Source organism: Thermolongibacillus altinsuensis, from assembly GCF_004341205.1.
GTDB classification, from domain to species: domain Bacteria; phylum Bacillota; class Bacilli; order Bacillales; family Anoxybacillaceae; genus Thermolongibacillus; species Thermolongibacillus altinsuensis.
The window spans coordinates 1-115,343 of record NZ_SLUL01000001.1 but is presented as its reverse complement, the minus strand read 5'-3'; the positions used below and the strand labels follow the sequence as shown (position 1 = coordinate 115,343).

129 protein-coding genes, 2 riboswitches and 1 other annotated feature (1 of these 132 running past the window's edge) are annotated in these 115,343 nt (G+C 43.5%); of the genes, 23 read left to right on the top strand and 106 right to left on the bottom strand.

The genetic code is table 11. The features are described 5' to 3' along the window. The 12 genes in view from EDD69_RS00625 to EDD69_RS00570 are tightly spaced (at most 13 nt apart) and all read right to left on the bottom strand, a layout consistent with a single transcriptional unit that may run on beyond the window. On the bottom strand, positions 1-79 hold the 5' end (the start) of the coding sequence (locus EDD69_RS00625; protein WP_132947034.1) for an AIR synthase related protein. It extends 623 nt beyond the left edge of the window; 79 of the gene's 702 nt are visible here — the first part of the coding sequence; its start codon is at positions 77-79; its stop codon lies beyond the left edge, outside the window. Continuing rightward, complete coding sequence (locus tag EDD69_RS00620) at positions 72-554, bottom strand: ECF transporter S component (protein ID WP_207893227.1); 483 nt, start codon at positions 552-554, stop codon at positions 72-74. The genes EDD69_RS00625 and EDD69_RS00620 overlap by 8 nt, the downstream gene beginning before the upstream one ends. Continuing rightward, a complete protein-coding gene (locus EDD69_RS00615) occupies positions 551-1,123 on the bottom strand; it encodes a cob(I)yrinic acid a,c-diamide adenosyltransferase (protein ID WP_132947033.1) in 573 nt (190 codons plus the stop codon). Before EDD69_RS00615 ends, EDD69_RS00620 begins: the two co-directional genes overlap by 4 nt. A 13-nt stretch (positions 1,124-1,136) precedes the next feature. After that, on the bottom strand, positions 1,137-1,565 hold the full coding sequence (locus tag EDD69_RS00610; RefSeq protein ID WP_132947032.1) for a bifunctional adenosylcobinamide kinase/adenosylcobinamide-phosphate guanylyltransferase: 429 nt from the start codon (positions 1,563-1,565) through the stop codon (positions 1,137-1,139). Then, positions 1,517-2,134 (bottom strand): histidine phosphatase family protein, encoded by a 618-nt coding sequence (locus EDD69_RS00605; protein ID WP_132947031.1) that lies wholly within the window; start codon positions 2,132-2,134, stop codon positions 1,517-1,519. The genes EDD69_RS00610 and EDD69_RS00605 overlap by 49 nt, the downstream gene beginning before the upstream one ends. After that, the gene (locus EDD69_RS00600; RefSeq protein WP_132947030.1) at positions 2,092-2,835 is read right to left on the bottom strand and encodes an adenosylcobinamide-GDP ribazoletransferase; all 744 of its coding nucleotides are present in this window, start codon (positions 2,833-2,835) and stop codon (positions 2,092-2,094) included. Before EDD69_RS00600 ends, EDD69_RS00605 begins: the two co-directional genes overlap by 43 nt. Next, positions 2,799-3,383, bottom strand: coding sequence for a bifunctional adenosylcobinamide kinase/adenosylcobinamide-phosphate guanylyltransferase (locus tag EDD69_RS00595; protein WP_132947029.1), 585 nt, complete (start codon positions 3,381-3,383; stop codon positions 2,799-2,801). The genes EDD69_RS00600 and EDD69_RS00595 overlap by 37 nt, the downstream gene beginning before the upstream one ends. After that, positions 3,380-4,441 (bottom strand): threonine-phosphate decarboxylase CobD, encoded by a 1,062-nt coding sequence (gene cobD, locus EDD69_RS00590; protein WP_132947028.1) that lies wholly within the window; start codon positions 4,439-4,441, stop codon positions 3,380-3,382. Before cobD ends, EDD69_RS00595 begins: the two co-directional genes overlap by 4 nt. Further along, complete coding sequence (cbiB, locus tag EDD69_RS00585; protein WP_132947216.1) at positions 4,416-5,357, bottom strand: adenosylcobinamide-phosphate synthase CbiB; 942 nt, start codon at positions 5,355-5,357, stop codon at positions 4,416-4,418. Before cbiB ends, cobD begins: the two co-directional genes overlap by 26 nt. Then, entirely contained in the window at positions 5,357-6,829 is a 1,473-nt protein-coding gene (locus tag EDD69_RS00580; RefSeq protein ID WP_132947027.1) for a heme ABC transporter ATP-binding protein, read from the bottom strand. Before EDD69_RS00580 ends, cbiB begins: the two co-directional genes overlap by 1 nt. Further along, a complete protein-coding gene (locus tag EDD69_RS00575; protein ID WP_132947026.1) occupies positions 6,826-7,872 on the bottom strand; it encodes a FecCD family ABC transporter permease in 1,047 nt (348 codons plus the stop codon). The genes EDD69_RS00580 and EDD69_RS00575 overlap by 4 nt, the downstream gene beginning before the upstream one ends. Then, the gene (locus EDD69_RS00570; protein WP_132947025.1) at positions 7,838-8,812 is read right to left on the bottom strand and encodes an ABC transporter substrate-binding protein; all 975 of its coding nucleotides are present in this window, start codon (positions 8,810-8,812) and stop codon (positions 7,838-7,840) included. Before EDD69_RS00570 ends, EDD69_RS00575 begins: the two co-directional genes overlap by 35 nt. A 129-nt stretch (positions 8,813-8,941) precedes the next feature. Further along, positions 8,942-9,139, bottom strand: a riboswitch (cobalamin riboswitch). Positions 9,140-9,321: 182 nt separating this feature from the next. Between EDD69_RS00570 and EDD69_RS00565 the strand changes: the two genes are divergently transcribed. After that, positions 9,322-10,719, top strand: a complete 1,398-nt coding sequence (locus tag EDD69_RS00565; RefSeq protein WP_132947024.1) for a M48 family metallopeptidase — start codon at positions 9,322-9,324, stop codon at positions 10,717-10,719. A 1-nt stretch (position 10,720) separates the two neighbouring features. Further along, a complete protein-coding gene (locus tag EDD69_RS00560) occupies positions 10,721-11,125 on the top strand; it encodes an RDD family protein (protein WP_132947023.1) in 405 nt (134 codons plus the stop codon). A gap of 30 nt (positions 11,126-11,155) precedes the next feature. On the opposite strand, the gene EDD69_RS00555 is transcribed toward EDD69_RS00560, so the two are convergent. From EDD69_RS00555 to EDD69_RS00485, 15 genes are all read right to left on the bottom strand, one after another. Further along, positions 11,156-12,919, bottom strand: a complete 1,764-nt coding sequence (locus EDD69_RS00555; protein WP_132947022.1) for an ATP-binding protein — start codon at positions 12,917-12,919, stop codon at positions 11,156-11,158. Next, positions 12,919-13,635, bottom strand: coding sequence for a response regulator transcription factor (locus tag EDD69_RS00550; protein WP_132947021.1), 717 nt, complete (start codon positions 13,633-13,635; stop codon positions 12,919-12,921). Before EDD69_RS00550 ends, EDD69_RS00555 begins: the two co-directional genes overlap by 1 nt. 100 nt (positions 13,636-13,735) lie before the next feature. After that, positions 13,736-14,914 (bottom strand): c-type cytochrome biogenesis protein CcsB, encoded by a 1,179-nt coding sequence (gene ccsB, locus EDD69_RS00545; RefSeq protein ID WP_132947020.1) that lies wholly within the window; start codon positions 14,912-14,914, stop codon positions 13,736-13,738. Positions 14,915-14,926: 12 nt separating this feature from the next. After that, entirely contained in the window at positions 14,927-16,546 is a 1,620-nt protein-coding gene (gene resB / locus EDD69_RS00540) for a cytochrome c biogenesis protein ResB (RefSeq protein WP_132947019.1), read from the bottom strand. 12 nt (positions 16,547-16,558) lie between these two features. Next, complete coding sequence (gene resA / locus EDD69_RS00535; RefSeq protein WP_132947018.1) at positions 16,559-17,080, bottom strand: thiol-disulfide oxidoreductase ResA; 522 nt, start codon at positions 17,078-17,080, stop codon at positions 16,559-16,561. 94 nt (positions 17,081-17,174) lie between these two features. After that, positions 17,175-17,912, bottom strand: a complete 738-nt coding sequence (rluB, locus tag EDD69_RS00530; RefSeq protein ID WP_132947017.1) for a 23S rRNA pseudouridine(2605) synthase RluB — start codon at positions 17,910-17,912, stop codon at positions 17,175-17,177. 78 nt (positions 17,913-17,990) lie between these two features. After that, positions 17,991-18,524: a spore maturation protein gene (locus EDD69_RS00525; protein WP_132947016.1), complete on the bottom strand. Its 534-nt coding sequence runs from the start codon at positions 18,522-18,524 to the stop codon at positions 17,991-17,993. Positions 18,525-18,527: 3 nt separating this feature from the next. Further along, a complete protein-coding gene (locus EDD69_RS00520; protein WP_132947015.1) occupies positions 18,528-19,118 on the bottom strand; it encodes a nucleoside recognition domain-containing protein in 591 nt (196 codons plus the stop codon). Further along, positions 19,111-20,241 (bottom strand): D-alanyl-D-alanine carboxypeptidase family protein, encoded by a 1,131-nt coding sequence (locus tag EDD69_RS00515; RefSeq protein WP_132947014.1) that lies wholly within the window; start codon positions 20,239-20,241, stop codon positions 19,111-19,113. The genes EDD69_RS00520 and EDD69_RS00515 overlap by 8 nt, the downstream gene beginning before the upstream one ends. A gap of 86 nt (positions 20,242-20,327) precedes the next feature. After that, positions 20,328-21,125 carry a superoxide dismutase gene (locus EDD69_RS00510; RefSeq protein WP_132947013.1) on the bottom strand — a complete coding sequence of 266 codons (798 nt, stop codon included), beginning with the start codon at positions 21,123-21,125 and terminating at the stop codon, positions 20,328-20,330. A gap of 89 nt (positions 21,126-21,214) precedes the next feature. Next, entirely contained in the window at positions 21,215-21,703 is a 489-nt protein-coding gene (locus EDD69_RS00505) for a YpuI family protein (RefSeq protein WP_132947012.1), read from the bottom strand. A gap of 16 nt (positions 21,704-21,719) precedes the next feature. Next, positions 21,720-22,139, bottom strand: coding sequence for a hypothetical protein (locus EDD69_RS00500; protein ID WP_132947011.1), 420 nt, complete (start codon positions 22,137-22,139; stop codon positions 21,720-21,722). Positions 22,140-22,240: 101 nt separating this feature from the next. Beyond that, complete coding sequence (scpB, locus tag EDD69_RS00495; protein ID WP_132947010.1) at positions 22,241-22,819, bottom strand: SMC-Scp complex subunit ScpB; 579 nt, start codon at positions 22,817-22,819, stop codon at positions 22,241-22,243. A gap of 22 nt (positions 22,820-22,841) precedes the next feature. Then, entirely contained in the window at positions 22,842-23,621 is a 780-nt protein-coding gene (locus EDD69_RS00490; protein ID WP_132947009.1) for an undecaprenyl-diphosphate phosphatase, read from the bottom strand. A gap of 10 nt (positions 23,622-23,631) precedes the next feature. After that, a complete protein-coding gene (locus tag EDD69_RS00485; protein WP_132947008.1) occupies positions 23,632-24,363 on the bottom strand; it encodes a segregation/condensation protein A in 732 nt (243 codons plus the stop codon). Between the two features lie 100 nt (positions 24,364-24,463). Between EDD69_RS00485 and EDD69_RS00480 the strand changes: the two genes are divergently transcribed. Further along, the gene (locus EDD69_RS00480; protein WP_132947007.1) at positions 24,464-24,964 is read left to right on the top strand and encodes a DUF309 domain-containing protein; all 501 of its coding nucleotides are present in this window, start codon (positions 24,464-24,466) and stop codon (positions 24,962-24,964) included. A gap of 10 nt (positions 24,965-24,974) precedes the next feature. On the opposite strand, the gene EDD69_RS00475 is transcribed toward EDD69_RS00480, so the two are convergent. The 6 genes from EDD69_RS00475 to EDD69_RS00450 form a co-directional block, all read right to left on the bottom strand. After that, a complete protein-coding gene (locus tag EDD69_RS00475) occupies positions 24,975-25,319 on the bottom strand; it encodes a GNAT family N-acetyltransferase (RefSeq protein WP_132947006.1) in 345 nt (114 codons plus the stop codon). Positions 25,320-25,406: 87 nt separating this feature from the next. Further along, entirely contained in the window at positions 25,407-25,871 is a 465-nt protein-coding gene (gene ribH / locus EDD69_RS00470; RefSeq protein WP_132947005.1) for a 6,7-dimethyl-8-ribityllumazine synthase, read from the bottom strand. Between the two features lie 16 nt (positions 25,872-25,887). After that, entirely contained in the window at positions 25,888-27,081 is a 1,194-nt protein-coding gene (locus EDD69_RS00465; protein WP_132947004.1) for a bifunctional 3,4-dihydroxy-2-butanone-4-phosphate synthase/GTP cyclohydrolase II, read from the bottom strand. A gap of 23 nt (positions 27,082-27,104) precedes the next feature. Then, a complete protein-coding gene (ribE, locus tag EDD69_RS00460) occupies positions 27,105-27,743 on the bottom strand; it encodes a riboflavin synthase (RefSeq protein WP_132947003.1) in 639 nt (212 codons plus the stop codon). Between the two features lie 5 nt (positions 27,744-27,748). Beyond that, on the bottom strand, positions 27,749-28,828 hold the full coding sequence (gene ribD / locus EDD69_RS00455) for a bifunctional diaminohydroxyphosphoribosylaminopyrimidine deaminase/5-amino-6-(5-phosphoribosylamino)uracil reductase RibD (RefSeq protein ID WP_132947002.1): 1,080 nt from the start codon (positions 28,826-28,828) through the stop codon (positions 27,749-27,751). Between the two features lie 149 nt (positions 28,829-28,977). Beyond that, positions 28,978-29,113, bottom strand: a riboswitch (FMN riboswitch). Positions 29,114-29,303: 190 nt separating this feature from the next. Continuing rightward, positions 29,304-29,741 carry a peptidylprolyl isomerase gene (locus EDD69_RS00450; protein ID WP_132947001.1) on the bottom strand — a complete coding sequence of 146 codons (438 nt, stop codon included), beginning with the start codon at positions 29,739-29,741 and terminating at the stop codon, positions 29,304-29,306. A 124-nt stretch (positions 29,742-29,865) separates the two neighbouring features. Between EDD69_RS00450 and EDD69_RS00445 the strand changes: the two genes are divergently transcribed. From EDD69_RS00445 to EDD69_RS00435, 3 genes are all read left to right on the top strand, one after another. Continuing rightward, positions 29,866-30,741: a DUF1002 domain-containing protein gene (locus EDD69_RS00445; RefSeq protein WP_132947000.1), complete on the top strand. Its 876-nt coding sequence runs from the start codon at positions 29,866-29,868 to the stop codon at positions 30,739-30,741. Between the two features lie 285 nt (positions 30,742-31,026). Continuing rightward, the gene (locus EDD69_RS00440) at positions 31,027-31,608 is read left to right on the top strand and encodes a class I SAM-dependent methyltransferase (RefSeq protein ID WP_132946999.1); all 582 of its coding nucleotides are present in this window, start codon (positions 31,027-31,029) and stop codon (positions 31,606-31,608) included. Between the two features lie 102 nt (positions 31,609-31,710). Beyond that, positions 31,711-32,574 carry a metallophosphoesterase gene (locus EDD69_RS00435; RefSeq protein WP_132946998.1) on the top strand — a complete coding sequence of 288 codons (864 nt, stop codon included), beginning with the start codon at positions 31,711-31,713 and terminating at the stop codon, positions 32,572-32,574. A 15-nt stretch (positions 32,575-32,589) separates the two neighbouring features. On the opposite strand, the gene lysA is transcribed toward EDD69_RS00435, so the two are convergent. From lysA to EDD69_RS00335, 20 genes are all read right to left on the bottom strand, one after another. Continuing rightward, positions 32,590-33,906: a diaminopimelate decarboxylase gene (lysA, locus tag EDD69_RS00430; RefSeq protein ID WP_132946997.1), complete on the bottom strand. Its 1,317-nt coding sequence runs from the start codon at positions 33,904-33,906 to the stop codon at positions 32,590-32,592. A gap of 87 nt (positions 33,907-33,993) precedes the next feature. Further along, on the bottom strand, positions 33,994-35,463 hold the full coding sequence (locus EDD69_RS00425) for a spore germination protein (protein WP_132946996.1): 1,470 nt from the start codon (positions 35,461-35,463) through the stop codon (positions 33,994-33,996). Continuing rightward, entirely contained in the window at positions 35,414-36,022 is a 609-nt protein-coding gene (gene spoVAEA / locus EDD69_RS00420; protein ID WP_132946995.1) for a stage V sporulation protein SpoVABEA, read from the bottom strand. Before spoVAEA ends, EDD69_RS00425 begins: the two co-directional genes overlap by 50 nt. Further along, entirely contained in the window at positions 36,023-36,346 is a 324-nt protein-coding gene (locus EDD69_RS00415; protein ID WP_132946994.1) for a SpoVA/SpoVAEb family sporulation membrane protein, read from the bottom strand. It lies immediately after the preceding gene. Continuing rightward, the gene (gene spoVAD, locus EDD69_RS00410; RefSeq protein ID WP_132946993.1) at positions 36,346-37,356 is read right to left on the bottom strand and encodes a stage V sporulation protein AD; all 1,011 of its coding nucleotides are present in this window, start codon (positions 37,354-37,356) and stop codon (positions 36,346-36,348) included. Before spoVAD ends, EDD69_RS00415 begins: the two co-directional genes overlap by 1 nt. Before the next feature lie 12 nt (positions 37,357-37,368). Further along, complete coding sequence (locus tag EDD69_RS00405) at positions 37,369-37,779, bottom strand: SpoVA/SpoVAEb family sporulation membrane protein (protein ID WP_243643001.1); 411 nt, start codon at positions 37,777-37,779, stop codon at positions 37,369-37,371. 15 nt (positions 37,780-37,794) lie between these two features. Then, the gene (locus tag EDD69_RS00400) at positions 37,795-38,214 is read right to left on the bottom strand and encodes a stage V sporulation protein AB (RefSeq protein WP_132946992.1); all 420 of its coding nucleotides are present in this window, start codon (positions 38,212-38,214) and stop codon (positions 37,795-37,797) included. After that, positions 38,207-38,830, bottom strand: a complete 624-nt coding sequence (locus EDD69_RS00395) for a stage V sporulation protein AA (protein ID WP_132946991.1) — start codon at positions 38,828-38,830, stop codon at positions 38,207-38,209. The genes EDD69_RS00400 and EDD69_RS00395 overlap by 8 nt, the downstream gene beginning before the upstream one ends. Before the next feature lie 90 nt (positions 38,831-38,920). Continuing rightward, positions 38,921-39,664, bottom strand: coding sequence for an RNA polymerase sporulation sigma factor SigF (sigF, locus tag EDD69_RS00390; RefSeq protein ID WP_132946990.1), 744 nt, complete (start codon positions 39,662-39,664; stop codon positions 38,921-38,923). Positions 39,665-39,677: 13 nt separating this feature from the next. Continuing rightward, on the bottom strand, positions 39,678-40,118 hold the full coding sequence (gene spoIIAB / locus EDD69_RS00385; RefSeq protein WP_132946989.1) for an anti-sigma F factor: 441 nt from the start codon (positions 40,116-40,118) through the stop codon (positions 39,678-39,680). Continuing rightward, on the bottom strand, positions 40,119-40,469 hold the full coding sequence (gene spoIIAA, locus EDD69_RS00380; protein ID WP_132946988.1) for an anti-sigma F factor antagonist: 351 nt from the start codon (positions 40,467-40,469) through the stop codon (positions 40,119-40,121). Positions 40,470-40,568: 99 nt separating this feature from the next. After that, on the bottom strand, positions 40,569-41,729 hold the full coding sequence (locus EDD69_RS00375) for a D-alanyl-D-alanine carboxypeptidase family protein (protein ID WP_132946987.1): 1,161 nt from the start codon (positions 41,727-41,729) through the stop codon (positions 40,569-40,571). A gap of 92 nt (positions 41,730-41,821) precedes the next feature. Continuing rightward, complete coding sequence (locus EDD69_RS00370; protein ID WP_132946986.1) at positions 41,822-43,123, bottom strand: pyrimidine-nucleoside phosphorylase; 1,302 nt, start codon at positions 43,121-43,123, stop codon at positions 41,822-41,824. Between the two features lie 21 nt (positions 43,124-43,144). Next, complete coding sequence (locus EDD69_RS00365; RefSeq protein WP_132946985.1) at positions 43,145-43,969, bottom strand: purine-nucleoside phosphorylase; 825 nt, start codon at positions 43,967-43,969, stop codon at positions 43,145-43,147. A gap of 12 nt (positions 43,970-43,981) precedes the next feature. Continuing rightward, a complete protein-coding gene (deoB, locus tag EDD69_RS00360) occupies positions 43,982-45,172 on the bottom strand; it encodes a phosphopentomutase (protein WP_279388117.1) in 1,191 nt (396 codons plus the stop codon). Positions 45,173-45,332: 160 nt separating this feature from the next. Beyond that, complete coding sequence (gene xerD, locus EDD69_RS00355; protein WP_132946984.1) at positions 45,333-46,229, bottom strand: site-specific tyrosine recombinase XerD; 897 nt, start codon at positions 46,227-46,229, stop codon at positions 45,333-45,335. A gap of 7 nt (positions 46,230-46,236) precedes the next feature. Continuing rightward, entirely contained in the window at positions 46,237-46,458 is a 222-nt protein-coding gene (locus tag EDD69_RS00350) for a YqzK family protein (RefSeq protein ID WP_132946983.1), read from the bottom strand. 98 nt (positions 46,459-46,556) lie between these two features. Then, the gene (fur, locus tag EDD69_RS00345) at positions 46,557-47,009 is read right to left on the bottom strand and encodes a ferric iron uptake transcriptional regulator (protein WP_132946982.1); all 453 of its coding nucleotides are present in this window, start codon (positions 47,007-47,009) and stop codon (positions 46,557-46,559) included. A gap of 107 nt (positions 47,010-47,116) precedes the next feature. Further along, positions 47,117-47,761 (bottom strand): stage II sporulation protein M, encoded by a 645-nt coding sequence (gene spoIIM, locus EDD69_RS00340; RefSeq protein ID WP_132946981.1) that lies wholly within the window; start codon positions 47,759-47,761, stop codon positions 47,117-47,119. 86 nt (positions 47,762-47,847) lie between these two features. Further along, positions 47,848-48,405 carry an NUDIX hydrolase gene (locus EDD69_RS00335; RefSeq protein WP_132946980.1) on the bottom strand — a complete coding sequence of 186 codons (558 nt, stop codon included), beginning with the start codon at positions 48,403-48,405 and terminating at the stop codon, positions 47,848-47,850. Positions 48,406-48,514: 109 nt separating this feature from the next. Here EDD69_RS00335 and EDD69_RS00330 point away from each other — a divergent pair, with 109 nt between their 5' ends. Further along, the gene (locus tag EDD69_RS00330) at positions 48,515-49,429 is read left to right on the top strand and encodes an aldo/keto reductase (protein WP_132946979.1); all 915 of its coding nucleotides are present in this window, start codon (positions 48,515-48,517) and stop codon (positions 49,427-49,429) included. Between the two features lie 22 nt (positions 49,430-49,451). Here the strand turns inward: EDD69_RS00330 and EDD69_RS00325 are convergent, their stop codons facing one another. The 22 genes from EDD69_RS00325 to EDD69_RS00220 all read right to left on the bottom strand — a co-directional run bounded on the left by EDD69_RS00325 (position 49,452) and on the right by EDD69_RS00220 (position 68,728). Next, complete coding sequence (locus EDD69_RS00325; RefSeq protein WP_132946978.1) at positions 49,452-49,646, bottom strand: DUF3886 domain-containing protein; 195 nt, start codon at positions 49,644-49,646, stop codon at positions 49,452-49,454. Positions 49,647-49,868: 222 nt separating this feature from the next. Next, positions 49,869-50,108 carry a DUF2552 family protein gene (locus EDD69_RS00320; RefSeq protein WP_132946977.1) on the bottom strand — a complete coding sequence of 80 codons (240 nt, stop codon included), beginning with the start codon at positions 50,106-50,108 and terminating at the stop codon, positions 49,869-49,871. A gap of 98 nt (positions 50,109-50,206) precedes the next feature. Then, complete coding sequence (narI, locus tag EDD69_RS00315; RefSeq protein ID WP_132946976.1) at positions 50,207-50,896, bottom strand: respiratory nitrate reductase subunit gamma; 690 nt, start codon at positions 50,894-50,896, stop codon at positions 50,207-50,209. A gap of 2 nt (positions 50,897-50,898) precedes the next feature. Next, on the bottom strand, positions 50,899-51,447 hold the full coding sequence (gene narJ / locus EDD69_RS00310) for a nitrate reductase molybdenum cofactor assembly chaperone (protein ID WP_132946975.1): 549 nt from the start codon (positions 51,445-51,447) through the stop codon (positions 50,899-50,901). 16 nt (positions 51,448-51,463) lie between these two features. After that, the gene (gene narH, locus EDD69_RS00305) at positions 51,464-52,936 is read right to left on the bottom strand and encodes a nitrate reductase subunit beta (RefSeq protein ID WP_132946974.1); all 1,473 of its coding nucleotides are present in this window, start codon (positions 52,934-52,936) and stop codon (positions 51,464-51,466) included. Then, complete coding sequence (locus tag EDD69_RS00300) at positions 52,926-56,609, bottom strand: nitrate reductase subunit alpha (protein ID WP_132946973.1); 3,684 nt, start codon at positions 56,607-56,609, stop codon at positions 52,926-52,928. The genes narH and EDD69_RS00300 overlap by 11 nt, the downstream gene beginning before the upstream one ends. Before the next feature lie 141 nt (positions 56,610-56,750). Next, positions 56,751-57,278: a hemerythrin domain-containing protein gene (locus EDD69_RS00295; protein WP_132946972.1), complete on the bottom strand. Its 528-nt coding sequence runs from the start codon at positions 57,276-57,278 to the stop codon at positions 56,751-56,753. Positions 57,279-57,393: 115 nt separating this feature from the next. Then, complete coding sequence (locus tag EDD69_RS00290) at positions 57,394-58,083, bottom strand: Crp/Fnr family transcriptional regulator (RefSeq protein ID WP_132946971.1); 690 nt, start codon at positions 58,081-58,083, stop codon at positions 57,394-57,396. 16 nt (positions 58,084-58,099) lie between these two features. Then, on the bottom strand, positions 58,100-59,110 hold the full coding sequence (locus EDD69_RS00285) for a ThiF family adenylyltransferase (protein ID WP_004889675.1): 1,011 nt from the start codon (positions 59,108-59,110) through the stop codon (positions 58,100-58,102). A gap of 3 nt (positions 59,111-59,113) precedes the next feature. Further along, on the bottom strand, positions 59,114-59,599 hold the full coding sequence (gene moaC, locus EDD69_RS00280; protein ID WP_035018562.1) for a cyclic pyranopterin monophosphate synthase MoaC: 486 nt from the start codon (positions 59,597-59,599) through the stop codon (positions 59,114-59,116). Between the two features lie 4 nt (positions 59,600-59,603). After that, the gene (gene moaD / locus EDD69_RS00275; protein WP_004889671.1) at positions 59,604-59,837 is read right to left on the bottom strand and encodes a molybdopterin converting factor subunit 1; all 234 of its coding nucleotides are present in this window, start codon (positions 59,835-59,837) and stop codon (positions 59,604-59,606) included. Then, the gene (locus tag EDD69_RS00270) at positions 59,834-60,289 is read right to left on the bottom strand and encodes a molybdenum cofactor biosynthesis protein MoaE (protein ID WP_064221207.1); all 456 of its coding nucleotides are present in this window, start codon (positions 60,287-60,289) and stop codon (positions 59,834-59,836) included. The genes moaD and EDD69_RS00270 overlap by 4 nt, the downstream gene beginning before the upstream one ends. After that, the gene (mobB, locus tag EDD69_RS00265) at positions 60,261-60,785 is read right to left on the bottom strand and encodes a molybdopterin-guanine dinucleotide biosynthesis protein B (RefSeq protein ID WP_132946970.1); all 525 of its coding nucleotides are present in this window, start codon (positions 60,783-60,785) and stop codon (positions 60,261-60,263) included. Before mobB ends, EDD69_RS00270 begins: the two co-directional genes overlap by 29 nt. Then, on the bottom strand, positions 60,776-62,032 hold the full coding sequence (locus tag EDD69_RS00260; RefSeq protein ID WP_081253685.1) for a molybdopterin molybdotransferase MoeA: 1,257 nt from the start codon (positions 62,030-62,032) through the stop codon (positions 60,776-60,778). Before EDD69_RS00260 ends, mobB begins: the two co-directional genes overlap by 10 nt. A gap of 167 nt (positions 62,033-62,199) precedes the next feature. Then, entirely contained in the window at positions 62,200-62,775 is a 576-nt protein-coding gene (gene mobA / locus EDD69_RS00255; RefSeq protein ID WP_243643000.1) for a molybdenum cofactor guanylyltransferase, read from the bottom strand. Next, on the bottom strand, positions 62,772-63,272 hold the full coding sequence (locus tag EDD69_RS00250; protein ID WP_035018556.1) for a MogA/MoaB family molybdenum cofactor biosynthesis protein: 501 nt from the start codon (positions 63,270-63,272) through the stop codon (positions 62,772-62,774). The genes mobA and EDD69_RS00250 overlap by 4 nt, the downstream gene beginning before the upstream one ends. An 11-nt stretch (positions 63,273-63,283) precedes the next feature. After that, the gene (gene moaA / locus EDD69_RS00245) at positions 63,284-64,285 is read right to left on the bottom strand and encodes a GTP 3',8-cyclase MoaA (protein ID WP_132946969.1); all 1,002 of its coding nucleotides are present in this window, start codon (positions 64,283-64,285) and stop codon (positions 63,284-63,286) included. A gap of 103 nt (positions 64,286-64,388) precedes the next feature. Beyond that, positions 64,389-65,429 carry a sulfate/molybdate ABC transporter ATP-binding protein gene (locus EDD69_RS00240; protein WP_132946968.1) on the bottom strand — a complete coding sequence of 347 codons (1,041 nt, stop codon included), beginning with the start codon at positions 65,427-65,429 and terminating at the stop codon, positions 64,389-64,391. Further along, positions 65,410-66,111, bottom strand: a complete 702-nt coding sequence (gene modB, locus EDD69_RS00235) for a molybdate ABC transporter permease subunit (protein WP_035019174.1) — start codon at positions 66,109-66,111, stop codon at positions 65,410-65,412. Before modB ends, EDD69_RS00240 begins: the two co-directional genes overlap by 20 nt. Positions 66,112-66,114: 3 nt before the next feature. Next, positions 66,115-66,876 (bottom strand): molybdate ABC transporter substrate-binding protein, encoded by a 762-nt coding sequence (modA, locus tag EDD69_RS00230; protein WP_132946967.1) that lies wholly within the window; start codon positions 66,874-66,876, stop codon positions 66,115-66,117. 61 nt (positions 66,877-66,937) lie between these two features. Next, the gene (locus tag EDD69_RS00225; protein ID WP_132946966.1) at positions 66,938-68,275 is read right to left on the bottom strand and encodes a NarK family nitrate/nitrite MFS transporter; all 1,338 of its coding nucleotides are present in this window, start codon (positions 68,273-68,275) and stop codon (positions 66,938-66,940) included. A 219-nt stretch (positions 68,276-68,494) separates the two neighbouring features. Continuing rightward, the gene (locus EDD69_RS00220) at positions 68,495-68,728 is read right to left on the bottom strand and encodes a DUF2249 domain-containing protein (RefSeq protein ID WP_132946965.1); all 234 of its coding nucleotides are present in this window, start codon (positions 68,726-68,728) and stop codon (positions 68,495-68,497) included. Positions 68,729-68,854: 126 nt separating this feature from the next. Between EDD69_RS00220 and EDD69_RS15165 the strand changes: the two genes are divergently transcribed. Continuing rightward, positions 68,855-68,998 (top strand): hypothetical protein, encoded by a 144-nt coding sequence (locus tag EDD69_RS15165; RefSeq protein WP_165871691.1) that lies wholly within the window; start codon positions 68,855-68,857, stop codon positions 68,996-68,998. An 85-nt stretch (positions 68,999-69,083) separates the two neighbouring features. Here the strand turns inward: EDD69_RS15165 and EDD69_RS00215 are convergent, their stop codons facing one another. Next, positions 69,084-71,441, bottom strand: coding sequence for a nitric-oxide reductase large subunit (locus tag EDD69_RS00215; RefSeq protein ID WP_132946964.1), 2,358 nt, complete (start codon positions 71,439-71,441; stop codon positions 69,084-69,086). A 189-nt stretch (positions 71,442-71,630) separates the two neighbouring features. Here EDD69_RS00215 and EDD69_RS00210 point away from each other — a divergent pair, with 189 nt between their 5' ends. From EDD69_RS00210 to ric, 6 genes are all read left to right on the top strand, one after another. Further along, the gene (locus EDD69_RS00210; RefSeq protein WP_132946963.1) at positions 71,631-72,323 is read left to right on the top strand and encodes a Crp/Fnr family transcriptional regulator; all 693 of its coding nucleotides are present in this window, start codon (positions 71,631-71,633) and stop codon (positions 72,321-72,323) included. 80 nt (positions 72,324-72,403) lie between these two features. After that, a complete protein-coding gene (locus EDD69_RS00205) occupies positions 72,404-72,637 on the top strand; it encodes a DUF2249 domain-containing protein (RefSeq protein ID WP_180316373.1) in 234 nt (77 codons plus the stop codon). A 2-nt stretch (positions 72,638-72,639) separates the two neighbouring features. Further along, positions 72,640-72,849: a DUF2249 domain-containing protein gene (locus EDD69_RS00200; RefSeq protein ID WP_128356697.1), complete on the top strand. Its 210-nt coding sequence runs from the start codon at positions 72,640-72,642 to the stop codon at positions 72,847-72,849. A 5-nt stretch (positions 72,850-72,854) separates the two neighbouring features. After that, positions 72,855-74,096 carry a hypothetical protein gene (locus EDD69_RS00195; RefSeq protein ID WP_132946962.1) on the top strand — a complete coding sequence of 414 codons (1,242 nt, stop codon included), beginning with the start codon at positions 72,855-72,857 and terminating at the stop codon, positions 74,094-74,096. 13 nt (positions 74,097-74,109) lie between these two features. Continuing rightward, a complete protein-coding gene (locus EDD69_RS00190) occupies positions 74,110-74,409 on the top strand; it encodes a metal-sulfur cluster assembly factor (protein WP_132946961.1) in 300 nt (99 codons plus the stop codon). 243 nt (positions 74,410-74,652) lie between these two features. After that, positions 74,653-75,357 carry an iron-sulfur cluster repair di-iron protein gene (gene ric, locus EDD69_RS00185; RefSeq protein ID WP_132946960.1) on the top strand — a complete coding sequence of 235 codons (705 nt, stop codon included), beginning with the start codon at positions 74,653-74,655 and terminating at the stop codon, positions 75,355-75,357. A 127-nt stretch (positions 75,358-75,484) separates the two neighbouring features. Here the strand turns inward: ric and EDD69_RS00180 are convergent, their stop codons facing one another. After that, positions 75,485-76,597: a TIGR04053 family radical SAM/SPASM domain-containing protein gene (locus EDD69_RS00180; protein WP_132946959.1), complete on the bottom strand. Its 1,113-nt coding sequence runs from the start codon at positions 76,595-76,597 to the stop codon at positions 75,485-75,487. A gap of 195 nt (positions 76,598-76,792) precedes the next feature. On the opposite strand from EDD69_RS00180, the gene EDD69_RS00175 reads away from it, so the two are divergent. Beyond that, positions 76,793-76,999: a CDGSH iron-sulfur domain-containing protein gene (locus tag EDD69_RS00175; RefSeq protein WP_132946958.1), complete on the top strand. Its 207-nt coding sequence runs from the start codon at positions 76,793-76,795 to the stop codon at positions 76,997-76,999. Between the two features lie 60 nt (positions 77,000-77,059). Here the strand turns inward: EDD69_RS00175 and EDD69_RS00170 are convergent, their stop codons facing one another. Further along, complete coding sequence (locus EDD69_RS00170) at positions 77,060-77,848, bottom strand: SDR family NAD(P)-dependent oxidoreductase (RefSeq protein WP_132946957.1); 789 nt, start codon at positions 77,846-77,848, stop codon at positions 77,060-77,062. A 10-nt stretch (positions 77,849-77,858) separates the two neighbouring features. Next, the gene (locus tag EDD69_RS00165) at positions 77,859-78,803 is read right to left on the bottom strand and encodes an MBL fold metallo-hydrolase (RefSeq protein WP_132946956.1); all 945 of its coding nucleotides are present in this window, start codon (positions 78,801-78,803) and stop codon (positions 77,859-77,861) included. Between the two features lie 155 nt (positions 78,804-78,958). After that, positions 78,959-79,171 (top strand) — a binding site (T-box leader). Positions 79,172-79,219: 48 nt separating this feature from the next. Between EDD69_RS00165 and proI the strand changes: the two genes are divergently transcribed. Together proI and namA are read left to right on the top strand one after the other, a co-directional pair. Continuing rightward, entirely contained in the window at positions 79,220-80,053 is an 834-nt protein-coding gene (gene proI / locus EDD69_RS00160) for a pyrroline-5-carboxylate reductase ProI (RefSeq protein WP_132946955.1), read from the top strand. Between the two features lie 84 nt (positions 80,054-80,137). Continuing rightward, positions 80,138-81,154 (top strand): NADPH dehydrogenase NamA, encoded by a 1,017-nt coding sequence (namA, locus tag EDD69_RS00155; RefSeq protein WP_132946954.1) that lies wholly within the window; start codon positions 80,138-80,140, stop codon positions 81,152-81,154. Between the two features lie 66 nt (positions 81,155-81,220). Here the strand turns inward: namA and EDD69_RS00150 are convergent, their stop codons facing one another. Together EDD69_RS00150 and deoC are read right to left on the bottom strand one after the other, a co-directional pair. Continuing rightward, a complete protein-coding gene (locus tag EDD69_RS00150; protein WP_132947213.1) occupies positions 81,221-81,613 on the bottom strand; it encodes a cytidine deaminase in 393 nt (130 codons plus the stop codon). 94 nt (positions 81,614-81,707) lie between these two features. Beyond that, positions 81,708-82,358, bottom strand: coding sequence for a deoxyribose-phosphate aldolase (gene deoC, locus EDD69_RS00145; RefSeq protein WP_132947212.1), 651 nt, complete (start codon positions 82,356-82,358; stop codon positions 81,708-81,710). Between the two features lie 157 nt (positions 82,359-82,515). Between deoC and EDD69_RS15625 the strand changes: the two genes are divergently transcribed. Further along, on the top strand, positions 82,516-82,638 hold the full coding sequence (locus EDD69_RS15625; protein WP_279388116.1) for a hypothetical protein: 123 nt from the start codon (positions 82,516-82,518) through the stop codon (positions 82,636-82,638). Between the two features lie 70 nt (positions 82,639-82,708). Here the strand turns inward: EDD69_RS15625 and EDD69_RS00140 are convergent, their stop codons facing one another. Continuing rightward, on the bottom strand, positions 82,709-83,890 hold the full coding sequence (locus EDD69_RS00140; protein ID WP_132946953.1) for a NupC/NupG family nucleoside CNT transporter: 1,182 nt from the start codon (positions 83,888-83,890) through the stop codon (positions 82,709-82,711). Between the two features lie 540 nt (positions 83,891-84,430). After that, the gene (gene rnz, locus EDD69_RS00135) at positions 84,431-85,357 is read right to left on the bottom strand and encodes a ribonuclease Z (RefSeq protein ID WP_132946952.1); all 927 of its coding nucleotides are present in this window, start codon (positions 85,355-85,357) and stop codon (positions 84,431-84,433) included. Positions 85,358-85,510: 153 nt separating this feature from the next. Here rnz and zwf point away from each other — a divergent pair, with 153 nt between their 5' ends. Continuing rightward, on the top strand, positions 85,511-86,989 hold the full coding sequence (gene zwf, locus EDD69_RS00130) for a glucose-6-phosphate dehydrogenase (protein WP_424565319.1): 1,479 nt from the start codon (positions 85,511-85,513) through the stop codon (positions 86,987-86,989). A gap of 15 nt (positions 86,990-87,004) precedes the next feature. Continuing rightward, a complete protein-coding gene (locus EDD69_RS00125) occupies positions 87,005-87,622 on the top strand; it encodes a cyclase family protein (RefSeq protein WP_132947211.1) in 618 nt (205 codons plus the stop codon). Positions 87,623-87,634: 12 nt separating this feature from the next. Here the strand turns inward: EDD69_RS00125 and EDD69_RS00120 are convergent, their stop codons facing one another. The 6 genes from EDD69_RS00120 to mce all read right to left on the bottom strand — a co-directional run bounded on the left by EDD69_RS00120 (position 87,635) and on the right by mce (position 94,036). Beyond that, the gene (locus EDD69_RS00120; RefSeq protein ID WP_132946950.1) at positions 87,635-88,801 is read right to left on the bottom strand and encodes an endonuclease Q family protein; all 1,167 of its coding nucleotides are present in this window, start codon (positions 88,799-88,801) and stop codon (positions 87,635-87,637) included. A gap of 49 nt (positions 88,802-88,850) precedes the next feature. Further along, complete coding sequence (gndA, locus tag EDD69_RS00115) at positions 88,851-90,260, bottom strand: NADP-dependent phosphogluconate dehydrogenase (protein WP_132946949.1); 1,410 nt, start codon at positions 90,258-90,260, stop codon at positions 88,851-88,853. Between the two features lie 67 nt (positions 90,261-90,327). Then, positions 90,328-90,804: a chemotaxis protein CheW gene (locus EDD69_RS00110; RefSeq protein WP_132946948.1), complete on the bottom strand. Its 477-nt coding sequence runs from the start codon at positions 90,802-90,804 to the stop codon at positions 90,328-90,330. Between the two features lie 63 nt (positions 90,805-90,867). Further along, on the bottom strand, positions 90,868-91,992 hold the full coding sequence (locus EDD69_RS00105; RefSeq protein ID WP_132946947.1) for a tripeptidase T: 1,125 nt from the start codon (positions 91,990-91,992) through the stop codon (positions 90,868-90,870). A gap of 83 nt (positions 91,993-92,075) precedes the next feature. Further along, complete coding sequence (locus EDD69_RS00100) at positions 92,076-93,626, bottom strand: acyl-CoA carboxylase subunit beta (protein WP_132946946.1); 1,551 nt, start codon at positions 93,624-93,626, stop codon at positions 92,076-92,078. Beyond that, positions 93,626-94,036, bottom strand: a complete 411-nt coding sequence (gene mce / locus EDD69_RS00095; RefSeq protein ID WP_132946945.1) for a methylmalonyl-CoA epimerase — start codon at positions 94,034-94,036, stop codon at positions 93,626-93,628. The genes EDD69_RS00100 and mce overlap by 1 nt, the downstream gene beginning before the upstream one ends. 153 nt (positions 94,037-94,189) lie before the next feature. On the opposite strand from mce, the gene prli42 reads away from it, so the two are divergent. Then, positions 94,190-94,285, top strand: a complete 96-nt coding sequence (prli42, locus tag EDD69_RS15160) for a stressosome-associated protein Prli42 (RefSeq protein ID WP_165871690.1) — start codon at positions 94,190-94,192, stop codon at positions 94,283-94,285. Between the two features lie 38 nt (positions 94,286-94,323). On the opposite strand, the gene EDD69_RS00090 is transcribed toward prli42, so the two are convergent. The 9 genes from EDD69_RS00090 to EDD69_RS00050 all read right to left on the bottom strand — a co-directional run bounded on the left by EDD69_RS00090 (position 94,324) and on the right by EDD69_RS00050 (position 104,246). Beyond that, positions 94,324-94,830, bottom strand: coding sequence for a L,D-transpeptidase (locus tag EDD69_RS00090; protein WP_132946944.1), 507 nt, complete (start codon positions 94,828-94,830; stop codon positions 94,324-94,326). A gap of 48 nt (positions 94,831-94,878) precedes the next feature. Next, positions 94,879-95,826, bottom strand: a complete 948-nt coding sequence (locus EDD69_RS00085; protein ID WP_132946943.1) for an aromatic acid exporter family protein — start codon at positions 95,824-95,826, stop codon at positions 94,879-94,881. A 52-nt stretch (positions 95,827-95,878) separates the two neighbouring features. Beyond that, positions 95,879-96,601 carry an amino acid ABC transporter ATP-binding protein gene (locus EDD69_RS00080; protein ID WP_132946942.1) on the bottom strand — a complete coding sequence of 241 codons (723 nt, stop codon included), beginning with the start codon at positions 96,599-96,601 and terminating at the stop codon, positions 95,879-95,881. Next, positions 96,594-97,247: an amino acid ABC transporter permease gene (locus EDD69_RS00075; protein ID WP_424565314.1), complete on the bottom strand. Its 654-nt coding sequence runs from the start codon at positions 97,245-97,247 to the stop codon at positions 96,594-96,596. Before EDD69_RS00075 ends, EDD69_RS00080 begins: the two co-directional genes overlap by 8 nt. Positions 97,248-97,264: 17 nt before the next feature. Next, positions 97,265-98,050 carry a transporter substrate-binding domain-containing protein gene (locus EDD69_RS00070; RefSeq protein WP_132946940.1) on the bottom strand — a complete coding sequence of 262 codons (786 nt, stop codon included), beginning with the start codon at positions 98,048-98,050 and terminating at the stop codon, positions 97,265-97,267. A gap of 222 nt (positions 98,051-98,272) precedes the next feature. After that, positions 98,273-99,376 (bottom strand): methylmalonyl Co-A mutase-associated GTPase MeaB, encoded by a 1,104-nt coding sequence (meaB, locus tag EDD69_RS00065; RefSeq protein ID WP_132946939.1) that lies wholly within the window; start codon positions 99,374-99,376, stop codon positions 98,273-98,275. After that, entirely contained in the window at positions 99,369-101,573 is a 2,205-nt protein-coding gene (gene scpA, locus EDD69_RS00060; protein WP_132946938.1) for a methylmalonyl-CoA mutase, read from the bottom strand. The genes meaB and scpA overlap by 8 nt, the downstream gene beginning before the upstream one ends. After that, positions 101,566-103,614 (bottom strand): methylmalonyl-CoA mutase family protein, encoded by a 2,049-nt coding sequence (locus tag EDD69_RS00055; protein ID WP_132946937.1) that lies wholly within the window; start codon positions 103,612-103,614, stop codon positions 101,566-101,568. The genes scpA and EDD69_RS00055 overlap by 8 nt, the downstream gene beginning before the upstream one ends. 254 nt (positions 103,615-103,868) lie before the next feature. Then, positions 103,869-104,246, bottom strand: a complete 378-nt coding sequence (locus EDD69_RS00050) for a MaoC family dehydratase (RefSeq protein WP_132946936.1) — start codon at positions 104,244-104,246, stop codon at positions 103,869-103,871. Between the two features lie 209 nt (positions 104,247-104,455). Between EDD69_RS00050 and EDD69_RS15155 the strand changes: the two genes are divergently transcribed. Beyond that, positions 104,456-104,632 (top strand): hypothetical protein, encoded by a 177-nt coding sequence (locus tag EDD69_RS15155; protein WP_165871689.1) that lies wholly within the window; start codon positions 104,456-104,458, stop codon positions 104,630-104,632. Positions 104,633-104,728: 96 nt separating this feature from the next. Here the strand turns inward: EDD69_RS15155 and EDD69_RS00045 are convergent, their stop codons facing one another. The 8 genes from EDD69_RS00045 to EDD69_RS00010 form a co-directional block, all read right to left on the bottom strand. Continuing rightward, positions 104,729-106,030, bottom strand: coding sequence for a dihydrolipoamide acetyltransferase family protein (locus EDD69_RS00045; protein ID WP_132946935.1), 1,302 nt, complete (start codon positions 106,028-106,030; stop codon positions 104,729-104,731). Between the two features lie 12 nt (positions 106,031-106,042). Further along, positions 106,043-107,026 (bottom strand): alpha-ketoacid dehydrogenase subunit beta, encoded by a 984-nt coding sequence (locus EDD69_RS00040; RefSeq protein ID WP_132946934.1) that lies wholly within the window; start codon positions 107,024-107,026, stop codon positions 106,043-106,045. Positions 107,027-107,038: 12 nt separating this feature from the next. Then, positions 107,039-108,031, bottom strand: a complete 993-nt coding sequence (locus EDD69_RS00035) for a thiamine pyrophosphate-dependent dehydrogenase E1 component subunit alpha (RefSeq protein WP_132946933.1) — start codon at positions 108,029-108,031, stop codon at positions 107,039-107,041. 14 nt (positions 108,032-108,045) lie between these two features. After that, positions 108,046-109,467, bottom strand: a complete 1,422-nt coding sequence (gene lpdA / locus EDD69_RS00030) for a dihydrolipoyl dehydrogenase (RefSeq protein WP_132946932.1) — start codon at positions 109,465-109,467, stop codon at positions 108,046-108,048. 15 nt (positions 109,468-109,482) lie between these two features. Beyond that, the gene (buk, locus tag EDD69_RS00025; protein ID WP_132946931.1) at positions 109,483-110,592 is read right to left on the bottom strand and encodes a butyrate kinase; all 1,110 of its coding nucleotides are present in this window, start codon (positions 110,590-110,592) and stop codon (positions 109,483-109,485) included. Between the two features lie 54 nt (positions 110,593-110,646). Beyond that, entirely contained in the window at positions 110,647-111,750 is a 1,104-nt protein-coding gene (gene bcd, locus EDD69_RS00020) for a branched-chain amino acid dehydrogenase (RefSeq protein WP_132946930.1), read from the bottom strand. Positions 111,751-111,767: 17 nt separating this feature from the next. Continuing rightward, positions 111,768-112,667: a phosphate butyryltransferase gene (gene yqiS, locus EDD69_RS00015; protein WP_132946929.1), complete on the bottom strand. Its 900-nt coding sequence runs from the start codon at positions 112,665-112,667 to the stop codon at positions 111,768-111,770. Positions 112,668-112,797: 130 nt separating this feature from the next. Next, a complete protein-coding gene (locus tag EDD69_RS00010; protein ID WP_132946928.1) occupies positions 112,798-114,867 on the bottom strand; it encodes a sigma 54-interacting transcriptional regulator in 2,070 nt (689 codons plus the stop codon). 129 nt (positions 114,868-114,996) lie between these two features. On the opposite strand from EDD69_RS00010, the gene EDD69_RS00005 reads away from it, so the two are divergent. Beyond that, complete coding sequence (locus EDD69_RS00005) at positions 114,997-115,251, top strand: DUF2627 domain-containing protein (RefSeq protein WP_132946927.1); 255 nt, start codon at positions 114,997-114,999, stop codon at positions 115,249-115,251. Positions 115,252-115,343 lie beyond the last annotated feature (92 nt).

The following is a 115,343-nucleotide window of genomic DNA, read 5'->3' as shown; positions in this document are numbered from 1 at the left end:
ACCCGATGCCGCCTGAACAATCAGCAGCAAGAACGAGTTCTTCTTTTTCATTCAATGGTAAACATAACACATCACGCATGCCGCTCATTCCTTGTCATCGCTTTTTCTAACATCGGAACAACGAAAATCGCAATCGCTAAATTGATCGCTGTCGCAAGCGAAAGCGATGGCAAAATGCTTAGCACAAAAGCAGGGCTGATCAAAAAAACAAACGGAAGCGGTACGAACAACGTGTTTCCGATAAAAAAGATCAGCGCGCTTGCTTTTTTCCAGCCTCTTTTCGCCAGCGTCCCAACCACATAAAGAAGCAATCCCATCTCCACAGCGACAAGTAAATGAAGCGGACCGAGCGGAAAACCGCCAAATAACGATGATGCTAAATGGCCAACAAAGGCGACGATTCCTCCGAAACGCGGTCCTACTAACAGCGCAGCGACGACCGCTGGCGCACTATCTAAGGCGATGCTCCCGAGCGTAAACGGAATTTTAATGAGTGAACCAATCACCGATAAACTAGTCAACATCACAAGCAACGCCAAACGACGCACGATCATTTTTCCTCCTTCTCGCGAAACACAATGGCGCTTCGTTCATACTCGACATCTTTGACCCCTAAACGCGCATTCACGACACGCGCGACGGCAAAAAAGTAATCAGAAAGCCGATTCACATACTGCAACACGATCTCATTAATTTTTTCCTCTTTCATCAGGGACACGATGCACCGCTCCGCGCGGCGCGTCACCGTTCTGGCAAGATGAAGAGCTGCTGCCTGCGGAGAACCGCCCGGCAAAATAAACCGCTCAAGCGGAGGCGCTTCTTGAATGTATGCGTCAATTCGCTCCTCTAAAAAAGTGACCATTTCCGCTTTCACTTTGTACGGTATTTTTTCGCCAACGATCGCTAAATCGCCGCCGCAATCAAACAGTTCATGCTGAATTTTTTGAAGCTCTTGATAAATATCTTGAAACGGTTCATCTTGAAGCAGAGTCATCGCCCATCCAACAAACGAATTGACTTCATCTAACGTTCCGTACGCTTCCACGCGCAAATGATCTTTATCGACTCGACCGCCAACTAAACTCGTTTTCCCTTTGTCTCCTGTTTTTGTATACAATTTCATTGATTCCACCCCTTTATTTGATTCGTTCGGCTATTCCACACCAAAGACGATCGACGCGATCGCACATCGCGGCTAACCGTTGATAGCTCCATCCGACGATATCGCGCCAAATGCGTTCCTTTTCATCAAGCGGAACAAGTCCTTGCCCGATTTCGCAACCGATCCAAACGACCGTCCGCTCTCCGCCCATCTCCCATGTTTTCCATGCTGTAAAGTACGACACGATTTGTTTCATGCTTTCTTGACCATGTTCATCTAACATGCGCCGAATCCATTGCTCCGCTCCTTCAAAGACAACGATTTGCTCCATTATATGGTCGTTTGGCAAAAACCATTCTTCCTCATAGCCGTTGCACCAAATGTGCGGTTTGTTTGCTAACGAATAATGTACTTTCACCCATTTTCGCTTTCCTTGAAAGGCACCGCCGCTAACGAAATGCATCGCTCTCGCCTCCTCCATCGCTCTAATGTACTGTATAACGTGAAACCACCTCCAAACGGAACGCTCCATTCCCAAAAAGAACGAGTTTCAGGTGCATAGCGCGAAAGGATATAGCGAATCGGACCGCCGTGAGTGACAACGGCAATATGCCGAACCGAAGCAGAAAAAAACGATAATGTTTTTTCGATTCCTTGCTCAATTCTTTTCTGAAAATCCAAAAACGATTCGCCATTCGGCGGTGCAACACCGAACGGATCGGCTAACCATCGCCCGTAAGAATCAACAGCTTTCAACTCTTCATACGTTTTCCCTTCAAACTCTCCAAAATGAAGCTCGCGCCAATGCTCGCACTGTTCAACACGAAGATGCGGAAATAAACAACGGGCTGTTTGGTGGCAGCGAAGCAAATCGCTCGTGATCACGAAATCAACGGTCGGATACGATCCCGTTTTTAACTGCTTCATTCCTTTTTCTGAAAGCGGCACATCCGTCCAACCGATATATTGTTTGGCTTCATTTTCTGCGGTTATCCCATGACGAATAAATGTAATAGCCACATGATGAACCATAAATACGTTTCGCTCCCTTCAACAAACGCCCCAAGCGCATCCCCTGTCACGCCGCCAAATTGCTTGACAATAAACGAACGAGCAGCAAAAAAGAAAACGATCATCGCCAGCAACAAACAAAGCGAAAAAAACGAAATGAATGCTAAAGTAAGAAATAAGCCAATTCCCCATCGCTCGCTTTTCTTTACATGCGCGCGAAAAGCAGCCGCCATTCCCGTCTGCTTCGCCAAAGGCGCCGACAAGAGCAAAAGCGCCATAAACGCGCGCGACAAAAACGGAATAAAAAACAACTCTTGCCAGGAAAGCGTCGGCAGCGTTTCATACATAAAAACGAGCCGAAAACCAAATAAAAAGAACAAAGATAAAACCGCAAACGCTCCAACGCGTGAATCGCTCATAATTTCTTGCCGGCGCGCGATGTCGCGATAAGAAAAATACGCATCGCTGCAGTCCATCCATCCGTCCGCATGCAAGCCCCCTGCAAAGAAAACGGAAAAAAATAAGAGCCAAAAGGAAAGAAATAACGGCGATACCCATTCGCTGAAAAGCGTATATTGACAAACAAGCAAACCTCCAAAGAGCGCACCGACAAGCGGAAACGAGCGAACAGCCCAGCGCGCCGTTTCAGCGTTCCATGCGATTTCTTTACGAATCGGCAACACCGTTAAAAATTGCAAGGCAAAAATGGCTCCGTTCCACATGGTCTTTCTCCTTTCTTCACAATCGGGATGCCATATTGCATAACGATCGCCACCGAGCTAACGGCCACAATTTGCTGATGCAGCCAGCCGAGCCCTTTCATATACAAGTATGTTCCGGCATCGCTTGGCACTCCGCCGTTAAATAATTCATTGCTGACAATGACAAGTCCTTTCGTGCGTGATGCTAAATCTAAAATGTCTCGATATACGTTTTGCGCTCGCTTTTGCATCTTCTCTTCTATTTGCCACTGTTCATCTTGAAACATTTCATTCGCCCATAAGTTTGTTAAACAATCGAGCAGAACGACATCACATGTATGAAAAAACGAAACGATTTCGCGAAGCGTATGCGGCTGCTCCCACGTTTTCCAGCGGCCTTTTTCCCGCTGAAGCTGATGATGCCGAATGCGCTCCGCCATTTCTTCATCCGTTTTCTTTGCTGTCGCAATATAATGAAGGCGGTCTCCTTCATCCGCTAACCTTTGTGCACATTGTTCAGCAACACGTGATTTCCCGCTGCGAACGCCGCCGCTAATAAAAACGATCATCGACTCCACCTTCTTAAAAACGAAAGCAGTTCGTCATTTTCTTCCTTTGTTCGCACCGCAAAGCGAAGATAATTTCCAGCAAGCCCCGGGAAATTAAACGTATGACGCGGAATTAATCCTTGGCGAAGAAACGCATAGAAAAGCGTTTTTGTTTCATCGCCAAGCAAATAAAAGTTCGTCACCGACGGCGAAACATCATAGCCAAGTTTGCGCAATTCGCTTATGACACGTTGTCGCTCCGATGCAATCGCTCGCTTCGTCTCATCCACAAAACTTGATAACGACAAGAGACGCAGCGCCAATTGTTGAGCAATTGTATTGACGCTCCATGGCGGTTTTCTCTTTTTTAGTTCGGCGATCACATTTTCATGTGCCACGACGTAACCGAGCCTTGCTCCTGCAAGATGATACATTTTCGTCAATGAACGAAGAACGATGACATTTGGATAGTCATCGAGCCAATCGACAACGGAAAATCCATCAAGCCAAAAATCGTAAAACGCTTCATCAACGATGACAAACACGCTCTCTTCTCGGGCTAGCATCAATAATTGCTGCAATGTTTCCTTTGGCCATATCGTCCCGGTCGGATTGTTCGGATGACATAAAAAGAGCGCATCGAGCGTCGGCAATATTGGTTTGACCTCATTTAATTCGTACAACCACCCATTCTCCTTTACTGCATGAAACGAATGAATCGAACAACCATATAACTCGCATGCTCGTCGATATTCAGAAAATGTCGGTTCAAAAATACCGACGCGTCTGTTTTCCAGCCATTGAGCGAGCAAATAAATACATTCCGATGCTCCGTTTCCAAGCAACAATTGGGAACGCTGCACTCCCTCTCGTTCAGCAAGTGTTAAAATCAATTTCATGCCGTCTGGATCAGGATATTGGCACACCCATTCATAAAATTCTGCTTGCGTTGGAATGACGGCTTCAGGAAGAGGATAAGGATTTGTATTGACGCTAAAATCGATATAGCGCTTCGGTGGAACCATTTGTAACGCTTCATATAAACGAAGCGGATTAGCTCCATGCGCAGGCCATTGCAATGACGATTCCCCCAATCGTAAAGGCGGTCACCGTTCGTTCCATCACAGCGACAGCTTGGCGAATGTGCTCTTTTTTAAGCGGTTCTCTTGCCTCGCCTATCGTTGGACGAACGGATATGACACCTTGATATGTATTGATGCCGCCTAATTGTATTCGCAACAATGCCGCCATTGCCGCTTCCCCCCAGCCGCTATTTGGGCTTGGATGTTTGCAGGCATCGCGAAACAATAGGCGAAATGCTTCGATACGTGCCCGTCCATGCGCATGAATGCTGATCATCACAAGCGCAGTGAGCCGTGCAGGAATGTAATTAAGCACATCGTCCAATCGGGCCGATGCCCAGCCAAATTGGCGATAGCGCTCATTTTTATGCCCGAGCATCGAGTCGCACGTATTCACCGCCCGATACAACATCGAGAGCGCCCCGCCGCCAAGAAACGCATAAAACAAAGGGGCGGTCACACCGTCGCTCGTATTTTCAGCGACCGTCTCCACACAAGCCCGAACGATTTCTTGCTCAGTTAATCGTTCCGTATCGCGACCGACAATCATGCTTAGTTTTTCGCGCGCAAGAGAAAGATCGCCGCGCTCAAGCGGAGAAAGCACATCATACGCCGCTTCTTTTAAGCTTTTTGCCGCAATGGTCGTGAAAATGACGACTCCTTCCACGAAGACACCCAACCACGTAGCAACGTGATAGCTTACCGATATGACAGAAAAACTAATAAAAAAAGAAAGAAAGGCAACGAAGAGAACAGTTAACATTCCTTTTTCTTTTTTCCGTCTTCCGCGGTTCAGTCGTTGATCACAAAACGCGATTAAAGTACCGATCCAGCGAACAGGGTGAATGCGCGCCGGATCTCCAAATAAGCGATCCAACATGAGCGCAATCAAAATCGCGAGCACGTGGGTCATCATGATCGTTCCTTTCTTTTTCGATACCGCTTAAGTGCCTCACGCGTTGCTTCATATACAGCGCGGCCGATCATTTTTCCAAGCGGAGTAATCGTCCCTGCATACTCGCAATATTCGTTTTGTTGCGAAGCAGCGATGACGAGCGAATCGGTCGATGTCCCTGTCGCCATCGTATTCGTTTTCGGATCAAAAACGGCTTCGTCATATAGCGCCTTCACTTTTGCTTCGGTTGCCGTCATCATCGCTTGCACGTAGGCCGCTTCCGACAAATGCGCATCAAGCAAAACAACAATGTTAATCGTTCCCGGCGCAAACAAAACATCGTCGCGCCGCCACGCGTTCGCACTATCGACCGCATTTCCAACTCCCGCTGTCACCACGGTCAATAAGCGAAACGATTCATCCGCGAGCGAAACATAGGCAGCGTCTTCAAGCTGAACCGCTGTCATCATTCCAATCGTCCATTGCTCATCGAACTGATGCCTTTGCAAATACTCGCGCATTTCTTTCTCCGCTTCATCGCAATGGTAATCGAGCGGAACGTAACGATTGACAAATGTCGTTGCCCAGCGAAAGCCAGCGCCGACAAGTGCGGAAGAAAGCGCCTTAAACGGCTGAACGGTCTGAATGACAATCATTTCATCCGATGCGCTCACGGCCCACTTTTCTTTTTCATTTTTCATTTCCTCTTGCGTCGGCATTAATGTCACAAGCGCTTTTGGCACAAGCGGATGTTCCTGGCGCTTAAGCGGAGTCTGAAATACTTCTTGCAACGTCTCCTCTTCAAGAAGATCGTGCGGATTGCCGATGCTCGCAACCTTTCCTTCCCGCAATAAAAGTATGCGGTCACAGTACAACGCAGCCAGGTTTAAATCATGAAAAATGGCCACAACCGTTAATTGTTTTTCACGCACTCGCTTTTTTAACAAATCAAGCAGCTTCAACTGTTGCGCCAAATCCATGTGATTGGTCGGTTCATCTAACAGCAACACGCGCGGTTCCTGCGCCAAAGCGCGCGCGAGCGAAGCGCGCTGGCGTTCCCCGCCGCTTAAATGTTCAAGCGGCTCGTTCTTTTTTTCATATAACGAAACAGATCGCAATGCTTGTTCGACCGCCTGCTCATCTTCCTTTGTCCAGCGCGGAAAAAGCGAAGATTGATGCGCATAGCGGCCGAGTTCAACCATCTCTTGCACCGCATATCCGAACGAAACGTCCGCATGTTGCGGCAAAACCGCCACAAGGCGCGCAAATTGCTTCGGCGTGTATCGTTCAATCTGTTTTCCTTCGAGCAAAATTGTCCCTTCTTGCAAAGGCAACTCGCGGCTTAATAATTTTAAAAGCGTTGTTTTTCCGCTTCCGTTCGGTCCTAAAATTCCAAAAAATTCTCCTGAACGAACGGTAAACGAAAGGTCATGTAGCACTTTTTGCTCTCCGTATTGATACGAAACATGCTGCACTTTGATCATGTTCATCCCATCTTTCGCTTCAAGCTTTTAAAAAGTAAAAAAGCAAACGTCGGCGCACCGATGAAGGATGTAATCACTCCAATCGGCAACTCACGCGGCGCAATGATCGTCCGAGCCACCAAATCGGCAAGAACGAGAAACGCTCCCCCATACAGAAGAGAAAAAGGCAATAGCCGGCGATGATTCGCCCCGCAAATCAGACGCGTCATGTGCGGAACGACAAGTCCGACAAAGCCAATCGTCCCCGACACAGCGACAGCCGCTCCGGTTAAAAGCGAAGCTCCGGCTAAAATGATCACTTTTCGCCGCGCCACATGCACGCCAATATTCGCTGCTGCATGTTCCCCGAAAGCAAACGCATTTAATTCACGATGATGAACCAACAGCACAAAGGAGCCAACGATAAAAAACGGGATGAGCATCCATACGTAATCCCAGCCGCGCATCGCCACACTGCCCATTAACCATGCAATGATTTGGCGCAATTCCTCTCCTGTCAGCGCAATCATGAGCGAAATAAGCGAGCCGAAAAAAGCGCTAACGATAATGCCAATGAGCACAATCGTTTCAATCGCCATTTTACGCTCAGCCATTCGCGCGAAAAAAAGGACGAGAAAGAGCGTCAAAAAGGCGCAAATGACGCTGACGATCGGCAATGTAAACCGACCGAAAAAAGGAAGTTGAATACCGAAAAAGAACACGGCGACAGCGCCGACTGCCGCTCCCGACGATACGCCAAGCGTATACGGATCGGCCAAAACATTTTTTAATAACCCTTGAAACGCGGCCCCTGCCAACGCAAGCGAAGCACCGATCAAAAAAGCAAGCAGCACGCGCGGCAGGCGAATGGCTACGATTACTTGCACCATCGCCGCCGAAACGTGATCATCAAGCGGCGCTTGCCAAAGAGCATGAGCGATAATGTTCCATATAGCAGAAAAGGGAATCGATAGTGAACCGATCGATATCCCTAACCAAATGGTCACAAGCGCCAAGAGAAGCGCGAGCGGATAATTATTTAAACACTTCTGGATAAACGACTTTGGCAATTTCTTCGACCCCTTCAACAAGGCGCGGTCCCGGACGGGTAACTAAATCGTTATTGACATCATACACGCGCTTATTTTTAACAGCCGGAACATCTTTCCACGCTGGGCGAGCGAGCACTTGCTCAACAGCGTTTGGCGTGTAATAACCGTATGTCGTAATAATGACATCTGGATTTAACGCGACCGCATCCTCTTCTGTAAACATCGGCCATCCTTCTTGGTCACCAGCGGCGTTTTTCGCATGAATCAACGTTAACATTTCATCGATAAACGTCCCTTTTCCAGCTGTATAAATTTCCGGTGCTGGCGATATTTCGACCCAAACGGTTGCTTCCTCTTCTTTTTTAATGTTTTTTGCTTTTTCGGCGATTTCGGCTACTTTCTCTTTCATCTGATGAACGACTTCGTTTGCTTTTTCCGTCGCTCCTGTTGCCTTGCCAATCAATTCAATGGACTCATAAACATCATCAAACGATTTCGCATCTTGAACGACAAGAACGGCAATCCCTGAATCTTTTAATTGTTTCAATCCATCTTTCGAATTGAGTGCGCTTGATGCATGTGCAAGCACTAAATCTGGCTGAAGCGAAAGAATTTTTTCTACATTAAATTCCATACCGCCAATTTTTTCTTTGTTTTGCACATCTTCTGGATAGTTGTCAAAATCGCTCACCCCGACAATTTTTTCACCCAAGCCTAATGCATAGGCAATTTCGGTATTGCTCGGAATAAGCGAAACGATTTTTTGCGGTTCCGCTTCAATCGTCACCTTTTCACCGAAGGCATCTTCAACGGTCACTGGAAAAGCCGCTTCTTCTGTTTTTGTTTCTTGCGCTGGCTTGTCTGCCTGCTTTGGTTCAGCCGCTTCGTTGCTGCACGCAACTAAACCAAATGCCAGCACCATCACAAGCAGCAAAATATACTGTTTCCATTGTTTCATTTTCGTTTTCCTCCTTGATATGTATAAAATGTATAAAAATAAAAGCTCATTCCAAGTGGAATGAGCTGGAAACAGCAAAAGAGACACTACACTTCCGCCGTTTCGCCGTCTCACCCCCCGAAGACGCGAACACGATAGACAAAAAAGGCAGGTCTACTGACTCATGCTTCATCCTACTCTGAAGCCTTCCCATACGAAAGATCGTACAGTGGCCTTTTCATTTCGTCTGCATTTACAGTTGCGGGGACAGTTCTGGACTTGCACCAGATTCCCTATTAAGCCTACTAGGGCGCATGCCCGTTCGACACCTTTTTTGTCATAATATGTAATTGTTTGGAATTGTCGAACAATTTACATTTACTATCATAACGGAAAGAGGGAGCGATGGCAATAAAAATTTTTTGTAAACGAAAATATAGTAAAAAATTTCCTATATTATCCCGTTTTTATTTATTTTATAATAAAAGCACTGTAAAAACCATTTTAATAAAGGAATAAGGGGTTTACGTATGAACTTATCAAATCTTATGTCAGAAAAAGAGCTCATTCATCCAAATGAGCGCCGTTATTTTTGTCTTGTGGCCACGATAAGCGTTCTTCTCTACATCAGCCTTGCTCTTTCGATTGTCGGGCTGCTCATTGCTCTTAGTTTTATTGCTGTTTCCCTTTTTCTTCATGCACTTATGATCAGCATGATCCGCTCAAACGCCGTCCGCTTAAGCGAGGCGCAATTTCCCGAAGTGTATGCAAAAGTAAAAGAGCTATGCGAACAAATGGGGATCTCGCGCGTTCCTGATGTGTACGTCATGGAATCAAGCGGAGCGCTCAACGCATTTGCGGCACGCTTTTTCGGACGAAACATGGTCGTGCTGTATTCGGAAATTTTCGAACTCATTGATCGAGGTGGACATGACGAACTCGCCTTCGTCATCGCACACGAGCTTGCTCATATTAAACGCAATCATATCAGCAAATCATTGTTCATTTTACCAGCGATGTGGATTCCGGGATTAGCCGAACTTTATTTGCGCGCATGTGAATATACGTGCGATCGTTATGGGGCATACTATACAAACAGCGAGGCAGGAAAAAACGCGTTAACGATTCTCGCGGTCGGCAAACAGTTGTACAAACGCGTCAATCGCGAGGCATATGTTGAACAACTGCGCGAAGAAAAAGGCTTTTTCGTCTGGTTAAGCGAAATTCTTTCTTCTCATCCGCCGTTGCCGAAACGAATCGCTGAAATCGAACGTTTTTTTGCCGGCGAAGCAAGCAAACAACGTTCCTTTACGAAAGCAGCATTATTGGTTGCTGGCCTCTTCGCTGGAATCGTTCTCATCGGGGCTGGCGGCTATTACGGATGGACAACCTTATCCGAAACGACATGGTTTGAAGAAGAAAGCGAACAACAATGGGCCAGCGGAGAAATTCTTCCACTCGTTGGTGCCATTATTGCGGGTGATGAACAAGAAGTGCGGCAGCTCATCGAACAAGACGAAGACGTCAATGTGATCGACGACCAAGGAATGACACCGCTTCACTGGGCGGCTCAAGATGGAAACGATGCAATCGCAACTCTTCTTCTTCAAGCAGGCGCTGACATTGAGGCTCAAGATGAGTATACAGGGATGACGCCGCTTATGATGGCTGCTCAAGCGGGACAAAGCGATATGGTTGCGCTTCTGGCAAGCAAAGGGGCAGAGGTAAACGCTCAAGATTTGGATGGCATGACCGCGCTCATGTATGCAGCGATGAACGGTCATACAGAAACGGTCAAAACATTGCTTGATTTAGGCGCCAATCCAAAAAAGGCTGACCATTCCGGCATGACCGCACTTATGTACGCAATTCAATCAGGCTATCGCGACACCGTCGCATTACTAAGACAACATGAAAGGGGTTTTTAACATGGTTTCAAATCCAGCAGGTTTTTGGCGCAGACTGGCCGCTAACCTTTTAGACGGACTCATCGTCGGCGTTCCGCTTGCGATCATTAGTTATTTCATCACTGGTTCAATGGAAGGCGATCCCATTACGTCGATCATAAACCTTGCTTATTTCTTGCTCATTCCAATCTATTGGTCCGGCTACACGATCGGCAAGCGGATCATGGGCGTACGCATCGTCAAAGTGAACGGCGAAAAGCTTGGCTTTGGGGCAATGTTTTTGCGCACGATCGTTGCTTCGCTCGTTTACGTCGTTACGCTCGGAATTGCGCTTATCGTCAGCGCGATTATGGTTGGCGTTCGGCGAGATAAACGCGCCATTCACGATTTTATCGCCGGAACGTACGTGACAACGGAAAGACCGTAAACAAAAAGAGGATGGCTCCCCCATCCTCTTTTACTTGATTGGCAATGTAAACGTGAACGTCGTTCCTTCATTTAATTTACTATGAACAGAAATCGTTCCTTTATGCGCTTCGACGATGTTTTTCGCAATCGCCAATCCCAATCCTGTTCCAGAGCGACCGCGCGTTCTTGCTTTATCCGCTTTGTAAAAACGCTCAAACACAAACGGCAAATCTTCCTCAGCAATTCCTGACCCCGAATCTTTCACCGAAATGCGCACATGTTCGCGATCTTTCTCAACGATAACGCTTACTTGGCCGCCTTCGTTTGTATGGCGAAGCGCATTATCGATTAAATTCGTCAATACTTGTTCAATTCGATCCGGATCAAAGTGAGCAATAAGTCCCTTTTCTTTCATTTCCGCATCAAGTTGAATTTGCTTTTCTTTGGCTAATCCTTGAAATTTATGAATAATTCGCTCAATGTAAGCATCAATATGCACAGGCTCAACATTTAACGTCAAATGTCCCGCTTCCATGCGCGCCAAATCTAATAAATCATTCACAAGCCGGCCCATCCGCAACGACTCATCATAAATCACTTTTGCCAATTCTTTTTTCTCCTCGTCTGTGGCGGCGATATCGTCAACAATCGCTTCACTGTACCCTTGCAGCATCGCAATTGGCGTACGCAGTTCATGCGAGACATTGGCAATAAAATCTTTGCGCAATTTATCGAGCCGGCGCTCCTCCGTCATATCGCGCAACACTGCAACCGCGCCGCGAATCGTTTTGCCATTGTAAAGCGGCGTCATCACAATGACCCAACTGCGCCCTTGCAGCACAACTTCAGTCGCCTGTTCTTTTTCCTCTGACACAGCGAGGGCAAACAGCTCGTTCACTTGAGGCGGAAGCGGCAACAGCGGTTTATTGTTTCCTTGCTCGTAATACCATGCTTGCAAAAAGCGATCGGCAGGCGGGTTCGTAACGAGCACTTCCCCGTTGCGATTGAGCGTAATGACCCCATCGGCCATGCTGCTTAAAATGCTCGCTAATTGCTCTTTTTCTTGATTAAGGGCATTCATATTAAATTGCAGCTGCCGCCCCATTTGATTAAACGCCATAGCCAGTTCTCCAATTTCGTCATGCGTTAAAATAGGCACTTTTGAGTCAAACTTGCCGCGAGCAATTTCAAACGCCACTTGCCGCATTTTTCTTAACGGAGCGGTAATGCGCGTCGATAAGAAAAAGGCAAATACGGTCGTTAACACGATCGCAATAAAAGCGGCAAGCAAAATAAACTTCGTCGTCTGTTTCGTCGTATCTTCAATCGCTTTTAATGATTGATAAATAAATACAGCTCCGTGATCATCCGCCATGCGAAGCGGAACACCGACGATGAGCAACTGACTATATCGGTCATTTCCGCGTTGAATATTTGGAAGATACGTTTTTTTCACGACTTGCTTACCGTTAAACACTTTGGCTAAATCGCGGTCATTTTTAATAAACGCAAGCGGCATATCGGCTAAATTTTCATTCGGGGAGTACCAATAATGCCGTTCGTTTTCTACAATCATCACTTTGGAAACGTCATCGACCATCGTCCAAGCGATCGAACGAGCGAGCTGTTCATCATGATCTTCCACTACGCGGGCAACTTTTATCGCTTGCTGCGTCAATTCTTGCTCTGCTTTTTCTAAATAATAATTCTCAAAAAAACCAAGCAAAAGAATGGTTAAAATAAACAAAACAAAGGCAACGAGCAATAAAATCGTCAACCAAAGCTTGCCGACGACACTACGCCATAAAAACATCACTCATTCACAACCTCAAACTTGTAGCCGACTCCCCATACCGTTACAATCATCTTTGCCGCTGCTGGCGAGACTTTATTTAATTTTTCGCGCAAACGTTTAACATGCGTATCGACCGTGCGCAAATCACCAAAAAACTCATAATGCCATACTTCTTTCAACAATTGTTCACGGTCGAACACTTTATCAGGAGATTTCGCTAAAAAGTGAAGCAACTCATACTCTTTCGGTGTCAAACTTACTTCATGACCATCTGCTGTAACGCGGTGAGCGTCATTATCAATCGTTAAATGCGGGAAGACAAGCACATCTCGCGTTGTTGTGTCCGTTTGTACATATGGTGAATTAGCAGTGCGGCGAAGCAACGCTTTTACGCGCAATACAACTTCACGCGGACTGAACGGCTTCACAATATAATCATCCGTTCCTGCCTCAAACCCTTGCACGCGATTGGCCTCTTCTCCTTTCGCAGTCAACATAATAATCGGTGTTGCTTTTTTCTCGCGCAATTCTTTACACACATCGATTCCATCTTTTCCTGGTAACATTAAATCAAGCAAAATTAAATCATAATCCGTTGCAAGCGCCATTTTCAGTGCATCCTCGCCGTTATCGGCTTCATCAATCACGTATTGCTCACGTTCTAAATACATTCGCAATAAGCGGCGAATCCGTTCTTCATCATCAACAACTAAAATTTTAATCTCCTTGTCCATGTTGTCCCTCCTCTTTCACTATTGTACAAAATTCGACAACATTTTTCTACTTGCCCCCTCTTCATCTTGACAAAAAAAAAACGCCTTCCTAGAGAAGGCGTCATGAACCAGCATAAGAATGCAAACCGGCAATGACAAGATTGACGGCCACTAAGTTAAACATAATAATCGCAAAGCCAATCACAGCTAACCATGCAGATCTTTCACCATGCCATCCTTTCGAGAGGCGCAAATGTAAAAATGCCGCATAAAACAGCCATGTAATAAGCGCCCATACTTCTTTCGGGTCCCAACCCCAAAAGCGCGTCCAGGCAATTTGCGCCCAAATCATCGCAAAAACAAGCGCGCCAAGCGTAAACACTGGAAAGCCGATCGCCACCGAACGATAGCTAATTTCATCAACCAAATCTAAATTAATATTTTTGACAAGCGGCTGCAGTGCCGCAGCAATGCGCTTGCGCAGCACCAATCGAAGCAGCCCGTAAAGAATCGCGCCCGCAAAGAGCGACCAAATCACCGTATTCAACTTGCGCGCATTAATGATGGCAGGCATGTCCACAAGTGGCTCCATGCGCCCTTCCGTTTTCAGCTTTCCTTCATGCGGTCCAACAAGCGCCGGCATATGATATACCATTTCGGTTTGTTGATTGTTTTTATCGATCCATTCAAATTTCGCTTCATAATCGGCGAGACGGAATGCCGTCGTCGCCGCGACAAAACCGAGCGTGCTAATTAAACAAAATAAAATCACTTCAAGCCAAAACGTCCGTTTGCTCGCTTTTGATTGATCGACTACGCAAATTAAATAAATGAGTCCAGCCGCAAAGCTAACCGCTAAAATCGCCTCTCCGGCGGCTGCTGTCGTCACGTGAATATGCAGCCAATCGCTTTGAAGCGCTGGAATGAGCGGCGAAATTTCACGCGGAAACATGCTTGCATACGCAATGACTAAAATGGCAATCGGCAGCGTAAACAATCCTAGAAGACTCGTTTTGTAAATAAAGTAAATAACAATGAACGCCCCGACAAGCATCATTCCGAAAAACGTTGTAAACTCAAACAAATTGCTAACAGGCGCATGCCCAGCAGCAATCCAGCGCGTCACAAAATAGCCAAGCTGAGCAACAAATCCGGCGATCGTTACCGCAATCCCAATCATAGCCCAACGATCCGGCCCCGATTTTGCTTTTTTATCACGAATGGCTCCACCAAAAAAGAACGTCGCCACTAAATAAAGAACAAATGCGATGTAAAGCAACGTGCTGCTTAATTGTGCCACGTCGTTTCCCCCTTATCGTCCTTTGTCGGCTTGATCGACTGGCATCACAAGCGGTGTTCCTTCACAAATCTTTGCCAATTCTTTTTTCAAGCCAAACCAGTTTTTATTCGTATGCGCCGCCACAAGCACTTCTCCGTTGATGCGTTGAATCCAAATGCGGCGATGATTCCAATACATTCCTTGAATCAGTCCAATCATAAAAATCGCTCCGCCTAATCCCAAAATCCAAAGCGTAAAATCACGGCGAACCGTCAATGCGGATACGTTGCGCGTTTCCATGCCCGCAAACGCCATTTTATATTTATTGTCGCCAAGCGGTTCAATTGTTTGGCGAATCGCGGTAAAACTCACTTCTCCATCCGGACGGTCTGGTGTGATCATTTTAAAAACAAACGCCGGATTGTTCGGAACTTTTGACTTTGTCGCCGGGTTCCCTTCTTCGTCAAAATAAAAATCAGGAAAATAGCTTAAAAGTTGAACGCGATAGCCGTTTCCTAAATCGTATTCATCCTTTGGCTGCAACAAATCAACCGTAATCGTCCCAAATTGCTTATTTGTCTGTTTATCGATCAAATGAAACGACATTTTGCTTAGCTCATTTAACTTAAAATCTACTTGATACAACGCATAATGATCATGTTTGAGCGGTTCATTGACGCGAATCGAGAAGCTTTTCACTTTCTTTAACTTTGGCTTTTCCCCCGGGATGATCGGGCCAACACGCTCATAAAGCACCGCATTCGTTTGATAGTTTTTCGCCATCATTCCGCTGCCGACGCGATCGATCGCCTCTTGGAACACTTTTTTCTCCTTTTCCTTCTCGTACACTTGGAAAATAAATTTTTCGTTTTTCAAAAAGTACTTTCCGTTCGTCCCCGGAATTTCTTTCGTCTCTCCCTCGCGAATCCAAAACACTTCATCCACATACATCCCAGGGACAAATCGAAGCATCGCCCCGATCAAAAAGATGATTAACCCAATATGATTAACATAAGGACCCCAGCGCGAAAAACGCCCTTTTTCCGCTAAAATGTTACCGTTTTCTTCGCGAATATGATACCGATGCTTCGCTAACTTTTCTTTTATTTGCGGCAAAAGCGCTTCATAGTTGTCGACATGCGAACTGCTAAATAAACGCTGGCGGCGCAAAAACTGCTCATTGCGCGTCACCCCTTGTTTTTTTAGGGCGCGATAAAGCGGTACAACGCGGTCCAAACTGCAAATGACGAGCGATACGCCGATGAGGGCGATAAGCAACATATACCACCATGAACCGTACAAATCGTGAAAACCAAGTTGATAATACCATTTTCCAAGCCAGCCGTACTGTTCTTCATAATATTCAGCTGGCGTGACGGTCGGCGGTATGTACATCTCTTGCGGATAAATCGTGCCGATCGCTGAGGCGATGAGCGTAATGACGATGAGCCAAACTCCCACTTTTACCGAAGAAAAGAAATTCCACACTTTATCGATGATCGTTTTGTTGTATGTTTGCGAACGGCGTGCGCTCCCTTCATAGCGCATGTCCAACAGCGCCGGAGCATTCTCTTCAAACGGTTTGCCGCACGATTCACATAATACCGTTCCGATCGGATTGACATGTCCACATTCACATTTTACATGCTCCATTTCTAAAACTCCTTACGGTTGAATTCGTTCCATATATTGTTGCACCATGCTTTCTGTCATCGTTCCTGTAATAATATCGACAATCTTTCCGTTTTTATCAATTAAAAAGGTAGTCGGAAGCGGACCAATGTCATACGCATTCATCACTTGATCTTGTTTGTCGATGACGACAGGAAATGTTAAGCCGAATCGCTCAACAAATTTTTTCACGCTTAACTCCGACTCACCGACATTCACAGCAAGCACTTCGACTCCTTTTTTCTTATATACTTCATATTGTTTATTCATATACGGCATTTCTTTTTCACACGGCTTGCACCATGTTCCCCAGAAGTTTAAAAATACACCTTTGCCGCGATAATCGGATAAGCGATGCTTATTTCCGTTTAAGTCAGTCAACACAAAATCGGGCGCTTCATCGCCGATTTTCACGCTCGTCTTTTCCGTAAAAAAGTTCGCATAAATCGTATAGCCAATCGCTGCCACCATCAAAGCTAAAATAGCGGTTCGTAACCAAAATCGCTTTGTTTTCATCGCATAACTCTCCCGTTACCGTTTTCATCATCCTCAATTATACTAATCGTCACCATGCAAATAATGAAAATTATGTGAACAAAATGTGACAAAATTATTTTCCGTGAATGGAACCTGATAACGCAAGCGCGCGCAACTGTTTCACTTCATGCGGCGAAAGTTCACGATATTCCCCTGGATTTAGCCCCTTTAAATCTAAAAACGCATAACGCTCGCGTTTCAGCTTTAATACTTCATGTCCAATCGCTTCGAACATGCGGCGCACTTGCCGATTGCGCCCCTCGTGAATGCGCAGCTCAACAATCGCTGTTTTTTTCCGTTTATCAAACGACAACATTTTTGCTTTCGCTGGAGCGGTCATGCCATCTTCTAACTCAATTCCGCGCTCCAATTGCTTTAACTTTTCGCGCGTCGGAATTCCTTTCACTTTCGCGATATACACTTTTTCAATTTCATAGCGCGGATGCATTAACAAGTTCGCAAATTCGCCATCGTTTGTCAGCAGCAATAAACCTGACGTATCATAATCTAACCGTCCAACTGGATAAACGCGCTTGTCCACTTCTTTCAAAAAGTCCGTCACGACTTTTCTTCCTTTATCATCTTTAACGCTTGAAATGACACCGCGAGGCTTATACAACAAATAATAAACAGGCTCCTCTCGTTCGATCGGAATGCCGTTCACTTCTACTTTATCTTGCGGGCCTACTTTCACGCCAAGCTCCGTTACAACTTTTCCGTTTACTTTTACTTTTCCCTCCAAAATAAGTTGCTCCGCTTTGCGCCGCGAAGCCACTCCTGCGTGTGCAATTACTTTCTGCAATCGTTCCATTGTCACTCACCTCATTTTATTTTTACCACATTCGTGAAACGAGTTCAAAAATAAGAAAAGCGATCGCAAACGGATCGCTTATCGTCCAAAGATTAATAATACTATAAAAAAAGATAAAATGAAACTAATCGCATCTGCAAGCAAGCCGACTTTTAACGCATCTCCCATTTTTCGAATCCCGACAGCTCCAAAGTAGACGGTAAGCACATAAAGCGTCGTTTCGGTGCTTCCTTGAATCGTTGAAGCAAGCCGTCCGATGAACGAATCGGGCCCGTACGTTGCAATTAAATCCGTCACAATGCCAAGGGAAGCGGTGCCGGAAATCGGACGAATGATCGCCAACGGAATCACCTCCGAGGGAAGGCCAAACGGATCTACGAGCGGTTTCACAAATTGAATAAAATAATCGAGCGCCCCCGATGTGCGAAAAATCGCAATCGACACGAGCATGCCGACCAAATACGGAATAAGAGAGAAAGCGATTTGAATTCCTTCTTTTCCTCCCTCTACAAACGCTTCATACGTCGGCACACGCTTATACGTTCCGTACAGTAAGACAAATGCGATGATACTTGGAATCAACCAAAGCGAAATGAGCTGTACAATTTGCACACATTATCCCCCTTTTTTGCGCCGGCGTATGTAAAACCATCGATCGATCATAATGGCGGCGATCGTGGAAAAAAGCGAAGCGACAAACGTCGTACCGATAATTTCTCCGGGAGAAGCGGAATGGTATGTCATGCGAATCGAAATGACCGTCGCAGGAATCAACGTAATGCTTGACGTATTGATGGCTAAAAAAGTAACCATCGAACGGCTGGCGGTATCGCGATCTCCATTTAGTTTTTTTAATTCCTCCATCGCCTTAATGCCGAGCGGCGTCGCTGCGTTGCCAAGACCAAACATGTTCGCAATCATATTCGATAAAATATAACCGAGCGCAGGATGGTTTGCCGGCACTTCAGGAAAAAGCCGCCGTACAAACGGCTTGCATAAGCGAGCGAGAGCAGAAAGCAATCCAGACATCTCCGCAATTTTCATTAAACCGAGCCAAAAAACGAGCACGCTGATCATCCCGATGCTGATCGTCACCGCTTCTTTAGCGCTTTGAAATACCGCCTCATTCACTTCACGAATCGTTCCGTTCAACGCCGCAAACACAATGCCAACAAGCGCCATCATCACCCAAATGACATTAACCATTGCGCCCCACACCTAAAAAACGGAACAAGTGAAAGAACGAATTCTTTTCCTTTTTCGTTTGTCCGTTTTCATAAAAAATTGGCATTTCATCAACCTTTTCATCGCCAATATACAACTGTGCGCGTCCGACAACATTCGGAACATCTTTTTTGCTCCAATCCTTGCGCGGCTTTAGCAATTGCCGTTTGATGTGCACCAACGACTGCTCTTTTTCTGTCAATGGATAAAGGAAATCACGAGCAACAAACAATCGTTTTTTATAAAAAGGATCATCGATATCTTCAACAATGTCATCTGCCGAAATTTTCGTCATCATATAATGATCGAATCCGTGCTCATACATGGCAATGTGATCGTTCCAGTCATCCCCCGCGTTAATCGTCACCGCAATTAAATCCATTGCATCTTTCGAAGCGGTCGTTACAAGCGTTCGTTTCGCCCGTTTCGTATACCCTGTTTTTCCGCCTGTACAATATTCATACAAATTGGTAAGCAATTTATTTTTATTGCGCCAAATCCGATCCCATTTTTCTTCAGGATTGGGCGCTCGATGCACTTTCGTTCCGGAAATTTTGCGAAACTGCTTATTTTGCATCGCATAACGCATTAACAGCGCCATATCGTAAGCAGTCGAATAGTGATTTTCCGCATCATCTAACCCGTGCGGATTCGCAAATTCGGTATTTCTCATTCCGATTTGCGCCGCTTTTTCATTCATTAAAAAAACAAACCCCTCGACGCTTCCTCCGACATGTTCGGCAATTGCCACTGCCGCATCGTTGCCTGAACGAAGCATGAGCCCATACACTAAATGTTTTAATTCAATTTTTTCATTCGGCTTCAAATAAATGGACGAGCCTTCCGTTTGCACCGCCCGTTCGCTCACCGTCACCATCTCGTCCATTTTTCCTGATTCAATCGCTAAAATGGCCGTCATAATTTTTGTAATACTGGCAATACGCCGCTTTGTATGCGCATCTTTTTCAAATAGTACTCTTCCTGTCGACTGTTCCATTAAAATCGCGCTTTTGGCACTAACCGACATCGCTTTTACCTCAGGAAGAGCGGAAAAGAAAAGGAAGAGCGCCATCACTGCCGCCATCCATCGCTGAATCAATCGCATGCAACCTCATTCCTTTGTCCGTTTTGTACAAGTGTATGCACAAGACAAGCATATATGCTAATAAAAAAAGGCCACATACAGTGACCTTATCTTTTTCTTGCCTCTTCCAAGCGATGCGCGACATCATCCCAGTTTACAACATTCCACCAATTTTCAATGTAAGAGCTGCGCTCGTTTTTATACTGCAAATAATAGGCATGCTCCCAAACATCGAGTACAAGCAACGGAACGGTCGTCCATTGCGTTAAGTTTTGATGCTTTTCCGCCTGTAAAATTTCGAGCCGACGAGCCATTGGCGACCAAACGAGAAGCGCCCAACCGACTCCTTCCACACTTTTTGCCGCCTCCGTAAAATGTTTTTGAAATGCGTCAAAGCTGCCAAAATCGCGCTCGATTTGACGAAGCAATTCCCCTTTTGGCTTTCCTCCACCCTTTGGCTTCATATTTCTCCAAAAAATTGTGTGTAAATAATGTCCCGAGCCATGAAACGCCGCTTCGCGCTCCCAATGTTTTAAAAGGTCGTAATCGTTGGCCTCACGCGCTCGCTTCATCATTTTTTCTGCTTTATTTAACCCATCAACATAGCTTTGATGATGTTTCGTATGATGCAAGCGCATAATCTCCGCAGAAATAAATGGCTCAAGCGCATCGTAACGATACGGAAGCGGCGGCAACGTATGGCCGCCAATCGGCACCGCCTGGCGTTTCATTCGATTCTCCACTTCCATGTACAGATTCTCCACTTTTTGCTGAATGTGACGGACATCGCTCGCTTCCAGTTCAGCAATCAATTGTGCCAATTCCTTTTCTAAATCTTCCTCCTCGCGCACAAACGGTTCCATTTGTTCCGTCCATGCCCGCACTTCATCGATATATCGCTGCATACAAATTCCCCCGCATTTTTTTATCATCTCATCGTATGCCGCAACGACTTTTTTGTTGATAAAAAAAGAAGCTGAATGTCTCAGCTTCCTCATTGCGATTGAATCATTTTTGTTCGATAATCGGTCTCGTAAAATTCCAATTCCTCGCGCATCGCTTGGAAATCGCTCTCAAGCGAACGAAGCAATTGCTCAAGCGAAACGGGAACGCTCTGGCGAAACTTAATTGAATTTCGTCCGGTATATGCCGAGCGGCTATCTTCATACCATAAATCATGTTTTGGTGTAAAAAATTCAGCAATGCACGAATGATAAATTTTATAAAGTGTCATCTCCGCAGCCGCTTTACGGAACGGTTCTTCTTGTAAAACGATGCGGCATGCTTCAAGCCCTTCCTCGCAATAAACAACCAAGCGGCGCAAATCGCTTAAAAGCGCTTCGTAATAAGCGCGGTCGCCTGCCTGCTCCTCGAGCATTTGCGAAAGAGTTGTTTCATTCAAATAATGAGAAATCGCGTTCACCACTTTTTGCAAAAACTCTTTCACTTGCTTCGTTTGATTCAGTACGATCGTATTGCCCACAAAGGATTCCCCCTTTTTACGGTTGTGCAATAAACAAGAGCGGCGACTTCAATTCATAACCTTTTTTCGTTTCAAGCGCTTCGAAAACATCTTGTAAACGCTCAAACTGAAAATCGGCAAAATAGCTTCCAAATTGTTGTTCGTCATTGATATATACGCGCTTTCGCTGACGAAAAGCTGGATTTTTTAACAAGCAAACAAGAGCCACAATATCTTTAAAAAAGACGTCGCGCTCACCTACCTTGAAAAGCGGATCTTGCTCATACGGCGTCCATTTTGTAAACTGTTCATCAAAATAGCGCACATATAACACATGAAGCGTTCTTTCCGTCCCGTCATCATCAATAAACGTCACCTCGGAACGGTTAAAAAAGTCTTCTGACGTATTCGGCTGTGCTTTTTCTAATTCATAGCCTCGACATGCGACAATCTTCATCGCGACACCCCTTTTTATCAATCAAAAGATTACTTTTATATTACCATAAATTATGAATAATGCGAAAAGTTTTATAAAAATAAAAAGAAGGCGAGCTTTGTTTACTCGCCTACTGTCAACTGTTCGCTCAGTTTCTCAAAAAATAAATCGGCTTCTTTTTCTTCATCCTCTTCATTAAATTCCGGAAGCGGCGGCAATTCATCTAACGTCTTTAACCCAAAATAATCTAAAAACTCTTTCGTCGTTCCATACAAAATGGGTCTTCCTGTTCCTTCCGCTCGTCCGACTTCTTTAATAAGCGCTTTGGCTAAAAGCGTTTGAAGCGGCTTATCGCTTTTCACGCCGCGAATTTCTTCAATTTCCGCCCGCGTAATCGGCTGGCGATACGCGATGATCGCCAGCGTTTCAAGCGCGGCTTGGGACAAGGAAGAAGTCGTCGGTGACTCAACGAGCTTTTGCAAATAAGGGGCATATTCTTTTTTCGTTACAAGTTGAAGGGTCCCCGCCATTTCAACAAGCATAATTCCTCGTTCTTCCTGTTCATAAGCTTGTTTCAGCTGTTCGATTAATTCACTCACTTCTTCTTCGCTGATTTCTAACGCTGCAGCAATTTGTTTATGCGACAGCCCTTCCTCACCTGATGCAAATAAAAGCGCTTCAATGATCGCTTTTTTCTCCATCGTTCCTCACTGCTCCCTGCCGCTAAAATCGCCCCGTCATTTGGAATGAAAGAATAACGATGCCAAGAATCCAAACATAGACAGCGAATACTTTTAGCGAATGTTTCTTTAAATAATCGATCATCCATTTCACTGCCAAATAACCAAACACGGCTGATGATATTAAACCAATCATGAGCGAAGACATGCTAATTTGTTCGACATTCCCTTTTGCTAAATCGATCGATTGCAGCAAAATCGCTCCCACAATGGCTGGTGTCGACAATAGAAAAGAAAAATACGCCGCTGTTTCGCGATCCAGTTTCCGAATCAATGCCGCAACGATCGTTAATCCTGAACGGGAAATCGCTGGGAAAATAGCAGCAGCTTGAAACGTTCCAATCACAAACGCATCCATATATGTAATATCATCCATTCGCTTGTAACCATTTTTAATCGAATCGGCTGCCCAAAGAAAAATACCTGTAATTAAAAATTCCCAACCGATCGTAACACCTGTTTTTGAAATTTCTTCAAAATAATCTTTGAACAATACACCAACAACGACAGCAGGAATCGTTCCAATCACCAATAAAAAGGTGAGCTTGCTAAACGGATTTTTTATCACGTGGAGAAGCTCACGCTTATAAATGATAAATACAGCTACTAACGTTCCGATATGAAGCATCGTATCTAAAAACAAACCTGCTTCATCCAAGCCGAATAAATGTCGTCCTAAATATAAATGACCGGTGCTGCTAATGGGCAAAAACTCTGTCAATCCTTGAATCAATCCTAAAATAAACGCTTCAATCTTAGACATCTTTTTCTCCTCACTTTCTCAACGAAATATACAAATCAGCAAAATTGTTTTCCTGTTCAATGATAATTTGTTTTCGCTTCATTAATTCGAGAATCGCTAAAAATGTGACAACGATATGTTCGCGGTCATAATATGGAAATAAATCATAAAAATTTTTTCGCTGTCCGCTTTGCAGCTGTTGCAAAATTTCTTCCATTCTTCGTTCAATTGGAATTTCTTGGCGCGCCACTTTCGTATGAAGCGGTTTTTGCAATTTTTTGCGGCGCAGCAATTTTGCCAAAGCGCCAAGCATATCATACAAATCGACATCAAGCGGAGGAAACGATTTCGCTTCAACATATGCGCTCAAATCGCTCGGCGGTTTCGTAAATAAAAGCGCCCGCTCTTCTTCGCGCTTGCGCAACTCTTTCGCCGCTTCTTTAAATTTTTTGTACTCAAGCAATTGCTGCATTAACTGCTCGCGAGGATCTTCCTCCTCGACCAACACATCATCGTCCAATGCCTCTTCTTCATGCTTTGGTAAAAGCATTTTACTTTTTATTTCTAACAACGTTGCCGCCATAACCAAATATTCGCTCGCCACATCTAACTGCAATTCTTGCATCGCATGAATGTACGCCATGTATTGTTCTGTGATTTGTGCGACAGGGATGTCATAAATATCAATTTCGTAGCGATGAATTAAATGCAGTAACAAATCGAGCGGCCCTTCAAACGATTCAAGTTTCACATGATATTGCACGCTTTACCCCACCTTTACCGCTAAAGACTAGTATAATACAATTCATCTCATTATGGTACAATTAATAAATAGCTTCATTGAAAAAAAGGGGGAGCATTTGTTGTATCCACAAGCTTATATCGACTATCTCGTCTATTTTCATGGCGATCGCGATTATTTTGAATGTCATGAAATACTAGAAGAACATTGGAAAAAAAGCGGTGAACGAGTCTGGATTGGACTCATTCAATTGGCGGTCGCGTTTTATCATGAACGGCGCGGCAATCGAAACGGAGCAAAACGATTGCTTGAAAAAGCGATTCGCCTTCTCACCGCTGAAAAAGAAGCGATTCGTTCCTTAGGGCTCGATGAGGAAAAATTACTTGCGCTTTTAGTCACACGACAAAAAGACATTGAAGCAAACGTTCCGTACAAAGATGTCGAACTTCCGTTTCGCGACCAACATCTAAAAAAAAGATGCGAACTCGCTTGCAGTGGACGTTTCGGGCAACCGAGCGATATGACGAACGCCTTTCTCATTCATAAACATATGTTGCGCGATCGAAGCGACGTCATTGCCGAGCGCGAGCGTCAAAAGCAAAAAAAACAACAGGGACGCTGATGCATCCCTGTCACTGTTCACATTTATCCAAAAAAGCTGCAATCATGTCATTCGCACACAGTTTTTTTTCAGGATAAAGGTCTTTCAACGCCTTGACCATTTGCTTTCCGATTCCTTGATGGCGATGGGACGGATTGACGCTAATATGCTGAACTTCAACGGCATCTTCGCGAATGATGACACCGATAATTCCGATAAAATCTTCATCCTCTTTCCATAAAAACAGCTGCCAGTCATCGTTCGCTTCATAGTTTTTCATCGTTTGTTGTAGATGTTTTAAATCTTTTTCCGTCGGCATAAATGACAAAAGACCCATTGCAATTTTCTCATAGTTTTTTCGATAGCGAATCAGCATAAACAATCCCTCATTATCGACAAGACTTTTCTTTAGCTACTTCTAATTAGCTATTATAAACGTTCTTGTCGTTTTTTTAAACCTCTTTTAAGAAAATGTGCGCATGACATTCGCCATTTCTATCGCACTGACGGCTGCTTCCCATCCTTTATTTCCTGCTTTTGTCCCAGCTCGCTCAATCGCTTGCTCGATCGTATCGGTCGTTAGCACGCCAAAAATGACCGGAACCCCCGAAGAAAGTGCCGCCTGTGACGTTCCTTTCGCTACTTCATTGCATACATAGTCATAATGGCTCGTCGCTCCGCGAATGACCGCTCCAAGCGTAATGATGGCATCATACTTTTTCGATTCTGCCATTTTTTTCGCCACAAGCGGAATTTCAAACGCTCCAGGCACCCATGCGACTTCGATGTCCTCTTCCGAAACACCGTGACGCTTTAAACCATCAAGCGCACCGGAAAGCAATTTGCTCGTAATAAATTCGTTAAAACGTGCCACCACAATGCCGATTTTTAAACCTGTGCCAACTAAATTTCCTTCGTATACTTTCATCGTTTCATTCCCCCTTTTAAAAATGCAACAAATGTCCTAGTTTTTCATATTTTGTTCGCAAATAGCGTTCATTTTCGCGCCTTGCTGGCATTTGGAGCGGAACGCGCTCAACGACTTCCAAACCATACCCTTTCAAGCCCGCGATTTTGCGCGGATTATTCGTAAGCAGTCGCATTTTCGTCACGCCTAAATCTTTTAAAATTTGCGCCCCTATTCCATAGTCGCGCAAATCAGGCGCAAAGCCAAGTTTTTCATTTGCTTCCACTGTATCATACCCTTGTTCCTGCAACTTATAAGCGCGCAGCTTATTTAGCAATCCAATGCCGCGTCCTTCTTGACGCATGTATAAAAGAATACCGCGTCCTTCTTCTTCAATTTGCTTTAGCGCCGCATGAAGCTGCGGACCGCAGTCGCAACGGTGCGATCCAAACACATCGCCCGTCAAACACTCCGAATGAACGCGCACTAAAATCGGTTCATCAGGAATGACTTCCCCTTTGACGATCGCTAAATGCTCTTTTCCATCGAGCGTATTCGAATAGCCGATGACTTTAAATTCGCCGAAATCGGTTGGAAGCGTAATTTCGACTTCCCGCTTCACCAATTTTTCTTTCCGATTGCGATAAGCGATTAAATCTTTGATCGTAATCATTTTCATATCAAATTGTTCGGCTATTTTTTGCAAATCTGGAACGCGCGCCATCGTGCCATCGTCTTTAATAATTTCGCAAATGACGCCCGCTGGCTTCGCACCGCAAAGCTGCGCCAAATCAACCGCTGCCTCCGTATGTCCTGCTCGGCGCAACACCCCGCCTTTTTTAGCGACAAGCGGGAAAACATGACCAGGTCGTTTAAAATCGCTCGCTTTCGCTTCTGGATTGAGCAGCTCTTGAATCGTTCGCGCACGCTCGAAGGCGCTAATGCCCGTCGTCGTTGACTTATGATCAATGCTCACTGTAAAAGCCGTTCCGTGCGAATCCGTATTATGATTAACCATCGGCGTTAAATCGAGACGTTCCGCCAGTTCTTCCGTAATCGGCACGCACACGAGCCCGCGGCCGTGCGTAATCATAAAATTGATCACTTCCGGTGTTGCTTTTTCGGCAAGCGCAACAAAATCTCCTTCATTTTCACGATCTTCATCGTCGCAAACAATAATAATTTTTCCCTGCATTAAATCGTAAATCGCTTCTTCAATGGAATGAAACATCGTACTCCCTCCTTTACTTAAAATCACTTAAATCCATGTTTTTCCAAGAAGTCAAGCGTGATCGTTTCCTCTTTTTTTCCGCTTACAAATTGCTCAACATATTTTCCGATGATGTCACATTCAATATTCACGATATCGCCGACTTTCTTTTCTCCTAAAATCGTTGCTTCGCGCGTATGCGGAATGAGCGAAATCGTAAACGTTTCATCGGTCAAGCCAAAAATCGTTAAGCTCGTTCCATCAACGGCGACGGAACCTTTTAAAATCATATACTTACGCAATTCGCGCGGCACTTTAATGTCGTAATATACCGCATTCGCCACAGGCTGCTTACGAACAATTTCTCCGATGCCATCAACATGTCCGGAGACAAAATGACCGCCGAATCTTCCGTTTGCTGCCATCGCTCGCTCTAAATTGACTTTCGCCCCGCGCGTTAATGTGCGCAACGAAGTCGCCTTTACCGTCTCAGGCATAACATCGACGGTGAACGAGCGATCCGTAAACGACGTCACAGTTAAACATACGCCGTTCACAGCAATACTGTCGCCGAGCTGAACGTCTTCTAGCACTTTGCGGGCGCCAATCGTAAACACCATCGCCTCGCCTGTTTGCTTGATTTGTTCTACGGTTCCGACTTCTTCAATAATCCCTGTAAACATCGACATCATCCTTTAGCCACAATTTTGATATCTGGACCGATTGTTTCGACCTGCTTAATCTGTAAAGACATTACTTCCGCCATATGCGCAAATCCGCTTCCGCCGACCGGCGAAGGAGCCTCTTTTCCGCCAATGAATTTCGGCGCGATATACGCGATCACTTGTTGAAACGCTTTAGCGGCAACAAAGCTTCCATGCACCGCTGCTCCGCCTTCGACAAACAGTGACATCACCTTTTTTTCGCCGAGCACCTTTAAAAGCGACGGAATCGTAATAGACGCTTCATTCATTTGAATGATTTGCACATTTTTTTCACGGTATGGCGCCATTTGCGCTTCGGTTACTTCACTTCCGACAACGATCCACGTCGGAGTTTCTCCGTCACGAACGACTTTTGCTTCAAGCGGAGTGCGCAAACGCGTATCTAAAATGATGCGAATCGGATTTTTTCCGCCGTCGCCAAGACGCACCGTCAAGCTTGGATCATCGGCAAGCACCGTTTCCACTCCGACTAAAATCGCATCGTGCGCGCGGCGATAACGATGCACATCTCGCCGGGCCTCCTCGGACGTAATCCATTTGCTTTCCCCTGTTTTTGTGGCAATTTTTCCATCTAAACTCATCGCATACTTTAACGTTACATACGGCGTTTTTGTTGAAATATAATGGAAAAACATTTCGTTTAATTCATCCGCTTCTTCTTTGAGCACGCCAACATCGACGGCAATGCCTGCCTGACGCAATTTCGCAATTCCTTTTCCCGCCACAAGCGGATTTGGATCCGTTGTGGCAACGACAACCCGTCTCACTTCTTTTTCAATGAGCAAATCCGCACACGGCGGCGTTTTGCCGTAATGGCTGCACGGTTCAAGCGTCACATACACCGTTGCCCCTTTCGCTTTCTCGCCTGCCATGCGCAACGCATGCACTTCCGCATGCGGCTCGCCCGCTTTTAAATGAGTGCCAAATCCGACAATTTCTCCGTCTTTGACAACGACCGCACCGACAACAGGGTTAGGCGATGTTTGTCCGACCGCTGCTTGCGCCAGCTGCAAAGCAAAGCGCATATATTGTTCATCGTTCATCCATTCACCGCCTTTCTTTACTAAAAATAAAAACCCTAGGAAATAAGTCCTAGGGCAGATGTATGTAAAGATCGCCTTTTTTTTGCATAGCAAAAATAACCCAACGTCGCGTAACATGTTTCGAAAAACATAGCGAACGTGAGTTTTCGGCAATCCTTCTCCCATCCAGACTATACTGTCGGCTCCGGAATTTCACCGGATCGTGCCTATACGGCTCGCGGGCTGAGAAACGTTTTTCGTTTCATCACCGCCGGTCGGGAATTTCACCCTGCCCCGAAGGATTGAATATATTTCATTTTTCTATCATTATATCACAATACAAACAAATGTCCATCATTTAGCAATGAACAGCCAATACACAAGTCCCCACACCAAACTGGCACCGAGCAAAATGAAAAACAAAATCCAATTCTTCTTCATTTTGTCCCATCCTTTCAAAAAAGCTTAACAGAACGCATCTGTTAAGCTTTTTCCTTTACTCTTCCCATACTTTTACTTCTTTCATGACATCGCCGTTTTTCATCGCTTTCACAACATCCATCCCCGATGTTACTTGGCCGAATACAGTATGTACACCGTCTAAATGCGGCTGCGGTTCATGACAAATAAAAAATTGACAGCTTCCTGTATCACGGCCGCGATGAGCCATGGACATTGCACCTTCAATATGTTTATGAGGATTCCCATCCGTTTCGCATGGAATCGTGTAACCCGCATCGCCTGTTCCGTTGCCGCGCGGGCATCCCCCTTGGCTCACAAATCCCGGAATGACGCGGTGAAACGTTAATCCGTCATAAAATCCTTCGTTTGCTAATTTTTCGAAATTTTTAACCGTGATCGGCGCTTCATTCGGAAACAGTTCAAATTCGATTTTTTCTCCGCTGTCCATTAAAATATAACCTTTTTTCACCATTGAAACCTTCGCCACCTTTCTAACGTAAAAACAAATGCTCTTTCATTTTACTACATTTCGCTTCTATCTTCACGAAAATGTTTGTACAATGAAAAATGAATCCATAATAAAGGAGTGTGATGACATGAAGAAATTATCGCTTTTATTCATAGCTATGCTTTTTCTTTTTCCAACGATCAGCGCCGCTGACGCTGTTGAAGGAGACGTCATTGTGACGCTTGGCGAAAACTTGACGGAGCAACAAAAACAACAAGTTTTGAAAGAAATGAACGCGCCGGAAAATGCCGAAATCATTACCGTCTCGAACGCCGAAGAACATAAATATCTCGGCGACGTCATTCCGAAAGGACAAATTGGCACAAAAGCCATTTCATCTTCCATGATTACGATCGGTGCACCTGGTTCAGGATTGGAAGTGGAAACGAACAACATTAACTGGGTAACAAAAGAAATGTACATGAATGCCCTCATTACCGCAGGAGTGAAAGACGCGAAAATCTATATCACCGCTCCGTTTCCTGTCTCTGGAACGGCAGCATTAACCGGCTTGATGAAAGCATATGAAGTGTCTTCCGACAAAGTCATTCCAGATGAAGTGAAAAAAGTAGCCAACGAGGAAATGGTGAAAACAGCGCAGCTCGGCAAATCGATCGGAAACGATCAAGCGGTCGCTCTTCTTGCAGGAATTAAGGAAGAAATCGCTAAAAACGCTCCGAAAACAGATGAGGACTTGCGCGCGATTATTGAGCGCGTCGCTAAAGATTTAGGCATTACGTTAACCGAAGACGAAATCAACAGCTTAATTTCGCTTTTCAACAAAATGAAAAATGCAAACATTGATTGGAATCAAGTGAACGATCAGCTTGCGAAAGCAAAAGACCAACTCTCTGCTTTCCTTCAATCGGAAGAAGGTCAAACGTTTATGCAACGCATCGCCGATATTTTAAGAGAGATTTGGAATGCCATTAAATCAGCGTTTATTTCAGGATCAAAACTGTAAATTACGCAAAAAAGGGGGAATCCCCCTTTTTTTTATGTAAATGCACTCGGTTCATCATGTCATGATTAAGCTTTTTGCCGTTCGCATGCCGAGGCGGCAAGAAAACTCTTGCCGCCTATGGCAGAAAAGCGGTCTTCTATTATGCTGAGATATGTCAGAAGCTTTATTCATCGCCATATTAATGAAAGATAACATAAATTTCCTAATATATTCACCCATTCATTTAAGCACAATAACAATCGAGCACATTTTACTGCATCAAACATATAAGGACGGTGTGACGGTTTGCAATTACCACCAAGCGTTTACCATACATTTGTTCGGCCAAAATGGTTCACAAAAAAATATATCCAAAATCATATACAGCAACATTTCGATTTTGCAAATAAAAAAGTACTAGATTTCGGTGCAGGCACTGGAGCAAACTGTACGCTCTCCTCTCCAGAACATTATTTCGGAATCGATCCAGACAAAAGGCGAATCGATTTTGCTCAAAAAAAATATCCGCAATATCGCTTTGGCTCGTTTTCTGGAAATGAAATCCCTGCTGATGATCAAAGTTTTGATTTCATTTTAATTATAGCTGTTCTGCATCACATTCCACCTGAACAAATCACGAACTACATCAAGGAATTTAAAAGGGTTTTAAAAGCAGATGGGAAAGTGGTTGCCATAGAGCCTTGTTTTTTCGAAAATAGCCACATCAGCAATTGGTTTATGAAACGTTACGACAAAGGTGAATATATACGAAATGAGGATGAGTATATAAAATACTTTACCGCAGGGGATTTTCAATGCACGGTTTTAAAGAAATTCAAAAAATGTTTCTTTTACAACGAACTTTACTTTACCGCATTCCTTTCGTAATCTACATTCACGGTTTTACACCATCAATTCCCTCTAACCATCTCACTTGTTTTTCTCTATAATTGACATAGGAGAAAGGGATTCATATAGGAGGAAAATATGATGGTGATCATCTTTTTCATTATAGTTATAGTTGCCTTTATACTGCTGTTTTATAAGACATATAAAAATACACATAAACTTATTTTAAATAAAGTTCATCTATCTTTGGACACATCAGGCGATCCTTCGCCAAACACCTTTACGGTTTTACAAATTTCCGATATGCATCTTGAGAAAATTTCCATTTCACCAAAGCAGCTTTATCATAGATTGAAAGATGAAAAAATTGATTTAATTGCGCTTACAGGTGATTATTTAGATAAAAAACAAAGCATTCCAAAACTGATTCCTTATTTAAAAGTCTTTAATCAGTTAGATGCCAAATACGGGATCTATGCTGTGTTTGGGAATCACGATTACAAATTAAAACAAGCGGATTTTGATCAACTCAAAAAAACATTAAAGAAATATGGTTGCAAAACATTGCAAAATGAAAATGAAACGATTGTCATTGAAGGAAGACCGGTCAATATTATTGGAATTGATGATTTTTATACAAATAGAAGCGATTTAAATCAAGCATTTTCCGGGGCCAAAAGGGGTTTTCATTTAGTCTTAACCCATGATCCAAGCATTGTCCTTCAAATGAAAAAATTTCCTTTCGATTACCTCTTATCCGGTCATTTTCACGGCGGACAAATTCATTGGCCTAAGCCTTACCATCTTGCTAAGATGGCGAAAAAAATGTTGAAAATGAACATGATTAAAGGTTTGCATTTTTATAATGGAAAGCCGTTCTATATCAGCGAAGGATTGGGACAAACGTTGATCAATATTCGCGTCGGCAGTCGTCCAGAGATTACGTTGCATCATATTCCATTAACAAATATAAAAGAAAAGACTCTAACAGCCGTTTCATGTTAGAGTCTTTTTCTCATTTCACTTATTCACTTTCGTCTTCAACGGCACATCCAAACGCACTAAATCTTCATACGTTTCACGGCGAATGACGAGCTGGGCTTCGCCATTTTCCACAAACACAACAGCAGGACGCGGCAAACGATTGTAATTGTTTGCCATCGCATAGCCGTATGCACCGGTACAAAATACCGCCAAATAATCCCCAGCCTCTGCTTTTGGAAGCGGTAAATCCCAAATGAGCATATCGCCTGATTCACAGCACTTTCCGGCGATCGAGACAACTTCTTCTTTTTCATCGAGAACGCGATTCGCAAGCACCGCCTCGTATTTGGCCTCATAAAGAGCGGGACGAATGTTGTCGCTCATTCCTCCATCAACAGCAACATATTGACGGATGTTTGGCACTTCTTTGCGCGAACCGATCGAATAAATCGTCGTCCCCGCATCTCCAACAAGCGAGCGTCCCGGCTCAATCCAAATTTCTGGCATTGGGAGCGAAAACATCTCAACGTCTCGCTTCACTTCCTGAATAATTTCTTCGACATATTGTTCAGGCGCTAACGGATCATCCTCGCTCGTATAGCGAATGCCAAAACCACCGCCAAGGTTGACCACTTCAGCGACAAAGCGATATTGATCACGCCATGCAGCTAATTTTTCAAATAGTTTTTTCGCCGCAAGCACAAAGCCGGTTGCCTCAAAAATTTGCGAACCGATATGACAATGGATGCCAAGCACTTGCAGATGCGGAGAAGCGAGCGCTTGCTTGAGCGCCTCATCCGCTTGACCGTTATGCAAATCAAATCCAAACTTTGAATCTTCTTGCCCCGTTAAAATGTAATCGTGCGTATGAGCTTCAATTCCCGGCGTAACCCGAAGCAAAATCGGCGTTTTTCGTTCAAACTCCCGACTTAACTGCTCTAAAAGCGACAGCTCATAAAAGTTATCAACGACGATGCAGCCAATGCCTGCACGAAGCGCCATTTCCAATTCTTCCCGACTTTTATTGTTGCCATGAAAATGAATGCGCTCAACAGGAAAACCGGCTTTCAGAGCTGTATACAACTCTCCGCCTGAAACGACATCGAGCGACAATCCTTCTTCTGCCATCAGTTGAACGATCGCAATCGCGGAAAATGCTTTGCTCGCATAAGCGACTTGTGCACGAAGTCCGTGCTTTTCAAACGTTTGTTTAAATGCACGAGCGCGCTTGCGAATGAGCGCAACATCGTACACGTAAAGCGGTGTGCCATACGTTTTTGCCAGTTCAATGGTATCGACTCCACCGATTTCTAAATGCCCCCGTTCATTAACTCGACTCGTTCCATGAAACATCTTTCGTCTTCCTCTCCTCTTGATGATCAATCGTACAAAATAATTAAGGAAAACTTACCATAATTAGCACGATGTTTCAACCTTTTTTTATGTCGGTTGTTTTTGGCGGTTTTGCGGATGAACGATGCTTGGACGAATCGACGAACCTGCGACGGAACGACGGACAAGAATTTGCATAAACGCTCCTGGATCAAACGGAATAAACGGCCACAAATAAGGCGTATTGAGCGAACGGATGTTAACAAGAAAAAGAACATACGCAGTCACACCGATCATAAATCCGGGCACGCCAAACGCAGCAATCACAATCAGCAAAATAAGCCGGGAAATTTTATTTGCAACACTTAATTCATAGCTTGGCGTTGCGAATGAGCCGATGGCGGCAATTGAAACATATAAAATGACTTCAGGAACAAACAAACCGACATTAATTGCAATTTCCCCTATTAACGCTGCCGCAATTAAGCCCATCGCCGTCGATAGCGGCGTCGGTGTATGAATGGCAGCCATGCGTAAAAACTCAATCCCAATATCGGCGATTAACAGTTGCACCAAAATTGGAATGTTCGCTTTTTCATTCGGACCGATATATGCTAAATTTTTCGGCAACAACGAAGGTTCTAAAACGAATAAAGACCAAAGCGGCAACAAAAAGAGCGAAGCGATAATGCCGAAAAAACGAACCCAACGGACAAACGTTCCAACTGCGGGTGACTGCCGATACTCTTCCGCATGTTGTACATGATGAAAATACGTCGTTGGCGTAATAATGACGCTTGGTGATGTATCGACCATCACAAGAACATGCCCTTCTAACAAATGATTCGCCGCCACATCGGGACGCTCCGTATAGCGAACGAGCGGATACGGATTGTATCCTTGCTTTACTAAAAATTCCTCAACGGTTTTATCCGCCATCGTCAATCCGTCAATTTCAATTTCTTGAAGCTCTTTTTTAATGAGTTCGACAAGCCCAGGATTGGCCACATCTTGAATGTAAGCAATGCAAACGTCCGTCTTCGAACGTTCCCCGATTTGAAGCATTTCAAAACGCAGCCGTTCATCGCGAATGCGGCGACGTGTCAGCGCCGTGTTCACAATAATATTTTCTACATATCCATCGCGTGCTCCGCGCACCACCTTTTCCGTATCTGGTTCTTCAGGCTGTCTTCCTGGATAGCTGCGCACATCGACAGCAAATGCCGTCGTTTCTCCTTCAATGAATAGGAGAATGAGCCCTGTTAATAAAAAATCAACCGCTTCATCTAAATTTTCAATAGGGTTGACTTGTTGGTGCACAAGCCGATTTTCAATAACCGTTTTCACCTTCGAAGTCTGGCGTTCACGATCATTGGCCTCAACAAGAATTTCAAGCAACTTAATAATATACTGCGTATCGCAAAGACCGTTGCAATAGTAAAGATGCACATCCGTTTTTAAAACTTTTAATTTGCGAACACCTAAATCAAAACTCGTTCCAACGCCAATCGCATCTTTGAAAAATTGTTCATTTTCTTTCAAATTCGATGAAATTGGAATGTGATTTTGTACAGGCATCGTATCCACTCCTTTCCAAAATGAGTTCAATTGCTTTTTTCGTAATCGGGGAGCCGAAGCGAATGTGATCGCGATACCCCATTTTTCCAATATCACCGATCCCGATAATGATCGGGATCGGCAATTGATCTAAACAATCAACCGTATCTCCGCTCACTCGCTTCAATTCCCACTCACGAATCCCCTCTTTATCGACGCCATACTCCGTTAATTCCCCGTCGCGATCGATACATACATCCACTTTTGTCCACTCGCGGTGGCGCGTATGTGAGGCAACCGCAATCGCTCCTAACACTTCAATTTGTTCATGTGTGGCCACATAGCGAAGCGCTCGCTCTCCCGCACCTTCTCCGACAATGCCGCTGTCATCAAACATAACCAATACCGGATCATAAGGAGTTTGCAAAATCAGTTGCACTAACTGTTCTCCCGTTAACAGCGATGGATTGCCTTGCGAGAGGCTAATGCATCGACCGCCAAACTGTTTGGCCATCTCTTCAAGCGTTCGTTTCACATACTCATCGCCATCGGTCACTAAAATGACTTTTCTTTTTTGCATTCATTTTTGCCCCCTTGGCTTAAACATGAGCGCCGTTAAAAAAGCAACGAAAACAGGAAAAGAAAAAAAGAAAACGGCGGCGGCAAAATGCTCATTCCTCACTCCTTCGGCACACGCATGCCCCAGGTGAACAAGCGTAGTCCTTACACCTGCTCCCGCCCATGTTTGCACATCGTCATACCACCCGAACGTTTCGATGATGACGCCGAGTACAACAAAACTGCTCATCACACGAACAAACGACCATTTCACCAGATCAAGCAATAGCTGCCCGATCAAACAAAGCGCTCCGCCAACGAAAAAAGCAGAAACGTAAGCATCCATCATCTACTCACCGCTTCAATCGCCACTGCATGAGCAATCGATGGAATCGTTTGTTTTTGTTTGATCATCGTTGGGCTAAACAATGCACCTGTGGCGACTATCAACATGTTCTTCACCTTTCCTCTTTTCATTTCATTGAATAAATGACCATACGTGACAACAGCACAGCACGCACAACCGCTGCCGCCTGCAAACGCGTTTTGCTCCGAATGATAAATCATCACACCGCAATCGCGGTAACGTTCGCCAACTTCCAATCCTTCCTCTTTCAACATTTGCTTAGCGATGATGCTTCCGACTTTCCCTAAATCTCCAGTTACGATGAGATCATATGCTCGTTCATCCAATTGAAGATCAAAAAAATGTTGGCGAATCGTATCGACCGCTGCCGGTGCCATCGCTGTTCCCATATTAAGCGGATTGTCGCTGCCGCCATCGATCACTTTCCCCGCGGTCGCAGCGCGAATCCGGAATGGAGAAGGTTGCTTACTAACAAGCGCAGCGGCTCCGCCTGTCACCGTCCAAGCCGCGCTGTTGGCCTTTTGCACCCCTAATGTCGTCGGAAACCGAAACTGCCGCTCTGCTGCTCCATAATGGCTGCTTGTCGCTGTTAACACGCGGCGCGCAAATTGCCCATCGATAAGCATCGCCCCGATTAACAGTGCTTCCATCACCGTTGAACAAGCACCAAAAACGCCTAAAAAAGGGAAACCCATCTCTCGAGCGACATAATTGGCCGTAACATTTTGATTTAACAAATCTCCTGCCACAAAAAAATCAATCGCTTCCTTTCTTACGTTTGCTTTTTCCAAACAAACTTCAATCGCTTCTTTCATTAATTGTCGCTCCGCAAGCTCCCAACTAGGTTGTTCACAATACAGATCTTCATACGTTCGATCAAATTGATGCCTTAGCGGACCTTCCCCTTCTTTCGGCCCGACGACTGTTCCTGTCTCTTCAATATAAATGTCGTTTTCAAATAACCACGTTTGTTTGCCAGTCAACTTCATTCATTTCCCCCTCTATAAAAATAGTGACGCGATGTATGTAGCGACAACAGCTGTTACAACGATGCTTCCTCCAACGTGAAACACATGTTCACTCAATCCTTCCTTTCGATATTCCAACGCTGAACTTGTCCAAATGTTCGCTAAGCTCGTCATCGGTACCAATGCGCCCGCACCTGAAAATTGAGTCATTTTTCGATAGAAGCCAGAAGGGGTAAAAAGGGCGGCTGCCACCATTAGCGTTCCATTCACCCAGCGCACCGCTTGCTCTCCTTCCATTGAAAAAAAGAAGCGATACGCATCCATAAGCAATTGTGCGAACAAACAGATTAACCCACCGACAATGAACGCTTTCATCGCATTCATCACGTATGGCACAGATGGTTGAAACGGTTGAGCAATGCTTTCATACGTTTTTTTCTGCATAGCCTTCACCTTCCGTTAATGATCAACAAAATAAAGCCAATGAAACAACGAACCGACCACTTTGCCAAACACAACCGCCATTAATAAAACAACAATTTGATCGGAAACACCCATACGCTTCGCTAAAATCGGGAAGACATTCAATACTTCCGTTAACGCCGCAGCAAGCATCCCGACAAACACACCGCTAAATAATCCGAGCGGTATGAGGACATATGGGGTTAAAAACAAGAGCGGATCACGTAAACTCACCCAACCTCCACATATTGCACCAAGGATCACTCCCCATTCATAGGCCGCAATTAATTTCATCGTCTTCGTCAATTGAGTGATGCGCGGAATCACGCCAAGAACTGTTAAAAAGGCAACAAATCCAGCCCCTACCGCCAATCCGCCTGAAAATCCGACAAAAATCGTAAGAAAATGACTAATCATCCTCGATTCGCCTCATCGCTTCTTTGTTCTCATGCATAATGACATATTGATCAAGCGATTGTTGATATTGAAACATCTCCACTTCTAACGGACTAGGCTCTTCATTGATTCGCTTGCGGAAAAAATGGTTAAAAAATAAAATCATGCCAATTCCCAAACCTAATGAATACGGAATTTGAAACCAAAGCGGCTTTGCCTCCTTTTCACCCGTTATGATGCGATACAAACGTTGTTGCACTTGCTGCATGCTTACATCTTCATGAAAATTCATAACCGCAAGCGCGGAACCGACAAAAAGAAGCAACCAAACAAGCGCAAAATAAAGAAAAGAAAGACGCTTTTTTTCATATACGACTTCAACAATCGTTTGTGATGGTCCGACCGTTTGAACATCCACATTCGGAAAATGGCGAACAATGGCTTTCATCACATGCATCACATCGATAATCACAATGTTGCGGTCTCGCTTTTGTACGGTATAAAGCGGAATGTCCTTTAAGCGGCACATAAGCGCATCATCAACCGTTACCATTTGTGCAATATCCCTAATGAATACCGTTGCATTCGGATATACTTGAATACGATGACGCAACTTCAAAAATACCGTTTGTTCCATCTCTTCCCCCCACCTTACTTCTTCCTCTCTTTGACATGTAGTATGAGATAAGAAAGAAAGAGGTATACATAAAAAAATCCCAAACAGATGTTATTCATCCATTCGGGATTTCATTTGCTGTAAAATTTTTTTTTCTAATCGCGAAACCTGTACTTGAGAGATGCCTAATCTAGATGCCACTTCTGATTGTGTCTGATCTTTATAGTAACGCAAATAGACAATTAATCGTTCACGATCATCAAGCTCTTCCATTGCTTTTTTAAGCGCAATTTTATTAAACCATACATCCTCCTGTTGATCCGCAATTTGATCAAGAAGTGTAATTGGATCCCCATCATTTTCATATACCGTTTCATGAATGGAAGTTGGCGAGCGTATTGCTTCTTGAGCAAGAACAACGTCTTCAGGAGAAATCGCTAAAAATTCCGCAATCTCAATAACGGTAGGCACACGACCATATTTTTTTGCCAATTCATCTTTTGCTTTCCGAATTTTATTGCCCATTTCCTTTAATGAACGGCTCACTTTTACCGAACCATCGTCACGAATGAAGCGCTGAATTTCACCGATAATCATCGGCACAGCATATGTGGAAAATTTTACATCATACGATAAATCAAATTTATCAACCGACTTCATTAATCCGATACAGCCGATTTGAAACAAATCTTCCGCTTCATAACCACGGTTTAAAAAACGTTGCACAACCGACCAAACGAGGCGCATATTTTTTTGAACAATCTCATCTCTCGCCTCTTGATCTCCTTCTTGACTACGCTTAATGAGCTCTTTTACCTCATGGTCTTTTAAATACGTTTGTACCTCGACATCCATAGGCATGTCTCCCTTAATTGCATAGCGCTTTGCTTTTCGTTAAATACTTAATGAGTTCAACCGTCGTTCCTTTATTCACTTCTGAATGAATGCGTACTTCATCCATAAAATTTTCCATAATCGTAAATCCCATTCCGGAGCGTTCAAGTTCTGGCTTTGTCGTAAACAACGGTTGACGAGCTTCTTCAACGTCAACAATTCCTTTTCCCTCATCGCGAATCGTTAAACGAACAGCATGATCTTCTAACACAACAGAAATGTAAACAATGCCATTTGGATCGTTTTCATACCCGTGAATAATCGCATTGGTAACCGCTTCTGAAACAACCGTTTTAATTTCTGTCAACTCATCCATCGTCGGATCTAACTGAGCAACAAAAGCAGCAACCGTCACGCGCGCAAACGATTCATTTTGACTGAGCGCAGAAAACTGGAGGTGCATTTCGTTTCGCATTTATGCCACCCCCAACGTTTGCAATGCAAATTGTTCATCCGTTTCTAAACGAATGATTTTAAACAGTCCGGACATATCAAACAATCGTTTGATCGATGGCGAAACAGAGCAAACCACCATTTCTCCACCAATTCTTTTAATTTGTTTATATCTTCCTAAAATGACACCTAATCCAGAACTGTCCATAAACGTTAATTGTTCCAAATTTAAAATGATGTGACGTACATTTTCTTTTTCCAATACTTCTGTTACGTGCAAACGCAACTCTTCCGCCGTATGATGATCCAGTTCACCAGCCAGCCGAATGAGCAAAACATCTTGTTTGACTTCTAATTGAATCGATAGACTCACTGTTACTTCCTCCTTATCCATTTGGATAAGAAAGGTTTCGCTCCAAAGCCAAAGCAATCCTTCTTAACGACAAAACTAGTGTTCATTCGCTACATTTCGTCATGATGATCGTGAAAATGATCCAAACATGCGTTTAAAAAGCTGCCAAAAATTCGCTTCTCCTACATCCTCTTTTGCGATCAGCGGACTTTTCGTAATCGTCGTTCCGTCTTTTTTCAACACTAGTGTGCCGAGCACATCTCCTTTTTTCACCGGTGCTTTCACATTTTTTGATATGTTCCATGATTTTTCAATTTTTTCGACCGATTCACCTTTTTTTGTTAACACCGAAATTGGCTCCGATGTAACAACCTTTACTTCTTTCTTCTTTCCTTTGCTCACTTTAACCGTTGTGATTGTTTCTCCTCTTTTATAAAGAGGATGCGTTTCGTAATGACTAAACGCATAATCGAGCATTTTCGTAATTTGAGCATTGCGCTCTTTCGGTGTCGGTGCGCCAAATACAACGGCAATGACGCGCATATTTCCTTTTTTCGCTGTCGCTGTTAAACAATATTTTGCTTCGCTCGTATATCCTGTTTTTAATCCGTCAACGCCCGTATAAAATTTGACAAGACGGTTCGTGTTCACAAGCCAAAATTTTTTATCCGTATTTTCCCGTAAATAGTCTTCATATTGACCTGTATACTTTGTAATAAGTTCATATTTTAATAACTCTTTCGCCATAATTGCCATATCATAAGCGGTGCTGTAATGGTCTTTTGCTGGCAATCCCGTCGGATTTTGAAAAGATGTGTTTTTCAAACCGAGTTGTTTTGCTTTTTCATTCATCATTTGCACAAACGTTTCTTCCGATCCCGCAATTCGCTCCGCAAGCGCGACAGATGCGTCGTTTCCAGAACCGATAGCGATCCCTTTTAATAAATCATTAACGGTCATTTCCTCTCCTGCTTCAAGAAAAATTTGTGAACCGCCCATCGATGCCGCATATTCACTTGCCCGTACTTTTTCATTTAACTTCAATTTTCCCTGATCAAGCGCTTCCATAATAAGAAGCATCGTCATAATTTTCGTCATGCTCGCTGGCGGCAATTTTTCATGGGCGTTTTTTTCATACAAAATCATTCCCGTATCACGCTCAATTAAAATCGCCGATTTTGCATCACGGACTAATTCCACTTTTGGTTCTTGTGCATAAGCAGGCACAATGGGAATCCATAATAACATGATCACAAATAAGCTAATAGCAAATCGCTTCATCTCCAACCCCTCCATTCTTTATACATGCCATCTTTTCCAATTTTTCTTTTTTTATACATAAAAAAAAACAGAGGGACAATCGTCCCTCTGTTTTACGAAATTTTATCATAAATTAATGTTGGTGCTTGAACTGGAGTAGAAGAAATTTTAATGTTTTCATACAACTTTTGTTTCACATGATCGATCTGTTCGCTGTTGCTGTAAATCGTAACGAGCGATTCGCCTTTTTTCACCGCATCGCCAACTTTTTTGCGAAGCACTAAACCGACTGCTAAATCGATTGTCGATTCTTTCGTTGCTCGACCAGCACCGAGCCACATTGCTGCTGTTCCAACCGCATCAGCCACAATTTCAGATACGTAACCATCTTCTTTCGCTTCAAGTTCGATCACGTATTTTGCTTGCGGCAATTTGCTTGGATCATCAACAACAGAAGCATCGCCGCCTTGCGCCGCTAAGAACTTTTTAAACGTTTCAAGCGCTGAACCGTCTTTCATCGCTTTTTCTAACATTTGACGTGCTTCTTCAAGCGATGAAGCTTTTTCCGCTAGGTAAACCATATGGCTTCCGAGCACTAAGCAAAGCTCTTGTAAATCTTTTGGACCTTCTCCTTTTAACGTGTCAATCGCTTCTTTCACTTCAAGCGCGTTACCGACCGCATAACCGAGCGGCTGGCTCATGTCAGAGATGATCGCCATCGTTTTACGTCCAACGCGATTGCCGATATCGACCATCGCTTTTGCCAACGCTTTTGCATCGTCTAATTCTTTCATAAACGCTCCTGCGCCAGTTTTTACGTCAAGAACAATCGCATCCGCGCCTGCGGCAATCTTTTTGCTCATGATTGAAGAAGCGATGAGCGGAATGCTGTTGACCGTTGCTGTCACGTCACGAAGTGCATACAATTTTTTATCCGCTGGCGTTAAATCTCCTGTTTGCCCAATGACCGCTAGTTTATTTTTATTTACTAATTCAATGAACTCATCATTGCTGATTTCTACGTGGAAACCTGGTACAGACTCTAACTTATCAATCGTTCCACCCGTATGACCTAAGCCGCGGCCGGACATTTTTGCAACTGGCACACCGACAGAGGCAACAAGCGGACCAAGAACGAGCGTCGTTGTATCACCCACACCGCCAGTGGAATGCTTATCAACTTTAATCCCTTCAATTTTAGAAAGGTCAATCGTTTCACCGGAATGAACCATCGCCATCGTTAATGCTGCTGTTTCTTCCTCAGTCATCCCGCGGAAGAAAATCGCCATTGCGAGCGCGCTCATTTGATAATCAGGAATATCACCTTTTGTATAACCTTCAATAATAAAGTTAATCTCCTCTGTTGTTAACGCATGTCCATCTCGTTTTTTCTCAATTAAATCAACCATTCTCATTGTTTGTCACCTTCTCCTCTTTTATTTTGCTGCCATTTCGCGAACAATCGCTTTTACAAATCGCAAAAAGTCCGCTTTTACTTTTTCGGTTGTTTCAATCACTTCATCGTGTGTTAATGGCTGATCTAAAATGCCTGCAGCCATGTTCGAAATACAAGAAATTCCTAATACTTCCATATTCGCATGACGAGCGACGATCACTTCTGGAACCGTTGACATGCCGACCGCATCGCCACCGATCGCGCGAATCATGCGAATTTCTGCTGGCGTTTCATATGATGGTCCTGTATTGGCGACATATACACCTTCTTGCACTTTTAGGTTTAGACGGGCCGCGACGTCTTTTGCTAGCTGTCTTAATCGTTTGCTATACGCTTCCGTCATATCTGGGAAACGAACGCCAAGCTCTGGATCATTCGGACCGATGAGCGGATTTCCTCCCATATTGTTAATATGATCGGAAATAATCATTAAATCGCCAGGTTGGAATGATTCATTAACGCCCCCAGCGGCATTCGTAACGATTAATTGCGTCACGCCTAACGCTTTCATCACACGAACAGGGAACGTCACTTTGTCAAAGCTGTACCCTTCATAGTAATGGAAACGGCCTTGCATCGCTAAAACAGTCGCACCTTCTAATTGACCGTACACTAATTGTCCTGCATGACCTTCAACGGTTGAAACCGGGAAGCCTGGAATATCGCCATACGGAATTTTTATCGCCTGTTCGATTTCATCTGCCAACACACCAAGGCCTGAACCGAGAATCAACCCAATTTGTGGCGGAGTTGAAAATTTTTCTTTTAAAAATTGTGCGGCTTGTTCAATCGCTGCTCGATTCATTTGTGTTCCTCCTTACTTTAATTCCGCTAAAAAACTTGTTCCGTATTTTGGCATTTTCACGTTAAAGTTCTCAGCAATTGTGGCTCCAACATCGGCAAATGTTTCGCGAAGCGGCAATTCTTTTCCGCCATTCATGCTTGGGCTGTACACAAGAAGCGGTACGTATTCACGCGTATGGTCTGTTCCGTGATGAATAGGGTCGTTGCCATGGTCAGCTGTAATGATCAGCAAATCGTCTTCTTTTAATCGTTCAAACACTTCTGGAAGTCTAGCGTCAAACTCTTCAAGCGCATCTCCATAACCTTTTGGATCGCGGCGATGGCCATACATGGCGTCAAAGTCAACAAGGTTGACAAAGCTTAAGCCTGTGAAATCCATTTTTAACGTATCGACTAATTTATCCATTCCGTCCATGTTCGATTTTGTGCGAAGTGCTTTCGTAACTCCTTCATTATCGTAAATGTCGGAAATTTTTCCGATCGCAATGACGTCGTAACCAGCATCTTGCAATTCGTTCATGACCGTGCGGCCGAACGGTTTCAATGCGTAGTCATGACGATTCGCTGTACGTTGGAAATTGCCTGGTGTTCCGATGAACGGGCGAGCGATAACGCGACCGACCATGTATTTTTCGTCTAGCGTTAGTTCACGCGCAATTTTACAAATGCGATACAATTCATCAAGTGGAATGATTTCTTCATGTGCTGCAATTTGCAATACCGAATCCGCTGACGTATAGACGATCAACGCACCTGTTTCCATATGCTCTTTTCCAAGCTCTTCGATAATCGCCGTTCCGCTTGCTGGTTTGTTCCCGATCACTTTTCGCCCTGTCCGCTTTTCAAGTTCATCGATTAACTCTTGCGGGAATCCTTCAGGGAACACTTGGAATGGCGTATCGATTCTCAACCCCATTAACTCCCAATGCCCTGTCATCGTATCTTTTCCAGCTGACGCTTCTTTCATTTTTGTGTAGTACGCCATCGGCTTTTCTGCCTTTGGAATTCCTTTAATTTCACGAATGTTGCTTAAACCGAGCTTCGCCATGTTCGGCATGTTCAAGCCGCCGCGATGCTCCGCAATATGTCCAAGCGTATCTGCCCCTTTATCGTTATATTTTTCAGCATCAGGAGCTTCCCCAATTCCGACTGAATCCATCACAATTAAAAAAACACGTTTATAACGTTTATATGTAGAGCTCACTTTTTTACCTCCTCATTAAAAATTCATCATTTCGTAGCATACCCTCATCGCCGAAAATCACACATTTTTATTACTCGTCAGAAGTCTGACAACTAAATAAATTATAAAACGTTTTCATAGCAGAATGCAATAAAAAAACTGTGACAATTTATCGTCACAGTTAGGCGCGCGGATGATATTGTTTATATACATCTTTTAATCTCGTTTTTGTCACATGCGTATAAATTTGTGTCGTCGAAATATCGGCATGTCCAAGCATTTCCTGCACCGCACGCAAATCGGCTCCATTTTCAAGCAGATGGGTCGCAAACGAATGGCGTAACGTATGTGGCGTTAGCTCTTTTTGAATGTTTGCTTCTCGAGCTAATTTTTTTAAAATTTTCCAACAACCTTGGCGGGTCAAGCGCTCACCATGGTGGTTTAAAAAGAGCGCATCGGTCGCTGTTTTTTTTCGCTTTAGCAGCTCAGGACGAGCCAACTCAATATATGTTTTTAATGCCTCCGTCGCCATGCGCCCGATCGGAACGATCCGCTCTTTGCTGCCTTTTCCGAAGCACCGAATAAACCCCATCGTTAAATGAACATCCGAAAGATTTAACTGAATTAACTCGCTGACACGAATGCCTGTCGCATAAAGCAGTTCGAGCATTGCCTTATCACGAATCCCAAACGGAGTATTCGTCTTTGGCGCTTCCAATAACGCCTCCACTTCTTGCATCGTTAATACTTTCGGCAACGTACGCTCCAGCTGAGGAGTTTCAATATGAACGGACGGATCATGATCAGTCGCCTTATCACGCAATAAAAACTGATGAAACGAGCGAATCGATGCGATATGTCTAGCGATCGTTTTCGGAGAACATCCGTTTTCTTTTAAAAATTTTAAAAATTGCATGATATGTAAACGAGACACATCGTTTAAAGATGAAAGCTGCTCAACGTTTTGCAAGTAATGAATATATTTTTTTAAATCGCGCTCATACGAAACGATCGTATTATGAGCTAAATTACGTTCAACGATTAAATAATGAATAAAATCTTTTAATTGATCTTCCACGGCCTCTCTACTCCCCGTTTTGATAGAAAAACAATAAGCGGTCAAACCAATTGTATTCTTGTCGTTCGGTCGTTGACACTTTTATCGCTGAGCCCATCGGCTCATCGTATCGGCGATAGTAGTTGTATTCTTCATTGATCCACACAATACCATAATAAAATAAAATGGTACAACCCGTAAATAAAAGAAATACTTTCAAGAGATCAAAAAGAAGCGTGAACCATTTCATCGCAATCCTCCACCTTATCGTTGTTAGTAGAGGATATGCCAGCTTCGCGCTATTTTATACAACAAAAGTACAAAAACCTTTTCATAACTGAAAAGGTTTTACTCGCTTTCTTCTTTTTCTTGGCAACGATGACAAATGCCATGAAATGTGAGACGATGATCTTTAATTTTAAACTTCCATTCTCGTTCGACAATCGCTTCAACATCTTCTAAAAGGTCCTCTTGAATTTCATCGACCGCTCCACATTCGATACAAACTAAGTGATGATGGAAATGTGCCGCACCTTCTTTGCGAAGATCGTAGCGGGAAACGCCATCTCCAAAGTTAATTTTGTCGACAATTTTCAACTCCGTTAACAATTCAAGGGTGCGATATACTGTCGCTAATCCGATCTCTGGTGCTTTTTCTTTCACGAGGAGGTAGACATCTTCCGCGCTCAAATGATCTTCTTCATGTTCTAAAAGTACGCGAACGGTCGCTTCCCGTTGCGGCGTTAACTTATAGCTCGCAGCATGCAGTTGCTTTTTAATTCGCTCAAGTCGATTTTCCATCTTTTTTCCCTCCCTCGTTACTCACCATCATTATAACAAAAGAAAGGAAACTGTCAAAATAAAATTATTATAAATTGATAAATAAAATGATTATTAAATAATAATTATTATTTTTCTATCATTTGAATCACTTCTTTCATTAAAAACGGGGAAACATACGCTTCTAATGATGAGGCGACAAGCAGTGTCAAACTAAAGGCAAACATCGTCACCGTATAGCGCATCATCGCACGGAAAATCGGCTCATGTGTTCGCTTAATAAACTGATGGCGAATCATTTTTAATGAAAAAGCAATCGAAATTGCCGCCATCACCATAAAAACTGGAACGAGAACAAGGTTTTGCGGAACAACAGACACAAACGCCAGTAAAAAACCGTTCCATCCCATTTGATTGACCAAAAAACCGACAGTAAAACCGACAACCATTCCTTTTAAAAACAATAAAATTAGAATGAGCGGCAACCCGACGAGCGACATCGCTAAAATCCACATTAAACCAATATATTTAATGTTTTGAAAAAAGCTTTCCTTTAATAAATCATGGGAGCTCGCTAAGTTTCCTTCCGAAACCTGTCCAAAAAAACTCGTTAAATAGTAATACAAATCTTCTTTTTGACTAAAATTCAAACTGTTGACTACAATTGCCCCGAAAATGACTCCCATTAAAAATAGCACAACGGTAAACACATAAATCGAGTAATGTTCTTGCACGTGTTGTCTCCATATCGTCGCCAAAGATCGCTTTCGCATCGTTTCGTTCTCCTCCTACTTTCTCTCTTACTTAAATTGTATTGGCGAACGATCAATGTATGACGATAAAAAAAATAGCGATCTCCTCATTTGAGATCGCCAAGCGCTTTTTTTAGCTGCCAATATTGAATGGCATAAATCGTTTTCGCATCATAAATTTCTTTTCGTTCAATTAACTGTAACGCTTCATCTAATGTTACTTCCAACACATCAACAAATTCATCTTCATCAAGTGCCTGCTCTTCGTTCTTTTTGACAAGCTGCTCTGCTAAAAACACGTGAACGAGCTCATCAGCAAAACCGGGAGACGTATAAAAGGAATGAAGCGGGCGCATCACTTTGCATGCATACCCTGTTTCTTCTTCCAGTTCACGTCTTGCCGTTGCAATCGGCTCTTCTCCTTTTTCTAATTTTCCCGCTGGAATTTCAACGAGAACGCGGTCTAATGCTTTACGATATTGGCGAACGAGCACAATTTTTTCCTCGTCCGTCACCGCTAAAACGGCGACTGCCCCTGGATGTTTCACAATTTCGCGCTTGCTCGTTTGCCCGTTTGGCAGCAATACATCTTCAACATATACATCAATGACTTTTCCTGAAAAAATTTTCTCTTGACCGATCGTTTTTTCAACTAAATGATCCATGCCTGTCGCTCCTATCTAAAAAACTTCTTTTCTATTGTACTACAACTTTTGTCAACGATGACACGTTTTTGAAAATGTTGTATAGTGGAAGAAAAAAGGTGGGATCGCCATGAACAAACGACAACTCGGAAATTCGGATTTATATGTGAGCGAAATCGGCCTCGGCTGCATGTCGCTCGGAACAGATGAAGCAAAAGCAATCAAACTCATTCACGAAGCGTTAGAACTGGGAGTGAATTATTTAGATACGGCTGATCTTTACGACCGCGGATTAAACGAGGAGTTTATCGGCAAAGCGCTTAAAGGAAAGCGCCATGAAGTCATCATCGCCACGAAAGTAGGAAATCGTTGGCAAGAAGGAAAAGAAGGCTGGACGTGGGATCCATCGAAAGCTTACATTAAACAAGCGGTGAAAGAAAGCTTGCGCCGCTTGCAAACCGACTATATCGACTTATATCAACTGCACGGCGGCACGATCAATGACCCGATTGATGAAACCATTGAAGCGTTCGAGGAATTAAAACAAGAAGGAGTCATTCGCTACTATGGGATCTCTTCCATCCGTCCGAACGTCATTCGCGAATATGTGAAGCGGTCCAACATCGTCAGCGTCATGATGCAATATAGTTTGCTTGACCGTCGTCCAGAAGAGCTATTCCCGCTTTTGCACGAACATAATATTAGCGTCATCGCTCGCGGGCCTCTCGCCAAAGGGATTCTCACAGAACGGCCGCTTGAAATGGCGGGCGAAGACGTCAAAACAAACGGCTATCTCGACTATTCATACGAAGAAATTGAACAGCTTTTGCCGCGCATGAAAGCAGTAGCGAGCGACCTTTCGTTAACAACGATTGCCTTGCAATTTTGTTTAGCCCATCCTGTCGTTGCGGCCGTCATTCCTGGCGCAAGCCGCTTAGAACAACTGCGAGAAAATGTTGCCGCTCAATCCTCTCCTTTAAGCGCCGAGCAATATGATCGTTTAAAAGAAATGACGAAGCAATCGTTTTATCGCGATCATCGTTAAAGGCTGTCCGTAAGACAGCCTCTTATTTAAATTGGCGCCAATCTAAATCGCTTTCTTCAAGCAGCTCGGCAAATGATTTGTTTTTTTCGCGTTGACGCGCCTCTTCCCGTCGACGCGCTTCCTCTTCTTCTTTTTGCCGCTTTTCTTTTTCCTCCAATTCTTTTTGCTTTTCTTTTAATCGTTTCAAGACGTTTTCATTTAACATCTCTTGAAGCATTTTTCTTCCCTCCTTGCATGAAATTTTCACGCTTTCTCATACTAACAGCGAAGATGAACAAAGGAGTGAAAAAGATGGCGAAAAACGGAAGTCAAAAAGGCAAACCGACAGCCGATACAACTCAGCCTGTGATCGCAAAAGAAGAACTTAAAAAAGCGATCCATCCAACGAAAAGGCAAAACGCTCAACAGTAAATAAAGACAAGGAGGTCGAAGCGGCCTCCTATAAAATCTCTGTAATATTGTTCATATGTTCCTCAATCCACTTCAATGCTTCATCGAGCGAAACGAATGATTTCGTTTCAAACGTCATTTCATCTTGCAAAAGCCAAACATCCCGTCCATCCTCATGAAAACCAGCGACAGACCAGTGAAGCAAGCTATACGGATGATTTTCACACAAAAACGAAACCCATGTTTTTTCTTTTGCGATTTTATAGATCCGATTCAATTGGTCTTTCATCTTACCACTCTTTCCTATTTATATGTAAATATGTAATAATGATTTTATTTTATCGCAATATCGTTCAATAGAAAAGGGACCTCCGCAAAGAGCTCCCTTTACAGTTGATGATTTTTTGGCATGCGCTTACGATAAACGACATAGCTGCGGCCAAGATAGCGAAACGGCATGCTGAAGACATGAACTAATCGCGTAAATGGCCAGACGATAAAAATCGATAACGCGGCGACAATGTGGATTTTAAACCAAATTGGAACATCAACCATATAAGATGGGTCGGCTTGAAACATCAGCACACTGCGGAACCATGGACTAATCGTTGTGCGATAGTCAAATCCTTTTGAATCCACATTGAGCAAAGTGGAAGCCAATCCTGTTAACATCACGATCGCTAAAAGGAAGAGAACGAGAAAATCAGCTTTGCTGCTTGTCAATCGAATTCGTTTCACTGTTAGGCGGCGTTGCACTAAAATCGCCAAACCAATGATCGCCGCGACCCCTGCTGGAATTCCGAAACCGATCGCCATCGTATGATAAATTTCTTCGGAAATTCCAATCGCATCATAAAACGATTTTGGGATTAAAATTCCCATGACATGTCCAACAAATACGAAGAGGATGCCCCAGTGAAACAGTACGCTGCCAAAACGCAGGCTTTTTTTCTCAAGAAATTCACTTGATTTCGTCGTCCAACCAAATTGATCATGATTGTAGCGATAAATATGTCCGCCGATGAAAATCGTTAACACGATATAAGGGAAAAATCCCCAAAGAAATTGATCGAGCATCTTTACACACTCCCTTCCGCTGCTTTTCGAACGCCGATCTCTTCAAGCGCCATGAATAAGACGTCAAACAAAATCGCATAGTAACTTTCTGCCGCAATCAGTTGCCGGCGAATTTCGGAAATGCTGTTGAAATATTTTTGCATGATCGAAGCGACGTATGTTTGTTCAGCTTGCGAAGCAAATTCAAGCATTAGCGGCAAGTAATCGGGAAGCTCTCGCTCGGTCACTTCAAATCCGGCTGCTTTGTATACTTGTTTTAGTTCAAGCAACTCAATTCCCCGTTCGCGTTGTTCCCCTGTATTCATATATGTGACATACAAATTTGTTTTTTTGCCAAAATCAAACGTATACACATACGATTCGATCAGTTCGTTTGGATCAACGCTTTTGACATAATCAATAAACTTGTTTGTATTTTGGACGATTTGCCGATGCGGCAAATCGCCGATTATGTCCATGCAATCGTCAAGCCCTTCTCTCCACTGCTCATCCGGATAAGACAATAAATATGAAATGACTTGAAACACCGTTTGTGCATGGGCGTAATCCATTGCCATCATCTCCTTATTATGAAAGTGTGCCGCAAGAGCCTGGTCCCCCAGCAAACGATAAACCACATATACCTTGTTCCGCATATAAGTCGGCCACTTGTTCGCGATGAGATGCTGGAATGACAAAACGATCATGGTATTTCGCAATGGCTAGCAAACGATACATTTCTTCAATATCTTTCGCGCTTAATCCAAGCGATTGAATCATCTCGATATTCGGTGTTTGATTCGTTTGCACCGCTCTCATATAAATGCGCATGGCCGCCATTTTTTTCAAAACTGTGCGAATATGATGTTGATCCCCCGCGGTTAGCAAATTCGCTAAATATTCAATTGGAATGCGCATTTGATCGATCGCAGGGAAAATATCGTATTCATGCGCTTCGCTTCCTTTTCCTTCAATCATGTTTGTAATCGGGCTAAGCGGCGGAATATACCAAACCATTGGCAGCGTTCGATATTCTGGATGAAGCGGAAGCGCAATTTTCCAGTCGACAATCATTTTATAAATCGGCGATTTTTGTGCAGCTTCGATCCATTGATGCGGAATGCCTTCTTCCTTTGCTTTTTGAATGACTTCAGGGTCGTTTGGATTTAAGAAAATCGATAATTGCGCCTCATATAAACTTTTTTCATCCGTTACGCTTGCCGCTTCTTTTACTTGATCGGCATCGTATAACATCACGCCGAGATACCGCACTCGGCCAACGCAAGTTTCCGAACAAATCGTTGGCATTCCCGCTTCGAGTCTTGGGAAACAAAGCGTACACTTTTCGGCTTTGCTCGTTTGCCAGTTAAAATAAACTTTTTTGTACGGACAGCTCGATACGCAATAGCGCCAAGCGCGGCATGCATTTTGGTCAACGAGAACAATTCCGTCTTCATCGCGTTTATACATCGCGCCTGATGGGCAGCTCGACACGCAAGGCGGGTTGATACAATGTTCACAAATGCGCGGCAAGTACATCATGAATACATTTTCAAATTCGGTCTTAATTGAATTTTCCATTTTTGCGACGTTTGGGTCTTCTAACGCAGTTACGTGAGCACCTGCTAAGTCATCTTCCCAGTTCGGTCCCCATTTTAATTCCATAAATTCGCCTGTTAATGCCGATTTTGGACGCGCCACAGGCTGATGTTTTTTCTCCGGGCTGTTGGTTAATGTTTCGTAATCGTAGTTCCAAGGCTCATAATAATCATCAATCGTCGGTAAGTTCGGATTGTAAAATAAGTTCAATAGCCGGTTCGCTTTCGAACCTGATTTTAGTTGCAATTCACCGTTTTTTAATTCCCAGCCGCCTTTATATTTTTCTTGATCTTCCCATTTTTTCGGATAACCGATTCCAGGTTTTGTTTCAACATTGTTGAAATACATATATTCAGCACCTGGACGGTTTGTCCAGGTGTTTTTGCATGTAACGCTGCATGTGTGGCAGCCGATACATTTATCTAAATTCATCACCATGCCGATTTGCGCTTTAATCTTCAAGCCAATCAACCTCCTTCAACTTACGAATGATGACATTCAAGTCGCGTTGGTTTCCGGTTGGACCATAGTAGTTAAATCCGTAACTGAGCTGCGCATATCCGCCGATCATATGAGTTGGTTTGACATGAATCCGAGTAGGGCTATTGTGCGTACCGCCGCGATTATTCGTTAATTTCGAACCAGGAACGTTAATATGGCGATCTTGCGCATGGTGCATAAACGCCATTCCTCTAGGTATGCGATGCGAAACAACGGCACGCGCAACGACAACACCGTTACGGTTGAAGCATTCAATCCAGTCGTTATCTTGAATGCCTGCTTCTTTTGCATCGTCTTTGTTTAACCAAATGGTTGGTCCGCCGCGGAATAACGTCAGCATCGGTTGCGAATCAAAATACATGCTATGAACGGACCATTTGTTATGCGGTGTTAAATAGTTTAATGTGATTTCTTTTCCTTCGATTTCCGGACGATTTTTCTTAAACGGCTTATGCTGTAAAATCGGTTTAAATGTTGCCATCGTTTCTCCAAACTCTTGCATTAACTCGTGATCCACATAGAACGATTGACGGCCGGTTAACGTGCGCCATGGGATGAGTCGTTCAACGTTCGTTGTAAACGGCGAATAACGTCGGCCGCCTTTTTCCGAACCGCTGAATGCTGGAGAAGTGATGACGGTTTTTGGCTGCGCTGTAATTTGCTCAAATGTAAAGCATTCTTCTTCTCGCTCGGCTGCTAAATCTTTTAAGCGCAAATTTGTTTTCTTTTCAAGCGACTCCCATGCTTTGACAGCAACACGTCCGTTTGTTGTCGATGAAAGAGTTAAAATGGCTTCCGCTACCTTTTTCGCTTCGCTAATGTCTGGACAGCCGTTCGCAACGGAAGCACCGCTCACGGTCCCTAGCGTTTTTTTCAATTTTTCATATTCCTCTTCAACCGACCATGTCATTCCTTTCACGCCGTAAGGAGCTTTCACGACATTTGGTCCAAGCGCCGTCATCTTTTCAAAAATTTTCGTATAATCGCGTTCAACGACATGGATTTGCGGCATGGTTTTTCCTGGGATTGGCTCACATTCGCCTTTGCTCCAGTCTTTTACTTTTCCTAATGGCTGGGCCAATTCTTGCGGCGTATCATGAAGAATCGGCGTCGCGACAACTTCTTTGACAGGCCCCATGCCAATTTCTTCCGCTAATTTCGATACCGCTTCAGCAAGAGATTTAAAAATATCCCAGTCTGAACGCGCTTCCCACGGCACCTCAATCGCTGGATTAAACGGATGAATAAACGGATGCATGTCTGTGCTGCTTAAATCATGTTTTTCATACCAAGTAGCCGCCGGCAATACGATATCCGAATATAATGCCGTTCCAGCCATCCGGAAATCTAAGTTAATTAATAAATCTAATTTTCCTTCCGGAGCTTCATCGCGCCATTGAATTTCTTCCGGACGCAAGCTATCTTTGTCGTCGTTCATTAAACCGTGGGTTGTTCCAAGCAAGTGCTTTAAGAAATATTCATGTCCTTTTCCGGAACTTGAAATTAAGTTCGCACGCCATACAATTAAGTTTCTCGGGAAGTTTTTCTCGTTATCTGGATCTTCAATCGCAAAGCGCAACTTCTTCTCTTTCAATTGCTGAGCGATGTATTTTCCGATTTCCTCCGGCGTTTTCGCTCCAGAAGCAACCGCTTCGTTGTAAAGATCGATTCCGTTTTTCTCAAATGTCGGATAAGACGGAAGCCAACCCAATCGTGCCGCAAGCACGTTGTAATCCGCATAATGTTGATAACGTGCTTCTTTCACAAGCGGCGATACAAGTTGACCGACTGGTGTATCTTCATAGCGCCATTGGTCCGTTGCAAAGTAATAGAAAGATGTACCGTTTTGCAACTTCGGAGGCATTTGCCAGTCGCGCGCCATCGCAATCGTTTGCCACCCCTCAACTGGCCGCAATTTTTCTTGACCAACGTAATGTGCCCAGCCGCCACCGTTGACCCCTTGTGCTCCAACGAATAAGACAAGATTTAAAACGGCGCGATAAATCGTATCGGAGTTAAACCAATGGTTAATTCCTGCTCCGACGATAATCATTGAACGGCCTTTTGTATCGATTGCATTTTGAGCAAACTCGCGCGCAATTTTAATGACGAGTTCACGTTTGACTCCTGTAATGCTTTCTTGCCATGCCGGAGTGAATGGAATCGCATCATCGAATGTTTTGGCAACATTTCCACCGATTCCGCGATCGACGCCGTAATTGGCAAGCACTAAATCGTACACCGTTGTAACGTACAATTCACCTGTTTCCGTTTGAACTTTCTTCATCGGAACGGCGCGTTCTAAAATTTGATTTCCCTCATGAGAGAAATACGGAATTTGAATCGTTACAATTTCATCTTCGATTCCTAAAAGCGAAAGCCGTGGATCAATGGATTCGTTTGTTTCTTCGTCAACCATATGCAAATTCCATTTTCCTTTATCTTCCCAACGCGAACCAATCGTTCCGTTTGGAATCGCAAATGTGTTGGTTTTGTCGTTCCAAAGCGCCGGCTTCCACTCGCCGTTCGTTGTTTTTCGTCCGATATCGTTCGCATTAAGGAAACGATCCGCGATAAATTGGCCATTTTCTTGCTTTTTCAATGTGACAAGGAACGGGAAGTCTGTGTACTGTTTCACATAGTTGATGAAATAATCGACTTGCCGATCAACATAAAATTCTTTTAAAATGACATGGCCCATTGCCATCGCTAGCGCCCCGTCTGTTCCTTGCTTAACGCTCATCCAATCGTCGGCAAGCTTCGTCGATTCTGCAAAATCTGGGCTGATGGACACAACTTTTGTTCCTTTATAGCGCACTTCTGCTAGGAAGTGGGCATCTGGTGTACGCGTCATCGGAACGTTTGAACCCCATGTAATGATATAACCGGAATTGTACCAGTCACTGCTTTCCGGTACATCTGTTTGATCGCCCCAAATTTGCGGAGACGCTGGAGGTAAATCCGCATACCAATCATAGAAGCTTAAAATCGGACCGCCCATGAGCGACATGAATCGCGCACCTGCTGCGTGACTGATCATCGACATCGCTGGAATTGGCGAGAACCCAACGTTGCGGTCTGGTCCGTATTTGATGACGGTATAAAGCAAGGAAGTCGCAATAAGGTTTAGCACTTCATCCCATTCAGCCCGTACAAATCCGCCTTTTCCGCGCGCTTGTTTATAGCGCTTCGCCTTTTCTGGGTTTTCGACGATGCTTTTCCATGCTTCAAGCGGATTTTTATGTTCTTTTAACGCTTCGCGCCACATATTTAAAAGGACACCGCGCACATACGGATATTTCACGCGAAGCGGGCTATAAATATACCATGAGAAGCTTGCACCACGCGGGCAACCACGCGGCTCAAAATCAGGCATATCCGGCCCTGTTGTTGGATAATCCAGCTTCTGTCCTTCCCACGTGACGATTCCATCTTTTACGTAAATGTTCCAACTGCATGAACCTGTACAGTTTACTCCATGTGTCGAGCGAACGACTTTATCATGTTGCCATCTTCTTCGATACACATTTTCCCAGTCGCGATCTCCATATGTCACTTCGCTATGATCGTTCGCATGTCGTTCAATCGGCTTTACATATTTTAAACGCTTGAACAATGGTGATTTTTCCTTCACATCGCTCACTCCTTTATTCTCTGATTCCTTCTAAACCTAACTATAAAGAGGCTGAACATAAATAAATATGAGCTACCTCACATATTTTGCCGTTGTCACAAATATGTCGAAATATATAAAAAAGGCCGACTAAATCATTAGTCAGCCTTCTATTTCGTTCATTTTTTTCGCAAGTTCTTCTTTTTCTTCAGATGATAATAGCTTTTCTGCCATCGGGAAAAGAACGCATTCTTCTTTCGTAAAATGATCGGTTAAAATCATATAAGCGTTCATCACATAGGAAGCGAGTTCTCTCGCCTCATGGATGTCAATCGTTTCCGTTTTCTTTAAGAACGTCGAGATGTTTTCTTTCGCTTCATGATGTTCATATTCCATCACCGCAATCGGTCCAGATTCTCTGCCGATGTATCGAACCATCATAGGGAAAAGAACATCTTCTTCGCGACGAGAATGAGGATCGAGCTCTTGTAAAAATTGCTGCACATTTTCGCGTAAACGAACGAGCGCTTCGAGCACATTTTCTTCTTCCCCGTTATAAATTTTTTGTGCGGCAACAAATAACGCGTATTTTTTTTCATTTAACGGTCCGTGTTCTTCTTTTAACCGTTGTAAAGGCGGACATAATTCAACTTCTCCGTCTCCAATGATGCTGCATGGTGAAAATTCCATCGTTTCTCCCTCTTTCCTTTTACTATTTACATGTTTATTGTACAGGAGAATGCGCACGGGCTTGTGTGATGCGCATCACATCATTCAATCAAAAAATGAATATCGATTGACATTTTCACTCGATGTTACAGTATGACGAAGGACAGCTTTCACAATTAATTTGCCGCTTTAAATAATCTAAACTATGAATAATAATTTTCCGCCCTTTAAAGGAAACGATCCCTTTACTTTTCAATGCGTTCAATTCACGATTCACACTTTCACGCGATGTCGAACTGAAATTCGCTAAATCTTGGTGAGTAACCGGAACATCTAACAAAATGCCATCGCTCGTTTGCACGCCATAACTATTGGCCATGCGGATAAGGGTAGAGTAAAGCGCCCCTTTTTTTCCATACAATACGAGATCGCGAAATTTCGTATGTTGTTTTCGAAAATGATCGGTCATCATTTTTAAAAATTCCACCGCAAATTCCGGATTCGCGAGCAGCTCTTTTTCAATCGACTCGTTTTTAATGACGAGCACTTCGCTATCTTCCAATGCTCGACCGTTAAACAAATATCGTCCGTTATCGGAGAAGATCATCAATTCCCCAATGACCGCATTCGGTCCGCACAACCGTAAACAAAGCTCTTTTCCGTCACCGGAAAATTTGCTGATTTGAAATTTTCCAGACAGCACAACAAAAAAGTTCTCGCCCACTTGCCCTTCTTGAAATAAAAACGTTCCTTTTTTTACTTTGGCGGTCTTATACGCTAAGTTTTTTAATTGTTCGAAGTGTTTTTTGCTTAATATATTCGACATCATGCTGCCTCCTTCCTTAAGCAAAATATTTTTGATACAAGGAGCGCGCATCCATTAAATCTTTTGTGCCATGAATGAGCATTCTTCCGTCCGCAAACAAAACCGTGCGATGCCCTTCTAATTCGGTGATCATTAAATAATCATTGTATTGTACTTTTTGTCCGCTTGCTTTGATTTGTTGCGCCATTTCCTTTAAATCAAACGAATGAGGATGGCGAATTTGCACCGTTTCTCTTCCGCATAAAACGGCCATTTTTGCTTTTGGTTCTTGAAGCGATGGATACGATCGATGCTCTCCGCAAGAAGGACATTGCTTATTTTTTAATTTGTTCACTTTCAGAAAACGATGTTCATTTTTCCATAAATCAAACACAACGAGAGAATCCCGAATCGCTCGTTCATCTTCAACTAAAATTTTGAGCGCTTCTGCTGTTTGATAAGAAGCGACCATCTGAACCGTCGGTGCAATAATGCCAATGTTGTCACATGTCATATGATAAGAAGGCAAATGATGAACCAAGCAGCGAAAACAAGGCGTTTTTCCAGGGATCATCGCAAACGATAAGCCGTAACTTCCGACGCAAGCTCCATAAATCCAAGGAACGTTATATTTTTGAGCTAAATCATTGATTAGAAACCGCGTTTCAAAGTTATCGGTTCCATCGATCACGACATCGACACCTTGTTCAAAGATCGAAACGAATGGTTCATCATCGGCATCCATGACAAACGCACGTATTTCCACATCATGATTGATCGCTTCTAATCGCTGTTTTGCTGCAATCGCTTTTGGCAATCCGCTTTCGGCATCTTGTTCGCAGTATAGCGTTTGTCTTTGCAAATTTGTCCAATCCACATAGTCGCGATCAACAATCGTTAATTTTCCGACCCCTGCCCGCGTCAACAATTCGGCAGTTGCAGACCCAAGCGCGCCAACTCCGACAATGAGCACATGTTTGCTGCGAATTTTTTTCTGTCCTTCTTCGCCAATCGGCGAAAAAAGAATTTGTCGTGAATATCGCTCCATTGGTTACACCTCTTGGCGCTTAAAATTCCCGCTTTTTCCGCCTGTTTTTTCTACTAAATACGTTGGTCCGATGATAATCCCTTTATCAATCGCTTTGCACATATCGTAAATCGTTAACGCACAAATCGAAGCGGCGGTTAGCGCTTCCATCTCCACTCCTGTGCTCCCTTTCGTTTTTACAAACGTATCGATCATTAATTCATAGCGCTCTTCCTGACATCGCCATTGAAATTGAATATCTACACCTGTTAAAGAAATGGGATGGCACATCGGAATCAAATCGGCGGTTCGTTTCGCCGCCATAATGCCAGCCACTTGTGCAACCGCTAAAACATCGCCTTTTTCGATTTGCGCGTTTGTTATTTTTTCATACACTTCTTTAGAAACGATGACGCTTGAGACCGCATGTGCGGTACGAACCGTTTCGCTTTTATCGGAAATATCGACCATCTTCGCTCGTCCTTGCTCGTTTAAATGGGTTAATTTCATTTTTTCATCCTCCACTCACCGGGGGGATCAGAGCGACGACATCCCCTTCCCGAATGATTTCCTCATCAGTTGCAAATTCTTCGTTCACCGCAATCATGATCGAAGAAACGGATGAGAGCGAATAGTTTTTTTCCAGTTCTTCGCGCAGTTGACGAACGGTTATTTCTTGGTGAGGAAAAATGAGTTCCTGACGATTGAATTGTTCTTTTAAATGGGCAAATAGTAAAACACGAATCATTCCTCTCTCTCCTTCGGGAAACCGTTTTCGTATTTGATCGTTCCTTGTTGATTGCCGATCCACATTTCGCCATCTTCCCAATGTTCTTTTTTCCAAATTGGCACCATTTCTTTAATGCGCTCAATCGCATACCGATTCGCTTCATACGCATCGGCGCGATGAGGGGTCGAGACAGCGATCGCAACCGCTACATCCATAATTTCTAGACGGCCAATGCGATGGACAATCGCCACCTTCGCTTCCGGGAAGCGCTCCATAATTTCCGCACCGATTTGTTCAAGCTTTTTTTTGGCCATCGATTCATATGCTTCATATTCTAAATACAGCGTTTTTTTTCCGTTCGTTAATTCTCTTACCGTACCGATGAACGTGACAATCGCCCCCGCATTTCGATCCACAACCGCTTGAATGACACGCGAAACGTCAATCGGTTCTTTCACAATCGCAAACATGCTTTTCCCCCTTAACATAGTTCATGATCCATTGCATATACTTGTTTTCTTCTTGAATGAAAAACGAATTTCCTTGTTTTAACGGCATCCGGCTAATCGAAGCAACCACATTGGGCAGTTGTAATAAATGTACATCGCTTTCATCGCGAAGACAAACGATTTTTGGATAAGGAGAATGTTTAAATCCTTCGATGAGCAATAGATCGATTGCAAAATGGCGGTATAATTCGATTAGCTCCGAGAGATTCCAACCGTTTTTAGCTGTTGCCGTCAAAAGCAGCGTGCCGTCTCCTTCAACAGCGGAAACAACCGCTCCCGCTTCCCAATGACGCGTCGAATCTTTTTCCTTTGGAAGCGCCGGCTTCCCGCCATGTCCATGGTGTTTTAATGTCCCCACTTTATATCCTTGTTTCGTTAACTCTTTTACACACTTTTCAATCAGCGTCGTTTTTCCGCTATTTTGATATCCTACAACTTGTAAAATGATCATGGCCATTTCGGCGCTCCTTCTTCATCTTCAAGCAGCAGAACATCGACTTTCGTTCCCGCTTTAAAACCTCGCGATCCACCTGGTAAAACAAGCAAACTATTGGCTTGTACTAACGAAGAAACGATATTTGATTTATCTTTTCCAGCTGGTTCCACGTGTAACATTCCATCATCGTATGAAAGTTTGGCACGCACGAACCGAGTAAACGGATTCGTCTTTAAAAAATCCTCTTTTAAGATCGCTTGAACTTTCTTTAAATAGCAATTTTTTTGTCCGAGCATCGCTTTCAAAAACGGACGAACAAAAAGCTCAAAACCAACATAACATGCCGAAGGGTTTCCCGATAGTCCAAACAATACTTTTTTGTCGGCAACCGCAGCGGAGGTGACGCTTCCTGGACGCATGCCTACTTTATTGAACAATAATTGCGCTCCCAGTTTCTCGTACACGTTCGGAATATAGTCGAAATCACCAACCGATACGCCGCCCGTTGTCACGACGATATCCGCTTCTTGCATCGCTTTGGTTACCGCTTCGAATGTAGCCTCAAATGTATCTTTCACCTTTCCGTACACAATCGGTTCGCCGCCTGCTCGCCGTACTTGTGCTTTTAGCATATAGGCATTGCTGTTGCGAATTTTCCCTTTTTCAAGCGGTTCGTAAACTTCAAGCAATTCACTTCCTGTCGCAATGATCGCGACTTTTGGTCTTTTCATCACCGGTACGCGATAATAACCAAACGTGGCAAGAACCGCCACGACTCCCGGATTGATCACGGTTCCTTTTTCAACGAGTAAACAGCCTTCTTGCATATCTTCGCCGATTCGCGAAATATTTTCTCCTTCTGCAACTCTTCGTTTGATTTGCACAAACGTCTTCCCGTCTTTGATCACTTCTTGCGTTAATTCCACCATAATGACGGCATTTGCACCATCTGGAATCGCGGCACCCGTCATGATTTTAACGGCTTGATGCGGTTCGATGGGCCCTTCCCAAACCGAACCGGCTCCGACGGTTCCAACGACTTCTAACAACACAGGTGTAGAAGCAGACGCGTTTTCCGTCGCAGCTGCACAAATGGCATATCCATCATACGGTGAACGGTCAAACCAAGGAACGTCCGTCGTCGCTTTTATATCTTCCGCCAACGCTCGACCAAAGCTTTCTTCAATCGACACATACTCTTTTTCGCCTTCATAACTCCATTTCATTACCCGTTCAATCGCTTCTTCCACTTTTATCGGTTTTCGCACGTTTCTCCATCCCTTTCCCCAACTGCTTCTATCTATGTCCACTATACTATACAGCTTTCTTAAATAGTGTGATGCACGTCACAAAACAAGTACGTAACGTGATCATTTTCACACTTTCTTCATTTTTTGCTAAATAAATAAAGAGGCTTTTTTGAAAGGGCCTCTTTTCATCCAATAAATCGTTCATATTCCTCTTTTGTGTTAATATTAACAAACGCCCGTTCATCCATTAAATCAACATAGTTTACATGACAAACGGAAAGAAAGCGATGCATGCTCAGTTCGTTTTTCTCCAACATGGATTGTATTTTTTCCTTCACGCGATCATGGTACATGGCGATCAGAGGCTGAATCTGTCCATTCACTCGCGGAACAATCGCTTCCCACCGTTCATTTTGATGCGATTGCAACGCCTTGATCATCCTTGCATTCATAAAAGGCGTATCGCACGGCAAAACGATGTACCACTTCGCCTCGCATTGAGACATCGCCGAAAACAGTCCAGCAAGAGGTCCTTTTCCTTTGTATTTTTTTAAATCTTCAATGAATGAAACATGTTCCATAACCGGTAAATGTTCCATGAACTCTGGTCGGGTTACAACCACAATTTCTTCAACCACATGCTGCAATGCTTCAACGCTATATAAAATAAATTCCTTTCCATCCCTTTTCGCGAACGCTTTCGGTTCGCCAAATCGTCTCGACTGTCCGCCCGCTAAAACGATGCCGACAATCTCTTTCATTGGCGCTGAAGCTCCCATACAAGATGACGAAGTTCCGGCAAAATCAATTTCTCCATCGCAAGACGCACCGCATTCGTTGAGCCGGGCATGCAAAAAACAATCTTTCTTTCGATCGTTCCGGCGATCGCTCGGCTTAGCATCGAAGCGCTGCCGATTTCTTCATAACTTAAGAAACGAAACAACTCACCGAAGCCTACCATTTCTTTTTCAAGCAGCTCTTGCACGGCTTCCACAGTCACATCTCGCTTCGTAAATCCCGTTCCGCCGTTCATTAAAATCACATCCACTTCCGCACCGGCTGATTGAATGGCCGCTTGAATCGCCTCGCGATCATCTTTCACAATTTCATAATCTACGACATTCATTTGTTCGCGCTTTAATAAATCGATGATGAGCGCGCCGCTTTGATCTGTTTCTTTCGTTCGAGTATCGGAAACGGTCACTACTTTGCAGCGAACCGGACAGGTTGCTTTGCTTTTATGATCGATTACGCCCATCTGTTTTCACCTCATCCACCAATATAAGACATTTCAATGCGTTTTCCTTTCAATGTGGTGTTTTTTCCTCTCTCTTCGGAATAGCGATCATGGCGAGTTTCCCAAATGCGTCGAATCTGCGCGATGATTTCTTCATCGGTTGCTCCATTGCGCATGTTTTTTAATAAATCTGCGCCATCGGTTGCAAATAAACACGTGTACAACTTCCCCTCCGCCGATATGCGACATCGCGTACAATCTGAACAAAATGCTGCCGACACCGAAGAAATAAATCCAACCTCGATATTGGTGCCGACGTAACGATATCGCTTCGCTACTTCGCCAACATAATTCGCTTCAAGCGGCTCCAACGGCATTTCTTTCGTGATCATCTCATAAATTTCTTTGCTCGTGACTACTTCATCTAGCTTCCACCCGTTTAATGAACCGACATCCATAAATTCAATAAAGCGAAGCGTTACACCTTTTTCTTTAAAAAAACGCGCCATCGGCAAAATTTCCGAATCATTCATTCCTTTTTTGACAACCATGTTTATCTTTACGGCTAGACCTTGTGCAAGCGCTTCATCGATTCCTTCTAAAATAACCTCCGATTTAACCCCTCTTCCATTCATCACAGCAAAAATATCGTTATTTAACGCATCTAAACTGACGTTGACTCGCTTCATTCCTGCCTCTTTTAACCGCCGCGCATATTGCTTCAACAAAAATCCGTTGGTCGTCAACGAAATGTCTTGAATTCCTTCGATTTCTTTTAACATCGAAATTAAAACATCGATATCTTTACGCAACAACGGTTCTCCGCCCGTCAAGCGAATTTTTCGTACCCCAAGGCGCGCAAAAATGTTCGCTAACCGAACAATTTCTTCAAACGTCATTAAATGCTCCCGCTTCATAAAGCAATACTGTTGTCCTTCCGTTTCAGGCATGCAGTAAATACAACGAAAATTACAACGATCCGTCACGGAAATACGCAAATCTAAAAGCGGTCGTTTATAGGCATCATATAACATTCATAATCCCTCATTTCGCTTCACAGGTCTATCCATATGTTATAAAAAAGAAAGAAAAACAAATGTGAGGCGCGTCACACTTATTGGAATGTTCATAAAATATTCAAGACAAAAGAAAAAGACGATCCGGAGGAAGATACAATTTTCTTTCATGTGACAACACGGCATGCAGCTCATTCGTTGGAACGGTGACATGCAATGTAAAATGTTTCGTTTGAACAGTCAAATCATGCGCATGCATGTTCGGAATACACTCTACAATTTCATAGTCAAAGGTGTTATAAGATTGTTCCTCAACAAAACGAATATGATGTGAATGAATGCCAAGAAACCGCGGATGAGCTCGTTCCTTTTTCCGCGGAACCATAATTTTCGCTCCGTTTACATAACAGCTGATTTCCTCATCGATCGCTACTGAATCAAGCGGCCAAACGTTTTTACAGCCAACAATTTTCGCTGCCTTCACATTGGACGGTTCGTTCAACACTTGTTGTTTATCGCCCACTTGCACGACTTTGCCTTCATCGTACAGAATAAGCTGATCGCATAAACGATACGCTTCTTCCATATTGTGCGTGACTAGTAGGACAACACCTGCAAAATTTTCTTTAATAAATAAAAGAAATTCTTTTTCAAGCAGCTGTTTGGTATGATGATCCAAAGCCGAAAACGGTTCGTCCAACAATAAAACATCGGGTTCTGTCACAAGGGTTCTGGCAAGAGCGACACGCTGTTGCTGCCCGCCGGACAGCTGAGCAGGATAATGATGTTCGTAACCGTTTAGCTTTATTTTTTCGATCATCGTTGCTACTTTTTGTTCTACTTCTTCTCTCGGTTTTCCTTTCAGGCCAAACGCAATATTTTGACTTACGGTTAAATGGGGAAAAAGCGCGTAATTTTGAAACATATACCCGATCTTTCGATATCGCGTTTTCATATTGATCTTTTGGCTCGAATCAAAAAACACGCGTTCATTTAACCTGATCAAACCTTCATCGGGCGATTGAAGTCCCGCGATACATTGCAGCGTTAAGCTTTTTCCACAGCCCGATGAACCTAAAATGCCAGCAATTCCTTTTTCAATTGTAAATGCCACATCAAGGGTAAAATGCGGGAAAGATTTTTTAATCGCTACGTGAAGCATGGAATGATCGTTCACCTCGAATGATTCGTTTCTCTAATCGTTTGATGACATATAACAACGTCACAGACACAATGGTCATGATCATCACTAACAAATTAGCTAACTTTTGATTCCCTGCTAGCAACGCATCGTAAATCGCGATCGGCATCGTCATCGTCTCGTTTGGAATGCTTCCCGCCACCATTAACGTTGCCCCGAAATCGCCTAGCGATCGCGCAAAAACGAGCGTAATCCCTGAAACAATTCCGCGCCAAGACAGTGGAATAATGACCGTAAAAAAAATATTCCATTCGGAACGGCCTAACACTCGGGCGGCATTCAGCAAATTCGGTTCAATACTTGCAAATGCCGTTCGTGCTGATTTTATAAAAAAAGGAATCGAAACGACGAAAGCAGCGATGACCGCTCCAGTCGGTGTAAATACGATGAGAAGTCCTAATTTCTCCTCTAAAAACTTCCCCAATGCGCTTTGTCGTCCGAATAAAACAAGTAAATAATAACCAAGAACGGTCGGAGGCAACACAACTGGCAATGTGATAAGCGCATCGACCATATCCGCGATTTTTCCGTTTGAACGGCTTAAATAATAAGAAATCGGTAAACCGATGATCACGGCCAGCACGGTGGCGATCGTTGATACTTTTAACGACAAAAATAAAGGAAATAAGTTGACGTTTTCCACCATTTATTTCCCCTTTGGAATGACAAATCCGTATTTTTTCATTATTTGTTGACCTGCTGAACGATTCAAAAATTGAATAAATTCTTGTGCTTGTTTTTCGTGCTTTGTTTTTTTAATAACGGCAATCGCTTGTTGAATCGGCTCGTGCATCGCATCATCAATGAGCTGAAAACGCACCTCGCCTTTTTTTACAAGGGAAAGCGCAATGATTCCCGCTTCGGCGTTTCCGGATTCAATATAAGCAAATGTATCTGAAATATTTTTGCCGTAAACCAATTTGTTCTTCACTTTTTCCCAGATTCCTGCTTTTTCTAATGCTTGTTTCGCGGCCAATCCGTAAGGAGCATGGTTCGGGTTGGCAATGGCGATTTTTTTCACTTCGGGCTTTAATAAATCCTCAAGCGTTTGTACGACAAGAGGATTATCGGCTTTCGTCGCAATTCCAATTCTTCCAAGCGCATAAATTTGTCGGGTATCCGGAACGATCAGGCCTTTGTCGTTCAATTCATCAACATACTGAACGTTTGCGGCAGCAAACACGTCAAAAGGCGCTCCATTTTTAATTTGTTCAGCCAGCTGACCGGTAGAACCAAATATGAACGTCACCTTCGTTCCGGTTTGTTTCTCAAATTGTTGGCCAATTTCATGAAAGGCGAGCGTTAAATCCGACGCAGCGGCAATTTTTAATTCCTGTGACGGCTCTTGTTCAACACGACTGCATGCGGTGATCAACACACATATGACGGTAAGCAATAACGTTCTCATAAACTTTTCTCCTCATCTATAACTCATTTTAAAAAAGGGAATATCCTTTTCAGATATTCCCTTAACATTTTACTTCTGCATTCTTTCTTCCGTAATAATACCAGTTCATAATCAAAGATACAACGTAAAAAGCGATGAAGAAATAAAACGCTGTAATCGGTGTACCTGTATTTTTGGAAGCCCAACCAAACAATTTTGGAATAAAGAATGAACCATATGCCGCAAACGCTGCAGTAAACCCAAGAACAGGTGCCGCTTCTTTTGGCGGGAAGATAATCGGAATCATTTGGAATGTAGAACCAGAACCCATTCCCGCTGCGATGAACAAGATTAAGAATGAAATGATGAAACCGACAAATTGTTTTTCGTTCGTAAAGTACATCACCGCTGCGGCACCAAGCCCCATGACCACTAACACATAACTTGTCACTCTTGCTCCGCCAAATTTATCCGATAACCAACCGCCAACTGGACGGAACGCTGCCGCTAAGAAAGCACCCAAGAAAGCGAGCGATACATGTTCAGGAAACTGCGATTTTAACAAAAGCGGAAACGCTGCTGCATAACCGATAAACGAACCGAATGTCGCCACATAAAGCCATGTCATAATCCATGTATGCTTGCGCTTCACAATCACGAATTGTTCAGATACAGATTGTTTCGCATTTGGAAGATTATCCATACCGAAATAAGCCAAAATCGTAAAGAAAATAATCGGAATGACCCAAATGAATGCGGCGTTTTGCAACCATACTTTTGTTCCATCAGCGAGAACTTGTCCTTCTCCCCCAATTGCTCCGAATACACCCGTTGTAATAATGAGCGGTGTGACAAACTGAACGACGGATACGCCCATATTTCCTAAACCGCCGTTAATACCGAGCGCCGTTCCTTTTTCTTTTTTCGGGAAAAAGAAGCTAATATTCGCAAGCGCTGATGAAAAGTTTCCTCCACCAAGTCCACAGAGCGCTGCAAGCAACAACATAACCCAATAAGGAGTGTCAGGATTTTGAACCGCTATTCCAACCCCTAGCGCAGGAAGCAACAAAATCCCCGTTGAAAAAACAGTCCAGTTTCGACCGCCAAATTTTCCAACCGCAAACGTATAAATGAAGCGACATGTTGCTCCTACTAATCCCGGTATCGCCGCCAATGTAAACAATTGGCTTTCAGTGAAGTTAAAACCAATATCGTTTAATCTGGCAGCGACAACAGACCAAATTTGCCAAACAATAAAGGCGAGCATTAACGTTGGAACGGAAATCCAAAGATTGCGTCGAGCGTGTCGCTTCCCCTCTCTTTCCCAAAACACAGGATCTTCAGGATTCCAATCCATGCCAATGCGTCCTTTTTTCTTCGGTACATCATTTTGTGAGAACGTTCTAACTGGTTGGCTCATCGAAATCGCCTCTCCTTTTTTGATATATATTTTCTGTGCTTTCATGATAAGAAAATAAAAAAACAAAGAATGTGATAAGTATCACAAATTTTCATTGTTCATAGAATATTAAAAAATTGACTCTTCTTCATTTTGTCTCACACTGTAACACGAACGAAACAAAAAAAAAGATTCCCATATATTTATATAGGGAACCATTTTATCTTTATCATCTCTTTATCACTTCTTGCCAATGGCCACTCTCCAAATTTCCGGACCTTCTTCTAAATAATCCCATGTAAATTGATTTTCTCTTTCAATCATAAACTGATAATGAAGCGGACGTGGATCGTGATCATTCGTTAACTCCATTACTTCTCCCGGCTTTAGACTGTCAAATAAGCGAAAAATCGCTGGATGTCTGTCTTTTGGTTCATAATCAGGCGCATGAATTTTTGCAGCAAATCGGCTCATAAAACGAACCTCCTTTGTATTATAATAGTTTACATACACATCATAATTCCTTGATATGTTCGATGAAGTGATGGGCATCACAACTTGTTATGAAAATTCTCAACGCTTGCGAAAGGGGAATGGCGGTTGGAGGAGTTCGTGGGCTTTTGTTCGGTGTGCGGTAAACCGATTCATTGTTTGCATGGATTTTTAAACGGTGTCATTAACGATGAAAAAGAAACGCTGTATTGCTTTCAATGTTACGAAAAAAAGAAGTTGAAGAGCCGTTAGTCGTGTAAAAAAGAATCACAGAACATTCGCTCTGTGATTCTTCTTTTGTTTTATTAATGATGCGGATCTAACGCGTCGCTTCCGCTTATTCTTCCCTTGATAAATCCGGAACTGGCAACATCTCCTCTTCACCGTGTGTCGGTTTACGTAAATGGAACAATGATTTCACGCTAAAGACCATTAACGTAATAACACCGATTAAGAAAATCGTATCTGGAATGGAACGAAGCGTGAGTAAGTTTTGGACGATATCTTGTTGTAAAAATGCCGGAGAGCGAGATGCCCAATATCCATGTTGAAACGCTTCTTTCAATTGCATCATTCCGATTGGCAATAAAGTAATGACAATCATTCCCGCAAGTCCAATATTTAACATCCAGCAAGAAAATTTCAAAAGTTTATCGTTCCATACTTCTGGTTTGACAATATTGCGCAAGGAGTACAACAATACAGCAATCCCGAACATACCGTATACGCCCATCATTGCACCATGCCCGTGAGCTGGCGTCAAAAATTGACCATGTTCAAAGTAGCTAACAGCTGGTAAGTTAATGAGGAAGCCGAGCACACCGGCACCGACTAAATTCCAGATCGCAGTTGAAATCAAGAACCAGAATGTTGCTTTATACGGGAAGTTCACTCCGCCATCACGCATCATCTTATATTGTTCGTATGCTTCAAGGACAAGCAATGTTAGTGGAATCACTTCCAATGCAGAGAATACGGCCCCGAGGCCAATCCATACTTCCGCTGAACCGTTGTAATAATAGTGGTGACCGATACCGATGACACCGCTACCGAGCAAGATGATAAATTGGAAATATAACGCTCGGACCGTTGATTTTTTTGTGACAAGCTTCATTTGAACTAACAAGAATCCAATGACAACGACGGCAAACACTTCAAAAATTCCTTCGACCCATAAATGGATGATCCACCATCTCCAAAAGTCGGCCATCGTAAAGTTCGTATCTGGATTAATAAAGAACGCAAAGATGTAAAAGAACGGAACCGCAATGGCTGAATAGAACAATAAATGAATTAAACCGCCTTTATCACTCTCCCGCTTTAATCCGCTCTTAATTCCGCGGAAGACAATGAAGAGCCAAATCAACATACCGATGACTAAAACAACTTGCCATATGCGACCTAATTCAATATATTCCCAGCCTTGGTTACCTAATAAAAACCATAGATTCCCTAAATATCCGTTTACACCTAACCATTCCCCAATCATACTTCCGCCAACTAATACAACGAGCGCCCAGAACAAAATATCAACAAGAAGCCCTTGTTTTTTCGGTTCATACCCGCCTACAATCGGTGCGATAAAAATTCCCATTCCTAACCATGATGTCGCAATCCAGAAAATCGCTAACTGCAAATGGTAACCTTTCGCAATATTAAACGGCAATAAATCGTGAATCCACTTGATTCCGAAAAAGCTGTCCGGTTCGACATAATAATGAGCAAGCAAAGCACCAAACATCGATTGAACAAAGAATAAAACCGACACAATCGCAAAATATTTTCCTGTTTTTACTTGTGAAGGAGTGAGCGGCTGCTTACGTATATCAATCGTTGGGAACTGCCCCTTTTTATAGGCCTCTTGCATGTTGAGTTGGTAACGATGTTGAATGAATAAAATAATGGCTACAAACAGAACCAAAATCGTTGCGCTTGCACCGCTCCACCACATCGCGGAGAATGACATCGTGTTTCCAGCATCTTCATAATACGGCCAGTTGTTCGTATACGTAATGTCATCACCGTTGCGCAATGTACTTGATAGCCAAGCCGTCCAGAAGAAGAAATCCGCAATTTGTTTGATTTGGTCACGATCCGCTACCCAAGCACGATTTGATTTTGGCATGTGGCTTTCTTGAATTAAACCTTTTTTCAAGCCCCAGCCGTCACCATTTGTAAATACATGATGATAATAGTCACGTACTTTTTCTAATCCGTATACTTGCGCATCCGTTAATACGAGTACATCCGTTATTGGATTATAACGATTTTTCCGCATTTCTTTGATCACTTTTTCACGAACAATCGCCTTCTCATCGTTGGATAATTGTTTAAAAGGCTTATGGTAAAGTTGATTTGCCTTATAATCTTGCATTCCTTCTGTATAAATCTTTAATGCTTCTGCTGTGTAGTCAGGCCCCATATAAGATCCGTGTCCAAGAACGGTACCGTAGTCCATCAACCCGTATTTTTGGAATACAGACTGTCCGCCAATAATGGACTCTTTTGTTAATAAGACTTCTCCTTTTTCGTTTTGCACCTCTTTTGGACGCGGGGCCATTTCTTTAAAAATCCAATACCCCCCGACAAGTAAAACGGTAAAACTAATAAGGATCGTAAAAACTAAGATGGATTTTAAAAAACTATTTTGAGTAGAACGTTTGAGCGACGTGTGAACGTTCCGGTTTACTTCCATGTCATGCCACCTTCCTTTTTATCGATTCATCTTCATTGTAACGTGAGAAAACAGCAATCTATGTGAAGTACCGCAAACATCGAATATGATTTTCGTCACACGTCTAAAGAGAGATATGATTTACGTCACAGCTTTTCCATTGAAAACACCATAAAATTTTTCTTAGAAATTCCATAAGGAGTGAACAAAATGAACAACAATTGGATTAAAACGAGATTAAAAAACGTTCCGCTTTTTCGCGAATTAAGCGATCACGAACTTGATTCATTCGTAAAGATTTCACAAGTGCGTGTCTATAAACCAAAAACGTTTGTATTTATGCAAGGTGAACCGTTAGAGCGGGTATTTTTTATTCATTCAGGAACGGTAAAAATTTATAAAACGGATGTGAGCGGAAAGGAACAAATTGTCTCTATTTTACAAGCAGGGGAAATGTTTCCTCATGCCGGATTTTTCCGAAAAGGCGCTTATCCTGCACACGCAGAAGTTGTCGAAGAAGCAACATTAATTGTGATTCCAATCGCTGATTTTGAACAAACGTTAATTTGCTATCCGGAATTATGCATGAAACTATTTCGCGTGATGGGTGAAAAAATTATTGATTTACAAAACCGCTTAGAAGAACAAATTCTTCATAATACGTATGAACAAATTGTCATGCTCCTGTTGCGTTTAACCAAAACAAACGCCGTTCCACAAGGTCGTTATTATCGATTAACAACGCATGTTACAAATCGAGAATTGGCGAATATGATCGGCACTTCGCGCGAAACGATTAGCCGCACGCTCAGCCAGCTGAAACGAAAAGGGCTGATCGACATTGACGATAACGGATTTTATCTCATTGATGCCGAACAGTTAGAAAAAGAGATTTTTTTGTAACCTATGATAAAAATCACAATATACGATAATGAAAATCACTATCATAATATATGAAGGTATGTGTGGAGAGGGGGATGATGATGGGAAAAATCATCGAGTTAGATGTTCGTGAAGATTTAAAAAAGAAATTAGAGCCGTTTCAAAAAATTATGAATTCTATTCAGCCGCTTGAAGCGGGAGATACGTTTATTTTGCATGCTCCATTTAAACCTGTGCCGCTTTTTGCAGTGATGAAAGCAAAAGGATTTACGTATGAAGCAAAACAGCTCGATAAAAAGCATTGGAAAGTCACATTTGTAAAACAGGGGGAATGACGATGATTCTTGATAACCGCGGTTTAGAACCGCCGCAACCAATGATGCGAACATTAGCCGCATTGGAAAAGCTGAAAAGCGGAGAAACGCTTACCATTATTAACGACCGCCGTCCAATGTTTTTGTACGAACAACTTGATGAGCTTGGCTATTCATATGAAACGGTTGAACGAGATGACGGAAGCTTTGAAATTACAATCACAAAGGAATGACGATCATGCTTACGACTCATCAAACATATGAAACAAACATTCGATTACCGTTTTCGTTTATTCTTTTTGGCACCGTTGCCTTTTTATTTTCCCAAATGATGTTCTTGTTTTCCGGTCCACAAATGGTCATTGGAGCGTTCCGCATTCCAAGCGTGTGGGCAGCCGTTCACTTAACGGTGCTCGGTTGGGCCCTCATGGTGGCAATGGGGGCAATGTATCAGCTTGTTCCGGTTGCCTTTTTAACACCGATTTGGAACGAAACCGTAGGATTTATTCAATTTTTGGTAACCGCTTTAGGAATTTTATCGTTTTCAGCTAGCCTAGCACTCAAGATGCAAATGGCGTTTTTCCCAGGCTTACTGCTTACATTCGGATTCGTTCTCTTTTTCTTGCAAATGTTCATGACATTACGTAAACAAGCGAAAAAAAATATCATGACTCTATTTGTCGGCACAGCGCTTGTTTGCTTATTGTTGACGATCGGACTCGGCGTAACGCTTACGTTCCATTTTTGGAGCGGTACAGAAACGCTTGATCATTTACTTGTCTTGAAGACGCATGTATTATTTGGAATTTTCGGTTGGTTTACTCTTCTCATTATCGGTTTTTCTTATAAAATGGTTCCGATGTTTTCATTGGCGCACGGTTTTTCGATGAAGTTGGCACGGTATGTATACATTGTTTATATAAGCGGACTCATCGTTTCCTTTTTCGGCTTTTTTAAAAAATATGAAGCGTTATTCCCGATTGGCATGAGCCTTCTATTTGTTGGCTTTGCATTGTTTGCTTATCATATGTTCACTATTTTACAAACGAGAGTAAAGAAAAAATTGGATCGTCCGTTTCTATTTGCTCTGCTTGCGATCGGAATTGCGCTTTTTCTGCATGGAGCGGCTTTGTTTTGTTCTTTTTCCAAAAATGTTCCTATTTTCAATATTCTCATCTACGCCTATATATTTGGCTGGATTATCTTAAGCATTATCGGCTATTTATATAAAATTGTACCGTTTTTATGGTGGACACATCGCTATAGCAAAAAAATCGGCAAAGAAAACGTGCCGACATTAAAACAAATGATGAATGAAAAATGGACGGTTGTTCAATGCAGCTTGTTTGTAGCGAGCTTCATTGGGGTTCTACTTGCATTAATCGTTTCAAGCTTGCCGCTATTTTACATCGCGCAAGGTGGAATGTTGCTATTTTCGCTTTTGTTTGCCGGTTCTATCATTTCCGTATTGCTCAAATAAGGAGGAATAATGAATGGGTATGAAAGAAAAAATTATCGAGCAACTTCGCTATGTCATCGATCCTGAATTAGGGATCAATGTCGTCGATTTAGGTCTCATTTATGACATCACTGTAAACGAAGGAAACGTGTCTATTTTGATGACGCTCACGACACCGGGTTGTCCGCTCCATGATTCCATTGTCGGCGGAGTGAAACGAGCGCTTTTGGACATCGAGGGGATTAAAGACGTCGATGTTCAAATCACGTGGAATCCACCATGGACGCCAGAGCGTATGAGCGAGGAAGCGCTAAGACAATTGGGACATCGATAAGAAAAACGCAAACGGCGCAATTAGCTTGAAGCACGAAGCAAAAAAATGGTGACAGCCGTCATACTTTTTTAATAGCTTACACGATTTTCCGAAATAGATATGAACCTCTCCCACCTACACTTCGCTTAGAGGTGGGAGACTTCTCGGTGAACATGTTAAATGTGTGATGTGCGTCACAACTTTAACAATAAAAAGAGAGTATGCTTACAATGTAACCGTAAAAACCAAATGGAGGGTTTAGATATGGAAAAAGTGTTTACAGCACAATCAACTGTTGGAGAAATCGTCGCCGTTTTTCCAAAATCCAGCGACTTATTTAAAACATATAAAATCGATTTTTGTTGCGGAGGAAATCGCGCTTTGCAAGAGGTGCTAACAGAGAGAAATTTACCGGTTGAAGACATCTTGCAACAATTAAATACAATGTACCAGCAGTCTCTTGAGAAAGTTGAAAAAAATTGGCTTCAAGCTTCTTATACCGAGTTAATCGATCACATCATTCAAAGACATCATCGCTATTTGGCAGAGGAGTTGCCGCAGCTTAGTCCTTATGTGACGAAAGTGTTGCGCGTACACGGTGCGGAACATCCTCATTTAGTAAAGGTTCATAAGCTGTTTAATGAATTAAAAACCGAATTAGAACAACATATGATGAAAGAAGAGACAAAAGCATTTCCGCTTATTTTACAGTTTGATCAACATCCAACGAGCGAAAATGAAAAAGCAATGAAACAAGTGATTCAAGAACTCGTCTCAGAACATGACGCAGCAGGGGATATCATAAAAGAAATTCGTGAAATCACAAACGATTTCACTCCTCCAGCCGATGCATGCGGAACATATCGGCTTGTATATAACCGGTTAGAAGCGTTAGAGTCTGATTTATTTGAACATATTCATTTAGAAAATAACATTTTATTCCCTCGCATTCTTGAGGATAAAAATTAAAAAACCGGACTGACTCACGCAATGAGTCAGTCCGGTTTTTTTAGCCGATGTTCAGATTAAAATTCCGACAGTACGATGCGTTAAAGTTATTTAAAATGATTTGTAACTTTTTCGCTCTCATGTAACGTTAAACCCCTTCTTTTTTCCGCAATGCTTTCGGAATATAAATGCAATACGGTTCACTTTCCAAATAATCTCCTGTTACCGCATATGCCCGCGAACGAGAGCCGCCGCAAACAAAACGGAACTCGCAAACACCACATTTTCCTTTATACTTGTCCGGGTTGCGCAAATCTTTGAAAATCGGTGAATGACGATAAATATCCGCTAGCGGCGTTTCACGTACATTCCCTGCTTTAATCGGCAAAAGCCCGCTCGGATATACATCGCCAATATGGGAAATAAAAAGAAAGCCGTTTCCGTCATTGACGCCTTTTGGCGCCCTTCCTAACCCATCGACTTGTCCTGTTAGCCCTTTCATCAATACATCTTCATAACGAATTTCTTCATGAGCTGTTTTCTTTTCACGCATTTTTTCTTGCAATACAACACGGCGATAATGTTGCCCGGCGGTTGTTTTAATATCAAATGGCACTCGTTTGCTCGTTTCATATAGCCATCGAAATACCCTTTCATGCTCAATCGGAGAAATCATATCCGATTGTTTGCCGCGTCCCGTTGGCACAAGGAAAAACACGCTCCAAAGAACACACTTCAATTCTTCCACTAACTTGACCATTTCGTCTAGCACATGAACATTATATCGAGAAACGACCGTATTAATTTGCACCGGTATTTCCAACTCATGTAAATATTCGATCGCCTTCATCGTTAAATCAAAAGAACCGGACATGCCCCGAAAATGGTCGTGAATTTCCGCGTTTGGGCCATCTAAACTAAATGCCCATCGCGCTAAGCCGACTTCTTTTGCTTTACGAATCGCTTCTTTCGTCACATTTGGTGTGGCGCTCGGCGTCATCGAAACGCGCAGACCCTTATCGATCGCATATTTCGCAATGTCGTACACATCTGGTCTCATCAATGGATCGCCGCCGGTAAACACAAGCATCGGTTGATCCATTTCATAAATTTGATCAATTAAATTCTTTCCTTCCTCAAAAGTCAACTCTCTCGGATCGCGATGATATTGCGCTTCCGCCCGGCAATGAAGGCAGTTTAATTGACATGCTCTCGTTAACTCCCAAATGACAATAAAAGGATTTTGATGAAAATCTCGCACCATTTTCCCTCCTGATTTGATTCGTTAATTCCATTGTATAGGAGAGAGAAAAAAGCTCATGTGACCTATATCACAAAAACATTTGTGTTAAAATATTGTCATCTTTTCGACACAATTGGCAACGATTGCTTGAATTTCTTCCGCAAGACACGTACTATAAATACTGCACACCGTATAAAAGGAGGTGAAAAAGGGATGGCAAAAGTGCAAATCAAAGTGATGGACAACGGTTCATTTCGCGTCACTGGCGATGTCGAATTAATCGATATGGAAGGAAACAAATTTGAAACGAAAGAAACATTCTCCCTCTGTCGTTGCGGTCTCTCACAAAAAATGCCATTCTGTGATGGATCCCATAAAGGAAAATTTGAATCAGTTGTTCGCGCACCAAAACAAGAATAATTTTCATCAAAATAGGGTTCAGACTCAGTGTCTGAACCCTATTGCTTTTTCGCAGCCTGTTTATTTTTTATAAAAGGCGTCACCTGCGATTGTTTCAACAAAACGCGGAAATAATTGATAAAACACGCTTGCAGCGTTCATCCAGCGCGGCATGTTAATTTCGCGCACCGGTGTGAGCATCGCATCCGCTATTTTCTCAGCAACCGCTTCTGGACGAAGCATCATCTTTTGAATATTGCGGACATACGTTCCTGAACGGTCCGCGATTTGGAAAAAGTTCGTAGCGATTGGGCCAGGATTGATGGCCGTTACAAAAATGTTTTCTCGCTTTACTTCCATTCGCAAGCTGTTTGTAAACCCTAACACCGCATGTTTGGTTGCAGCATATATGCTCGACTTCGGCGTTGCGATTTTTCCCGCTTGCGAAGCAACGTTGATAATATGCCCCGTCTTTCGCTCAATCATATGCGGAAGCACCATTTTCGTGCAAGCGACGAGTCCGAATACATTCACCGCAAACATTTTTTCCATCTCTTTTAAATCGAGATCGACGACGGACTCAAAAACACCGAAACCAGCATTGTTTACAAGCACATCGATCGTCGCAACGCGGTCAAAAATGCGCTGAAACACTGTTTTCACTGCTTCTAAATCACTTACATCTAAACGAAAATAATGGCATGGAATTCGATATGTACGTTCAATGTCTTCCGCAATGCGGCGCAATGCTTCTTCATTGCGCGCTAATAAAATGGGCACTCCTCCGCGTTTCGCGACCGCATAGGCGAGCTGTTCACCAATCCCGCTTGAAGCGCCCGTAATGACGACATGTTTTCCTAAAAGCTTCACCAAAACCACCTCATTTTGCTGTGTACATCCAAGGAAGCTGAGCGCGCTCTACAACAATTTCATCTCTTTCCTCCAGCACATCTAAATAGCCAATCGTCTGTGATAATGTTAACATTAATTGTGTCTCATACACATCCGAAAATAACTTTTGACAGAGTTCGTACACCGTGATTGGCTTTGACAACATTTCTTTCACCATGCGCAGCCGCACTTCTTGTTTTTTAAGACGAGTGCGTACAAGCTCATGAACATTTGTCACGTTCGAGCCATGACCAGGTAGCAAAACGGAAATGTCATAATCAAGAAGCCTTTGTAACGATTGTCGGTATTGCACAAGCGCTTTTGGCCGCTCTGTTTCATCGAATAAAGGCGGCTCAAGCAGCGGATTCGAAGAAATATGGGCAAGCAATAAATCGCCGCCAATCATCACTCCGTCCCGTTCACGATACAACACAATATGGCTTTGCGCATGTCCTGGCGTTTCCAACACACGCCACTCCCCTAAAACGACATCTCCTTCTTGCACCGTTTCGGTCAACGAACGGCGACAGCTATATTGGAATGAACGCTGGAACCGTTTCAACAATGAAAAAAATCGTTCATCGACCCCAAATTGAACAAACAACTGCCTTGCCCACTGCTCATATTTTTGCAGAAAAACCTCATCTTGTGCAATCCACGGACCATTTTTACGGTGACCAATGATCGGCACATCCTCGCCAAAGCGGTCTAATAACCCGACATGATCCGGATGATGATGCGTAATAATCACTTGTTCGATATCTTCAAACTTGTAGCCTTTCTCTGCAAGCTGCTTCTGAAGCGCCGCAAACGCCTCCTCTGTATTGACTCCCGCATCTACAAGCGTCAATCTCTCTCCCTTTATTAAATATGCATATACATCCCCAACTGCAAATGGCGTCGGCATCACAAGTTTCTCTACATCTTTCATCATCACAAATCCCTTCTTTAACCTTTTTCATTTACTTTTACAGTTTACACATCTTTTTTATTTTTGTCATTATTTTCAGATAATTAACATATAATTTCAAAAAATCCTATTGACAACGTAATACATTTCATTGCATAATGTCAAAAAACAAAATGAACGACTTGGCGATGATTGGGAATAGTAGATGATGAATGGTACAAGAGAGTGAAACCCATAGGCTGAAAGGTTTCATTACCCTCTTCATCATTGAACCTACCCCAAGAGCTGTTAGGCAAACCTAACCGTCTGGCCGACGATACCGGCTAACGAGGTGGGCACAGTTGTGCCAACAAAGGTGGTACCGCGGAAACAAAGACCTTTCCGTCCTTTTATGGACGAAAGGTCTTTTTTATTTCACGATATGGACGGGAGGTATAAAAATGGAAAAGCAACATAAAATCGCCTTTATCGGCGCAGGAGCCATGGCGGAAGCGATGATTGCCGGCATGACGAAAACGCTATACAAACCAAATCAGCTCATCGTCACAAACCGCGCAAACAAAGACCGCCTTTCCTATTTAGCCAATACGTATGGCGTGCGAACGGAAACGAATAAACAACAAGCGGTACAAGAAGCGGATATCATCATCTTAGCAATGAAACCCAAAGATGTCGCAAACAGCATGGCGGAATTTGTTTCTTCTATTCGCGAAGACCATTTAATCATTTCCGTTTTAGCAGGCGTCGCCACTGATAGCATTGTCGAATTGGCGAAAAAACGCGTCCCTGTCGTTCGAGCTATGCCAAACACATCCGCGGCCATCGGTAAATCAGCAACCGCCATTTCCCTGGGCAAATTTGCAAATGAACAGCATTTAGCGATTGCCAAATCATTATTCGAAACGGTCGGACTCGTTACCGTCGTCGAAGAACATCATTTGCATGCCGTCACCGCCTTATCCGGAAGCGGTCCAGCCTACGTATACTACTTAGTCGAAGCGATGGAAAAAGCCGCAAACGAAATCGGCCTCGAGTCAAACGTAGCTAAATCACTTATTTTGCAAACGATTATCGGTGCAGCGGAAATGCTAAAACATTCACCAAAACATCCATCTGCCTTGCGTAAAGAAGTGACAAGTCCAAACGGTACGACGGAAGCAGGCATTCGCGTACTCGAAGCATATCGTTATCAAGAAGCGATGATCGCTTGCATTAAACGGGCGATGGAACGATCCATCGAGTTGGGAAAAGAGCTCATCGCGATGACAAAATAACATCTTTTAAAGTGCAAATGTTTTTCTTTTCCAAGCAGACGTGTTATCATCAAGCTGAAAACAACATACTTGGAGGGGAAAGCAATGGAAGCGGTACTTTTTTCACCTTACACGATCCGAGGCGTAACGTTAAAAAACCGGATCGTCATGTCGCCGATGTGCATGTATTCTTGTCATCACGAAGACGGCAAAGTAGAAAATTGGCATAAAATTCATTACGCTTCACGTGCTGTTGGGCAAGTCGGACTGATCGTTGTCGAAGCAACGGCGGTCACACCGCAAGGAAGAATTTCATCTCGCGATTTAGGCATTTGGAGCAATGAACATATTAGCGGCCTTCAAGAATTAGTTTCTCTCATGAAAGAACACGGAGCAAAAACAGCAATTCAATTGGCTCACGCTGGACGAAAAGCGACGATTGACGGAGAAATTATCGCCCCTTCGCCGATTGCTTTTGATGAAAACATGCGCGTACCGAAAGAAATGACAAGAGCGGACATTGAAGAAACGATTCAAGCGTTCCAAAACGGAGCACGCCGTGCAAAAGAAGCAGGGTTTGACATCATCGAAATCCACGCTGCGCACGGCTATTTAATTAACGAGTTTTTATCGCCATTAACCAACAAACGTCAAGATGAATATGGTGGAAGCGCCGAAAACCGCTACCGCTTTTTAAGCGAAATCATCGATGCGGTGCGTGAAGTATGGGACGGTCCGCTTTTTGTTCGCATCTCTGCTTCCGATTATCATCCAGAAGGGTTAACAGTAGAAGACTATGTCGAATACGCAAAACGCATGAAAGCTCAAGGCGTCGATCTTATCGACGTCAGCTCAGGAGCGGTTGTTCCAGCGAAATTCGATGTTTATCCAGGCTATCAAGTTCGATTTGCGGAGCGAATTCGCCACGGAGCTGACATCGCAACAGGCGCGGTCGGACTCATCACGTCCGGTTTACAAGCGGAAGAAATTCTTCGCAACGAGCGTGCAGATTTAATCTTTATCGGACGCGAACTATTGCGCGATCCGTATTGGCCACGCACCGCTGCCAAACAACTCGGCGTTGCCTTAGAGGCTCCTGTACAATACAGCCGAGGATGGTAAAAGAAAAAACACCTCCTAAATCGATGGATAACCCAATCGATTTTTGGAGGTGTTTTCCTTTATGTGTTACATGTCTTCGGACGAAAAGGCAAATGGAAGTAATTCCTTAACGGTTGTTTCTTGAATGTCCCCTTTTAGATTGGTTAAAATGACTGGCATGTCAGGGTCGCAAAATTCCGCGATCACCTGCCGGCAGGCTCCGCATGGAGATACCGGACCATCGGTATCAGCGACGATCGCCAGCATGGTGAACTCTTTTTGTCCTTCCGATACAGCCTTAAAAATGGCAGTGCGTTCAGCGCAGTTGGTTAATCCGTAAGAAGCGTTTTCAATATTGCAGCCTTTATAGATTTTTCCGTCTTTTGTTAAGATTGCCGCACCTACTTGAAAACGAGAATATGGGGCATAAGCTTTTTCTCTTCCAGAAAGCGCTTCGTTGATTAATTGCTTTTTATCCATTTTCATTCCGACCCTTCTGTTTGAAATTGTCATTTAGATCATCATTCTGCTTTTATTCATTCACTTATATTATAATCTAAATAACGTCCAATATTTAATAATTAGATGTGCTTGTTTCCCCATTTATAATTTGAACTCCTGCGCTTGCTCCAATGCGGTTAGCCCCTGCTTTCTCCATTGCCAACAAATCATCCGCACTTCTAATTCCACCTGAAGCTTTAACGCCAACGTTTGGTCCAACCGTCTTTCTCATTAATGCAACGTCTTCGACAGTAGCCCCGCCTGTTGAAAAACCTGTCGAAGTTTTGACAAAATCTGCACCGGCTTTCACTGCTAACTGACAAGCGCGCACTTTTTCTTCATCCGTAAGAAGGCATGTTTCAATAATGACTTTGACCAAAGCCTTTCCTTTCGCAGCTTCTACTACGGCACGAATATCTTTTTCGACTAATTCATCATCACCGCTTTTTAAAGCTCCGATATTGATGACCATATCCACTTCGCTCGCGCCGTTTTCAATCGCATTTTTTGTTTCAAACGCTTTTACTTCCGGTGTCGTTGCCCCAAGAGGAAAACCGATGACCGTACACACTTTTACATCCGTATCTTTTAAGATTTCATAAGCGGTTTTAACCCATGTTGGATTCACGCAAACAGAAGCAAAATGATACGTTTTGGCTTCTTCGGCAAGTTTTACAATTTGTTCTTTTGTAGCTTCCGGTTTTAAAAGGGTATGATCGATCATTCTAGCTTTTTCTTTTAACAATGAATGTCAGCCCCTTATCTTTGTCATATATATAAATAAATCCAAGTTGAGTTTCCGACATATCTCATCATGAATAGAAGGCTGCTTTTCTGCCATAGGCGGCAAGAAAAATCTTGCCGCCCGGCATGCTTCTAGCATGCCGATCCCGAACGTAAAACGCATGGCATTTCTGATGGCGTTTTCGTTCGGGGAAGTGGCAGAAAAGCTTGTTTATGTCGGAAAATTAAGCTTATCATATATAAATCGACCGTTCTTATAAATTTGAATCTGTTTCATGAACCCTCACTGTCGAACGAATTCGAACATGATAGGATACCAGCCAAACGGTTTTATAAAAATAATCCCATGATCGTTCCTGATAACATTGAAGCAAGTGTTGAACCATATAAAAGCTTCAAGCCGAATTTAGCTACAACATCTCCCTGTTTTTCGTCAAGAGCTTTCACAGCTCCTGTGATAATTCCGATGGAGCTGAAATTAGCAAAGCTCACAAGGAATACAGATACAATTCCAACTGTTTTTTCGGATAACGTTCCAGCCATATCTTTAAAATTCAACATCGCAACAAATTCGTTGGTTACTAATTTTGTCGCCATAATGCTTCCTGCTTTCACTGCTTCATCCCAAGGAATTCCCATTAAAAAGGCAATTGGCGCAAAGATGTATCCTAATATTGTCTGGAATGAAACATGGAAAATGAGCGTGAATACATAATCAATAAGGTTGATTAAAGCGATAAACCCTACTAACATGGCCGCTACGATGATAGCGACTTTCAATCCATCCATGATGCTTTCGCCGATCATTTGGAAAAAGCTCATTTTATGTTCTTCTTCGACGATTAATAAATCTTCTTCATCCTTGATTTCGTAAGGATTCACAATATTAGCAATGATTAAAGCTGAAAGGATATTCAACATAATAGCAATAACAACATATTTTGGTTCAATCATCGTCATATATGCACCAACGATCGCAATGCTAACTGCACTCATAGCGGAAGTGCATAACGTATAAAGACGCGTTTGCGATACAAGACCGATTTGTTTTTTCGTTGTCAAGAAAACTTCGGACTGTCCCAATATAGCGGATGAAAGAGCAATATAGTTTTCCAATTTTCCCATTCCGTTTATTTTGCTTAATGCCATACCGACATATTTAATAATAACAGGTAATATTTTGAAATAGTTCAAAATTCCGATAAGGATCGAGATAAAAATAATCGGCAATAACACATCGAGGAAAAATGAAGACATCTCTTTGTTTTCCAAACCACCAAACACAAAGTCGACGCCTTGTATACCTAGCTCAATCAGTTTGTTAAACATTTTTGAAATAAATCCGATGATAAAAATACCTGCTTTCGTATTCAGCAATGCAAACGTAAGAACAATTTGAACGGCGAGCATCGATAAAATCGCCTTATAACGGATGTTCTTTCTGTCATAACTTACGAGATAAGCCAAAATAAATACGAGAAACAAACCTGTTGCAAAAAACACAATGCTCATGATGTCAGTCCCTCCAAAAATAAGTGATAGGTGACAACGTTTTCAAAAAAAACACTGGAACAGTGATCTTTTTGTATCTCGCCATCAGCCTTTTTTGATTTATTCGCGATCGCGTTCATCATAAATATAGCAGGTAATTGAACAAATGTGAACATGTTTTTGAAAAAAAGTAAAACGATTTCATGACTTTTGCTAAATTCGTCAAAAAATAAACGATTTTTTGGAGAGATTAAAATTTTCCATCGCAACTTTGTTCTAACTGGATCGCTTAAAACTAACGATTATTATATATTATTCCTCCCTGTCGTATTTTTTCATTTCATCATAGTATTTATAGTATTCCAAAATTTCATTTTAATATGAAAAAATGTTCTTATTCGTTATGATCATCAGAAAATCATTATTAATTTTTTTAAACCATGAAAGCGACTCATAAAATGAGACAAAGAAAAAAACACCTCCTGAATGATAAGGAGGTGTCTTTCGCCATCATTTCATCGTTGGATGTTCCGACTTCATAAGCAAGATGAAAATTTCTCTCTATTTCTTTTTTGGAATGGAAAACGAAGCAAAATCTTCAGCCATCTCTACATGAGGAAAAATGGCCTTCGCTTCCGCAAGCAATTCATCGCACATGGTTCCTTGGTAACGGGAACTAATATGCGTTAAGATGAGCTTTTTCGCTCCGGCACGCTTTGCCACTTCTGCCGCTTGCGCTGTTGTCGCATGAAAATAATCGTACGCTAGCTTTTCTTCAGAAGCGCTAAATGTTGCTTCATGAATGAGCACATCCGCATCTTTCGCCAGTTCAATACTTTGTTCACAAAAGCGAGTATCGCCTAAAACGGTAACCACTCTTCCTGGAATCGGCGGACCGACGAACTCGCTCCCATCAATGACTCGCCCATCTTCGAGAACAACGGTTTTCCCTTGCTTAATTTGTTGATAAATCGGTCCAGGGCGAATGCCCATTTCTTTTAACCGTTCAACTAACAGAGGACCCGGTAAATCTTTTTCAACGATGCGATACCCAAAGCATGGAATGCCGTGTGCTAATTTTTTTGCTGAGACGATGAATTGCTCATCTTCAAATATGACGCCTTCTTCAATTTCAACAATGTGAAGCGGATAGCGCACATGTGTCATGCTTACAGAAAGCGCTGTTTCAATAAAAGCTCGAATCCCTTTTGGACCATAAACGGTTAAAGCCGTATCTCCATCTTGAAACGACCGGCTTCCAAGCAGGCCGGGCAAACCAAAAATATGGTCTCCATGCAGATGAGTAATAAAAATTTTTTCGATTCGCCGCGGGCGTATCGATGTATGTAAAATTTGATGCTGCGTTGCTTCACCGCAATCAAACAGCCAAGTCGCACCGCGTTCTTCAAGCAGCTGCAAGGCAATTGCTGACACATTCCGTCCTTTGGATGGAACTCCTGCTCCCGTTCCTAAAAATACTAATTCCAATGCCATTCCTCCTACCTTTTTTGCTAGCTTACCAAGCTTTTTGGCACAATTCAATAGTAAAACATTTGCGTTTGCCACAATAAACCTCTAAAATTACATAATTGTAAAGAGTTAAAATTTTAATTAAAGTGAGGTACATAGTCCGTGAGTAGCATGAAGCCGAAATCTACGATTGTTATTTTTGGCGCAACGGGAGATTTAGCGAAACGGAAGCTATTCCCTTCCATTTATAAACTATATCAAAAACAAAAAATTTCTGAAGAGTTTGCGGTCGTCGGCGTTGCACGTCGCCCTCATACTCATGAATCATTCCGCAACTATGTAAAAGAGACGATTGAAGAAGCGACAAAACAAGAATTAATAGATGAAACGTTTATTTCACACTTCTATTATCATCCATTCGATGTAACCAATACAGATTCCTATCAACAACTAAAATCGTTGCTCGAACAATTAGAAGAACAGTACAACATCCCGGGCAACCGCATTTTTTATTTAGCGATGGCACCAGAGTTTTTCGGAACGATTAGTGCAAACTTAAAAGCAGAAGGCTTAACCGCAACAAACGGTTGGACGCGCCTTGTCATCGAAAAACCGTTCGGACATAACTTGCAAACGGCGCAAAAATTAAATGAAGAAATTCGTCAAGCGTTTTCGGAAAAACAAATTTTCCGAATCGACCATTATCTCGGCAAAGAAATGGTGCAAAACATCGAAGTCATTCGCTTTGCCAATGCCATTTTCGAACCTCTTTGGAACAATCGCTTCATCGCCAACATTCAAATTACATCGAGCGAAACGCTTGGCGTTGAAGACCGCGGCCGCTATTACGACCACTCTGGCGCGTTAAGAGACATGGTCCAAAACCATATGCTGCAAATGGTTGCCTTGCTGGCAATGGAACCGCCAATTAAACTAACGACCGATGACATTCGCAGCGAAAAAGTAAAAGTACTTCGCGCACTTCGTCCGATTTCTCATGATGAAGTCGATCAATATTTCGTGCGCGGACAATACGGTCGCGGCTTCATTCGCGGCAAAGAAGTCGTCGGCTATCGCGAAGAAAATAACGTCGATCCGAACTCGAACACGGAAACGTTTGTCGCTGGAAAGTTAATGATTGATAATTTCCGCTGGGCAGGCGTGCCGTTTTACATTCGCACTGGAAAGCGCATGACTGAAAAATCAACGAAAATTGTCGTTCAATTTAAAGATGTGCCAATGAACTTATACTATCCGACAGGCGAAACGATTCATCCGAATTTGCTCGTCATCCACATTCAACCGGATGAAGGAATTACTCTTCACCTCAATGCGAAAAAAAGCGGCGAAAGCATGAAAACGACGCCGATTAAACTTGATTACTGCAACAATTGCATTGACGGCATTAACACGCCAGAAGCGTATGAAAAGTTGCTTTATGATTGCATGCGCGGCGATGCCACAAACTTCACCCATTGGGACGAAGTGGCATCTTCATGGAGCTTCGTTGATCCGATTTCCGAAGTATGGGAAAATACGAAAGCTGTTGATTTTCCAAACTACGAAGCCGGTTCGATGGGACCAAAAGCTGCTGATCAATTGCTTGAAAAAGACGGATTCCATTGGTGGCCAATCAGCTCCACCATGTAAAGGGGGAAAATGATGATGAAAATGTATGACGTGACCGCACCGATTTTTGAAGGAATGCCCGTTTATAAAAACAAACCAGAAAAACAACCGAAACTGACAACGGTAACGAATGATTATGTAACCGAATCTCGCATTGACATGGACGTACATACGGGAACGCATATCGATGCCCCGCTTCATATGGTCAAAGGCGGAGAAACGTTTGAAACGATCCCGCTTGAGAAGCTTGTCGGCAACTGCAAAGTGTTTGACTTAACAAATGTAAAAGATAAAATTTCAAAAGAAAATTTACAACATTTAAATATTGAAGAAAATGACTTTGTTTTATTTAAAACGCAAAATTCCATGGAAGATGCGTTCAATTTTGAATTTATTTATGTTGCGGAAGATGCGGCACAATATCTTGCGGACAAAAAGGTGCGCGGAGTCGGCATTGACGCATTAGGAATTGAACGAAGCCAACCTGGGCATCCAACCCATAAGACGTTGTTTGGCAGCGGCGTGATCGTGATCGAAGGATTGCGTTTAAAAGATGTGCCTGAAGGCGAGTATTTTATGGTTGCCGCACCGTTAAAACTCGTCGGCACAGACGCTGCTCCTGCGCGCGTGTTGTTGTTTGAAGACATAAATTAACCAATCGCTCCGTTACGACGGAGCGATTTTTCCGTATTGTCCACCCCCGCCTGCGTGAATGGCCAACTGACCGCGTCGTGCTTGAATAATAAGATGAGCAAGCTTCTCCCCAATCGCTTCTGTTAAATCCTCGATCGAAGCTTTATGAAGCACCTGCATCTCTGTTCCAAATCGTAAAAGCAACTTTTGATACGTCTTCGGACCGATTCCTGGAATGAATGGTAATGGAATTTGATAAAAGTATGGAGGGCGCTCAGGCTGATCACGATCATTCGTTTTTAATTGTTGCAATCGTTCAAAAACGCCTGTAATGAACTGATGGTGTCCGCAATTGGAACAGCGTTCATCCATTGCTTGAACGGGATGCAAACATTTTGCACAAACTGTTTGATAATACTTACCAAGCAATGGATTCAGTCCATAATTGGCCACAATGGTTCGATCTTCTTCTTTTTTCAACGCTTTTTCTAATTCATGAAACGTGGGAGCTGCCATGCGAATTACTTGATATTCGCGGGCGATGTTTAATAGCGAATGGGCATCTGAATTGGATAAGTAAGGATACCGATGAAGTTCTTTGAGTTGATCGGCCATATGTGTATCGGCGCTCAATCCTAATTCAATCGCATCGATTGCAGCCGCCTCGAATACTTCCGTTAAACTTTTATGTACACCTTTTCCGTATAAACTTTTAAAAGGAGTAAACGCATGCGCAGGAATGAACAACCCTCCTAGCTGTTTCACAATCATCTGCAATTCTTTCCCTGTTCCGTACATTCGTTGCGAACTAAGCGAAATGTTTTTCACGCGCGTTTTTAACCAGTTTGAAAAAAGGCGCATCCTCTCTACCGTTGGAAAAAAAGCAAGAACGTGAATCGGTCCGCGGCAATGTTCATCATAGATTTCGACTTCGCTTCCCAATATAACCGTAACCCCATTCGCCTGAATTCCGCCTTCTCGCTCTTCTCTCCACCCCTTCAAAGCAATCCCTCGTTCGATTTCATCTAAAATTTCTGGCACATGGCAATCGACAATCCCGACGATCTGTAATCCTTTCCTTTGAACCGCTTCCTTTAAAATATTGGAAAGTGTTAACGTTTTAGCTCCTGTAATTTTCACAGGCTTTCCTGAAGCGGTGCGGCCAATATGAATATGCAAATCGACATAATAATCGTTCATGTTTCTCACCTACTTCAAATAATAGAAAAGGTGCCGAACTTGGCACCTTTTATTTTAACCATTCTGTATGGAAAACTCCTTCTTTATCCACACGTTCGTACGTATGCGCACCGAAATAGTCGCGTTGCGCTTGAATTAAGTTGGCAGGCAATGTTTCCATTCGATAGCTGTCGTAGTACGCCAACGCACTTGAAAACGCTGGAACTGGAATGCCGCGCATCACCGCTACAGACACGATTTCGCGCAATGCTTGTTGATAGTTTTCGACGACTTCTTTGAAATATGGATCTAACAGCAAGTTTGGAAGCTGCGGATCGCGATCGTACGCTTCTTTAATTTTTTGTAAAAATTGCGCACGAATAATGCAGCCGCCGCGGAAAATCATCGCGATGTTTCCATATTGCAAGTTCCAATTATACGCCTCAGACGCCGCTTTCATTTGCGCAAAACCTTGCGCGTATGAGCAAATTTTGCTCATGTAAAGCGCGCGACGAACCGATTCAATAAATTGCGCATGATCCCCTTCAAACGGTTTGACTGCTGGGCCTGAAAGAATCTTGCTTGCTTTGACGCGCTCTTCTTTCATCGCTGAAATGAAGCGAGCAAATACTGACTCTGTAATAATCGGAAGAGGCACGCCTAAGTCGAGCGCATTTTGGCTCGTCCATTTTCCGGTTCCCTTTTGGCCGGCTTTGTCCAAAATGACATCGACAAGCGGTTTTCCTGTCTCCTCGTCGATTTTTGTAAAGATGTCCGCTGTAATTTCAATTAAGTAGCTATCTAATTCGCCTTTATTCCATTCCGCAAACACTTCATGCAGCTCTTGAGCATTTAAACCAAGCACATGTTTTAACAAGAAGTATGCTTCGGCAATGAGCTGCATATCGCCATATTCGATGCCGTTATGCACCATTTTTACGTAATGGCCGGCACCGTCTGGACCGATATAAGTCGTGCACGGCTCGCCATCCACTTTTGCCGCAATCGCTTCAAAAATCGGACGAACCAATTCGTGCGCTTCTTTTTGGCCGCCCGGCATAATAGACGGACCTTTTAGCGCTCCTTCTTCACCGCCGGACACTCCTGTGCCGATAAAGTGAATGCCGAGCTCAGCTAATTCTTTATTGCGGCGCTGCGTATCTTTAAAGTACGTATTTCCGCCGTCAATTAAAATGTCTCCTTTTTCTAAATATGGCTTTAACTGTTCAATCGTCGCATCGGTCGCTTCTCCCGCTTTTACCATCAGCAAAATTTTGCGCGGCTTTTCAAGCGCATTAACAAACTCTTCAATGCTGTATGTACCGACAATATTTTTTCCTGCTGCTTCTTTTAAAAATTCATCCGTCTTTTCACGCGAACGGTTGTATACGGCAACCGAATAACCTTTGCTTTCAATATTTAACGCAAGGTTTTTGCCCATGACGGCTAAACCAATCACACCAATTTGTTGTTTTGCCATGACAAAACGTCCTTTCTTTCCTTTTTTGTTTGTTCATGAAAGAACATACCACGCTCGTTTCACAATATCAAGTATTGTGATTGCTTTCTTCCATGTTTTGCACATGTTGTTTAATCGCATCGGATCCTTCTAAAGATGCAAACCATTTTTTCGGATCAATGATCGTAATGAGGCGCTCTGGCAAGTTTGCGATGCCGATAAAATATGGCGTTTGACGATACGCAAGCATATTGACTTGCTTAATGGCTTCTTCAGGAATATCAATAATTTCTTTCGCATCATCAACAATGAACGCGACCGATAATCCGTCCGCCATCACAACAACAAGGCGTGTCCGATCAGTAGGCGTGAACGGACGGTTATACAAAATGCGCGTTGTATCTAATACAGGCGTTAATTCTTCGCGAATGCGCACCACTCCAACCATATAATCCGGCATGTTTGGAATGAATGTCGGCGCTTCCATTTTTTCAATTGAAATGACATGTTCAACCGGAATCGCGTATTGTTCATTTTGCACTTGAAAAACCACAACTTTATTCATATCCCGAAGGTTCCCCCTCAAGTTTTTTCATTTATTATACCACAAAAAAGCAGGGGAGTCTTTTTATCCCCTGCTTGCGACCTCTTCCACAATTGAGACAACCATTTCCGCTGTTTTGACAAGCTCTTCAATCGGCATTCGCTCGTTCGTTGTATGAATTTCTTCGTAGCCAACCGCTAAGTTGACCGTTGGAATGCCAAAACCAGCAATCACGTTTGCGTCGCTTCCACCGCCGCTACGCAATAGACGCGGAGTGCGACCAATTTTTTCAAGCGCCCGTTTTGCTACTTCAACGACATGGTCGCCATCGGCAAATTTAAAACTTGGATACATCACTTCTACATCAACTTCCGCACGTCCGCCCATTTCTTCCGCCACTTTTTCAAACGCTTCTTTCATTTTCGCTACTTGCGCTTCCATTTTTTCTGGAACGAGTGAACGTGCTTCCGCTAAAATATCGACACGGTCGCACACGATATTCGTTTGTGTTCCGCCCTCAAAACGGCCGATGTTCGCAGTCGTTTCTTCATCGATGCGACCAAGCGGCATTTGGGCAATGGCTTTTGCCGCAATCGTAATCGCTGAAACGCCTTTCTCTGGCGCCACTCCGGCATGCGCCGTTTTTCCGTGAATGACCGCTTTTATTTTCGCTTGTGTTGGCGCCGCAACAATAATATCGCCAACTTTGCCGTCGCTATCAAGCGCATAGCCAAACTTCGCTTGAATGAGCGATGGATCCAATGCTTTCGCTCCAACAAGGCCTGACTCTTCACCGACGGTAATGATAAATTGAATGGTGCCATGAGCGATGTTTTTCTCTTTTAATACGCGAATCGCTTCAAGCATCGCCGCCAATCCTGCTTTATCATCGGCGCCTAAAATCGTTGTTCCATCTGTCACGATATAGCCGTCTTGAATGGATGGCTTCACGCCTTTACCAGGAACAACGGTATCCATATGGGATGTAAAATAAATCGGATCAACGCCTTCTTTTGTCGCTTCTAGCGTACAAATTAAGTTTCCGGCGCCATGCCCCGTTTTTGCGGTCGTATCGTCTTCAATGACATGAAGACCAAGCGCCTCGAATTTTTGTTTCAATACTTTCGCAATTTCACCTTCATGTTTCGTTTCCGAATCAATTTGCACAAGCTCTAAAAATTCGTCGACTAAACGTTGTTCATTGATCATAAAAACAAGCCTCCTACGCTATGTACTCATTTAAGATTATACATCATTTTTGTACAAAAGCGTAGAGAGGCCTTTTTTGTTATTTACAACGGAATATTTCCATGTTTTTTCTTCGGTCGCTCTTCATGTTTATCACGCAACATATCAAGCGCTTGAATAAGCTTGATGCGCGTCTCGCGCGGATCGATGACATCGTCAATCATCCCGTATTTGGCCGCCACATATGGATTGGCAAATTTTTGACGGTACTCGGCGATTTTTTGAGCCCGCGTTGCTTGCGGATCTGGGCTGTTAGCAATTTCTTGAGCGAAAATAATGTTCGCCGCCCCTTCTGGTCCCATAACCGCAACTTCTGCATTCGGCCAAGCATAAACGACATCGGCACCGATCGATTTGCTGTTTAATGCCACATACGCACCGCCATACGCTTTGCGTAAAATGACGGTGATTTTCGGCACCGTTGCTTCCGAGTACGCATATAAAATTTTGGCACCATGACGGATAATCCCGCCATGTTCTTGCTTAACGCCCGGGAAAAAGCCCGTGACATCCTCAAACGTAATAATTGGAATATTAAACGAATCGCAAAAACGAATGAAACGTGCTGCCTTATCCGATGAATCGATATCGAGTCCGCCCGCCATAAACTTTGGCTGATTGCACACGAGACCGACCACTTCGCCTTTGATGCGCGCAAAACCAATGACAATATTTTTCGCAAAGTCTTTTTGCACTTCCATAAATGAATCCGCATCAACGACTTGCTCGATCACTTTGCGAACATCGTATGGACGTACGGCATCGAACGGAACGGCATCAGCCAAATCTGGACGATAATCGTCATCGTTTGGAGCGGCAACCGCCGGCGGTTTCTCGCGATTGTTTTGCGGCAAATAGCTTAATAGCTTGCGAACTTGCATAAGCACTTCTTCTTCGCTTTTTCCGGAAAAATGGGCATTTCCGCTAATCGTATTATGTACGCGCGCCCCCCCTAAATCTTCGGCACTAATTTTTTCCCCGGTAACCGTTTCAATTACTTTTGGACCGGTAATAAACATTTGACTCGTTTTTTCAACCATGAACACAAAATCGGTAATCGCCGGCGAATATACCGCACCGCCTGCGCAGGGCCCCATGATCACCGAAATTTGCGGAATAACGCCAGAATAAATGGCATTGCGGTAAAAAATGTGTCCATATCCGTCTAACGAAAGCACTCCTTCTTGAATGCGCGCGCCGCCTGAATCGTTCAAGCCGATGACAGGGGCACCTGTTTTGGCTGCTAAATCCATTACATTTGCAATTTTTTTCGCATGCATCTCGCCAAGAGCCCCGCCAAAAACGGTAAAATCTTGGGAAAATAAATAAACACGTCGACCGTTTATTTTTCCGTAACCGGTCACAACTCCATCGCCAGGTCCTTTTTTATTTGCCAACCCAAAATCTGTACAACGATGCTCAATGAATGGGTTCAACTCGACAAATGTGCCTTCATCCACCAGCAAATCGATGCGTTCGCGAGCGGTTAGCTTTCCTTTTTCATGCTGCTTTTCGATTTTGTCATCGCCGCCGCCCATTTCAATTTCACGGCGTCGGTCGTAAAGCTCATTAATTTTATCGTAAATGTCTGTCATCATGCGCGCCCCCTTTCGCAAAGCTCATAAAGGACGCCATGAGCGGATTTTGGGTGCATGAAAGCAATATTTGCGCCTCCTGCCCCTCGCTTTGGCTGATCGTGAATCATGCGAATGCCGTTTGCCTTTAACTCATCAATGCGCGCTTGAATATCATCCACGCCAAGCGCGATATGATGAATGCCTTCTCCGCGCTTTTCGATAAAGGCGGCAATTGGACTATCTTCTGCCGTTGGTTCAAGCAATTCGATCTTGGCTTCGCCAATTTTTAAAAAAGCAACACGCACTTTTTCAGATTCCACGACTTCAATGCCTAAGCATTCAAGCCCTAATGTCTCGACATAAAACGGCAGCGCTTCATCGAGCGACTTCACCGCAATTCCAACGTGATCAATTTTTTTTACTTCCATTCATCCCATCCCCTTTGCTTCGTAAATAACGTTGGAATAGATTTAACATTTTATATTTCGATATTTTTCTGAAAATTACCTGCTATTTTTACAAAATTTTTTCACCTTGTCCACCTTTTTTTAACAAGCTAAAATAGTATAGAGGTGAAAGAAATGCGCCGGAAAAAAGTTCAAAAAATCATCGTCTATTTAATGCTCGGTTCGATGCTACTAACAACATTGCTAGCAGGGTTGAGCATGTGGGTATGAAAAAAGGCTGTCCCAATAAATGGGTCAGCCTTCCTTATTTATCTTTTGATGGCTCCATATTGCTTTCCTAGCTGTTCAAACGATTGATAACTTTTGACAACCGCCACTTTCGTTCCGATCGGCACCTTCGGAAAAAGCGCCTCAATTTCGCGATTGTGCATGCGTATGCACCCTTGCGAAATATAGCGGCCAATGGAAGAAGGCGCATTTGTTCCGTGAATGCCGTACGTTCTCCCCTCTGTTCCTTTCGCATCAAAACCGATCCAGCGGCTGCCGAGCGGGTTGTTCGGCGCTCCACCCGGAATGTTTTTCTTTCGATAGTATGGATTGATTGCTTTCACCGTCACCGTAAACAATCCTTCGGGTGTTAATTGATTGGTTTTTCCCGTCGCAACGCGATACACATTTTCAATTTTTCCATTGCGAATAAAAGCCAGTTGATTGGTCTGTTTATTGACAATTAACATCGGATCGCCAACGCGCGGATTTTGCCCGAGCGGCCAAAGCGGTGAAATAAGAAGAAAAAGCGCAAGCAATAGCGGCATGAAATCACCCTTTTTTCCTTATTGTTCGACAAAAAGGAGCAAATGATGCTACGAAGCTTTGAATTGACTTTTAATGATCAAATATTGCTCCATTTCTTTGACAAAATGAAGCAAAGCCGCTCGTTCTTCAAACTCTTCACGCGTCTTTGGCAACGGCATTTCTTGAAACTGCTTTTTCATCTCTTCTAGCTGACGAATAAATTTTAATGCCGTATTTCCCGGGTGAATCGCATCGCTCAATTCATCAATAAAATCAGCAATCATGTTTCGCTGTTCGACCGTATAGGTTATGGATGTAATAAGCGGCAAGACGCGTTCAATAATTTCAAATTGCTTTTCACGCATGCGAAAGTATCGATAATAATAATCTTCATTGCGCAAAAAATGATTTTCGACGTTTTGCAGCGCCAACGTTTTGGCTTGTTGAAGCATCTCAGCGGTCAGCGTAATTTCTTTTCCATCCCATTGGCTTTCGTTTGTCCGCAAATAATGAACAATCTCTTTAAAAATGATTCGAAATAAATCTTCAATAATGCGCTGATATTCTTTCAGTTTATTTTCAACGCTCGGCATATACATATTGACAAGCAGCGCGACGCCAATGCCGATGATAATCAACAACAATTCATTGTATAAGAGCTTCGCTGTCATTTGTTCTGCCATATAAAAATGCAAAATAATAACCGAGCTCGTCGAAATTCCTTCCGTTACTTTTAACGCAACCGTTGTCGGTATGAAAAAAAGAAGCAAAAGAGCAATCGCAATCGGATGATAACCGATTCCTTCAAAAAATAAAAACGAGAAAAGCATTCCCGTAACACAAGCGATAAAACGCGCCCAAGCGCTTTTCAATGATTTTTTTTTCGTCACTTGAATACACAAAATGGTAAGAATCCCTGCAGATGCGAAATTTTGCAAATTCAACGACTGCGCTAAACTGATTGCGATTGCTGTTCCCACCGCTGTTTTTGCCGTTCGATAGCCGATTTTGAACATGTCAATCAAACCTCTCTCAAAATAAAAAGATGATCATCCGATCATCTTTTTATTATAGCACCTTTTCTAAAAAGTCTTGAGCGCGTTTGCTTTTCGGTTTTGTGAAAAATTGTTGCGGCGGTGCATCTTCCACAAGCATTCCACCATCTAAAAAGAGTACGCGGTCTGCCACTTCGCGCGCAAACCCCATTTCATGCGTAACGATCAACATCGTCATCCCTGTATGAGCGAGTGATTTCATTACATCTAATACTTCTTTGACCATTTCTGGGTCCAATGCAGATGTCGGTTCATCAAACAACATCACTTCTGGTTCCATCGCCAATGCTCTCGCAATCGCTACACGCTGCTTTTGTCCGCCTGATAAACGGCTCGGATATTCGCTTTCTTTCTCTTCCAAACCTACTTTCTTTAAAAGGGCGCGCGCTGCTTGTTCGGCTTCTTCCTTTGCCATCCCTTTTACATGAATCGGTGCATACGTTAAATTTTCCATCACTGTCATATGCGGAAATAAGTGAAAATGTTGAAACACCATCCCAACGTTTTGGCGCACTCGCATAATGTCCGTTTTTTTATTGGTGATCTCATGCTCGCCGATCCAAATTTCACCGCTTGTCGGCTCTTCTAACAAATTCAGGCAGCGCAAAAACGTCGATTTTCCAGAGCCGGATGGTCCAATAATAGCCACCACTTCCCCTTGAGAAATCGTCGTTGTAATTCCTTTTAACACCTCTAACTTTCCAAACGACTTATGAAGATTGTTTACCTTAATCACTTTTTCTCATTCTCCTCTCAACGGCTTTGCCGATCAGAGTTAATCCCATGACCATCACATAATAAATGAGACCAGCAAACAGAAGCGGTTCAAAATACGCATACTTCTCGCCGCCGACAATGTATGCGCGGCGCATAATATCCATCGCACCAATGACCGTCACCACTGCCGATTCTTTTGTAAGCGTAATAAACTCGTTCATTAATGCCGGCAAAATATTTTTTAACGCTTGCGGCAAAATGATATCCCACATCATTTTACGATAAGGAATTCCCAATGCCATCGCCGCTTCCCTTTGCCCTTTGTCCACCGCTAAAATCCCGGCGCGGATAATTTCAGAAATGTAAGCGGCAGAGTTTAAACCGAATGAGATGACCGCCGCTGGAAATGCCTCAATTTGAAAACCGATCAATTGGGGCAAACCGTAATAGACGACCATGAGCTGTAAAATAAGAGGTGTTCCCCGAAATACGGATGTGTACACATCCGCAAACCATGTAAGAGCTTTGATCTTTCCAATTTTAAACAATGCTAAAATGATTCCAAAGGCAAACCCAAGCAATGCGGCTAATCCGACAATTTTAAGCGTGACCCATATCCCTTCTAAAATAAAAGGGATCGAGGGCACGATTTGTGCAAAATTCATGCCCAATCTCCCCCTTTTTACTTCTGATCAAACCATTTTTGAATGAGTTTATCCACTTCACCTTTTGCTATTTTTTCTTTTAACACCTTATTAAACTCTTCGGTTAGCTTGCTACCTTTCGGAAAAGCAATAGCATAACCGGCTTCTTCTTCATTCGTTGGAATCGTATGACCTTCTAATTTTTCTTTATTGTTTTGGATGTATCCTTTCGCAACTGTATCTTCAATAATCGCCGCATCAAAACGTCCGGAAAGAATTTCTTGAATCAACTCAGGAATGCGATTGCGGCTTTCAATTTTCATATCAATCGTTTTCGCTAATTTCTTTGCCTCCCCTTCTTGAATCGAACCAAGCTGGACGCCAACCGTTTTCCCTTTCAAATCTTCTACCGTTTTAATCCCGCTTCCTTTTTTAGCTACAATCATATTTTTAGCGACATAGTACACATCCGAAAAATCAGCATTTTTCTTTCGTTCTTCCGTCGGAGTCATCCCCGCAAGCACAAAGTCAACCTTCCCTGCTTGCAATGCCGGAATAAGACCGTTAAAATCCATGTCGACGATTTCAAGTTCATAGCCCAACTCTTTGGTAATCATTTTGGCTAAATCAACGTCAAAGCCAATAATTTCGTTTCCTTTCGCCGTGTCAATGTACTCAAACGGCGCATAATCCGCAGATGTTCCCATTTTGAGAACTTTCTTCGTTTCGCCTTCACTATTTGTTTTCTCGCCGGATGCACCACACGCAGATAGTACACCGATCGATAACACGCTTGTTAATAATAATGTCAACCATTTCTTCACAATAAGTCCCCCTTTATTTTCTAAAAATTTTAAATAATTTTAAAAATATTTTGAAATAAGTTTTAATCCGTTTCAATCTTGATCTTCATAAGATTGAATATATATTCGATGGTATGTATATTAACACATAAACTAATAAATATACAACATTTTTTTTAAATATAAATATTTTTATTTTCAAAGAATAATAAACAATTTTTCGTTAAAAAAAGAACGAGACGCTTAACGAGCGCCTCGTTCATATTGTTCAATCAGTTGCTGAACAGCCATCGTCACAGGCTGTTTCCCGTCCATCACCTCTCGCTCAAGCGACGGCAATGTCTGCTTGACGATCGGATGAGCAAAAAAGCTTGTTTCCAAGTAATCTTTAATCATCGCGTAAAGCCAGTCTTTCATTTGCATTCGCCGTCTTTCCATAAAAACGCCGGATTTTTTCGTGACTTCCATGAACTGTTGAATCACATCCCAAATTTCCGCAATTCCTTCTCCGAGCAGTGCAGAACATGTATAAGCTTTCGTTTTCCATCCTTTTGTCGCATGGCGTAAATAGTGCAAAATTTGATTATACTCCGCTTTTGCTAATTCAGCGCGCTTTTTATTGTCTCCGTCCGCTTTATTAATGACAATCGCATCGACAAGCTCCATAATTCCTTTTTTCATCCCTTGCAGCTCATCGCCAGCACCTGTTAATGCAAGCAACAGGAAAAAGTCGACCATTCCGCGCACCATTCCTTCGCTTTGGCCAACGCCAACCGTTTCAATCAAAATGACGTCATAGCCTGCTGCCTCGCATAAAAGCATCGTCTCCCGCGTTTTTCGATGCACCCCTCCCAGCGTTCCGCCCGATGGCGATGGGCGAATAAACGCGCGCGGATGGCGGGCGAGTTGCTCCATGCGCGTTTTATCGCCGAGAATGCTTCCGCCCGTTAATGAACTGCTCGGGTCAACCGCCAACACCGCCACACGATGTCCTCGTTCGCATAAAAATGTGCCAAACGCCTCAATAAACGTGCTCTTCCCCGCTCCGGGAACGCCTGTAATGCCGATGCGAAGCGAATTTCCCGTATGAGGCAACAGCTGTTGCAAAAGCTGTTGGGCCATCGCCATATGACGCTCCGCATTGCTTTCAACAAGGGTGATCGCTTGCGCCAAAATCGTCCGGTCGCTCGCGAGCACTCCTTCGACATACTCAGAAATGGAACGCTCTTTTCGTTTCACCCATCTTTTTTTCATGGAGGATGAGAGTGGCTCTTCTTTGCGCACGTATGTCGCAAACGCTTCATTGTTTTCATCCGGAGTCCATTCCGGACGGTCATATTTATTCATCGCTTTCGCCCGCTTCCTCATAACCTAATCGCTTATAAATTTCTTCAAGCACTTTTTGGGCGGCAACGGGAATAATCGTTCCCGGACCAAAAATAGCCGCAGCCCCGTGTTCGTATAAAAACTCATAATCTTGCGCTGGAATGACTCCGCCGACAACAACGACGATGTCTTCTCGCCCGAGCTTGCGCAACTCTTCCATCAATTGTGGCAACAACGTTTTATGACCAGCCGCCAATGAACTTATGCCGATGACATGAACATCGTTTTCCACCGCCTGCCGCGCGGTTTCTTCCGGCGTTTGAAACAACGGACCGATGTCGACATCAAATCCTAAATCAGCAAACGCCGTCGCAATCACTTTCGCTCCGCGGTCGTGTCCATCTTGCCCCATCTTCGCAACTAAAATGCGCGGTCTTCTTCCTTCCAGCTCGTAAAATTCATCCGTCATTTGCTTCACGCGTTCAATTTCTTCTTCGTTTGTATATTCCGAGCTGTAAACGCCGCTAACGGAACGAATCGTCGCTTTATGGCGTTTGGCGACTTTTTCAATCGCATACGAAATTTCCCCTAACGTTGCGCGTGCCCGCGCCGCTTCGACCGCTAATTCAAGCAAATTGCCTTCCCCTGTTTCCGCTGCTTTCGTAATCGCTTCTAATGTTTGCTGTACGCGTTCTTCATCGCGAGAAGCGCGCAACTGCTTCAACCGTTCGATTTGCCGCATGCGCACCGCTGTATTGTCCACTTCTAAAATTTCGATCGGCACTTCTTTTTCAGGTCGATATTTGTTCACGCCGATAATCGTTTCTGCACCAGAATCAATTCTCGCCTGCCGTCTTGCGGCCGCTTCTTCAATGCGCATTTTCGGCAGTCCAGTTTCAATCGCTTTCGCCATCCCGCCGAGGTTTTCGATTTCTTCAATATGCTGCCACGCTCTCTTCATTAATTCGTTCGTCAATGTTTCGACATAATAAGATCCAGCCCAAGGATCAATCACGTTACAAATGCCGGTTTCATCTTGTAAATAAAGCTGTGTATTGCGGGCAATGCGCGCAGAAAAATCGGTCGGCAAGGCGATCGCTTCATCGAGCGCGTTCGTATGCAACGATTGCGTATGACCAAGCGCCGCTGCCAATGCTTCAATGCATGTGCGCGTCACGTTATTGAACGGATCTTGCTCCGTCAAGCTCCAGCCGGATGTTTGCGAATGCGTCCGCAACGCGAGCGACTTCGGATTTTTCGGGTTGAATGTTTTCATCATTTTTGCCCAAATGACGCGCGCCGCTCTCATTTTCGCGACTTCCATAAAGTAATTCATGCCGATCGCCCAGAAAAATGAAAGTCTTGGCGCAAAGGAGTCAATGTCAATTCCAGCCTTTAATCCTGTACGGACGTACTCTAATCCATCAGCGAGCGTGTAGGCTAATTCAAGGTCAGCAGGCGCTCCCGCTTCTTGCATATGATATCCGGAAATGCTGATGCTGTTAAACTTCGGCATATGTTTCGCTGTATACGCAAAAATATCAGCGATGATGCGCATTGACATTTCCGGCGGATAAATGTACGTGTTGCGCACCATGTATTCTTTTAAAATATCGTTTTGAATCGTTCCGGTTAATTGCTCTTGCTTGACTCCTTGTTCTTCCGCGGTGACAATATAAAACGCCATAATCGGCAATACCGCCCCGTTCATCGTCATCGACACCGACATTTGATCAAGCGGAATGCCGTCAAATAAAATTTTCATGTCCAACACAGAGTCGATGGCTACCCCTGCTTTTCCCACATCGCCGACAACGCGCGGATGGTCGGAGTCATAACCGCGATGTGTCGCAAGGTCAAAGGCAACCGAAAGACCTTTTTGCCCCATGGCTAAATTGCGGCGATAAAAGGCGTTGCTTTCTTCTGCTGTCGAAAAACCGGCATATTGGCGAATCGTCCATGGCCGATTGACATACATCGATGGATAAGGTCCACGCAAATACGGCGGAATGCCCGGCATATAATCAAGAAAATCCAATTCTTCTATATCTTTTTTCGTGTATAATGGCTTAATCGCAATTTGTTCATTCGTTTGAAACAGCAAATCGTCCAGCGATGCCTTTAATTTTTCTTCAATCGCTTGCTTCCATTGCTGTTCGTCTACTTTTTCGCTCATCACTTGCAAAGAAACGTTCGTAAAATCGACCTTTCTACTCATCGAGAGCCACCCCCATCTCTTTCATAAATTCCGCCAGCGTCTCATAACCATTCGAACCGATATGAATAAAGCCATCGATCCCTGCTTGGACAAATGTCCCTTCGATTTCAGGAGCTTGTTTTCCGGCGACATACAGTTTCAGCTGCGGATTGGCTTTTTTCATTTCCTCCGCAATCGTCGGAACCGTATTGACGTAGCTTTCGTCTGAACCGCAAATGATATAATGCGTACCTTCAACGGAAAGCGCTCCTTTAATCGCTTCCCCTGCGGACATATAGCCATCATTTTTCACCACTTCAAAACCGCCGGCTTCAAAAAAACCGGTAATAAAATCGGCTCTCGCTTTATGATTCGGAATGGTGCCAAGATTGATTAAAACCACTTTCGGACGGCTGCCGTGCTTTTCTAAATGAGCCTCGGAAGCTTGGCGCAATTGTTCAAACGGCTCGGCTAAACGCCATTGCTTAATGGATTGAATGCGAATAGATGGGCCACTTTCCTCCAATGCTTTCATCATTTCTTGAGCGGTCGCTCGACTTGCAGCCAAAGCAATGGCTGTTTGCATCAATTGTTTCTCGTTGAATCCAGATTTTAATTGTGACACATTCTCTTCATTGATTGATTCTTCAAAAGATGCCTTAACCTGTTTCTTTTCTTCTGTTCTTTGTACAGGTGGCTCTGCCAAATTTGCATAGAAGTTTGTGCCGACAATTTTTTCTTTGCGCGTTTTCACATTGTTCTTACGCAGCTCGGCGACTTTTTCCACCTCTGCTTGAACAAATCCTTCTTCAAGCGCTTTGGTCATGCCGCCTTTTGCTTCGATTTGTTGAAACAGCTTCCATGCTTCTTCCGCTAATTGAGCAGTGAGCGACTCGACGTAATACGAACCTCCAGCTGGGTCAATGACTTTATCGATATGCGCTTCCTCTTTTAAAATGAGCTGAACGTTGCGCGCAATTCTACGCGAAAATTCATCAGCTAGACGAATCGGTTCATCAAACGGAGAAACATGCAAACTGTTCGCTCCGCCCACCGTTGCCGCAAACGCTTCTGTTGTCGCCCGAAGCATATTCACATATGGATCATATACCGTTTTTGTAAAATAGGACGTGCGCGCATGAATGGCCATTTTTTGCGACTTTTCATTGCCGCCAAACGCTTGAACAATATTGGCCCAAACGAGACGAGCCGCACGAAGCTTCGCAATTTCCATAAAGAAATTCGAACCGATCGCAAACGAAAAATGGATGCGCTGCGCCGCTTCATCGATCGTTAACCCTCGATTGAGACACTCGTTCAAATATTCCACCGCAGTGGCAAACGCAAACGCCAATTCTTGAACGGCATTTGCTCCGCCATTATGATACGGCTCGCTGTGAACGATGATTGTTTTGACACGCGGCATATGCTCTTTCGCCCATGCGGTCATATTTGCCATGACGTCGTACAATGTCGTTAAAGATGTGGATAACTGTCCTTTTTCAACAAGAGCCGCAAGCGGATCCATGCCGACTGTGCCGCGCAATGCATCGAGCGGAACTTGCTGTTTTTCTAAATAAGCCGCTAACAATGCCAAAAACGGAAGAGAGCATTCGCCCGCATCCACTCGGAGAGAGTAGTTTTGAAGAGAAATTCCCGAGAACATCTCTTCTAGATCGTTGAGTGACGTGACAGGAAAGCCAATTTTGTCCAACACAAGATGAATTTCCGTTTGCCCTCTTGCTAGATCATGCTTGGCGATTTCATTCCATTCCTTCGCGTTACGAGCTGACAATTCTTGGCTGACCAACCACGGTTCTTGAATGTAACCATTCACATGAATTCCGCGTACATAACGAGGAAATCCCGGATACTGCTCAATATGCTCCAATGATTCGAGATCTTCGCGTGTATAAATTGGTTTTATGCGCAAATTTTCATAAGTCGTCGAATAAAGCTTTTCAATTGGTTTTCCTTTTAAAGATTTCTCTACTTCTCGCTTCCACTCTTCATAAGTCGGAGGCGGAAACGACTGGTTTTTCATCGCAGAGATATGTTCCATTCATACTCCCTCCCCTTTGCATTAAGAAAGCCATTTCTCCTGTACCCTTAGTCAAAATAAAATAAAAGAAATCGCTTACTTTCGGATTTTTAAAAATATTCTATATATGTTTATTGTAGTATATCTGTATAGTTCTAGCAATGAACAAAACAAACGAAAGCTTCTTGCACTTTCATATAATTTTAAAAATAAAAAAGAACTGTTCTTCTTCGAGCAGTCCAAGCAAACGATCAATGAGAATGAGCCCTTTCCATTCAGTCCCTAATGATTCCGCGGCTTGTTCCGATTAAAACTTCCTTCCCATTTTGGTTTCGATAGACAATTTCCATGGCCACTTTTTTGTATCCTTCCATCGGTGTAACTTCGGTGATGGTTAGTTCACACGTAATCGTATCGCCTGTGAAAACGGGGCGAATGTATTCGAAATTCATTTCTCGCGCAATATAATTCAAATCTCCGCCGATTTTTGTGCCAATGCTAGCTGTAAATAAGCCGTGTACCATGAAACGTCCCTTTTCATCCCGCTCCATATGATGCCTTCCTTTATCTCCCGATAGCTGCGCAAACTGGAACGTTTCTTCCTCAGTAAACGTTCTTTCCCAGGTAAATACGTCTCCTGCTTTGATATCCACAAAATCATCTCCCATTCCTCAGGATTAAATATTTAAATTTTCATTATATTCTAACATATTATACTAAAATGGCTTTCTTTCATAAAATTTAATAGTCCCCCACTAAGTAGCTGAAGCTTGTGAATATGTAGTAAGATTCAAGTTGAGTCTCCGACATATCTCATCATGAATAGAAGACCGCTTTTCTGCCATAGGCGGCAAGATTTTTCTTGCCGCCCCGGCATGCTAGAAGCATGCCGATTCCGAACGTAAAACGCATGACAGACAAATTCATTTGTCTGATGGCGTTTTCGTTCGGAGAAGTGGCAGAAAAGCTTGTTTATGTCGGAAAATTAAGCTTATCATATATAGATAAAAAAAAAGAAAGTCCTCCTTTACTCTATTAGCAGTTAACGTATGGTTGGATTCTCCACTAAATTTTGATACTTCCATCGAAGTCCATAAAAAACCACCGCGATGATTTTCGCGGTGGTTTTCGTCTATCAATAAATCGGCGTGTTGTCTTTGGACATATTTTCTAAAATTTCTTTGACGCGTGCAAGGAAGCGTCCGCAAATTAAACCGTCAAGGACGCGATGGTCAAGAGAGAGACATAGATTCACCATGTCGCGAATGGCGATCATGCCGTCTTTGACAACCGGGCGTTTGACGATCGCTTCGACTTGCAAAATCGCCGCTTGCGGATAGTTGATAATGCCCATCGATTGCACAGAGCCGAAGGAACCGGTGTTGTTGACCGTGAATGTGCCGCCTTGCATATCTTCTGGACGAAGTTTGCCTGCGCGCACTTTTGCGGCTAACTCGGCAATTTCGCGGGCGATGCCTTTGATTGACTTTTCATCGGCATGTTTAATGACAGGTACAAATAACGCGTCATCTGTCGCAACCGCAATCGAGATGTTGATGTCTTTCTTCTGCACGATTTTGTCTCCCGCCCACATCGAGTTCATTTGCGGGAATTCTTTTAACGCTTGCGCCACGGCTTTCACGAAGAATGCAAAGTATGTTAAATTGAAGCCTTCGCGTTTCTTAAATTCGTCTTTAATCGAATCGCGGTAAGCGACTAAGTTTGTGACATCGACTTCAACCATCGTCCATGCATGCGGCGCTTCATGTTTGCTGCGAAGCATGTTCGTTGCGATCGCTTTGCGTACAGGTGTAACAGGAATTTCAATGTCGCCTGCTTGAACTGGGATGGTTGGTGCCGCTGGTTGTTTTGGAGCAGCCTCTTCTTCCGCTTTTGGCGCTTCTTGAACTGGTGTCGCCGGTTGAACCGGAGCCGCTTGGGCAGCTGGTTTTTGACCCGCTGTTGGAATATTGCCAGATTCAATTAACTTCAAAAGATCTTTACGCGTAATGCGGCCGCCCATTCCCGTTCCTTGTACTTGCTCAAGGTCGATGTTATACTCTTGGGCCAAGCGAAGAACGGCTGGTGAGTAGCGGCCTTTTGCTCCTTTTTTCGGTGGTGGAGCGGCTTGTGCTGTTTCCGCTTTTGGCGCTTCTTCTTGTTTTGTTTCCGCTTCTTGGGCCGCTCCGTCTTCTCCTTCCACTTCAATCGTACAAATGACCGCGCCAACTGGTAATGTTTCGCCTTCTTTTGCGATTAATTCTTTAATGACGCCTGTAAACGAAGACGGAATTTCAGCATTGACTTTATCGGTCATGACCTCCGCGAGCGGATCGTATTTATTGACGCGATCGCCAACGGACACAAGCCATTGGCTGATCGTTCCTTCCGTTACGCTTTCGCCGAGCTGCGGCATCGTAATTTTTTCAATCGCCATCGTGACCCCTCCTTAAAACTGCGCCAGCTCGCGCATCGCCTTTTCAACTTTATCCGGATTGACCATAAAGAATTTTTCCATCGTCGGCGCATATGGCATCGCTGGTACGTCTGGACCGGCTAGACGCATAATCGGCGCATCTAAATCAAACAAGCAATGTTCCGCGATAATTGCAGCCACTTCGCTCATCACGCTTCCTTCTTTGTTGTCTTCGGTTACAAGAAGCACTTTTCCTGTTTTGCTTGCTGCTTCAATGATCGCTTCTTTGTCAAGCGGATAGACCGTGCGCAAGTCTAAAATGTGCGCCGAAATGCCGTCTTGAGCCAATTTTTCTGCCGCTTGCAGCGCAAAATGAACGCATAATCCGTACGTAATAACCGTAATATCTTCCCCTTCACGTTTCACATCCGCTTTTCCGATTGGCAATACGTAATCATCTTCCGGCACTTCGCCTTTAATCAAGCGGTAAGCTCGTTTATGTTCAAAGAAAAGAACGGGATCTTCATCGCGAATCGCCGCTTTTAACAATCCTTTCACATCATAAGGAGTGGACGGCATGACAATTTTTAATCCTGGCTGGTTCGCAAAAATCGCTTCAACCGATTGGGAATGATAGAGCGCACCGTGAACGCCTCCCCCATATGGCGCACGAATGACAAGCGGACAGTTCCAATCGTTGTTCGAACGATAACGAATGCGCGCCGCTTCTGAAATAATTTGGTTCACCGCGGGCATAATAAAGTCAGCAAACTGAATTTCGGCAACCGGACGCATCCCATACATCGCTGCTCCAATCGCCACTCCGACGATCGCCGATTCCGCTAGCGGCGTATCGATGACGCGCTGCTCGCCAAACTGTTCATATAAACCGTTTGTCGCGCGAAACACGCCGCCGCGCTTTCCAACGTCTTCTCCTAAAATAAAGACGCGCTCATCACGTTCCATTTCTTCACGAAGAGCCATCGTAACGGCATCAATATAGGAAATAACAGGCATACGCAATCCCCCTTACTCAGCATAGACATATCGTAATGCATGTTCAGGCTCCGCATACGGCGCTTTTTCCGCATAGTCGGTCGCCTCATTCACTTCTTTCATGACACGATCGAGAATCTCTTTTTCTTTTTCCTCTGTTAATACGCCCACTTCTTTTAAATACAACCCAAACGTATGAATCGGATCTTTCTTTTTCGCTTCTTCCACTTCTTCTGGATTGCGGTATGTGCGATCATCATCATCCGAAGAATGCGGCGTTAAGCGATAGCATACCGCTTCAATTAACGTCGGACCTTCGCCGCGGCGAGCACGATCAGCGGCTTCTTTCACAACGCGATACACTTCAAGCGGATCGTTTCCATCGACCGTATAACCCGGCATGCCGTAACCGATCGCGCGATCCGATACTTTTTCGCACGCCAACTGTTTTTGGATCGGAACGGAGATGGCGTATTTATTGTTTTCGCACATGAAGATGACCGGCAATTTATGAACGCCTGCAAAGTTCGCTCCTTCATGGAAATCGCCTTGGTTGGAAGAACCTTCTCCAAACGTTACGAACGCAACAAAGTCTTTTTTCTCCATCTTTCCAGCAAACGCAATGCCGACCGCATGCGGCACTTGCGTCGTTACTGGAGATGAACCCGTCACGATGCGATTTTTCTTTTTCCCGAAGTGACCTGGCATTTGACGGCCGCCGGAATTTGGATCTTCCGCTTTCGCAAATGCCGAAAGCATTAATTCTCTCGCCGTCATTCCAAACGTCAGCACAACTCCCATATCACGGTAGTAAGGCAAAACGTAGTCTTTTGTGCGGTCAAGCGCAAATGCAGCACCGACTTGAGCCGCTTCTTGTCCTTGGCACGAAATGACAAACGGAATTTTTCCAGATCGGTTTAATAGCCACATCCGCTCATCAATCTTTCGTGCTAACAACATCGTTTCATACATTTGCAAAACGGTTTCGTCGCTTAATCCTAACGCGTGATGACGATTTTCCGCCATAAAAATTCCTCCTTTTAAATGTGAATCGCTTTTCCATCAAGCGCGAGCGCAGCTTCCGCGATGGCTTCCGAAAGCGTCGGATGCGGATGAATTGTGTGAGCGATCTCCCATGGTGTCGCGTCGAGCACGCGCGCTAATCCCGCTTCTGAAATCATATCGGTCACATGCGGACCAATCATATGCACACCAAGCAAATCGTCGGTTTTGGCATCAGCGATGAGTTTCACAAAACCTTCTGCTTCACCATAAACGAGCGCCTTTCCAATCGCTTTAAACGGAAATTTGCCTACTTTAACGTCATACCCTTTCGCTTTCGCCTCTTCCTCCGTCAAACCGACACTTGCCGCTTCCGGACGGCTGTAAATGCATTTTGATACCATTGTGTAATCAAGCGGAAGCGGATTTTTTCCTGCGATATGCTCAACGGCAATGATTCCTTCATGAGAAGCAACATGCGCTAACTGCAATCCGCCAATCACATCGCCGATCGCATAAATATGCTTTTCTTTCGTTTGATAAAATTCGTTCGTTTGAATAAATCCTTTTTCCACGACAATGTCCGTATTTTCAAGTCCAATTCCTTCAATGTTTGCTTGTCGTCCGACCGAAACGAGCATTTTTTCAGCGAAGAACGTCTCGACTTTCCCGCCGCAATCGGCTTGAATTGTGATACCGTTTTCAATTTGTAACGTTTCAGGCAACACTTTTGCGCTTGTGACGATGCGAATGCCGCGCTTTTTTAAAAGCCGTTCCATTTCTTTAGAAATGTCGCGATCTTCTGTCGGCAAAATGCGATCCGCATACTCAATGACGGTGACATTCACACCGAAATCATGAAGCATCGATGCCCATTCAATGCCGATCACGCCGCCGCCGACAATGATGATTGAAGCTGGCAAGCTTTCTAGTTGCAACGCTTCATCGGATGTTAATACGTACTGACCGTCAATCGCTAAACCCGGTAACGTGCGCGGACGCGATCCTGTCGCGATGATCACGTTTTTCGGAATGAGCATTTCGTTTTCCGAACCATCGTTCATCTCAACGGAAACCGTTCCCGGCATCGGCGAGAAAATTGATGGTCCTAAAATGCGTCCCGTTCCTTCATAAACATCGATTTTACCTTTTTTCATCAACATTTGAATGCCTTTATGCAATTGATCGATAATTTGTTGTTTGCGCGCTTGCACTTTCACAAAATCAAGACGAACATCGCTTGCAAGCACCCCGAACGCTTCGCCTTGTTTCGTTTGCGCATATACTTCCGCGCTGCGAAGCAACGCTTTGCTCGGAATGCATCCCGCATGCAAGCACGTTCCGCCAAGCTTTCCTTTTTCGACAACAGCCGTTTTTAATCCGAGTTGAGCCGCACGAATCGCCGCCACATATCCGCCTGTGCCGCCACCTAATATGACAAGATCATACTCTTTTGCCATCGTCCTCATTCCTCTCTATTTCCAAACGGTTGTTTTGACCACATTTCCCGGATATTCTTTTGCTTCTTCCTCACCGCGTAAAACACGCAACGCTCCTTCAGCAAGCGCTTGCAATTCATTCTCGCCTGGCTGCACGATCACATCGGCAATCCATTGAACGCGATCCGCAATTTCTTTCACAAATTCTTTTCCATAGGCTAAGCCGCCCGTTAAAATAATCGCATCGACTCGACCGGCGAGCACGGCGCTTGCCGCCCCGATTTCTTTTGCAACTTGGTACGCCATCGCACTGTAAACGAGCTTTGCTTTTTCATCGCCAGCAGCGATCATTTTTTCAACTTTCACCGCATCGTTTGTGCCTAAATAACCGACTAATCCGCCGCGGCCGACGAGCATTTTCATAATTTCTTCACGGTAATACTCGCCGGAAAAACATAGCGAAACGAGATCTCCCGCCGGAACGGTTCCTGCACGTTCTGGGCTAAACGGCCCTTCTCCGTCTAATCCGTTATTCACATCAACCACACGCCCTTGCTTATGGGCACCGACCGTAATTCCACCGCCCATATGCGCGACAATGAAGTTGACTTCTTCATATTTTTTGCCCATTTGTTTCGCTACGCGGCGAGCGACTGCTTTTTGATTGAGCGCATGAAAAATGCTGCGTCTTTCAATCAGAGGAAATCCCGAAATTCTAGCAATCGGCTCCAATTCATCAACGACAACAGGGTCGACAATAAACGCCGGAATATTTAACGCCGATGCGATTTCATAAGCTAAAATGCCCCCTAAATTGGAAGCGTGTTGTCCTGAATAACCGAGTCGTAAATCTTTTAACATTTCTTCATTGACGGCGTACGTGCCCCCTTCAATCGGACGCAATAATCCACCTCGTCCGCATACCGCACTTAATTTGGAAATGTTAATCCCTTCCTTATCAAGCGCTTCCAAAATCGTTTGTTTTCGAAATTCATATTGATCGATAATCGATTTGTATGTTTGCAATACTTCTGTGTCATGACGAATCGTCGTTTCTAATATTGGACGCTCATCGTCAAACACGCCAATTTTGGTTGAGGTTGATCCAGGATTAATAACAAGGATGCGAAATGATCGTTCGTGCAACGTGTAAAACCTCCTTTGATCGCTCGGAAGCGGAAGATCCGCTTCCGAAACCATTTAACGACTGCGACGGCGGCTTAAAATATGTTGGCCGTTTTGTAAAAATTGGCTGCGTGATTTGCGCATTTTTTCAATGCGTTCCTCTGCCAAACGGTCTGCCGCTTTGTAAGTCGGGATGTTATCGCGTTTAGCAATTTCAAATACTTTTTCAATGTTGTTGTAGATTTGCTCTACTTTTTTCATCGCACGTTCACGGTTATAACCGTATAACTCGTCAGCGACGTTAATAACTCCCCCTGCGTTGATAACATAATCCGGTGCATAAACGATGCCTAATTCATGAATCATGTCACCGTGTCTTGCCTCTTTTAATTGGTTATTTGCCGCACCGGCAATCACTTTTGCTTTTAATTTTGGAATCGTTTCGTCATTGATGATTCCGCCAAGCGCACATGGTGCAAAAATATCGCATTCAACTTCGTAAATGTCGTTCGGATCGACCGCTTTTGCGCCAAATTCTTCAACCGCGCGTTGGACCGCTTCTTTATTAATGTCCGTAACAATTAATTTCGCTCCTTCTTCGTGAAGGTGGCGGCATAAGTTGTACGCAACGTTTCCAACGCCTTGCACCGCGATCACTTTTCCTTCTAATGAATCGCTGCCAAACGCTTCTTTCGCCGCTGCCTTCATGCCGCGATACACACCGTAAGCGGTAACAGGAGAAGGGTTTCCTGATGAACCGAACGCCGGCGAAATGCCTGTCACATAATCGGTTTCTTCATAAATAATGTCCATGTCCGCAACGGTTGTACCAACGTCTTCCGCTGTGATATATCTTCCGTTTAATCCTTGAATAAAGCGGCCGAACGCTCTAAACATCGCTTCGTTTTTATCTTTGCGCGGATCACCGATGATCACGGCTTTTCCGCCGCCAAGGTTCAATCCAGCCGCTGCGTTTTTGTACGTCATCCCGCGCGCAAGGCGAAGAGCATCTTCAATCGCTGCCTCTTCGGATTCATACATCCACATGCGTGTACCGCCTAAAGCAGGCCCAAGCGTTGTATCGTGAATCGCAATAATGGCTTTTAATCCTGACTCTTTATCTTGGCAAAATACTAATTGCTCATAATCGTATTGCTCCATGTATTTGAAAATTTCCATGTATATTCCCCCTCGAATTAATTTGTTGCACAAATGGCTAATGCTAAAGAGTATAGTTTACTCTCTGCAGAATCAGCTCGTGATGTCAAAACAATCGGTGCCTTTGCGCCTGCAATGATGGCGCCAACTTTAGCATTCGCGAAATAAACAAGCGATTTGTATAACACATTTCCTGTTTCAATATTTGGCACGAGCAAAATATCGGCTCGCCCTGCAACCTCACTTCGAATCCCTTTATGTTGAGCGGATTCGATGGACACTGCATTGTCAAGCGCTAACGGACCATCGACAATGCAATCAGTCAACTGTCCCCGCTGACTCATCAGCGATAATGCGGCCGCATCAATCGTTGCCGGCATCGCCGGATTGACGACTTCCACCGCCGCAAGCGGTGCGACCTTCGGCTTCTCGATGCCGATTGCTTTCGCCACTTTTACAGCATTCGCAACAATCTCAGCTTTTTGCTGTAAGTCAGGCGCAATATTCATCGCCGCATCTGTCACAATGATATAGCGATCATAATTTGGAACTTCAAAAACGGCGACATGGGACAATACATTCCCTGTTCGCAAACCATATTCTTTATGAAGAACCGCTTTTAAAATCGTAGCGGTCGGCACATTTCCTTTCATCAGCACATTCGCTTCATTTCCATGAACAGCGCGAACCGCAAGTTCTGCTGCCTCCGCTTTCGAATCAGCATGAATAATGCGGATGTTTCCGCTTTCGACGTAGTGAACATATTCGCCTAAAAGATCATAAATCTTTGGTTCGTCGCCATATAACAAAAACTGACCGAATCCAGATTGTAACGCTTGAATAACCGCCTTGATGACTTCTGAATCTTCCGCCGCTGCCACCGCAACAGTTGCTTCGGCAAGTTGGGTTGCTTTGGTAATCAACGATTCCAGCTTCATTTCATGCATTCAACCCCTTTGTTTTTTACGTTCACCCTTTATTTATGCAAAAACCATGCCAACTTTTTTTGTATTGAAAACGCTTTATTTTCCACTGTTTTTGTCTGCATGTTTTTGCATACTATGAAGATTATTGCATGCTATTTTTATCAAGTCCATATTTTTCGAGTTTATAGTATAAATTGCGAATCGAAATGCCTAATTTTTTTGCCGTTGCTGTTTTATTTCCATTACACTCCTTTAAAACGCTTTCAATAACGGACGCTTCGTACTGATCAAGCATTTCTGCTAACGTTTTGTTCTCTTCTTTTAACGCAATTGATGCAGATGGAACGTTTCGTTCTTTTTCGTCATGTAACATTGGGATATGTTTTCGATCAATTTTCACTTCATTGTATTTCATAAAAATCATGGCTCGGCCAAGCACATTTTCAAGCTCGCGAACGTTCCCTGGCCAATCGTAAGAAAGCAAATACGCAAGCGCTTCATCCGTAATTCCTTCGACGTTTCGTCCATAATCTTGATTCAATTTTTGAATTAAATGCTGGCATAAAGCAGGAATATCTTGTTTTCGAGCGCGAAGAGGAGGAATATAAATCGGCATGCGATTGAGACGGTAATACAAATCTTCGCGAAATGTGCCATCAGCAATCGCTTTCTCTAAATGAACATTTGTTGCGGCAATGACGCGAACATTAATCGGAATCGGCTTCGTTCCGCCGACGCGCACAATTTCCCGTTCTTGCAAAACGCGCAATAATTTTGCTTGCATGTTGGCAGACAGTTCACCGATTTCATCTAAAAAAATGCTTCCGTTGTTTGCTTCTTCAAATAACCCTTTTTTTCCGCCGCGCTTTGCACCCGAAAAGGCGCCCTCTTCATAGCCAAACAATTCGCTTTCCAAAAGCGATTCAGAAATGGCTGCACAGTTCACGCGAATAAACTTATGATATTTTCGGTCGCTCGCATTATGAATCGCATGGGCAAACAATTCTTTTCCCGTCCCGGACTCTCCGCGCAGCAAAATGGTTGCTGGCGTTTTGGCGGCTAATTTCGCTTGTTCAATCGCAATCATCATTTCTTCTGATGTGCCGATAATATCATCAAATGAATATTTCGCCTCCAATGTTCGAATAATTTGTCGGGCGCGATCCAATTCCGCTGTCAACCGTTGAATTTCCGATACATCGTGAATGACACCAACGCTTCCTTTCAACACGCCATCGACGATAATCGGAGCGACATTAACCACCACTTCACGCTTCTTCGGTCCAACTTTCATGCGCGCACCGCGCACAGGACGGCGCGTTTTTAGCACTTTCATATGCATGCTTTCCCCTTCGGAAATGTCAGCCGTTGCGGGTTTCCCAATGACTTGTTCTTCGGAAAGGCCCGTTAGCTTTGTATAAGCCGGGTTAATTAAAATTCCCTTCCCATGTTCATCAACGACGGAAATCGCCTCTTCCGAAGAATGAATAATCGCCTCCAGCATCGTCCGAATTTCTTTTAAATTTGTTACTTCTTCCGCCAATTGAACGACTTCTGTAATATCTTTAAATACCGCAAACGCTCCAAATGATTTTCCTGTTTCATCGATGAGCGGAATTCGTGTCGTAATAATTTTTCGTCCGTTTTCTAATTTTAATTCTTGATGGAGTTCAACCGCTTTCGTTTTTAACACACGCGGAAGCCCGCTTGATGGGATGATGTCTAAAATATGTTTTCCTAACGCTTGCTTTTTTGTTTTCTCTATCATTTTTTCTGCACTTGGATTCATATGGGTAATATAGCCATTTTCATCAATCACGATCATTCCGTCGTGCGTCGAGTTAAAAATTAAATCGTGTTTCGTCGTTTCGTTCTTTAAGGTCGTAATTAACTGTTCTTTTTCTTCTACTAATTGAGCGATAATATAAGCAATCGAACCAGGAATGACAACCGTATGATCTGAACATGCTTGACGCAATTCAGAAAACACGCGACTATCTCCTGTTGCCTCAACGACAATGTCAATATCGTCTGTTAAAAAAGAACGCCAATCGTTTCCCGTCATAATATGCATCGAACGAGCTAACTCCAGTCCCGGTGCTTGATCATTTTGATCGATGATCGCCACTACTTCCATTAATTTTGTTTCGTGAAACATTTTTAATAATGCACTGCCGCCTTTTCCAGCGCCAACAATCAACACTTTTTTCATCGTTTCTCACCATCACCCATTTGTTTGCAATTTTTTGCAGACAATTTCATCATAGCGTTCTTTTCTCTTCTTGACAAATAGTTGAAAACATTTATGATGGAATCAGAAACTTCGGAAAGGATTTTTCTTATGCAGCGAATGATTGCCTTAATCATTTTACTCATTCCTGGCTTTTTAGCGGCACTCGGAATCAAATGGATGAGAGATACCGTTTTCGGAATTTTACATCCCCCGCTCCCTTCTCTTTTCGTGCAATTTTTGGCTGGACTTTTATTTTTTATCGTTGGTCTAGCGTTCATTGGCGGATTTATATTGCATCGCGACCGCAAACGAAATAAAGTGCAACCTCGTTTCCAAAAAAAGAAGCGCTCCGAGTCGGAATGATATTATCCCTCTTGTGTAGACAGTGTAGAAAAAGGACACACTGCTATACAGGAGGGATTTTTTTGGATAAATCAAATGCAAAATACAAAAGC

Bases quoted from the DNA above. Each gene is read 5' to 3' on its own strand.
- EDD69_RS00565 (WP_132947024.1), top strand. From the start codon at position 9,322: ATGAACTTATCAAATCTTATGTCAGAAAAAGAGCTCATTCATCCAAAT.
- narJ (WP_132946975.1), bottom strand. From the start codon at position 51,447: ATGGATTACGCCCATGCACAAACGGTGTTTCAAGTCATTTCATATTTA.
- EDD69_RS00610 (WP_132947032.1), bottom strand. From the start codon at position 1,565: ATGCATTTCGTTAGCGGCGGTGCCTTTCAAGGAAAGCGAAAATGGGTG.
- EDD69_RS00515 (WP_132947014.1), bottom strand. From the start codon at position 20,241: ATGCGATTGATTCAGCGATGGATGGCGGCAGTGATGGCGCTCTTCCTT.
- mobB (WP_132946970.1), bottom strand. From the start codon at position 60,785: ATGGCCATGATCATTTTACAAGTTGTAGGATATCAAAATAGCGGAAAA.
- EDD69_RS00045 (WP_132946935.1), bottom strand. From the start codon at position 106,030: ATGGCGATTGAAAAAATTACGATGCCGCAGCTCGGCGAAAGCGTAACG.
- EDD69_RS00205 (WP_180316373.1), top strand. From the start codon at position 72,404: ATGGGAAAAATCATCGAGTTAGATGTTCGTGAAGATTTAAAAAAGAAA.
- EDD69_RS00270 (WP_064221207.1), bottom strand. From the start codon at position 60,289: ATGTTTGCGATTGTGAAAGAACCGATTGACGTTTCGCGTGTCATTCAA.
- EDD69_RS00055 (WP_132946937.1), bottom strand. From the start codon at position 103,614: ATGGAACATATCTCTGCGATGAAAAACCAGTCGTTTCCGCCTCCGACT.
- EDD69_RS00250 (WP_035018556.1), bottom strand. From the start codon at position 63,272: ATGGGCGTAATCGATCATAAAAGCAAAGCAACCTGTCCGGTTCGCTGC.
- EDD69_RS00405 (WP_243643001.1), bottom strand. From the start codon at position 37,779: ATGCAGAAAAAAACGTATGAAAGCATTGCTCAACCGTTTCAACCATCT.
- EDD69_RS00150 (WP_132947213.1), bottom strand. From the start codon at position 81,613: ATGGATAAAAAGCAATTAATCAACGAAGCGCTTTCTGGAAGAGAAAAA.
- EDD69_RS00600 (WP_132947030.1), bottom strand. From the start codon at position 2,835: ATGTGGAACGGAGCCATTTTTGCCTTGCAATTTTTAACGGTGTTGCCG.
- meaB (WP_132946939.1), bottom strand. From the start codon at position 99,376: ATGAATAAATATGACCGTCCGGAATGGACTCCGGATGAAAACAATGAA.
- EDD69_RS00320 (WP_132946977.1), bottom strand. From the start codon at position 50,108: ATGAAAGACCAATTGAATCGGATCTATAAAATCGCAAAAGAAAAAACA.
- EDD69_RS00615 (WP_132947033.1), bottom strand. From the start codon at position 1,123: ATGAAATTGTATACAAAAACAGGAGACAAAGGGAAAACGAGTTTAGTT.
- lysA (WP_132946997.1), bottom strand. From the start codon at position 33,906: ATGTTTCATGGAACGAGTCGAGTTAATGAACGGGGGCATTTAGAAATC.
- EDD69_RS00215 (WP_132946964.1), bottom strand. From the start codon at position 71,441: ATGGAAGTAAACCGGAACGTTCACACGTCGCTCAAACGTTCTACTCAA.
- moaC (WP_035018562.1), bottom strand. From the start codon at position 59,599: ATGAAATTAACCCATTTAAACGAGCAAGGACGAGCGAAGATGGTCGAT.
- scpB (WP_132947010.1), bottom strand. From the start codon at position 22,819: ATGGAGAAAAAAGCGATCATTGAAGCGCTTTTATTTGCATCAGGTGAG.
- EDD69_RS00005 (WP_132946927.1), top strand. From the start codon at position 114,997: ATGCAGCGAATGATTGCCTTAATCATTTTACTCATTCCTGGCTTTTTA.
- narI (WP_132946976.1), bottom strand. From the start codon at position 50,896: ATGCTCGATCAATTTCTTTGGGGATTTTTCCCTTATATCGTGTTAACG.
- bcd (WP_132946930.1), bottom strand. From the start codon at position 111,750: ATGGAAATTTTCAAATACATGGAGCAATACGATTATGAGCAATTAGTA.
- EDD69_RS00110 (WP_132946948.1), bottom strand. From the start codon at position 90,804: ATGAATAAAGTTGTGGTTTTTCAAGTGCAAAATGAACAATACGCGATT.
- EDD69_RS00125 (WP_132947211.1), top strand. From the start codon at position 87,005: ATGAAAATGTATGACGTGACCGCACCGATTTTTGAAGGAATGCCCGTT.
- EDD69_RS00210 (WP_132946963.1), top strand. From the start codon at position 71,631: ATGAACAACAATTGGATTAAAACGAGATTAAAAAACGTTCCGCTTTTT.
- EDD69_RS00010 (WP_132946928.1), bottom strand. From the start codon at position 114,867: ATGAAAAAAGTGTTGATTGTTGGCGCTGGAAAAGGCGGCAGTGCATTA.
- zwf (WP_424565319.1), top strand. From the start codon at position 85,511: ATGAAGCCGAAATCTACGATTGTTATTTTTGGCGCAACGGGAGATTTA.
- EDD69_RS00370 (WP_132946986.1), bottom strand. From the start codon at position 43,123: ATGAGAATGGTTGATTTAATTGAGAAAAAACGAGATGGACATGCGTTA.
- EDD69_RS00570 (WP_132947025.1), bottom strand. From the start codon at position 8,812: ATGAAACAATGGAAACAGTATATTTTGCTGCTTGTGATGGTGCTGGCA.
- moaA (WP_132946969.1), bottom strand. From the start codon at position 64,285: ATGTTATATGATGCCTATAAACGACCGCTTTTAGATTTGCGTATTTCC.
- EDD69_RS00520 (WP_132947015.1), bottom strand. From the start codon at position 19,118: ATGGTTAATGTCATTTGGGTGATGATGGCGCTTGTTGGCATTGTGTTT.
- EDD69_RS00560 (WP_132947023.1), top strand. From the start codon at position 10,721: ATGGTTTCAAATCCAGCAGGTTTTTGGCGCAGACTGGCCGCTAACCTT.
- EDD69_RS00435 (WP_132946998.1), top strand. From the start codon at position 31,711: ATGGTGATCATCTTTTTCATTATAGTTATAGTTGCCTTTATACTGCTG.
- resA (WP_132947018.1), bottom strand. From the start codon at position 17,080: ATGAAAACAAAGCGATTTTGGTTACGAACCGCTATTTTAGCTTTGATG.
- gndA (WP_132946949.1), bottom strand. From the start codon at position 90,260: ATGGCAAAACAACAAATTGGTGTGATTGGTTTAGCCGTCATGGGCAAA.
- EDD69_RS00465 (WP_132947004.1), bottom strand. From the start codon at position 27,081: ATGTTTCATTCCATTGAAGAAGCGATTTACGATTTAATGCAGGGAAAA.
- modA (WP_132946967.1), bottom strand. From the start codon at position 66,876: ATGAGAACGTTATTGCTTACCGTCATATGTGTGTTGATCACCGCATGC.
- yqiS (WP_132946929.1), bottom strand. From the start codon at position 112,667: ATGAAGCTGGAATCGTTGATTACCAAAGCAACCCAACTTGCCGAAGCA.
- EDD69_RS00510 (WP_132947013.1), bottom strand. From the start codon at position 21,125: ATGCAGCGATATATCGATGAAGTGCGGGCATGGACGGAACAAATGGAA.
- namA (WP_132946954.1), top strand. From the start codon at position 80,138: ATGGAAGCGGTACTTTTTTCACCTTACACGATCCGAGGCGTAACGTTA.
- EDD69_RS15625 (WP_279388116.1), top strand. From the start codon at position 82,516: ATGCCGATCCCGAACGTAAAACGCATGGCATTTCTGATGGCGTTTTCG.
- EDD69_RS00175 (WP_132946958.1), top strand. From the start codon at position 76,793: ATGGCAAAAGTGCAAATCAAAGTGATGGACAACGGTTCATTTCGCGTC.
- proI (WP_132946955.1), top strand. From the start codon at position 79,220: ATGGAAAAGCAACATAAAATCGCCTTTATCGGCGCAGGAGCCATGGCG.
- spoIIAB (WP_132946989.1), bottom strand. From the start codon at position 40,118: ATGCGAAACGAAATGCACCTCCAGTTTTCTGCGCTCAGTCAAAATGAA.
- EDD69_RS00400 (WP_132946992.1), bottom strand. From the start codon at position 38,214: ATGATTAGTCATTTTCTTACGATTTTTGTCGGATTTTCAGGCGGATTG.
- EDD69_RS00220 (WP_132946965.1), bottom strand. From the start codon at position 68,728: ATGAGCCGATTTGCTGCAAAAATTCATGCGCCTGATTATGAACCAAAA.
- EDD69_RS00475 (WP_132947006.1), bottom strand. From the start codon at position 25,319: ATGCTGATTCGCTATCGAAAAAACTATGAGAAAATTGCAATGGGTCTT.
- EDD69_RS00605 (WP_132947031.1), bottom strand. From the start codon at position 2,134: ATGGTTCATCATGTGGCTATTACATTTATTCGTCATGGGATAACCGCA.
- EDD69_RS00285 (WP_004889675.1), bottom strand. From the start codon at position 59,110: ATGGAGCGATATTCACGACAAATTCTTTTTTCGCCGATTGGCGAAGAA.
- spoIIM (WP_132946981.1), bottom strand. From the start codon at position 47,761: ATGCGAAAGCGATCTTTGGCGACGATATGGAGACAACACGTGCAAGAA.
- EDD69_RS00365 (WP_132946985.1), bottom strand. From the start codon at position 43,969: ATGAATCGAGCAGCGATTGAACAAGCCGCACAATTTTTAAAAGAAAAA.
- ribD (WP_132947002.1), bottom strand. From the start codon at position 28,828: ATGAACGATGAACAATATATGCGCTTTGCTTTGCAGCTGGCGCAAGCA.
- EDD69_RS00395 (WP_132946991.1), bottom strand. From the start codon at position 38,830: ATGGAACAAACGGTATTTTTGAAGTTGCGTCATCGTATTCAAGTATAT.
- cbiB (WP_132947216.1), bottom strand. From the start codon at position 5,357: ATGACCCACGTGCTCGCGATTTTGATTGCGCTCATGTTGGATCGCTTA.
- EDD69_RS00290 (WP_132946971.1), bottom strand. From the start codon at position 58,083: ATGTCGAATATATTAAGCAAAAAACACTTCGAACAATTAAAAAACTTA.
- EDD69_RS00450 (WP_132947001.1), bottom strand. From the start codon at position 29,741: ATGGTGAAAAAAGGTTATATTTTAATGGACAGCGGAGAAAAAATCGAA.
- EDD69_RS00105 (WP_132946947.1), bottom strand. From the start codon at position 91,992: ATGATCAATGAACAACGTTTAGTCGACGAATTTTTAGAGCTTGTGCAA.
- spoVAEA (WP_132946995.1), bottom strand. From the start codon at position 36,022: ATGCAAAAAAGAAAAGTCATTTTAGTGACCGATGGCGATGAGTATGTG.
- EDD69_RS00550 (WP_132947021.1), bottom strand. From the start codon at position 13,635: ATGGACAAGGAGATTAAAATTTTAGTTGTTGATGATGAAGAACGGATT.
- EDD69_RS00225 (WP_132946966.1), bottom strand. From the start codon at position 68,275: ATGAGCCAACCAGTTAGAACGTTCTCACAAAATGATGTACCGAAGAAA.
- moaD (WP_004889671.1), bottom strand. From the start codon at position 59,837: ATGATTCGTGTTTTACTATTTGCCCATTTAAAAGAACAATTCAATCGT.
- EDD69_RS00140 (WP_132946953.1), bottom strand. From the start codon at position 83,890: ATGAGCATTGTGTTTTTTGCAACAGGTTTGTTTCTCGTATTTATTTTG.
- fur (WP_132946982.1), bottom strand. From the start codon at position 47,009: ATGGAAAATCGACTTGAGCGAATTAAAAAGCAACTGCATGCTGCGAGC.
- EDD69_RS00330 (WP_132946979.1), top strand. From the start codon at position 48,515: ATGAACAAACGACAACTCGGAAATTCGGATTTATATGTGAGCGAAATC.
- EDD69_RS00165 (WP_132946956.1), bottom strand. From the start codon at position 78,803: ATGATGAAAGATGTAGAGAAACTTGTGATGCCGACGCCATTTGCAGTT.
- resB (WP_132947019.1), bottom strand. From the start codon at position 16,546: ATGGAGCATGTAAAATGTGAATGTGGACATGTCAATCCGATCGGAACG.
- EDD69_RS00100 (WP_132946946.1), bottom strand. From the start codon at position 93,626: ATGACAGACATTTACGATAAAATTAATGAGCTTTACGACCGACGCCGT.
- EDD69_RS00035 (WP_132946933.1), bottom strand. From the start codon at position 108,031: ATGGCGGAAAATCGTCATCACGCGTTAGGATTAAGCGACGAAACCGTT.
- deoC (WP_132947212.1), bottom strand. From the start codon at position 82,358: ATGATCGATCATACCCTTTTAAAACCGGAAGCTACAAAAGAACAAATT.
- EDD69_RS00190 (WP_132946961.1), top strand. From the start codon at position 74,110: ATGGGTATGAAAGAAAAAATTATCGAGCAACTTCGCTATGTCATCGAT.
- EDD69_RS00040 (WP_132946934.1), bottom strand. From the start codon at position 107,026: ATGCCTGTTATTTCCTATATTGATGCCGTTACGATGGCTCTTCGTGAA.
- mce (WP_132946945.1), bottom strand. From the start codon at position 94,036: ATGGAAGTAAAAAAAATTGATCACGTTGGAATTGCGGTGAAGTCGCTC.
- EDD69_RS00075 (WP_424565314.1), bottom strand. From the start codon at position 97,247: ATGAATTTTGCACAAATCGTGCCCTCGATCCCTTTTATTTTAGAAGGG.
- EDD69_RS00240 (WP_132946968.1), bottom strand. From the start codon at position 65,429: ATGCTTCACGTAGCGATTAAAAAATCTTTCCCGCATTTTACCCTTGAT.
- EDD69_RS00580 (WP_132947027.1), bottom strand. From the start codon at position 6,829: ATGAACATGATCAAAGTGCAGCATGTTTCGTATCAATACGGAGAGCAA.
- ric (WP_132946960.1), top strand. From the start codon at position 74,653: ATGGAAAAAGTGTTTACAGCACAATCAACTGTTGGAGAAATCGTCGCC.
- spoVAD (WP_132946993.1), bottom strand. From the start codon at position 37,356: ATGAAGTTGACTGGCAAACAAACGTGGTTATTTGAAAACGACATTTAT.
- EDD69_RS00415 (WP_132946994.1), bottom strand. From the start codon at position 36,346: ATGGATGCTTACGTTTCTGCTTTTTTCGTTGGCGGAGCGCTTTGTTTG.
- mobA (WP_243643000.1), bottom strand. From the start codon at position 62,775: ATGAAAGAGATTGTCGGCATCGTTTTAGCGGGCGGACAGTCGAGACGA.
- EDD69_RS00335 (WP_132946980.1), bottom strand. From the start codon at position 48,405: ATGGATCATTTAGTTGAAAAAACGATCGGTCAAGAGAAAATTTTTTCA.
- EDD69_RS00445 (WP_132947000.1), top strand. From the start codon at position 29,866: ATGAAGAAATTATCGCTTTTATTCATAGCTATGCTTTTTCTTTTTCCA.
- prli42 (WP_165871690.1), top strand. From the start codon at position 94,190: ATGCGCCGGAAAAAAGTTCAAAAAATCATCGTCTATTTAATGCTCGGT.
- EDD69_RS00295 (WP_132946972.1), bottom strand. From the start codon at position 57,278: ATGGAATTTTCACCATGCAGCATCATTGGAGACGGAGAAGTTGAATTA.
- EDD69_RS00350 (WP_132946983.1), bottom strand. From the start codon at position 46,458: ATGAAATGGTTCACGCTTCTTTTTGATCTCTTGAAAGTATTTCTTTTA.
- EDD69_RS00325 (WP_132946978.1), bottom strand. From the start codon at position 49,646: ATGCTTCAAGAGATGTTAAATGAAAACGTCTTGAAACGATTAAAAGAA.
- ribE (WP_132947003.1), bottom strand. From the start codon at position 27,743: ATGTTTACAGGGATTATTGAAGAAGTCGGAACCGTAGAACAAATCAAG.
- EDD69_RS00085 (WP_132946943.1), bottom strand. From the start codon at position 95,826: ATGTTCAAAATCGGCTATCGAACGGCAAAAACAGCGGTGGGAACAGCA.
- ribH (WP_132947005.1), bottom strand. From the start codon at position 25,871: ATGAAAGTATACGAAGGAAATTTAGTTGGCACAGGTTTAAAAATCGGC.
- rluB (WP_132947017.1), bottom strand. From the start codon at position 17,912: ATGGAACGATTGCAGAAAGTAATTGCACACGCAGGAGTGGCTTCGCGG.
- EDD69_RS00620 (WP_207893227.1), bottom strand. From the start codon at position 554: ATGATCGTGCGTCGTTTGGCGTTGCTTGTGATGTTGACTAGTTTATCG.
- EDD69_RS00595 (WP_132947029.1), bottom strand. From the start codon at position 3,383: ATGATCGTTTTTATTAGCGGCGGCGTTCGCAGCGGGAAATCACGTGTT.
- EDD69_RS00195 (WP_132946962.1), top strand. From the start codon at position 72,855: ATGCTTACGACTCATCAAACATATGAAACAAACATTCGATTACCGTTT.
- scpA (WP_132946938.1), bottom strand. From the start codon at position 101,573: ATGAGTAGAAAGGTCGATTTTACGAACGTTTCTTTGCAAGTGATGAGC.
- sigF (WP_132946990.1), bottom strand. From the start codon at position 39,664: ATGGATGTCGAGGTACAAACGTATTTAAAAGACCATGAGGTAAAAGAG.
- EDD69_RS00200 (WP_128356697.1), top strand. From the start codon at position 72,640: ATGATTCTTGATAACCGCGGTTTAGAACCGCCGCAACCAATGATGCGA.
- EDD69_RS00490 (WP_132947009.1), bottom strand. From the start codon at position 23,621: ATGTCTAAGATTGAAGCGTTTATTTTAGGATTGATTCAAGGATTGACA.
- EDD69_RS00120 (WP_132946950.1), bottom strand. From the start codon at position 88,801: ATGAACGATTATTATGTCGATTTGCATATTCATATTGGCCGCACCGCT.
- EDD69_RS00375 (WP_132946987.1), bottom strand. From the start codon at position 41,729: ATGAAGCGATTTGCTATTAGCTTATTTGTGATCATGTTATTATGGATT.
- lpdA (WP_132946932.1), bottom strand. From the start codon at position 109,467: ATGGCAAAAGAGTATGATCTTGTCATATTAGGTGGCGGCACAGGCGGA.
- EDD69_RS00500 (WP_132947011.1), bottom strand. From the start codon at position 22,139: ATGAAGATTGTCGCATGTCGAGGCTATGAATTAGAAAAAGCACAGCCG.
- EDD69_RS00425 (WP_132946996.1), bottom strand. From the start codon at position 35,463: ATGCCTGTACAAAATCACATTCCAATTTCATCGAATTTGAAAGAAAAT.
- EDD69_RS00555 (WP_132947022.1), bottom strand. From the start codon at position 12,919: ATGTTTTTATGGCGTAGTGTCGTCGGCAAGCTTTGGTTGACGATTTTA.
- EDD69_RS00090 (WP_132946944.1), bottom strand. From the start codon at position 94,830: ATGCCGCTATTGCTTGCGCTTTTTCTTCTTATTTCACCGCTTTGGCCG.